This is a genomic window from Deinococcus metallilatus (assembly GCF_004758605.1).
Taxonomy (GTDB): domain Bacteria; phylum Deinococcota; class Deinococci; order Deinococcales; family Deinococcaceae; genus Deinococcus; species Deinococcus metallilatus.
The window spans coordinates 2,672,129-2,780,695 of record NZ_CP038512.1; the positions used below are offsets into that span (position 1 = coordinate 2,672,129).

Annotated in this window: 116 protein-coding genes, 2 tRNA genes and 1 riboswitch (2 of these 119 only partly in view); of the genes, 58 read left to right on the forward strand and 60 right to left on the reverse strand. The window is 69.0% G+C overall.

Annotated features, from left to right (window positions below; all coding sequences use genetic code 11):
• Positions 1–1,014: the 3' portion of a hypothetical protein gene (locus E5F05_RS19045; protein WP_241687238.1), read on the forward strand. Its footprint begins 267 nt before the window's first position; only the last 1,014 of its 1,281 coding nucleotides appear in the window; its start codon lies beyond the left edge, outside the window; the stop codon is at positions 1,012–1,014.
• 44 nt (positions 1,015–1,058) lie between these two features.
• Here E5F05_RS19045 and metK read toward each other — a convergent pair whose 3' ends face one another.
• From metK to E5F05_RS19065, 4 genes are all read right to left on the reverse strand, one after another.
• On the reverse strand, positions 1,059–2,285 hold the full coding sequence (gene metK / locus E5F05_RS19050; protein ID WP_129120214.1) for a methionine adenosyltransferase: 1,227 nt from the start codon (positions 2,283–2,285) through the stop codon (positions 1,059–1,061).
• A 157-nt stretch (positions 2,286–2,442) separates the two neighbouring features.
• Positions 2,443–2,925 carry a GNAT family N-acetyltransferase gene (locus E5F05_RS19055; RefSeq protein ID WP_129120215.1) on the reverse strand — a complete coding sequence of 161 codons (483 nt, stop codon included), beginning with the start codon at positions 2,923–2,925 and terminating at the stop codon, positions 2,443–2,445.
• Positions 2,926–2,956: 31 nt separating this feature from the next.
• Positions 2,957–3,448, reverse strand: a complete 492-nt coding sequence (locus tag E5F05_RS19060) for a DUF3809 domain-containing protein (RefSeq protein ID WP_129120216.1) — start codon at positions 3,446–3,448, stop codon at positions 2,957–2,959.
• 7 nt (positions 3,449–3,455) lie between these two features.
• Positions 3,456–3,695 (reverse strand): DUF3248 domain-containing protein, encoded by a 240-nt coding sequence (locus E5F05_RS19065; protein WP_129120217.1) that lies wholly within the window; start codon positions 3,693–3,695, stop codon positions 3,456–3,458.
• Positions 3,696–3,739: 44 nt separating this feature from the next.
• Here E5F05_RS19065 and E5F05_RS19070 point away from each other — a divergent pair, with 44 nt between their 5' ends.
• Positions 3,740–4,006 (forward strand): hypothetical protein, encoded by a 267-nt coding sequence (locus E5F05_RS19070; protein ID WP_129120218.1) that lies wholly within the window; start codon positions 3,740–3,742, stop codon positions 4,004–4,006.
• Between the two features lie 25 nt (positions 4,007–4,031).
• On the opposite strand, the gene E5F05_RS19075 is transcribed toward E5F05_RS19070, so the two are convergent.
• The 7 genes from E5F05_RS19075 to E5F05_RS19105 form a co-directional block, all read right to left on the reverse strand.
• Positions 4,032–4,514: a PaaI family thioesterase gene (locus tag E5F05_RS19075; protein WP_129120219.1), complete on the reverse strand. Its 483-nt coding sequence runs from the start codon at positions 4,512–4,514 to the stop codon at positions 4,032–4,034.
• Between the two features lie 22 nt (positions 4,515–4,536).
• Positions 4,537–5,499 (reverse strand): CobW family GTP-binding protein, encoded by a 963-nt coding sequence (locus E5F05_RS19080; RefSeq protein WP_129120220.1) that lies wholly within the window; start codon positions 5,497–5,499, stop codon positions 4,537–4,539.
• Between the two features lie 48 nt (positions 5,500–5,547).
• The gene (locus tag E5F05_RS19085; RefSeq protein ID WP_129120221.1) at positions 5,548–5,817 is read right to left on the reverse strand and encodes a hypothetical protein; all 270 of its coding nucleotides are present in this window, start codon (positions 5,815–5,817) and stop codon (positions 5,548–5,550) included.
• 57 nt (positions 5,818–5,874) lie between these two features.
• The gene (locus E5F05_RS19090) at positions 5,875–6,363 is read right to left on the reverse strand and encodes a flavin reductase family protein (protein ID WP_129120222.1); all 489 of its coding nucleotides are present in this window, start codon (positions 6,361–6,363) and stop codon (positions 5,875–5,877) included.
• 53 nt (positions 6,364–6,416) lie between these two features.
• Positions 6,417–8,018, reverse strand: coding sequence for a glycoside hydrolase family 10-like protein (locus tag E5F05_RS19095; protein ID WP_129120223.1), 1,602 nt, complete (start codon positions 8,016–8,018; stop codon positions 6,417–6,419).
• 96 nt (positions 8,019–8,114) lie between these two features.
• Positions 8,115–10,352 (reverse strand): DNA polymerase III subunit gamma/tau, encoded by a 2,238-nt coding sequence (dnaX, locus tag E5F05_RS19100; protein WP_129120224.1) that lies wholly within the window; start codon positions 10,350–10,352, stop codon positions 8,115–8,117.
• A gap of 190 nt (positions 10,353–10,542) precedes the next feature.
• Complete coding sequence (locus tag E5F05_RS19105) at positions 10,543–10,740, reverse strand: hypothetical protein (RefSeq protein WP_129120225.1); 198 nt, start codon at positions 10,738–10,740, stop codon at positions 10,543–10,545.
• Positions 10,741–10,882: 142 nt separating this feature from the next.
• Between E5F05_RS19105 and E5F05_RS19110 the strand changes: the two genes are divergently transcribed.
• From E5F05_RS19110 to E5F05_RS19130, 5 genes are all read left to right on the forward strand, one after another.
• The gene (locus E5F05_RS19110; RefSeq protein ID WP_129120226.1) at positions 10,883–12,103 is read left to right on the forward strand and encodes a CinA family nicotinamide mononucleotide deamidase-related protein; all 1,221 of its coding nucleotides are present in this window, start codon (positions 10,883–10,885) and stop codon (positions 12,101–12,103) included.
• Between the two features lie 29 nt (positions 12,104–12,132).
• Positions 12,133–12,795 carry an RNA 2',3'-cyclic phosphodiesterase gene (thpR, locus tag E5F05_RS19115; RefSeq protein ID WP_241687239.1) on the forward strand — a complete coding sequence of 221 codons (663 nt, stop codon included), beginning with the start codon at positions 12,133–12,135 and terminating at the stop codon, positions 12,793–12,795.
• Complete coding sequence (gene recA, locus E5F05_RS19120; protein WP_129120228.1) at positions 12,792–13,868, forward strand: recombinase RecA; 1,077 nt, start codon at positions 12,792–12,794, stop codon at positions 13,866–13,868. Before thpR ends, recA begins: the two co-directional genes overlap by 4 nt.
• A gap of 120 nt (positions 13,869–13,988) precedes the next feature.
• A complete protein-coding gene (mazE, locus tag E5F05_RS19125) occupies positions 13,989–14,339 on the forward strand; it encodes a type II toxin-antitoxin system MazE family antitoxin (RefSeq protein ID WP_129120229.1) in 351 nt (116 codons plus the stop codon).
• A complete protein-coding gene (locus E5F05_RS19130; RefSeq protein WP_129120230.1) occupies positions 14,336–14,752 on the forward strand; it encodes a type II toxin-antitoxin system VapC family toxin in 417 nt (138 codons plus the stop codon). Before mazE ends, E5F05_RS19130 begins: the two co-directional genes overlap by 4 nt.
• 174 nt (positions 14,753–14,926) lie before the next feature.
• Here the strand turns inward: E5F05_RS19130 and E5F05_RS19135 are convergent, their stop codons facing one another.
• Positions 14,927–15,505: a biotin transporter BioY gene (locus E5F05_RS19135; protein ID WP_129120231.1), complete on the reverse strand. Its 579-nt coding sequence runs from the start codon at positions 15,503–15,505 to the stop codon at positions 14,927–14,929.
• On the reverse strand, positions 15,502–16,476 hold the full coding sequence (locus E5F05_RS19140) for a biotin--[acetyl-CoA-carboxylase] ligase (RefSeq protein WP_244944501.1): 975 nt from the start codon (positions 16,474–16,476) through the stop codon (positions 15,502–15,504). Before E5F05_RS19140 ends, E5F05_RS19135 begins: the two co-directional genes overlap by 4 nt.
• 166 nt (positions 16,477–16,642) lie before the next feature.
• On the opposite strand from E5F05_RS19140, the gene E5F05_RS19145 reads away from it, so the two are divergent.
• The 5 genes from E5F05_RS19145 to E5F05_RS19165 all read left to right on the forward strand — a co-directional run bounded on the left by E5F05_RS19145 (position 16,643) and on the right by E5F05_RS19165 (position 20,268).
• Positions 16,643–17,047: a Fur family transcriptional regulator gene (locus E5F05_RS19145; RefSeq protein ID WP_129120233.1), complete on the forward strand. Its 405-nt coding sequence runs from the start codon at positions 16,643–16,645 to the stop codon at positions 17,045–17,047.
• Between the two features lie 200 nt (positions 17,048–17,247).
• Positions 17,248–17,901 (forward strand): hypothetical protein, encoded by a 654-nt coding sequence (locus tag E5F05_RS19150; RefSeq protein ID WP_129120234.1) that lies wholly within the window; start codon positions 17,248–17,250, stop codon positions 17,899–17,901.
• Between the two features lie 42 nt (positions 17,902–17,943).
• A complete protein-coding gene (locus E5F05_RS19155) occupies positions 17,944–18,591 on the forward strand; it encodes a MarC family protein (RefSeq protein WP_129120235.1) in 648 nt (215 codons plus the stop codon).
• Positions 18,592–18,805: 214 nt separating this feature from the next.
• The gene (locus E5F05_RS19160) at positions 18,806–19,375 is read left to right on the forward strand and encodes an HNH endonuclease (protein ID WP_129120236.1); all 570 of its coding nucleotides are present in this window, start codon (positions 18,806–18,808) and stop codon (positions 19,373–19,375) included.
• A gap of 33 nt (positions 19,376–19,408) precedes the next feature.
• A protein-coding gene (locus E5F05_RS19165) for an IS5 family transposase (RefSeq protein ID WP_146719922.1) occupies positions 19,409–20,268 on the forward strand; the annotation gives its coding sequence in 2 pieces (ribosomal slippage) (positions 19,409–19,766 and positions 19,766–20,268; 861 coding nt in all).
• A gap of 23 nt (positions 20,269–20,291) precedes the next feature.
• Here E5F05_RS19165 and E5F05_RS19170 read toward each other — a convergent pair.
• Complete coding sequence (locus E5F05_RS19170; protein WP_129120244.1) at positions 20,292–20,795, reverse strand: DUF1453 domain-containing protein; 504 nt, start codon at positions 20,793–20,795, stop codon at positions 20,292–20,294.
• A gap of 97 nt (positions 20,796–20,892) precedes the next feature.
• Between E5F05_RS19170 and E5F05_RS19175 the strand changes: the two genes are divergently transcribed.
• The 3 genes from E5F05_RS19175 to E5F05_RS19185 all read left to right on the forward strand — a co-directional run bounded on the left by E5F05_RS19175 (position 20,893) and on the right by E5F05_RS19185 (position 22,440).
• Complete coding sequence (locus E5F05_RS19175; RefSeq protein WP_129120245.1) at positions 20,893–21,330, forward strand: MarR family winged helix-turn-helix transcriptional regulator; 438 nt, start codon at positions 20,893–20,895, stop codon at positions 21,328–21,330.
• 20 nt (positions 21,331–21,350) lie between these two features.
• On the forward strand, positions 21,351–21,914 hold the full coding sequence (locus E5F05_RS19180) for an HD domain-containing protein (RefSeq protein WP_129120246.1): 564 nt from the start codon (positions 21,351–21,353) through the stop codon (positions 21,912–21,914).
• Positions 21,915–22,026: 112 nt separating this feature from the next.
• Complete coding sequence (locus tag E5F05_RS19185; protein WP_129120247.1) at positions 22,027–22,440, forward strand: hypothetical protein; 414 nt, start codon at positions 22,027–22,029, stop codon at positions 22,438–22,440.
• A 79-nt stretch (positions 22,441–22,519) separates the two neighbouring features.
• Here E5F05_RS19185 and E5F05_RS19190 read toward each other — a convergent pair whose 3' ends face one another.
• From E5F05_RS19190 to E5F05_RS19200, 3 genes are read right to left on the reverse strand one after another with little or no spacing between them, the layout of a single operon-like run.
• On the reverse strand, positions 22,520–22,981 hold the full coding sequence (locus E5F05_RS19190; protein ID WP_129120248.1) for a response regulator: 462 nt from the start codon (positions 22,979–22,981) through the stop codon (positions 22,520–22,522).
• 5 nt (positions 22,982–22,986) lie between these two features.
• Complete coding sequence (locus E5F05_RS19195; RefSeq protein WP_129120249.1) at positions 22,987–25,287, reverse strand: PAS domain S-box protein; 2,301 nt, start codon at positions 25,285–25,287, stop codon at positions 22,987–22,989.
• Positions 25,288–25,315: 28 nt separating this feature from the next.
• A complete protein-coding gene (locus E5F05_RS19200) occupies positions 25,316–25,981 on the reverse strand; it encodes a response regulator transcription factor (RefSeq protein WP_129120250.1) in 666 nt (221 codons plus the stop codon).
• A gap of 253 nt (positions 25,982–26,234) precedes the next feature.
• Here E5F05_RS19200 and E5F05_RS19205 point away from each other — a divergent pair, with 253 nt between their 5' ends.
• The 4 genes from E5F05_RS19205 (at position 26,235) to lon (ending at position 32,567) form a co-directional block, all read left to right on the forward strand.
• Positions 26,235–27,962 (forward strand): ribonuclease J, encoded by a 1,728-nt coding sequence (locus E5F05_RS19205; RefSeq protein WP_129120251.1) that lies wholly within the window; start codon positions 26,235–26,237, stop codon positions 27,960–27,962.
• A 167-nt stretch (positions 27,963–28,129) separates the two neighbouring features.
• Positions 28,130–28,741, forward strand: coding sequence for an ATP-dependent Clp protease proteolytic subunit (gene clpP / locus E5F05_RS19210; protein WP_129120252.1), 612 nt, complete (start codon positions 28,130–28,132; stop codon positions 28,739–28,741).
• A complete protein-coding gene (clpX, locus tag E5F05_RS19215) occupies positions 28,738–29,958 on the forward strand; it encodes an ATP-dependent Clp protease ATP-binding subunit ClpX (RefSeq protein WP_129120253.1) in 1,221 nt (406 codons plus the stop codon). The genes clpP and clpX overlap by 4 nt, the downstream gene beginning before the upstream one ends.
• A gap of 167 nt (positions 29,959–30,125) precedes the next feature.
• Entirely contained in the window at positions 30,126–32,567 is a 2,442-nt protein-coding gene (lon, locus tag E5F05_RS19220) for an endopeptidase La (RefSeq protein ID WP_129120254.1), read from the forward strand.
• 89 nt (positions 32,568–32,656) lie between these two features.
• Here the strand turns inward: lon and E5F05_RS19225 are convergent, their stop codons facing one another.
• Positions 32,657–34,393, reverse strand: coding sequence for an NAD-dependent malic enzyme (locus E5F05_RS19225; protein WP_129120255.1), 1,737 nt, complete (start codon positions 34,391–34,393; stop codon positions 32,657–32,659).
• A 114-nt stretch (positions 34,394–34,507) separates the two neighbouring features.
• On the opposite strand from E5F05_RS19225, the gene E5F05_RS19230 reads away from it, so the two are divergent.
• Both E5F05_RS19230 and E5F05_RS19235 read left to right on the forward strand, forming a co-directional pair.
• On the forward strand, positions 34,508–34,759 hold the full coding sequence (locus tag E5F05_RS19230) for a hypothetical protein (RefSeq protein ID WP_129120256.1): 252 nt from the start codon (positions 34,508–34,510) through the stop codon (positions 34,757–34,759).
• Entirely contained in the window at positions 34,756–35,184 is a 429-nt protein-coding gene (locus tag E5F05_RS19235; protein ID WP_129120257.1) for a TA system VapC family ribonuclease toxin, read from the forward strand. The genes E5F05_RS19230 and E5F05_RS19235 overlap by 4 nt, the downstream gene beginning before the upstream one ends.
• A gap of 3 nt (positions 35,185–35,187) precedes the next feature.
• On the opposite strand, the gene E5F05_RS19240 is transcribed toward E5F05_RS19235, so the two are convergent.
• The 3 genes from E5F05_RS19240 to E5F05_RS19245 all read right to left on the reverse strand — a co-directional run bounded on the left by E5F05_RS19240 (position 35,188) and on the right by E5F05_RS19245 (position 37,637).
• Positions 35,188–36,936, reverse strand: a complete 1,749-nt coding sequence (locus tag E5F05_RS19240) for an NAD-dependent malic enzyme (protein ID WP_129120258.1) — start codon at positions 36,934–36,936, stop codon at positions 35,188–35,190.
• 114 nt (positions 36,937–37,050) lie between these two features.
• The gene (locus E5F05_RS21405; protein WP_164973562.1) at positions 37,051–37,212 is read right to left on the reverse strand and encodes a cupin domain-containing protein; all 162 of its coding nucleotides are present in this window, start codon (positions 37,210–37,212) and stop codon (positions 37,051–37,053) included.
• Positions 37,209–37,637, reverse strand: a complete 429-nt coding sequence (locus E5F05_RS19245; RefSeq protein ID WP_129120259.1) for a thioesterase family protein — start codon at positions 37,635–37,637, stop codon at positions 37,209–37,211. Before E5F05_RS19245 ends, E5F05_RS21405 begins: the two co-directional genes overlap by 4 nt.
• A gap of 107 nt (positions 37,638–37,744) precedes the next feature.
• Here E5F05_RS19245 and E5F05_RS19250 point away from each other — a divergent pair, with 107 nt between their 5' ends.
• A complete protein-coding gene (locus E5F05_RS19250; protein WP_129120260.1) occupies positions 37,745–38,923 on the forward strand; it encodes a YihY/virulence factor BrkB family protein in 1,179 nt (392 codons plus the stop codon).
• A gap of 48 nt (positions 38,924–38,971) precedes the next feature.
• Here the strand turns inward: E5F05_RS19250 and hisA are convergent, their stop codons facing one another.
• Positions 38,972–39,703 (reverse strand): 1-(5-phosphoribosyl)-5-[(5-phosphoribosylamino)methylideneamino]imidazole-4-carboxamide isomerase, encoded by a 732-nt coding sequence (hisA, locus tag E5F05_RS19255; protein ID WP_129120261.1) that lies wholly within the window; start codon positions 39,701–39,703, stop codon positions 38,972–38,974.
• A gap of 51 nt (positions 39,704–39,754) precedes the next feature.
• Here hisA and E5F05_RS19260 point away from each other — a divergent pair, with 51 nt between their 5' ends.
• The gene (locus E5F05_RS19260) at positions 39,755–40,918 is read left to right on the forward strand and encodes a glycosyltransferase family 4 protein (protein ID WP_129120262.1); all 1,164 of its coding nucleotides are present in this window, start codon (positions 39,755–39,757) and stop codon (positions 40,916–40,918) included.
• A 39-nt stretch (positions 40,919–40,957) separates the two neighbouring features.
• Here E5F05_RS19260 and E5F05_RS19265 read toward each other — a convergent pair.
• The 5 genes from E5F05_RS19265 to E5F05_RS19285 all read right to left on the reverse strand — a co-directional run bounded on the left by E5F05_RS19265 (position 40,958) and on the right by E5F05_RS19285 (position 44,214).
• Positions 40,958–41,042: transfer RNA gene (locus E5F05_RS19265), tRNA-Leu, on the reverse strand.
• A gap of 153 nt (positions 41,043–41,195) precedes the next feature.
• Positions 41,196–42,200 (reverse strand): malate dehydrogenase, encoded by a 1,005-nt coding sequence (locus E5F05_RS19270; protein WP_129120263.1) that lies wholly within the window; start codon positions 42,198–42,200, stop codon positions 41,196–41,198.
• Positions 42,201–42,304: 104 nt separating this feature from the next.
• Positions 42,305–42,748: a hypothetical protein gene (locus E5F05_RS19275; RefSeq protein WP_129120264.1), complete on the reverse strand. Its 444-nt coding sequence runs from the start codon at positions 42,746–42,748 to the stop codon at positions 42,305–42,307.
• On the reverse strand, positions 42,745–43,566 hold the full coding sequence (locus E5F05_RS19280; protein WP_129120265.1) for an enoyl-CoA hydratase/isomerase family protein: 822 nt from the start codon (positions 43,564–43,566) through the stop codon (positions 42,745–42,747). Before E5F05_RS19280 ends, E5F05_RS19275 begins: the two co-directional genes overlap by 4 nt.
• 45 nt (positions 43,567–43,611) lie before the next feature.
• Positions 43,612–44,214 (reverse strand): hypothetical protein, encoded by a 603-nt coding sequence (locus E5F05_RS19285; protein ID WP_129120266.1) that lies wholly within the window; start codon positions 44,212–44,214, stop codon positions 43,612–43,614.
• 41 nt (positions 44,215–44,255) lie between these two features.
• Here E5F05_RS19285 and E5F05_RS19290 point away from each other — a divergent pair, with 41 nt between their 5' ends.
• Entirely contained in the window at positions 44,256–44,789 is a 534-nt protein-coding gene (locus E5F05_RS19290) for a DinB family protein (protein ID WP_129120267.1), read from the forward strand.
• A 10-nt stretch (positions 44,790–44,799) separates the two neighbouring features.
• On the opposite strand, the gene E5F05_RS19295 is transcribed toward E5F05_RS19290, so the two are convergent.
• Positions 44,800–45,267, reverse strand: coding sequence for an acyl-CoA thioesterase (locus tag E5F05_RS19295; protein ID WP_129120268.1), 468 nt, complete (start codon positions 45,265–45,267; stop codon positions 44,800–44,802).
• A 197-nt stretch (positions 45,268–45,464) separates the two neighbouring features.
• Between E5F05_RS19295 and E5F05_RS19300 the strand changes: the two genes are divergently transcribed.
• The 8 genes from E5F05_RS19300 to sugE all read left to right on the forward strand — a co-directional run bounded on the left by E5F05_RS19300 (position 45,465) and on the right by sugE (position 51,766).
• Complete coding sequence (locus E5F05_RS19300) at positions 45,465–46,598, forward strand: ABC transporter substrate-binding protein (RefSeq protein WP_129120269.1); 1,134 nt, start codon at positions 45,465–45,467, stop codon at positions 46,596–46,598.
• A gap of 61 nt (positions 46,599–46,659) precedes the next feature.
• Positions 46,660–47,520, forward strand: a complete 861-nt coding sequence (locus E5F05_RS19305; protein ID WP_129120270.1) for a branched-chain amino acid ABC transporter permease — start codon at positions 46,660–46,662, stop codon at positions 47,518–47,520.
• Positions 47,521–47,638: 118 nt separating this feature from the next.
• Positions 47,639–48,622, forward strand: coding sequence for a branched-chain amino acid ABC transporter permease (locus E5F05_RS19310; RefSeq protein ID WP_129120271.1), 984 nt, complete (start codon positions 47,639–47,641; stop codon positions 48,620–48,622).
• A complete protein-coding gene (locus E5F05_RS19315; protein WP_129120272.1) occupies positions 48,615–49,442 on the forward strand; it encodes an ABC transporter ATP-binding protein in 828 nt (275 codons plus the stop codon). Before E5F05_RS19310 ends, E5F05_RS19315 begins: the two co-directional genes overlap by 8 nt.
• The gene (locus tag E5F05_RS19320; protein WP_129120273.1) at positions 49,435–50,142 is read left to right on the forward strand and encodes an ABC transporter ATP-binding protein; all 708 of its coding nucleotides are present in this window, start codon (positions 49,435–49,437) and stop codon (positions 50,140–50,142) included. The genes E5F05_RS19315 and E5F05_RS19320 overlap by 8 nt, the downstream gene beginning before the upstream one ends.
• A gap of 115 nt (positions 50,143–50,257) precedes the next feature.
• Positions 50,258–50,752 (forward strand): hypothetical protein, encoded by a 495-nt coding sequence (locus E5F05_RS19325; protein WP_129120274.1) that lies wholly within the window; start codon positions 50,258–50,260, stop codon positions 50,750–50,752.
• Entirely contained in the window at positions 50,749–51,282 is a 534-nt protein-coding gene (locus E5F05_RS19330; RefSeq protein WP_129120275.1) for a hypothetical protein, read from the forward strand. Before E5F05_RS19325 ends, E5F05_RS19330 begins: the two co-directional genes overlap by 4 nt.
• Positions 51,283–51,355: 73 nt before the next feature.
• A riboswitch (guanidine-III (ykkC-III) riboswitch) is annotated at positions 51,356–51,424 on the forward strand.
• A 21-nt stretch (positions 51,425–51,445) separates the two neighbouring features.
• Positions 51,446–51,766 carry a quaternary ammonium compound efflux SMR transporter SugE gene (gene sugE, locus E5F05_RS19335; protein WP_129120276.1) on the forward strand — a complete coding sequence of 107 codons (321 nt, stop codon included), beginning with the start codon at positions 51,446–51,448 and terminating at the stop codon, positions 51,764–51,766.
• An 18-nt stretch (positions 51,767–51,784) separates the two neighbouring features.
• Here the strand turns inward: sugE and E5F05_RS19340 are convergent, their stop codons facing one another.
• From E5F05_RS19340 to E5F05_RS19370, 7 genes are all read right to left on the reverse strand, one after another.
• Complete coding sequence (locus E5F05_RS19340) at positions 51,785–52,759, reverse strand: aldo/keto reductase (RefSeq protein ID WP_129120277.1); 975 nt, start codon at positions 52,757–52,759, stop codon at positions 51,785–51,787.
• 226 nt (positions 52,760–52,985) lie between these two features.
• Complete coding sequence (locus tag E5F05_RS19345; RefSeq protein ID WP_129120278.1) at positions 52,986–54,032, reverse strand: hypothetical protein; 1,047 nt, start codon at positions 54,030–54,032, stop codon at positions 52,986–52,988.
• 122 nt (positions 54,033–54,154) lie between these two features.
• The gene (locus tag E5F05_RS19350; RefSeq protein WP_129120279.1) at positions 54,155–55,537 is read right to left on the reverse strand and encodes a flavin monoamine oxidase family protein; all 1,383 of its coding nucleotides are present in this window, start codon (positions 55,535–55,537) and stop codon (positions 54,155–54,157) included.
• Between the two features lie 85 nt (positions 55,538–55,622).
• Positions 55,623–56,564, reverse strand: a complete 942-nt coding sequence (locus tag E5F05_RS19355; RefSeq protein WP_129120280.1) for an acetyl-CoA carboxylase carboxyltransferase subunit alpha — start codon at positions 56,562–56,564, stop codon at positions 55,623–55,625.
• Entirely contained in the window at positions 56,561–57,415 is an 855-nt protein-coding gene (gene accD, locus E5F05_RS19360) for an acetyl-CoA carboxylase, carboxyltransferase subunit beta (protein ID WP_129120281.1), read from the reverse strand. Before accD ends, E5F05_RS19355 begins: the two co-directional genes overlap by 4 nt.
• Positions 57,416–57,541: 126 nt before the next feature.
• Positions 57,542–57,994 (reverse strand): LapA family protein, encoded by a 453-nt coding sequence (locus tag E5F05_RS19365; RefSeq protein WP_129120282.1) that lies wholly within the window; start codon positions 57,992–57,994, stop codon positions 57,542–57,544.
• Between the two features lie 69 nt (positions 57,995–58,063).
• Complete coding sequence (locus tag E5F05_RS19370; RefSeq protein ID WP_129120283.1) at positions 58,064–59,371, reverse strand: thymidine phosphorylase; 1,308 nt, start codon at positions 59,369–59,371, stop codon at positions 58,064–58,066.
• Between the two features lie 160 nt (positions 59,372–59,531).
• Here E5F05_RS19370 and E5F05_RS19375 point away from each other — a divergent pair, with 160 nt between their 5' ends.
• Complete coding sequence (locus E5F05_RS19375) at positions 59,532–59,921, forward strand: low affinity iron permease family protein (protein ID WP_171029511.1); 390 nt, start codon at positions 59,532–59,534, stop codon at positions 59,919–59,921.
• A gap of 1 nt (position 59,922) precedes the next feature.
• On the opposite strand, the gene E5F05_RS19380 is transcribed toward E5F05_RS19375, so the two are convergent.
• Both E5F05_RS19380 and ftsH read right to left on the reverse strand, forming a co-directional pair.
• Positions 59,923–60,477: a (4Fe-4S)-binding protein gene (locus E5F05_RS19380; RefSeq protein ID WP_129120284.1), complete on the reverse strand. Its 555-nt coding sequence runs from the start codon at positions 60,475–60,477 to the stop codon at positions 59,923–59,925.
• A gap of 96 nt (positions 60,478–60,573) precedes the next feature.
• Positions 60,574–62,439, reverse strand: a complete 1,866-nt coding sequence (ftsH, locus tag E5F05_RS19385) for an ATP-dependent zinc metalloprotease FtsH (protein ID WP_129120285.1) — start codon at positions 62,437–62,439, stop codon at positions 60,574–60,576.
• 640 nt (positions 62,440–63,079) lie between these two features.
• On the opposite strand from ftsH, the gene E5F05_RS19390 reads away from it, so the two are divergent.
• Both E5F05_RS19390 and E5F05_RS19395 read left to right on the forward strand, forming a co-directional pair.
• Positions 63,080–64,480 (forward strand): tetratricopeptide repeat protein, encoded by a 1,401-nt coding sequence (locus E5F05_RS19390; protein WP_164973563.1) that lies wholly within the window; start codon positions 63,080–63,082, stop codon positions 64,478–64,480.
• Positions 64,481–64,568: 88 nt separating this feature from the next.
• The gene (locus E5F05_RS19395; protein WP_129120286.1) at positions 64,569–65,411 is read left to right on the forward strand and encodes a protein-L-isoaspartate O-methyltransferase family protein; all 843 of its coding nucleotides are present in this window, start codon (positions 64,569–64,571) and stop codon (positions 65,409–65,411) included.
• 15 nt (positions 65,412–65,426) lie between these two features.
• Here E5F05_RS19395 and E5F05_RS19400 read toward each other — a convergent pair whose 3' ends face one another.
• On the reverse strand, positions 65,427–67,877 hold the full coding sequence (locus tag E5F05_RS19400; RefSeq protein WP_129120287.1) for a glutamine--tRNA ligase/YqeY domain fusion protein: 2,451 nt from the start codon (positions 67,875–67,877) through the stop codon (positions 65,427–65,429).
• A 71-nt stretch (positions 67,878–67,948) separates the two neighbouring features.
• Between E5F05_RS19400 and E5F05_RS19405 the strand changes: the two genes are divergently transcribed.
• Positions 67,949–68,680: a GNAT family N-acetyltransferase gene (locus E5F05_RS19405; RefSeq protein WP_129120288.1), complete on the forward strand. Its 732-nt coding sequence runs from the start codon at positions 67,949–67,951 to the stop codon at positions 68,678–68,680.
• Between the two features lie 117 nt (positions 68,681–68,797).
• Here E5F05_RS19405 and E5F05_RS19410 read toward each other — a convergent pair whose 3' ends face one another.
• The 3 genes from E5F05_RS19410 to E5F05_RS19420 form a co-directional block, all read right to left on the reverse strand.
• Positions 68,798–69,280: a multidrug DMT transporter gene (locus E5F05_RS19410; RefSeq protein ID WP_129120289.1), complete on the reverse strand. Its 483-nt coding sequence runs from the start codon at positions 69,278–69,280 to the stop codon at positions 68,798–68,800.
• A gap of 98 nt (positions 69,281–69,378) precedes the next feature.
• The gene (locus tag E5F05_RS19415; protein WP_129120290.1) at positions 69,379–70,521 is read right to left on the reverse strand and encodes a S1C family serine protease; all 1,143 of its coding nucleotides are present in this window, start codon (positions 70,519–70,521) and stop codon (positions 69,379–69,381) included.
• Positions 70,518–70,901 (reverse strand): hypothetical protein, encoded by a 384-nt coding sequence (locus E5F05_RS19420; RefSeq protein ID WP_129120291.1) that lies wholly within the window; start codon positions 70,899–70,901, stop codon positions 70,518–70,520. The genes E5F05_RS19415 and E5F05_RS19420 overlap by 4 nt, the downstream gene beginning before the upstream one ends.
• Positions 70,902–71,085: 184 nt before the next feature.
• Between E5F05_RS19420 and E5F05_RS19425 the strand changes: the two genes are divergently transcribed.
• Together E5F05_RS19425 and E5F05_RS19430 are read left to right on the forward strand one after the other, a co-directional pair.
• A complete protein-coding gene (locus tag E5F05_RS19425; protein ID WP_129120292.1) occupies positions 71,086–71,790 on the forward strand; it encodes an XRE family transcriptional regulator in 705 nt (234 codons plus the stop codon).
• Between the two features lie 21 nt (positions 71,791–71,811).
• Entirely contained in the window at positions 71,812–72,264 is a 453-nt protein-coding gene (locus E5F05_RS19430; protein WP_129120293.1) for a gamma-glutamylcyclotransferase family protein, read from the forward strand.
• A gap of 52 nt (positions 72,265–72,316) precedes the next feature.
• On the opposite strand, the gene rpsO is transcribed toward E5F05_RS19430, so the two are convergent.
• Positions 72,317–72,592, reverse strand: a complete 276-nt coding sequence (gene rpsO, locus E5F05_RS19435; protein ID WP_129120294.1) for a 30S ribosomal protein S15 — start codon at positions 72,590–72,592, stop codon at positions 72,317–72,319.
• Between the two features lie 236 nt (positions 72,593–72,828).
• Between rpsO and E5F05_RS19440 the strand changes: the two genes are divergently transcribed.
• A tRNA-Thr gene (locus E5F05_RS19440) sits at positions 72,829–72,903 on the forward strand.
• Between the two features lie 460 nt (positions 72,904–73,363).
• Here the strand turns inward: E5F05_RS19440 and map are convergent.
• On the reverse strand, positions 73,364–74,107 hold the full coding sequence (map, locus tag E5F05_RS19445; RefSeq protein ID WP_129120295.1) for a type I methionyl aminopeptidase: 744 nt from the start codon (positions 74,105–74,107) through the stop codon (positions 73,364–73,366).
• 19 nt (positions 74,108–74,126) lie between these two features.
• Entirely contained in the window at positions 74,127–75,989 is a 1,863-nt protein-coding gene (locus E5F05_RS19450; protein ID WP_129120296.1) for an ABC transporter substrate-binding protein, read from the reverse strand.
• Between the two features lie 55 nt (positions 75,990–76,044).
• Here E5F05_RS19450 and E5F05_RS19455 point away from each other — a divergent pair, with 55 nt between their 5' ends.
• Positions 76,045–77,295: an MDR family MFS transporter gene (locus E5F05_RS19455; protein WP_129120297.1), complete on the forward strand. Its 1,251-nt coding sequence runs from the start codon at positions 76,045–76,047 to the stop codon at positions 77,293–77,295.
• The gene (locus E5F05_RS19460) at positions 77,292–78,482 is read left to right on the forward strand and encodes an MFS transporter (RefSeq protein WP_129120298.1); all 1,191 of its coding nucleotides are present in this window, start codon (positions 77,292–77,294) and stop codon (positions 78,480–78,482) included. Before E5F05_RS19455 ends, E5F05_RS19460 begins: the two co-directional genes overlap by 4 nt.
• Before the next feature lie 428 nt (positions 78,483–78,910).
• Here the strand turns inward: E5F05_RS19460 and E5F05_RS19465 are convergent, their stop codons facing one another.
• The 4 genes from E5F05_RS19465 to E5F05_RS19480 form a co-directional block, all read right to left on the reverse strand.
• The gene (locus tag E5F05_RS19465) at positions 78,911–81,385 is read right to left on the reverse strand and encodes a heavy metal translocating P-type ATPase (RefSeq protein ID WP_129120299.1); all 2,475 of its coding nucleotides are present in this window, start codon (positions 81,383–81,385) and stop codon (positions 78,911–78,913) included.
• Positions 81,386–81,443: 58 nt separating this feature from the next.
• Positions 81,444–81,680, reverse strand: a complete 237-nt coding sequence (locus E5F05_RS19470) for a glutaredoxin family protein (protein WP_129120300.1) — start codon at positions 81,678–81,680, stop codon at positions 81,444–81,446.
• Positions 81,681–81,749: 69 nt separating this feature from the next.
• Positions 81,750–82,094, reverse strand: a complete 345-nt coding sequence (locus tag E5F05_RS19475) for a metal-sensitive transcriptional regulator (RefSeq protein WP_171029512.1) — start codon at positions 82,092–82,094, stop codon at positions 81,750–81,752.
• The gene (locus E5F05_RS19480) at positions 82,094–82,303 is read right to left on the reverse strand and encodes a CopZ family metallochaperone (protein ID WP_129120301.1); all 210 of its coding nucleotides are present in this window, start codon (positions 82,301–82,303) and stop codon (positions 82,094–82,096) included. Before E5F05_RS19480 ends, E5F05_RS19475 begins: the two co-directional genes overlap by 1 nt.
• A 171-nt stretch (positions 82,304–82,474) precedes the next feature.
• Here E5F05_RS19480 and E5F05_RS19485 point away from each other — a divergent pair, with 171 nt between their 5' ends.
• Positions 82,475–84,985 (forward strand): heavy metal translocating P-type ATPase, encoded by a 2,511-nt coding sequence (locus E5F05_RS19485; RefSeq protein WP_129120302.1) that lies wholly within the window; start codon positions 82,475–82,477, stop codon positions 84,983–84,985.
• A 137-nt stretch (positions 84,986–85,122) separates the two neighbouring features.
• On the opposite strand, the gene E5F05_RS19490 is transcribed toward E5F05_RS19485, so the two are convergent.
• The 3 genes from E5F05_RS19490 to E5F05_RS19500 are packed head-to-tail and all read right to left on the reverse strand — an operon-like array spanning position 85,123 to position 87,525.
• The gene (locus tag E5F05_RS19490) at positions 85,123–86,202 is read right to left on the reverse strand and encodes a sensor histidine kinase (RefSeq protein ID WP_129120303.1); all 1,080 of its coding nucleotides are present in this window, start codon (positions 86,200–86,202) and stop codon (positions 85,123–85,125) included.
• Positions 86,199–86,867 (reverse strand): winged helix-turn-helix domain-containing protein, encoded by a 669-nt coding sequence (locus E5F05_RS19495; RefSeq protein ID WP_129120304.1) that lies wholly within the window; start codon positions 86,865–86,867, stop codon positions 86,199–86,201. The genes E5F05_RS19490 and E5F05_RS19495 overlap by 4 nt, the downstream gene beginning before the upstream one ends.
• A gap of 58 nt (positions 86,868–86,925) precedes the next feature.
• Positions 86,926–87,525: a DUF305 domain-containing protein gene (locus tag E5F05_RS19500; RefSeq protein ID WP_129120305.1), complete on the reverse strand. Its 600-nt coding sequence runs from the start codon at positions 87,523–87,525 to the stop codon at positions 86,926–86,928.
• A 191-nt stretch (positions 87,526–87,716) separates the two neighbouring features.
• Between E5F05_RS19500 and E5F05_RS19505 the strand changes: the two genes are divergently transcribed.
• From E5F05_RS19505 to E5F05_RS19515, 4 genes are all read left to right on the forward strand, one after another.
• Positions 87,717–88,142 carry a four-helix bundle copper-binding protein gene (locus E5F05_RS19505; RefSeq protein ID WP_129120306.1) on the forward strand — a complete coding sequence of 142 codons (426 nt, stop codon included), beginning with the start codon at positions 87,717–87,719 and terminating at the stop codon, positions 88,140–88,142.
• Positions 88,139–88,288, forward strand: coding sequence for a hypothetical protein (locus E5F05_RS21410; RefSeq protein WP_164973564.1), 150 nt, complete (start codon positions 88,139–88,141; stop codon positions 88,286–88,288). Before E5F05_RS19505 ends, E5F05_RS21410 begins: the two co-directional genes overlap by 4 nt.
• A 2-nt stretch (positions 88,289–88,290) precedes the next feature.
• A complete protein-coding gene (locus tag E5F05_RS19510) occupies positions 88,291–88,443 on the forward strand; it encodes an SDR family oxidoreductase (RefSeq protein ID WP_241687250.1) in 153 nt (50 codons plus the stop codon).
• A gap of 506 nt (positions 88,444–88,949) precedes the next feature.
• On the forward strand, positions 88,950–89,912 hold the full coding sequence (locus E5F05_RS19515; protein ID WP_129120308.1) for a Dyp-type peroxidase: 963 nt from the start codon (positions 88,950–88,952) through the stop codon (positions 89,910–89,912).
• A 10-nt stretch (positions 89,913–89,922) separates the two neighbouring features.
• Here the strand turns inward: E5F05_RS19515 and E5F05_RS19520 are convergent, their stop codons facing one another.
• From E5F05_RS19520 to E5F05_RS19530, 3 genes are all read right to left on the reverse strand, one after another.
• Positions 89,923–90,297, reverse strand: coding sequence for a DUF488 domain-containing protein (locus E5F05_RS19520; RefSeq protein WP_129120309.1), 375 nt, complete (start codon positions 90,295–90,297; stop codon positions 89,923–89,925).
• A complete protein-coding gene (locus tag E5F05_RS19525; protein ID WP_129120310.1) occupies positions 90,294–90,530 on the reverse strand; it encodes a molybdopterin dinucleotide binding domain-containing protein in 237 nt (78 codons plus the stop codon). The genes E5F05_RS19520 and E5F05_RS19525 overlap by 4 nt, the downstream gene beginning before the upstream one ends.
• 190 nt (positions 90,531–90,720) lie before the next feature.
• Positions 90,721–91,794 carry a M42 family metallopeptidase gene (locus E5F05_RS19530; RefSeq protein WP_129120311.1) on the reverse strand — a complete coding sequence of 358 codons (1,074 nt, stop codon included), beginning with the start codon at positions 91,792–91,794 and terminating at the stop codon, positions 90,721–90,723.
• Positions 91,795–91,886: 92 nt separating this feature from the next.
• Between E5F05_RS19530 and E5F05_RS19535 the strand changes: the two genes are divergently transcribed.
• From E5F05_RS19535 to E5F05_RS19560, 6 genes are read left to right on the forward strand one after another with little or no spacing between them, the layout of a single operon-like run.
• Positions 91,887–92,714, forward strand: coding sequence for a MerR family transcriptional regulator (locus tag E5F05_RS19535; protein ID WP_129120312.1), 828 nt, complete (start codon positions 91,887–91,889; stop codon positions 92,712–92,714).
• Positions 92,715–92,771: 57 nt separating this feature from the next.
• Complete coding sequence (paaI, locus tag E5F05_RS19540; protein WP_129120313.1) at positions 92,772–93,152, forward strand: hydroxyphenylacetyl-CoA thioesterase PaaI; 381 nt, start codon at positions 92,772–92,774, stop codon at positions 93,150–93,152.
• Between the two features lie 44 nt (positions 93,153–93,196).
• Positions 93,197–93,655, forward strand: coding sequence for a DMT family transporter (locus E5F05_RS19545; protein ID WP_129120314.1), 459 nt, complete (start codon positions 93,197–93,199; stop codon positions 93,653–93,655).
• Positions 93,652–94,122, forward strand: a complete 471-nt coding sequence (locus E5F05_RS19550) for a DMT family transporter (RefSeq protein ID WP_129120315.1) — start codon at positions 93,652–93,654, stop codon at positions 94,120–94,122. Before E5F05_RS19545 ends, E5F05_RS19550 begins: the two co-directional genes overlap by 4 nt.
• Before the next feature lie 10 nt (positions 94,123–94,132).
• Positions 94,133–94,633: a MarR family winged helix-turn-helix transcriptional regulator gene (locus E5F05_RS19555; protein ID WP_129120316.1), complete on the forward strand. Its 501-nt coding sequence runs from the start codon at positions 94,133–94,135 to the stop codon at positions 94,631–94,633.
• Positions 94,634–94,685: 52 nt separating this feature from the next.
• A complete protein-coding gene (locus E5F05_RS19560; RefSeq protein ID WP_129120417.1) occupies positions 94,686–95,225 on the forward strand; it encodes a single-stranded DNA-binding protein in 540 nt (179 codons plus the stop codon).
• A 33-nt stretch (positions 95,226–95,258) separates the two neighbouring features.
• Here the strand turns inward: E5F05_RS19560 and E5F05_RS19565 are convergent, their stop codons facing one another.
• Positions 95,259–95,699, reverse strand: a complete 441-nt coding sequence (locus E5F05_RS19565) for a pyrophosphohydrolase domain-containing protein (protein WP_129120317.1) — start codon at positions 95,697–95,699, stop codon at positions 95,259–95,261.
• 381 nt (positions 95,700–96,080) lie between these two features.
• On the opposite strand from E5F05_RS19565, the gene rocF reads away from it, so the two are divergent.
• Positions 96,081–96,980 (forward strand): arginase, encoded by a 900-nt coding sequence (rocF, locus tag E5F05_RS19570; RefSeq protein WP_129120318.1) that lies wholly within the window; start codon positions 96,081–96,083, stop codon positions 96,978–96,980.
• 74 nt (positions 96,981–97,054) lie between these two features.
• Positions 97,055–98,533 carry a S41 family peptidase gene (locus tag E5F05_RS19575; protein WP_129120319.1) on the forward strand — a complete coding sequence of 493 codons (1,479 nt, stop codon included), beginning with the start codon at positions 97,055–97,057 and terminating at the stop codon, positions 98,531–98,533.
• Between the two features lie 87 nt (positions 98,534–98,620).
• Here the strand turns inward: E5F05_RS19575 and E5F05_RS19580 are convergent, their stop codons facing one another.
• Positions 98,621–101,080, reverse strand: a complete 2,460-nt coding sequence (locus E5F05_RS19580; RefSeq protein ID WP_129120320.1) for a phenylalanine--tRNA ligase subunit beta — start codon at positions 101,078–101,080, stop codon at positions 98,621–98,623.
• Positions 101,081–101,132: 52 nt separating this feature from the next.
• Complete coding sequence (gene pheS / locus E5F05_RS19585; protein WP_129120321.1) at positions 101,133–102,152, reverse strand: phenylalanine--tRNA ligase subunit alpha; 1,020 nt, start codon at positions 102,150–102,152, stop codon at positions 101,133–101,135.
• A gap of 234 nt (positions 102,153–102,386) precedes the next feature.
• Here pheS and E5F05_RS19590 point away from each other — a divergent pair, with 234 nt between their 5' ends.
• From E5F05_RS19590 to E5F05_RS19600, 3 genes are all read left to right on the forward strand, one after another.
• Positions 102,387–103,739, forward strand: a complete 1,353-nt coding sequence (locus E5F05_RS19590; RefSeq protein ID WP_241687241.1) for a lamin tail domain-containing protein — start codon at positions 102,387–102,389, stop codon at positions 103,737–103,739.
• A gap of 66 nt (positions 103,740–103,805) precedes the next feature.
• Positions 103,806–105,029, forward strand: a complete 1,224-nt coding sequence (gene glyA, locus E5F05_RS19595) for a serine hydroxymethyltransferase (protein ID WP_129120322.1) — start codon at positions 103,806–103,808, stop codon at positions 105,027–105,029.
• Positions 105,030–105,115: 86 nt separating this feature from the next.
• On the forward strand, positions 105,116–106,234 hold the full coding sequence (locus E5F05_RS19600; protein ID WP_129120323.1) for an HD-GYP domain-containing protein: 1,119 nt from the start codon (positions 105,116–105,118) through the stop codon (positions 106,232–106,234).
• 43 nt (positions 106,235–106,277) lie between these two features.
• Here the strand turns inward: E5F05_RS19600 and E5F05_RS19605 are convergent, their stop codons facing one another.
• From E5F05_RS19605 to E5F05_RS19615, 3 genes are read right to left on the reverse strand one after another with little or no spacing between them, the layout of a single operon-like run.
• A complete protein-coding gene (locus E5F05_RS19605) occupies positions 106,278–106,952 on the reverse strand; it encodes an MT-A70 family methyltransferase (protein ID WP_129120324.1) in 675 nt (224 codons plus the stop codon).
• On the reverse strand, positions 106,952–107,542 hold the full coding sequence (locus tag E5F05_RS19610; RefSeq protein WP_129120325.1) for a BglII/BstYI family type II restriction endonuclease: 591 nt from the start codon (positions 107,540–107,542) through the stop codon (positions 106,952–106,954). The genes E5F05_RS19605 and E5F05_RS19610 overlap by 1 nt, the downstream gene beginning before the upstream one ends.
• 30 nt (positions 107,543–107,572) lie before the next feature.
• Complete coding sequence (locus tag E5F05_RS19615; protein WP_129120326.1) at positions 107,573–108,451, reverse strand: metallophosphoesterase; 879 nt, start codon at positions 108,449–108,451, stop codon at positions 107,573–107,575.
• Positions 108,452–108,521: 70 nt separating this feature from the next.
• On the opposite strand from E5F05_RS19615, the gene E5F05_RS19620 reads away from it, so the two are divergent.
• Positions 108,522–108,567: the start of a hypothetical protein gene (locus E5F05_RS19620; RefSeq protein ID WP_129120327.1), read on the forward strand. Its footprint extends 218 nt past the window's final position; only the first 46 of its 264 coding nucleotides appear in the window; it begins with the start codon at positions 108,522–108,524; the stop codon falls past the right edge of the window.

Genomic DNA, 108,567 nt, shown 5'->3' on the forward strand with positions numbered 1-108,567 from the left:
CAGTTCGTGCCGGTCAACCTCAAGACGAGCCTGACCGTGCCCGCCGTGGTGAACCTGCTGGCGGAGGCCCCAGCACGGAGATCACCGGCCACGACCGGGCTGCGGATCGCCTTCCCGCTGGCCGTCAATCCGGCGGTGCCCGCCCCGTCCCCGCTCGCCGCCGGGCAGGAATTCCTGCGGCTGGGCGGCGACGCGGTGTACCGGCGGGCCGGTCAGGGGCTGCCCTATCCCGCGCTGACGGGCCGGGTGCTGACCCTCCGGCGGCTGGAGGCGGGTCGGGCGGTCTTCTTCACGGACGGCCTGGGGGAAGTCGTGCGCGAGGGCGACCCGCAAGCGGGCTTTTCGGACCTGGCGCCGCTGGTGGATGACCCAGCCCTCCCCGCACTCAAGGGGCGGTATGAGGGCAAGCCGGTGTGGGCCTACGGCGGGCTGGGGGGAGTGTGTCAGCCCGCGCCGGAGATGTCTCAGGGGGTCGAGGCCCCGCTGCGCGAGCCGCTGAAGGTGCGGCGTGTCCTGCGGCTGGCGCGTCCGCTGGTGCTGAACGCGAGCGGTGGCTTCGGGGACGAGGTGGGGCACGGCGCGGACAGCATTGCCCTCACGCCGCTGGTATTCCTGCTGGACAGCCGCGCCCTTGGCCCTAACGGCAGCTTCTCCGCGACGGGCGCAGCCGCCGAGCAATTGCACGAACAGCTCCTGAACGGGGCGGGCATGACGGACACAGCGGCGTGCGGCGTGAGCTTCCCCGCCTTCCTGCCCGACACCTGGGCCGTGGAACGGGTCTTCAGCCTGACCCCGCCGAGTGCGGCTGTCCCGGCGGAACCCCCCGCCGACCCCCGTGGGCTGACGCGCTGGCAGTATGCCTGGCTGTTCGGCTTTCCCAGCGCCACCTTCGGCACGCGGGACGAGCTGCTGAAAAAGTCCGTCTGGGAATACCGCAACATTCCCTTTCCCGCCAGCGTGACCTTTGACGCGGCGGGCAAGGTCGGCAGCGTGGAGGTGCCGCGGCTGCCCTGAAGAGGAAGAGGCCGGGGCAACACGGCCCCGGCCTCTTCCTGATCTCAGACTTCCTGTTTCAAGCCCTCGGCGGCCACACGCAGTGCCCCCACCTTGTCGGTCTGTTCCCAGGGGAATTCGGGGCGGCCGAAGTGTCCGTACGCGGCGGTCTGCGCGTAGATGGGGCGCCGGAGGTCAAGCTGGGCGATGATCGCCTGGGGCCGCGCGTCGAAGTGGTCGCGCACCAGTTCGGCCAGTTTCTCGTCGCTGACGGTGCCGGTGCCGTAGGTGTCCACGCGCAGGCTAACGGGGTGCGCCCGCCCGATGGCGTAGGCGACCTCCACCAGTGCCCGCCGTGCCAGGCCCGCCGCGACGATGTTCTTGGCGATGTAGCGGGCGTAGTAGGCGGCCGAGCGGTCCACCTTGGTCGGGTCCTTGCCGCTGAACGCGCCGCCGCCGTGCGGAACGGCCCCGCCGTAGGTATCCACGATGATCTTGCGCCCGGTCAGGCCGGTGTCGCCGTGGGGGCCACCAATCACGAATTTGCCGCTGGGGTTGATGAAGTATTTGGTGTCGGGGGTCAGCAGCTCCGCCGGGATCACGGCGGGGATCACGTGTTCGAGCATGTCCGCGCGAATCTGCTGCTGGCTCACGTCGTCGCCGTGCTGGGTGCTGATCACGACCGTGTCCACGAACGTCTGGGTGGCCTCGTGCGGCTCGCCGTCACGGACAACTGTGACCTGAGCCTTGGCGTCGGGGCGCAGGTAGGGGAGCGTGCCGTTCTTGCGGAGTTCGGCCAGGCGGCGCGTGAGCCCGTGCGCCAGCGAGATGGGCAGGGGCATCAGTTCCGGCGTCTCGTCGGTCGCGTAGCCGAACATCAGGCCCTGGTCGCCCGCCCCGATGCGGCTGAAGGCGTTCTCGGGCCGCGTGCGCTCCTCTTCCGACATCTCGCGCCATTCCTCGGAGAAGTTCACGCCGCCCGCGATCTCCGGACTCTGCTCGTGAATGGACACCAGCACCGCGCTGTACTCGGCGTCAAAGCCGTAGTTGGCGCGGGTATAGCCCACCTTCATCACGGCGTCGCGCACCGTCTTCTGCACGTCCACCCGCGCGTTATGCGCCGTCACCTCGCCCGCCACGACCGCCATGCCGGTGGTCAGCAACGTCTCGACCGCCACGCGGCTGCCCGGCTCCTGCCGCAGAAACTCGTCGAGCAGCGAGTCCGAGATGAAATCCGCCAGCTTGTCCGGGTGGCCTTCCGATACCGACTCCGACGTGTAAAACTTCCGCATGTTCGCTCCTCTACGCGCGGGGGGGCGTCTCACAGAACCACCTGGAGAGGGATGTCGCTGCGGTCCCCGCACGGCCCGCCTTCCCGTGAGGGCGGTACCGGGGCAGCGTACTCCATCGGCCCGGCCCGGCGAAAGGACAAAGGGTGACGATGCGGGATCACCGGGCGGCCCGGCCCGGCGACTCCAGGGGCAACTCGTAGCACAGGCTGCCCTCCACGCCCACGTAGTACCCGTAGTTCGGGATGCGCCGGAACCCCGCCGACTCGTACAGATGGATCGCTTCCGCCTGCAATTCTCCCGTTTCCAGCACCAGCCGCCGGAACCCCAGCGCCCGCCCCCGCTCGATCAGGCCGGTCAGGATCTGGCGTCCCAGGCCCCGGCCCCGCGCTTCCGGCAGGGTATACATGCGTTTGACCTCCGCCGTGTCCGGCCCGATCCGTTTCAGGGCGCCACAGGCCAGCAGCGCCCCGCCTTCCTCCACCGCCAGCAGGGCGCCGCCCCCGCCGGAGAGGACCGCCGGGTCGAAGGGTTCGGTGCGCTCGTCGGTGTCCTGGTAGAGGGCCCGCAACTCGCGCTGCTGGGCGTTCATCAGGTCAATGACGTGCGGATGGTCGGGAGAAAGGTCGAGCAGGGCGGGCATGGGGAAGGGTAACACGGGGTTGAAGGCGGCCCTACGGCCCGGCCCTCTCCGCATCCGCCTCCATCGCCGCCGCAATCCCCGCAGGCAGTTCCGCCGCCACCCGCTCCAGCGTGCGCGCCGCCGCCGCGCGCACCATCTTCTCGAAGGCCGCGCCGCCCCAGCCCTCGGCCTGGGGAGTGTACAGGTGGGCGCGGAAGTGAAAGAGAAAGGTGACCGTCCCGGCGCCGTCCGCCTCGGCCTGCCCGGCGACCTCCACCCAGGCCCGCTCACCGTCCACGGGCTGCGGCGTGAGGGTCGCGCCGTCCGGCGTCAACGTCAGGAGGCTGTGGAAGGGCAGGTCCACCTCCCCCAGCACGGGGACGGGCACGATCAGTTCCCCGCTGACCCCGCGCGTGTCGCCGCTCAGGCCGCGCAGGAAGCGCACCCGCGCCAGCGCCTTGCCCGCGTCACGGACGAACGCGAGGGCGGCGGCCCTTCCGCCGGGGTGCGCCAGGGTAAAGGATTGCTGCGCCTCGATCAGCACGCCGGGATCAGTCCACCCACTCGATCACCACACGGTTCTCGGCCAGGGCCGCCTGCAACTCGGCGTCCGAGGCGCTGCGGAGCCGGGGCAGGTGCGCGAAGCGGGGCGTGGCCGACGCATACCCCAGCCGCACGATCACGTCGTCACTCAGTTCGTCCTTGCCGACGCGCCACACCAGTTGCCCGCCCAGCGCCTCCAGTTGCCGGGCGAGGTCCGGGGGCAGGTCCGGAGAGGAGGGGCCAGTCATGGGGGCTATTGTACGTGGGGCAGCGGGAGGATAGAACGGAGGGCATGACCCCCCCCCTGTCGTGGCGAGAACTGGAAACCCGCGTGGGCCTCGACGCGCTGCCCGACTTTCACCGCGCCTTCCTGACCTGGCGCGGCGTGGAGGACGCCGCCGGAATGCCGCTGCGCCGCGTGGGCCAGCGCGTCGAGGCCGAACTCAACCGCATGGCTCAGACCGGGCAGGCCCAGCGCGGGGAAGGCGACTGGACCCTCGCACCGGGGGCACTCGACGGCTTCGAGGCGGCCGGGCCGTACCTGGGGGCCGAGGGCTGAAGCCGCCCTCCTCTGCCTTCTGCCCTCAGCCCTGGGCGTGCGTCAGCACGTTGCAGGTACAGCGCGCGAGCGTCGTCGTCCGGCCCCGCTCGTCGCGAATCTCGACCGTCCACACCATCACGCTGCGACCCCGGTAGGCCAGAACCGCTTCGGCGGTGACGAAGCCGCCCGTCACGCCGCGCACGTGCGTGCCGCTGACATCCACGCCGACGCCCACCTGCCGCCGCACGTCCAGATTCAGCCAGGTGCCTATGCTGGCGAGTTCCTCGGCCAGGGCCAGACTGGCGCCGCCATGCAGGCGTCCGGCGGGCTGGCGGTTGCCCTCGACCGGCATCCGGGCGCTCACGCGCTCACGGGTCGCGGTGAGAAGCTGGATGCCCAGGCGCTCGCCCAGCGTGCCCTGAAGGCCGTGCAGGCGGGCGGCGAGTTCTTCCGGCGTCAGGAATTCCAGGTCTTCGGGGGTGGGCAGGAAGAGATCGGGATGCAATGCCGGTTCAGGAGGGGTCATGGGGGGAGGATACGGCAGGCGCTCAGGCGGGGGCCGCCTCCGTCACACACGCCTCGAACGCCGCCGCGTATTCCGCCCTCTCCAACCCGCGCCCGATAAACACCAGTTCGGCCCTGCCGTCGGCCTCGTCCCAGGCATCGGCGGTGAAGAGGTCGCGCACGGCCTGGAACAGGACGCGCTGCGGGTAGCCGTACAGGCTCAGGAACCCCTTCACCCGCAGCACCTCGGCGGGGCGCGTGAGGATGAAGTCGGTCATGAAACGTTGCCAGCGGTACGGGTCGAGGGGCCGGTCGGCGCGCAGGGTGAAGGTCTTCAGGCCGGGTGTGTGCCGCACGGGTTGCGCGTCCTCCAGCACCCGAGGGTCGAAGTCGTCGCGGGCGAGGAGGGCCGCCGCGTCCACCTGCCCGCGCTCCACCCGCACGATCCGCGCCAGGGGGTTCATCCCGCGCAGCACATCCTCGGCGTGGTCCAGACGGGCCGGGTCGGCCAGATCGGTCTTGTTCAGCACGACGACGTTCGCGTAGGCGAGTTGCCGCGCGGCCTCGGGATGGTCTTGCAGGGTCTGGAGGACGTGCCGGGCATCCACCACCGCGACCAGCGTGGTCAGGCGGAAGGCGGCACGCACCGAGCGGTCGAGCAGCGTGGTCAGGACCGGGGTGGGGTCGGCCACACCGCTGAGTTCGACCAGCACGGCGTCGGGCTTGTGCTCCCGTAAGGCGATGGTGACCAGCGCGCGCAGCAGGTCGTCCCGGCCCGTGCAGCACAGGCAGCCCGCCGTGAGTTCGGTCACGTCCTCCTGAAGGCGCTCGATCAGGCCGCCGTCCACGCCGGTCTGCCCGAACTCGTTCACGATCACGCCCAGGCGCCGCGGCAGCGAGCGGATCAGGTGGTTGACCAGCGTGGTCTTGCCCGCCCCCAGAAAACCGCCGATCACCACGACGGGAATGCGTTCATCCAGCTTGGGGGCGGAAGCGGGGCCGGTCATGGGGGCAGCATAAGCGCGCGCGAGGCGGCGCACCGTGGGCCTGCCCCCTCAGCGGGGCGTCAGCGCGTGAATCATCGCGTAGGTGATCAGCGCCGCCGTCCCCAGCCCCAGCACCACGAACCAGGCGGGCGCGCGGCCCCCGCTGGCGCCGTTCGCCGCCGACCAGCCCAGGCGCAGGTTCACCAGCGCGAACACCAGCAAGAAGGCGTCCAGCACGTCCACACGGCGCCCGTCCCCCAGCGCCAGCGGATACGACACCAGAAACGTGAGGCCCGCCAGCGCGAGCGCGATCAGCAGTTGCAGGAGGAAGGGGGGCACGGGAGGGATGGTACGCGGTTTGGGATGCTTGGTCAGCGGGAGAGGCGAACGGCACACCTATCCCAGCTCGTGATACTGCCCCCGGAAGTACAGCAGGGGGTCGTCGTCCGTGTAGCGGGCGTATTCGACGAAGCCCAGGTAGAGGGTATGGTCCCCGGCGGGAATAACCTGCTCCTTGCGGCACACCAGTTGCGCGACGCCGCCGCCGATCAGGGGCAGGCCCTCGTGGTCGAACCAGGGCACGGCGTCCTCGGGGCCGGGGCGACCGGCGAAGTGGTCACTCAGGTGGCGCTGCGTGCTGCTCAGGACGCTCACGCCAAAGCGCGTGACCCCGTCCCCCGAGAGCAGGCCATGCATGTGGGCGCGGTTGTCCACACTCACCAGGATCAGCGGCGGCGTCAGGCTGACCGACACGAAGGCATTGGCGGTCATGCCCCGCCGCGCCTCTCCATCCGTCGCGGTGATGATCGTCACGCCGCTCGCAAAGCGCCCGAGCGTCTGCCGGAATTCATAGGGGGGAATGCCGTAGGAGTCGGTGGAAGTCATGGGAGTGAGTGTAGCGAGTGGGAGGTTAGACCCTCCTCTTTCCCCCTGATGCCCTACGGCTTTCCGCTCGCCGCCGGTTGCACGTCGCGGACCAGCAGGTCGGGATAGCGGATCACGCCGGTCTGGGGGACAGGTTCAGCCCATCGCTGGCCGCTGACCCGCACCTCGACGGGACCGGGGGGGAGGGTCAGGAAGCCGTAGTGGCCGCTGCCGTCGGTGGTGGTGCGGGCCACGACCTGCCCGTCGCGCAGGGCCTCCACCAGGCGGCCCCCGGGCGTGGGCGTCCCGACGACGCGCCCGATCAGGCCGCGCAAGGTGCGGGGCTGGCTGGTCCAGGGAACGGGCGTGGCGAGGGCGCCGCCGGGGACGGTCAGCGCGGCGCGGATGGCGGTCAGGCCCTGCGGGGTGGTCTGGCGGGTGCCGTACACGTCCAGGGTGGGCGTGCGGTACGAGTACCCCACCCAGCCCAGGCCCGACTGCACCGTGCGGGTCGCCTGGGACGCGGTCACGGCGGGGGGATTGAGATACAGCGCGGTGCCGCCCGCGACCTCCGCCCCCGCGCGCACGCTGGCGGCAAAGGCGTTCCAGCCGTCCAGCCAGGCGCCCTGGTCGCCCACCGCGTCGCGCTTGTAGTTCATCAGGACATTCAAGTCCAGCAAGCCGTCCCGCATCCAGGTGGGCCAGTCTTGCAACACGTCGGCATAGGTGCGGGTCTTGTGAAAGGCGGCCAGGTCACCGGGCGCGGGCGGCGGGCCGTAGGTGATGGTCGCCGCGCTCATCCAGGCAGTGGGCCGCACGGCCTTGACCTCCAGGGCGATGCGGCGGACCAGGGCCGTGACCTGCTCGCGTTTCCAGTTCTGCCAGCGCACGTCGGTCGGGGCCGGGGTGCCGCGCGTGCCGGTTTCCGCGCGGTAGCGGGCCAGCGTCTTGGGATCGTACCCCCAGGCCCCGCCGTCCGGGTAACGGATGCGGTCGAGCTGGACCCCATCCACCGGGTAGTTCTGCACCAGGCTGACCACGCCCGCCACGATATAGTCCGCCGCTTCGGGAATCGCCGGGTCCAGCCAGCCGTCCGAGCCTTCCCGCCAGGAACCGTCCGGACGCCGCGCCAGCCACGACGCCGCCCCCGCGTCCGGCCCGTGTTGCCGGAACACGTGCGCGGGATTGCTGTTCGGCACCTGGCTGTTGGCCACGCCCGTCACGCTCGCCCAGGCGATCACGCGCATGCCCCGCGCGTGGGCCAGGCGGGTGATCTCGGCCAGCGGATCGAAGCCCTTTTCCAGATCGGCGTCGGTCACGACGGGCAGCGCAGAGCGGCGGCACAGGCAATCGGCGCGGCGGATCGCCTGCACGAACAGCGCGTTCACGCCCAGCCGGGCGGCATCCTCGACGGTCTGGCTCACCTGCGCCCGCGTCTTCAGGCCCGGCCCGAAGGCGTCCACCCACAACCCCCGCACGCTGCTGATCGGCGCGGGGGTGGGTGCCGGGGCCAGAACGGCCGGGGTCACCGGGGCCAGGGCGGCCGGGGTGGCTGGAACCGCCGGGGGGAGCGGCGAGGCATCCGGGACCGCCGGAGCGGCCACCGGGGCCTGCGCCGCCGCCAGAGGAGCGAGCGTCAGGACCAGCAGCGCGGCGAGGAAGGGAGAGGTCTTCACAGTGTGGGCGCAGGGTAGCGCAGGGGGTCGGGAGAAACGTGAAGGGACCGGCTTCATTCCCTGGGGGTGGGGCTGGGGGGCCGCCGGGTGGGCGCTCTACGCCCCTTCTTCCTCGCCCTCGTCGGCTCCGGTGGCGGCGGGCTGGGGATTGCGGTTCTTGCCGATCTCGCGCACGCGGCCGGAGAAGCGGCCCTTGATCTCCTCGTACATCGGGTGCGCGCGGATGTCGCCGGGGCGGGCGGGGGCGGCGGCCTGGGCGGTGGGGCGGGGTTCGGGCCGGGAGGCCGGGACCGGGCGGGCAGGCACCGCGCCTGCGAAGGGCGCGTCCTCCAGGCTGGGCGGCGGCCCCTCCACCGCGCCGCCGATGTCCCCCCAGTCGGGTTCCTCGGTGATCGCCTCCACGATGTACAGCTCGCGGGCCGTGCCGGGCGGAGGCACGCGGTCCCCGGCCTGCGCGTCGGCGGGGGCCGGGGGCGGATCGGCGGCGTGTTCTTCCTCCCAGGGGGCGGCTGCGGCGTCAGGCAGCGGCGCGGGGGCCACGTCGTCCGGGCTGGGGGGCGGCGCGGGGCGCAGGGGGGCGGGCGCGTCGAGGGTGGCGGTGGCCGCCCCAGCCGGGTTCCGCTGGGCCTGGGGAGCGGTCGGCCCTTGCAGGGGGGCAAACGCCGGGCCGCGTGAGGCGCGGGGCCGGGCAGCAGGCTGGGGGGCGGAACCCTCGGGGACGGTAGCTCCCGGTGGCTCATTGCGGGCCGGGGTGGGCGCGGGGCCGGACGGTGCGGAGGGCGCAGGAATCCCGCCTCCCCCACCGCCGTCGGGGCCGCGCCCTCCGAGATTCACCCGCCGGTTTCCCTCCGGCGCGATCAGCTCGAAGGTGACCGGGCCGAAGACCTTCAGGACCAGCGCGGCGACCTCGTCGAACTTTCCGGCGATCTGCTTGGCGTGAAAGCTGCTCTTCTCGTCGTAGGTGAGGCTGACGTAACCGGGTTCGGCGTGCATCCGGGCAGGCTTGAGGAAGGCGCGCAGTTGCATGCTGGCCTGCCGGGTCACGTCGGCCCAGTTGCCCTGCACCGGAGCGGGCGCGGCCGCAGGCGGCGGAGCGGACGCGGCGCGGGCCGGAGCCTCACTGACAGGAGCCGCCCGGCGTCCACCCGGCTCGAAGGCAGGCACCTCATTCGCCGGGGCCGCCGTCCCCCGCCCACTCGCGCGCAGACTCGCCAGTTCCTTTTCCAGCCGATTCAGGCGCTGCGTCACGTCGGTGGGGACGCTGGCGGGGGCCGCCACACTGACCGTTCCCCCTCCCCCACCCGCCTCGGCGGCCAGGAGCGCGTGCGTCAGCGCCAGTTCCAGACTGAGCTGGTCCGCCGAGCGGGCAAAGCGGGCCTCCTGCTCGTCCAGCGCGGCCTGGAGCTTCAGCAGGCGGGGCACGTCCGCGCCCTCCAGGGCCTCGCCCTCCAGGCCCAGTTCGGCGTGCAGGGCCGAGGCGAAGGCCGCCACCAGGCCCTCCACGACCGTGCGGGCCGCGAAGCCCTCGCGGTACAGCTCGGCGGCTCCGGTGATGGCCGCGCCCGCGTCCCCCAGCACCAGTGCCCCGGCAATCCCGCGCACGCGCTCCCCCGGTGGCAGGCCCAGCGCCTCCTCCACCCCGGCGCGCGTCACCGCCGTGCCCGCCGCCAGCATCCGCTCTAGCAGGCTCTCGCCGTCGCGCATCGCGCCGTCGGCCAGGCGCCCGATCAGGTGCAGGGCCTCCAGCTCGGCCATCACGCCCTCGCGCCGGGTCAGGCCCGCCAGTTTTCCGGCGATCTCCTCGGGCGTCAGGCGGCGGAAGCGGTAGTGCTGGCAACGGCTGAGGATCGTCGGGATGATCTTTTCCGGCTCGGTGGTCGCCAGGATAAAGATCACGTGGCCGGGCGGTTCCTCCAGCGTCTTGAGCAGCGCGTTGAAGGCCGCGCGGCTCATCATGTGCGCCTCGTCGAGAATGTAGATCTTCTTGCCGCCGCGCATCGCCGCGAGGCCGACTTTCTCGCGCAGGTCGCGCACGTCGTCCACCGAGTTGTTGCTGGCCGCGTCGATTTCCAGCACGTCGGGGTGCGACCCGGCCCGCACCGCGAGACAGCTCTCGCACTCGCCGCAGGGCTTCGGCAGCGGCCCGGTGCAGTTGGCCGTCATGGCAATCAGGCGGGCCGTGGTGGTCTTGCCCACGCCGCGCGGCCCACTGAAGAGGTAGGCGTGCCCCACCCGCCCCTGCTCCAGCGCCGCGCGCAGCACGTCCTTGACGTGTTCCTGGCCCACCACCTGATCCCAGTTGATCGGTCGGGCGCGTTGGTAGAGGGCGCTCATGGGCGCACCTTCGGTGCAGTGAGCGGTGAGTGGGAAGTGGGGAGTGGAGAAAGACAGACATCCAATCCACTGACCACGAACCACTGACCACTGACCATGAGCCCCTTCACCCGCTCAGTCTACCGGGGCCGCCTCGGGTGCGGGGTGAGACAGATCGGGTTCGGGGTATTTCGCCGTCAGAGAAGCGGGGTCAGCGGGAGCGATTCAGCCAGCGCCGCAAAATCCGCCATGCCAGCCGCTGCTCCAGCCGCCGCAACTCCGGCTCCGTGAGGGGTGCGGCCCGCGCCGCGCGCAGAACGGGCAGGAACTCCGGGGCCAGGCGGGCTGCGCGTTCCTCCAGCACAGAGAGCGCCGCGAGGCGGTCACCCCGGGGAAGCCAGGCGAACATGCTCTGAAGTACGGTGTGCCGTCCCCGGAGGTTCCCCTGAGCCTGAAAGTCTGCCCCCTCTCCCCCGCCACCACCCGTACACTTCAGGAATGTCGCCACTGGATTCCCGTTTCGTTATCTCCTATACTCAGGCGAGGTTGTTATGCTGCTAGCAGAAATTATCAGCGTGGGAACGGAGCTGCTGCTCGGCGAGATCGTCGACAGCAACGCGGCCTTTCTCGCGCGGGAGCTTGCGGCGCGCGGCGTCACGCTGCACCGCAAGGTCGTGCTGGGCGACAACCTGAACCGGGTGGCGGAGGGGATCGCGCAGGCCCTCGCCCGCGCCGACCTCGTGATCGTGGGCGGCGGCCTCGGCCCCACTGACGACGACCTCACGCGCGAGGCGATTGCGGCCGTGCTGAACGAGACGCCGGAAGAAGACCCGGAACTCCTCGCCTGGCTGGAAGGGTTGTACAGCGCGCGGGGCCGGACCATGCCACAGGTAAACCGCAAGCAGGCGTGGCGGATTCCCAGCGCCGAGGCCCTGCCCAATCCCGTCGGCACCGCGCCCGGCTGGTTCGTACAGACTGGCGGCAAATACATTGTCGCCCTCCCCGGCCCGCCGCGCGAGATGCAGAAGATGTGGCGCGAGCAGGTGCTTCCCCGCCTGCCGCTGCCCGACCAGGCCCTCTACGCCGTCACCATCCACACCCAGGGCATCGGGGAGAGCAACATCGCGGAACTGCTGGGCGACCTGACCAAGGGGGCCAATCCCAGCGTCGCGACCTACGCGCGGCGGACGGGGGTAGACGTGCGGGTGGCGGCCAGCGCCCCCACTGCCGGGGAAGCGCAAGTCCTCGCGGCGCCCGTGCTGGATACTGTCCGGAACAAACTGGGCCGCTGGACCTGGGGCGAGGACGAGGGCACGCTGGCAGGGGCCGTCACCCGTGAGCTGGACGGCCGCACCCTGGGCGTGATCGAGGCCGGGAGCGGCGGCGCGTTGTGCCTGCTGCTGGCCGACGAGCCGGGCTTTCTGGATGCCGCCGTGACGGTAGACCACGCGCGGCTGATCACGCTGGGTCTGACACCCGTCACGCTGGGCAGCGTCGGCGTGGTCAGCGAGGCAGCGGCGCGCGAACTCGCGGCGGGGGCACGTGAACACCTCGGCGCTGACGTGGGCCTCGCCGTCGTGACCACCACGGAAGGCGAGCAGGCCGGGCAGGCGTTCGTCGCCCTCAGTGCCGAGGACCTGGAGAACGTGGGGCACGTGAACTGGCCGGGCGACCCCGCGCAGGTCCGCGAGCGCGCAGCCGTGGCCGCCCTCGCCCTGGCCTACCGCACCCTGCGCCTCCCCCAGCCCGGTGAAGAAGCGGGTGGCGCATGACCAAGATCAGGAAAGCACCCCGGCCTCCCATGAAGCCTGTCCCCCGGGCCGAAGCGCCGGAAGCCCAGCCCTCCCCCACGGCCCAGGACCGGACCCTCCGCCTCTTCTACGCCCTCAAGGTGCCCGGTGACGCGGCCGCCCCTCTCGCGGAAGCGCAGCGGCAACTGCGCGGCAACTGGCGCCCCGTCCGCGCGGACCAGTTCCACATCACCCTCGCCTACCTGCCCGCCGTGCCGCCAGAGAAGGTGGACGACCTCAAGCGGCTGGGCGCCGCACTGACCAAAGACCTCCCGCCCATGCAAATCCAGTTGCGCGGTACCGGCTACTTCCCCAACGAGGGCAGCCCGCGCGTCTGGTTCGTGAAGGTGGAGGCGGAAGGACTGACCGACCTGGCAACCGGCCTGCGCGACGGCGTTCACGCCCTGGGCCTCAAGACCGACGACCTCCCCTTCAAGGCCCACGTCACCCTCGCGCGCAAAAAAGGCCCGGCTCCCCGTATCCCCCCCCTCACCTTCGACCTCGGCTGGCAGGCGGGCCACGCGGCCCTGATCCGCAGCATCCTCCGTAAGACCGGCCCGATCTACGACACCGTGAGCACCTTCCGCTTCAGGGGAGCGGCCAGCGGCCAGCTTCCAGCGACCAGCGAAAACACCCCTCCACTCACCATTCATCCCCCAGAGGAGACGCCATGAGCAAGGACAACCCCAAGGACTTCGGCACGCCCGGCGACAGCAAGGAACGCCTCAAGGCCATCGAGACGGCCATGACGCAGATCGAGAAGGCGTTCGGCAAAGGCTCGATCATGCGCCTGGGCGCCGAGAGCAAGCTCGACGTGCAAAGCGTCAGCACCGGCAGCCTCAGCCTCGACCTCGCGCTGGGCGTGGGCGGTATCCCGCGTGGGCGCGTCACGGAGATTTACGGCCCCGAGTCGGGCGGCAAGACCACGCTGGCGCTAAGCATCATCGCGCAGGCCCAGAAGGCGGGCGGCACCTGCGCCTTTATCGACGCCGAACACGCCCTCGACCCCGTGTACGCCCGCAGCCTCGGCGTCAACACCGACGAACTCCTCGTCTCCCAGCCAGACAACGGCGAGCAGGCGCTGGAGATCATGGAGCTGCTGGTGCGCTCCGGCGCGATTGACGTGGTCGTCGTGGACTCCGTCGCCGCCCTGACCCCCCGCGCCGAGATCGAGGGCGAGATGGGTGACAGCCTCCCCGGCCTGCAGGCCCGCCTGATGTCGCAGGCCCTGCGCAAGCTGACCGCCATCCTCTCCAAGACCGGCACCGCCGCCATCTTCATCAACCAGGTGCGCGAGAAGATCGGCGTGATGTACGGCAACCCGGAGACGACCACCGGGGGCCGCGCGCTGAAGTTCTACGCCTCGGTGCGCCTCGATGTCCGCAAGATTGGCCAGCCGGTCAAGCTGGGCAACGACGCGGTGGGCAATACCGTGAAGGTCAAGACCGTCAAGAACAAGGTCGCGCCGCCCTTCAAGGAAGTCGAACTGACGCTGATGTACGGCAAGGGCTTCGACCAGCTCAGCGATCTGGTGACGCTCGCCTCCGACATGGACATCATCAAGAAGGCCGGGAGCTTCTACTCCTACGGCGACGAGCGCATCGGCCAGGGCAAGGAAAAAGCCATCGCCTACATCGCCGAGCGCCCCGAGATGGAGCAGGAAATCCGCGACCGCGTGCTGGCGAGCATCAAGGAAGGCCGCGATCCCATCGCCGCTGCGCCCGAAACCCCCGCGCTGGCGGAGTGAGGGGTTAGGGATTAGGCGTTAGGAAAAGACAGTGCGCCCCTGCCTGGGTAGAGGTAGGGGCGGTTTTTGTTGCTTTATGTCTTACCTTTACTGCTAGAATGTAAGACGAAAGGGGAGAACATGCGGACTAAGGCGGCCACCATCAGCAGCAAGGGGCAGGTTGTTCTGCCGCGTGAGGTGCGGGAGCGGCTGGGCGTCGGACAGGGAGATGAGGTCGAATTCGTGATGGACGACCAGGGGGTTCACGTCCGCCCCAAAAGGGACGGGGACAATCCGTTCCTGGCCTGGGTAGGTGCGGCCCCACTCCCCGCTGGACAGACCACCGAGGACTTCATCCGTGAGACACGCCATGAGGGAATGAGCGACGAGGAACTCCGCATCCTGCGAAGTGGCCCCGGTGCGCGCGTTATTGCTCTGGAAGAGACACCGGACAAAGAGGCGGCGGGCGCTGAGATCGGGAGCGGTTCTTGAAGACCGCCCTGGACACCAACATCATCAGCGAACTGCTGGACGCCACACCCAAGGCTCAAGCTGTCGCCCGGCGCCTCGCCAGTCTTCACGCGCAAGGCCCGCTTGTGATCTGCGGTGTGGTCTACGCCGAACTCCACGCCCGGCCCAACACGCCCCGCACTCTCATCGACTCGTTTCTCCAGGCCACCGGCGTCACGCTCGACCCTGAGATGAATCCTGCCATCTGGGCTGAGGCGGGCCGGGCGAACGCTGACCACCATGCGCGCAAACGTGCAGGCGGCGAACGCGGCATCCGCCCCGTCCTGCCCGACTTTCTGATCGGTGCCCATGCCCTGCACCGGGCGGACCGCCTGTTCACCCTCAACCCCAACGACTTTGGCGACTTCCCCGCATTGACCGTTGTTACCCTCTGACCCTCGCCATTTCCCCTACCCCCTGCCTCCACCTTTCGGCGGATGCTCCCGCGCCTGCCAGAGGCGCACATTGGGCTTACGCTTCGGGTGGGGCCTCCGCACGGGACGCATCGACAACCCACCCGAAGAAGAAGCCCCCACCCGAGTGAAGGTGGGGGCGTTCCTTCTACTCCGTTAACGCCTCCGCGCCAACGCCCAGGCCCCCGGCAGCAGCAGCGCCGCCAGCCCGATCTTCAGGCTGTCCCCGGCCAGGAAGGGCGTCAGGCCCGCGTTCAGGAGCGCCTGCCCCTTCAGGCCGGTGACGGCGCTCAGCCAAGTGAGGCCGAAGGTGTAGATGACCACGCTGGCGACCAGCATGGCGAGGGCGGCGCCCAGGGGCCTCCGGTCCAGCGCATACCGCTGCACCAGCCAGCCGACGAGGGCGGCGGCGAAGACATAGCTGAGGAGGTAACCGCCCGTCGGCCCCGCGAACTTGACGAGGCCCGCGCTGCCGCCCGCGAAGACCGGGAGGCCCGCCGCGCCCGCGAGGAGGTAGGTGGTCAGGCTGGCCGCACCACGCTTCCAGCCCAGGGCCGCGCCGACCAGCAGCACGGCGAGCGTCTGGAGGGTGACGGGCACCGGCTTGAGCGGCAGTTCGACCTGCGCAACCAGGGCGACCAGGGCCGCGCCGCCGAGGATCAGCAGCAGGTCACGGGCGAGGCTGGGCGTGGGCGCGAGCGTGCGGGCGAGGGTGGGGTGGGTGGCTTGCGTCATGGGGTGTCCTCCTGTGGACGGGGTGAAGGGGCGAGGGTGCCGACGAGCTGAACGTCGCCCGCGTGGGCGGTGACGGTGGTGCCTCCGGGCGTGCGGATGAGGAGACTGCCCTGCGCGTCGAGGTCGAGGGCCGTTCCGGTCAGAATGCCGCGCGGGGTGACCACACGGACTTCGCGGCCCAGCGTGATGTTGGCGGCCCGCCATTCCTCCAGCACGGCTTCGGGCGGCGCGGCGAGCCAGCGTTCCAGTTCGGCCAGAATCTGGGCGAGGAGGCCCGCACGGGTGAGGCCGGGCCGGAATTCGGAGAGATGGGCGGCCCCCTCCGGCGCGGCGCTGACGTTCACACCGATGCCGAGGACCGCCCGCCGCGCCTCCTCGCCGCGCAGGTCCGCTTCGAGGAGGATGCCCGCGAGCTTGCGCCCGTCGGGGGCGAGCAGGTCGTTGGGCCATTTCAGCCCGCCGACCTCACAGGCGGCTTGCAGGGCCACTCCCGCCGCCAGCGGCATCCGCACGAGGTCGGGCAGGGCCAGGGGGCCAGCCAGCAGCACGCTGAAGACCAGGGTGCCGTGGGTGGTGTCCCAGGCTCGCCCACGCCGCCCACGCCCGGCGGTCTGCCGTTCCGCGACGACCACCGCGCCGTGCGGGGCAGGGTCGGTGGCGTCGTCGGCCCAGGCCCGCGCCTCGTCCTGGGTGCTGCCCACCGTGCCGGAATACCGCATGGCCTGCCCGAAGGTGCCCGCGACCGGCACGAGTTGCGGCGCGGGTGTGCCGGGCGCCAGCGCGTACCCGCCCCGCGTGACCACGACCGGCACACCGTCTTCCGCGAGGCGCCGCGCCCACGTGTTCACCGTCACGCGGCCCACGCCCAGGCGAGTGCCGAGCGCGTCCCCGGTCTGGGGCTGTTCGGTCAGCAGGGGCAGCAGGCGGGCGGGCACGTTCAGTGTTCTAATGGATTTGCTGAACGAAGGCAAGGAGGCACCGTGCGGCCATGAGCGGGAAGGGGTCAGGAGGAAGGAGGAAAAGTGCAGCAGAAGCATCCGCCCCAGGCCAAAACTCCCACTGAGCCCTTCCCATTTCCCAGCTCAACCGTGATCCCCGACCTCCGGCCCCCAGCCGCCCGTCTGCTATCCTCGCCCCATGACGATGGTGCGGCAAACCCGGCAAAGGCACGCCGTGATCGAGGTGTTGCGCGCGTCGCGGGAGCATCCGGACGCCGCGTGGATTCATGGCCAGGTGCGGGCGACCCTGCCCAACGTGAGCCTGGGGACGGTGTACCGGACGCTGGACGCCCTGGTGCGCGACGGCGTGGTGGTGACCATCGAGCGGGCCGGACAGGCCACCCGCTACGACTACAAGCGCGCGGGCGAGGACCATCACCACGCGGTCTGCCGGGGCTGCGGCGCGATTTTCGACGTGGACGCGGGCGCGGTGCCGACCGTTCCGGCAGCGGCCCTCCCGGCGGGGTTCCAGGTCACGGAGGTGCGCCTGGAATTCATGGGCCTCTGCCCGGACTGCGCGGCGCGGCCGGAACCGGTAAGCTGAACCGCGCACGCCTCATACGAACTTGAGGTGAGTCGAAGACGAACCCGAGCGAAGCGAGAAGAAGAAAATACCGGCTTGCAGCGATGGAAGAACATCCGGTGGTTTGCCCGGATGTTCTGGAATCAGAGCAAGTCGGTATCAGGTGGGCCGATTCTCCCGGCTCCCGGTTTGTCCTGTGGCCGCCGCGCTAGCCTGCACCCATGACCGTTCCCGCGCCCGCCGCTGCCCGTCCGTCCCTGCTGGTGCCCTTCCTGCTGGGGTGGGGGGCGGGGGCGCTGCTGTTTGTGCTGGTGCGGACGGCGGGGCTGGCCCTGCTGGGTGACCCGTGCCGGGGGCGGACGCTGCTGGCCCTGCTGGTGCCGCTGCTGCTGGGGCCGGGGGGGCTGGCCTTCACGGCGACGAACTGGGGCTACCCCCGGCGGGCGGCGCTGGGGCTGGGGCTGGTGGTGGCGTCCTTCCTTCCGGCGCTGGCGGTGGGGGTGCGGGACATCGGCGTGCTGCGGGCGACCGGATGCGCGGGGGGGTACGTGGTCATCGCCCCGGCGGGCGGCAACTCGGTCAACGAGGTGAGCGTGCGGGCGGGCGAGGGGCTCGACCTCACGGTGCGGGTGGGCGGGTACACGCCGCAGTCGCACCCCGGGACCTTCGTGCTGAGCACCGCGAGCAGTACGCCCGGCATCACCCTGACCCTGCCGCGCCGCCAGGCTCCGGCGGGTGAGACGGTGCCGCTCCACGTGGCGGTGGCCCCCGGCACCCCCCCGAACACCTACACGGTGGGCGTGCGGGGCGTGCTGCGCCGGGGCGACCGGACCTTCGAGGCGGACGGGACCCTGGACGTGAATGTCCGTCCCTGACCCTGCCGGAATCCCGCTGGCCGGAGCGGGTAGGCTGGACGGGTGAACGCGGCGGAACTGTCCAGCATCAGCCTTCAGACCTTTTTGACCATGCTGGTGGTGATGGACCCGATTGGGCTGGCGCCGATCTTTATCGGCCTGGCGGGCAACCGGCCCAGTTTCGAGCGGCGGCGCATGGCGCTGCGGGCGTCGCTGGTGGCGGGCGTGATCATCCTCTGCTTCGGGCTGTTCGGGCGGGCACTGCTGGATCACCTGGGTATCAGCCTGAGCGCGTTCCGGGTGGCGGGCGGCATCCTGCTCTTTCTGATCGCGCTGGACATGGTCTTCGCCCGCCCCAGCGGCAGCAAGGAAACGCCGGAGGAGGAGCAGGAGGCCCAGGAACGCCAGGACATCAGCGTCTTTCCGCTGGCGATTCCGCTGATCGCCGGACCCGGCACGCTGGCGAGCATCATGATTCTGGCGGGGGACGCCCACGGCAGCCCGGCCCTGCTGGCGGCGGTCTTCGTGGTGACCTTCTTCGTCCTGCTGCTGTGTTACTTCGCCCTGCGCCTCAGCGGGCAGATCGCGCGCGTCATCGGCGTGACCGGCGTGCACGTGGTCACGCGCGTGCTGGGCGTGCTGCTGGGTGCGCTCGCCGTGCAGTACGTCGCGGACGGCGTGCTGGAATTCCTGCGGGGAACGGCGGCCTGATTCCGGCCCGGAGCCGACCGCCGAACGCGCCCGCTCATACGGACTCCGATGGAAAGGTTTACACGTAAACCTGAAGTCCGAGCAGAGCGAGAAGGAGAAAAACGGGTCCCGGGCGCGGAGTGAACAAACCGGCGCTCTCCCGGTTTGTTCACGAAGCAGACGGAATCCGTATAAGCCACCTGACGCAACATTCGCCTCACCGTCAAGCCCTAGAATGCACCTTGTGAATCCCCTGGCGAGCGTGACGAGAGAGGAGGCGCGCGGCCTGCGCGTGGTGCCGGACCTGAATGCGCCGCGTGTGCTGGTCCTGAATGCGTCGTACGAACCCTTGCACGTGACCAGCGCCAAGCGCGCCATCACGCTCCTCCAGTACGGCGTGGCCGAGGTGCTGGAAGTCAGTGGTGACATGGTCCGCTCCCCCAGCACCATCCTGCGGGTGCCCAGCGTCATCCGCCTGAAGCGGTATGTCCGGCGCCCGCGCGTCCACCCGGTCCCCTTCAACCGCCGCAACGTGCTGCGGCGCGACACCTTCGCCTGCCAGTATTGCGGCTCGGAGGCCGACCTCACCCTCGACCACGTGATGCCGCGCTCGCGGGGAGGGCGGCACAACTGGGAAAATGTGGTGACTGCCTGTCGGGCGTGCAACCAGCGCAAGGGGAACCGCACCCCCGACGAGGCCGGGATGCCACTGCGCTCCCGGCCTCGCGCGCCGACGTTCGGCGTCTACGCCCACGGGCAGTTCGCCCACTGGCAGCCGGAGTGGGCGCGGTACATCGGGGGCTAGGGTCTGTCTGGCTGAATTTGGCAGGATAGGGGGATGGGACGGACGGATTTGACGGAGCAGCAGTGGGCCATTCTGGCCCCACTGCTCCCCAAAAACCCCAAGAAGGGACACGCCTACAAGGACCATAAGCCGGTGCTGAACGGCATTATCTGGCGTCAGAAGACCGGGGCAACGTGGCGAGACATTCCCGAGCGGTATGGGTCGTGGAAGACGTGTCATGACCGCTTCACCCGCTGGTCGCGCAGCGGGGTCTGGGCCGAGATTCTGGCCGCCCTGCACCTGAAAGCGGATGCTGAGGGAAAGATTGATTGGGAAGGCGCGGCGGCGGACAGCACGCACGTCAAAGCCCACCGCGCTGCGGTGGGCGCACGAAAAGAGCCAGCCAAGCTGGAAAAAAGGGGGCGCTCGAAGACGAGTGGCTCGGGATCAGTCGTGGGGGACGCACCACCAAAATCCACGTCCTGATGGATGGGAAGTGTCGGCCCCTCAGTGTGCTGATCTCTGCTGGGCAGGCGAGCGACCCGACCTACCTCGTGCCGCTTCTGGAGGCCGTGCGGGTGGGGCGTCCCGGACCGGGACGCCCGCGCAAGCGTCCCCCGACCCTTCGGATGGATCGGGCGTATGGGGCGAGGAAATACCGGCGTGCTTTGCGGGCACGCAAGATCAGGTGTGTCTGTCCCGAGCGCCAGGATGCGCGCAAGGCCCGGCTGCGGAAGGGCAAGCGGGGGGGACGCCCCCCAAAATTTGACGCAGAAGCCTACAAAGGCCGCCAGGTCGTCGAACGGGGGATCAATCGCCTCAAGGATTTTCGGGCGATTGCCACCCGGTACGAGAAGCGTGGACACCAGTTTTTAGCCGGTGTCCACCTCGCTTGCATCCTTCTTTGGCTTTGATTCTTCAGCCAGACAGACCCTAGTCAGGCGGGCAGCGGTGAGGCAGAGGGATGCCTGCTGCGCCAGAGCAGGGCGGCGGTGCGGCCCAGCACCTCGGCCAGGGCCATCAGCAGCAGGCCACCCGTCCAGGCGGCTTCGGTCAGGTGATAAGCGGCACTGAGGTGGGCGATGGCCGGGCCGCCGCCGTTCTGGGCATACAGCGCGAAGCCCAGGCGGGCGCCGACACCCAGGACCCACAGCAGGGCGGCAGGTCCGGTGGCCCGCGCGATGAGCGTTCCGTCCCGGCGGCGGGAGACGTGGGTGAGGCCGCCGGAGAGAACCCCCAGGACCGCGCCGATCCCCCCACACCCCAGGACGAAGCCGAGGCCGTGTCCGGCATCCGGCAGGGAATGAACATATTCCGCGCCTGCGATCAGCACCAGCGCGACCGGCCACAGCAGACCCAGCACCGTCAGAGGTCGGCCGCGCAGTTGCCGCACGACCAGACCGATCAGGGCCAGGCTGACCAGGAGTTCGGTGAGGCTCATCGGGCCTCCTTTCGCCCCTGGCGGCGGAACGGTCATCGCCAGTTGCATCACCACATATACATCACTACAGATGTATATGGTGAGATAGACTTGGAGGATGGATGCCGGTCAACTTCACCGCCTGGCCCGCCATCTGCGCGAACTGGCCGTCCAGGCCACGTCGGCTTCTGGCGAAGGTCTGCCCTCGCTGAGCGAACTGGCCGTCGTGGAAGACGTGGCCCACCATCCGCACACGTCCATCAGCGAGATCGCCAGGCGGGTGAAGCTGGCGCAGAGCCTCGTTTCCAAGACGGTGGCGCACCTGCGCGACGAGGGCATCTTCATCACCACCCCCGACCCCAGCGACGGACGCCGCGTGCAGGTGAGCCTCGCCCCGGAGGTCCGCCGTGACCTCCAGACGCGCGGCGCTGTCCCCCTGGAGGCCACGCTGAAGCGCACCCATCCCGAGCTGAGCGCGGCGCAGGTCGGCCGCGTCACCGACCTGCTGGAGGAAATCGCCCGGCTCCTGCTGCCTTCACGGAAAGAAGGCGGCTGAAGGAAGCTCTACACTCGGGCATGAACCGTGCCCAGGCCCACGCCCTGATGACCGAACACACCCCCTCCGAGTCGCTGCGGCGGCACATGCTGAACGTGGAGGCCGCCATGCGCTGGTATGCCCGCCACTGGGGGGAAGACGAGGAGCTCTACGCCGTCACCGGTCTGCTGCACGACTTCGACTACGAACAGCACCCGGAGCAGCATCCGACCTGGGGGGTGGGCTACCTGCGCGAACACACGGACACGCCGCCGGAGGTGCTGGACGCGATCCTGGGACACGCGACGTACACCGGAACACCCCGTGAGACGCGGCTGGCCCGGACGCTCTTCGCGGTGGACGAACTCACCGGGCTGGTGCAGGCCGCCGCGCTGATCCGCCCCGACCGCGACGTGCGCGGCCTCGAACTCTCCAGCCTCAAGAAGCGGTTCAGGAACCGGGCCTTCGCGGCGGGCGTGAACCGTGAGGAGGTGGCCCAGGGCGCGGCCGAACTCGGCGTGGACCTGGACACGCATCTGGGCAATGTGCTGACGGCGATGCAGGCGGCCGCCGGGGAGGGGACCGGGGCAGCGGCCGAGCCCTGAACACGGCCAGCACATGAAGGACTCATAGGGGCGCGGCTCAGCGGGAGGTCATGTGCGCCGGGCAGACTGTGACCCATTCACCTGTTGCTCTCGGGCGACCCAAGGAGTTCCCATGAACAAGACGCTGCTCACCCTGACGCTGATCCTCGCCGCCCCCGCCGCGCTCGCCACCGCGCCCAGCGCCGCTTACGTGCAGGTGCAGGACACCAGCACCAACACTCCGGCCACCGATACGGCGGCCCCCGCTGGAACCGACGCGAACGACGGCGCGGCCGAACAGGCAGGGGCGGCCGTGGACCAGGCCGCCCAGAACACCACCGACGCCGTCAACAACACCGTTGACCCCAACCACGACGGCGTGGTGGACAGCAACAACGACGGCGTGGCCGATACCCGCCAGTTCCCCTGGGGTCTGCTCGGTCTGCTGGGCCTGTTCGGCCTGATGGGCCGCAACCGCCCGGCGACCACGGTGCAGACCACGACCGGCACCGGCACGACCTACACGACCACGACCGACCGCCGCTAAAGCTCCCGGCCCATCAGGGCGAAGGCGTCCCCGACCACCCGGCCGGGGACGCCTCCTTGTGCCGCCCGCGCCGGTCCCGCTACACCCGCGGCGGGAAGCGCACGAAGGTCATCCAGAAGTCCTCGAAGGCGCGGATGGCGCTGAGGAAGTTCTCGAAGCCCACCGGCTTCACCACGTAGCCGCTGGCGTGGCGGGCATAGGAGCCGCGCACGTCCTCGTCGGACTGGCTGGTGGTGAGCATCACGACCGGGATGGTGGCGAGGTCGGGATCGGCCTTGATCTCGGCCAGCACCTCCAGGCCGTTCTTGCGCGGCATGTTGATGTCGAGCAGGATCACGTCTGGACGGGAGGCCCCGGCGTGTTCGCCCTCGCGGCGCAGAAAGCGCAGGGCCTCCACGCCGTCGCGGGCCACGTGGACGCGGTTGGGCACGCGGGCGCCCTCAAAGGCTTCCTGGGTCAGCAGCACGTCGGGTTCGCTGTCCTCGACCAGCAGGATTTCGATCAGGGGCTGGGGGGAGGGCTGGAATTCGGGGGGCGACATCGGGTTCACGGGGTGGACCGTCCGGGGGGCAGAAGGGGAAGCGTCAGGTGAAAGGTGGTGCCCTCCCCCGGCGTGGAGGTGAGGGAGAGGGTCCCGCCGTGCTGCTCGACGATCTTGCGGCAGATCGCCAGCCCCATGCCGTTGCCGGGGTAGGCCTCACGGCGGTTGAGGCGCTGGAAGATCGCAAACACCCGCTCATGGTACTCGGCGGCGATGCCGATGCCGTTGTCCCGCACCCCCAGGTGAACCTGCTGGCCCTCCACGCACGCCGTCACGGCCACCCGGGGAGGGACGCCCTCGCGGCAGAACTTCAGGCCATTGCCGATCAGGTTCGTGAACACTTGCACCAGGAGGCCCGGATGGCCCCAGACGGTCTGGGGCGTGTCCCAGGTCAGGGTGCCGCCGCTGGCCTGGAGGGCGCCCTGCACGTTCTGCGCGGCCTGCCGCAACACGCCCTCCAGGGGCACCGGCTGCGGCTCACCGAAGCGGCCCACCCGCGCAAATCCCAGCAGGTCCTGAATCAGGCCGCGCATCCGTTCCACCGCGTCCTGCATGAAGTCCAGGTACTGGTCGGCGCGCGGGTCGAGCTGGCCCCGGTAGCGCCTGGCCAGCAGCTCGGCGTAGCTGCCGACCGTCCGCAGGGGTTCCTGAAGGTCGTGGCTGGCGACGTAGGCGAACTGTTCGAGTTCGCGGTTGCTGCGCTCCAGGTTCGCCATCGCCTGTTCCAGGGCCGTCTGGGCACGTACCCGCTCCGTCACGTCCTGGAACATCACGACCGCGCCGGTCACCCGACCATCCGGGCCGTGGGTGGGCGAAACCACGTAGGCCACCGGGACCGGGTGCCCCTGCGCGTGCCAGAACACGTCTGCCTCACAGCGGCGGGGCTGGCCGTCTTGCAACGTCTGATGCACCGGGCAGTCGGCCAGCGCGTACTCGCGGCCGTCGGCGTGGTGGTGGTGGATCAGCGCGTGCTGCACCGAGCCGATCAGGCGCTCGACGCTGTGCCCCAGGAGACGCGCGGCGGCCGGGTTGGCAAAGGTCGTGCGGCCCGAGGCGTCCAGCCCGAAGATGCCCTCCCCGGCGGCCGTCAGCAGCAGGGTCGAAAAGCGGGTGAGGTCGGCCAGTTCGCGGGTGCGGTCCGCCACCCGCTCTTCCAGCGTGGCGTTCAGCGCGCGCAGGTGATCCTCGGCGGCCTTGACGGCGCTGAGGTCCTCGTTCACCCCGACCCACTCGCGGACGCTGCCGTCAGCATTGACCACCGCCACGCCCCGCGCCTGCATCGGCACGTACACGCCGTCGGCGCGGCGCAGGCGGTACTCGGTCTGGTAGGGAATCCTGGACTGGACGGCCTGCTGCCACGCCGCCAGCGCCCCGGCCCGGTCGTCTGGATGAACGGCCTCGACCCAGCCCGACCCGCGGTACTCCGCCTCGGTCTGCCCGGTAAAGGCCGCCCAGGTGGGCTGCTCCCCCAGCAGCTCGCCCCCGGCGCTGGTCACCCACACGATCTGCGAGGTCGCCTCCACCAGCGAGCGGTAACGCTCCTCGCTGGCCTGCATCTGCTGGCGCAGCCGCCGCTCCCCGGTCACGTCGGCAAAAACGGTGGTGACCTGCTTGGGCCGGGTGGTGCCGGGCGCGCGGCGGGGCAGGGCGGTCACCTTCAGCCAGCGCGTTTCGTCCGCCTCCCCTGCTCCAGGCACCACCACGCCCAGCAACACGTCCCGCACGGCCTCGCCGGTCTGGAGGGCCAAGGCGGTCGGCAGCGTCTCCTGGGGGAAGGGCTGCCCGTCGGGGTGGATCAGGTGCCAGCGCGTGTCCGCCGGAGCCTGCCCGGTCATCTGTGCCAGGCTGAGGCCCAGCAGGTCCTGCCCGGCGGCGTTGGCGGCCAGCACCCCGCCACCTTTGGCCTGCACCAGCATCCCCAGCCCCAGGCCGTCCATCAGTTCCTCGGCCACCTCCAGCGGGTGGCGGGTGTCGCGCAGGTGCAGCAGCACCCGGCCCGGCCCGGCGGGCGTGAGGGTGGCGAGGGTCGGCGCCTGGCTGCCGGGCAGGAGCACGCTCTCGCGGACCGTCTCCCCCGCCGCCGCCCGCTGGACGGCCCGCGCGAGCAGCGGGGCCGTGTCGGGCGGGAACAGGGCCTGCCAGGCTCCCGGCGCGGGCAGCTCGCCCAGGCGCTCAAGGGCGGCCGCATTCAGCCAGGCGGCCTCCCCCCCCAGCAGCAGCACCGGGTCGGGCAGCGCCGCGAGGAGCGGCACGAGGTCCACCTGCGCGAGGGCGTCCGGCAGGGGCGGGGGGGCCTGTTCGGGCATCAGCAGGTCGTCCTCCACCGCCCCGGCCTCAGCCGCGCAGCGCGTACCCAACGCCGCGCACCGTCCGCAGCAGGCCGTAGCCGTCGAGGTCGCGCAGCTTGGCGCGCAGGTTCGCCATATGCACGTCCACCACGTTGCTGCCCTCGGGCAGGCGGCCCTGCCAGATTTCCTGGCCGATCTCCTGGCGCGAGTACACCCGGCCCGGCTGGCGGATCAGCAGCGCCAGGATGTCGAACTCCTTGGGCGAGAGGCGCAGTTCCTCGGCCTTGTAGGTCACCAGCCGCTTCTGGGGATCGAGGGTCAGGTCGCCCATGCTGAGGCTCTCGCTGACGCGCTGGCGCAGCTGCACCTTGACGCGGGCGACCAGTTCGTCCGGGTGAAAGGGCTTGATCAGGTAGTCGTCCGCGCCCAGCCCCAGCAGCCGGACCTTCTCGTCGATGGTGTCGCGGGCGGTCAGCACGATGATCGGCACGGCGCTGTTCTTGCGCAGCCGCTGCACCACGTCGCCCCCGTCGAAGTCGGGCAGGCCGAGGTCGAGCAGGATCAGGTCGGGGTGGTCTTCACGCGCCCGGATCAGGCCGTTCATGGCAGAGTCGGCATGTTCGACCGTATACCCCGCGTCCGTCAGGTCCAGCCTCAGCACGTTGGCGATGTCGAGGTCGTCCTCGATCACGAGAATCCGTTGGGCACTCACGCCTTCATGATACCTGCCTTCACAGCGGCTTCATACGGCAAAAGTGGAAGGGGCGGGGGGAACGGGGGGGGCGAGAGGGCCTGTGCTACCCTGGGAACACTGCGCCCCGGCCTTTCCCGGCTGGGCGACACAATCCGTCTTCACTGGGCCGCGCCCCACAGCGCAGCCGCATCCCACTTCAGAACGCACCGCTATTGACCACCGGATTAACCCACATCAGGGCAGGACAAAGCACCGTGCAACCGGAGAACACATGACCAACCCAGGCAAGGACGCGCAGGCCGGAAAGGCCGCCGTGCCCGCACAGCAGGAACAGGAAACCAAGTTCCAGGAAACCAAATCCCAGGAAAACTTTCTCGAAGTCATTCCGCTCGGCGGGATGGGCGAGATCGGCAAGAACATCACCGCCTACCGCTACGGCGACGAGATCATGGTCGTGGACGGCGGCCTGGCCTTTCCCGACCCGCACCAGATGGGCGTGGACCTGATCATCCCGCGCATCGACTACCTCCAGCAGAACGCCGGGTTGATCAAGGGCTGGATTCTGACGCACGGCCATGAGGACCACATCGGCGGCCTGCCCTACATCCTGCCCCGGCTGCCGCGCGTGCCGGTCTACGGCGCGCCCCTCACCCTGGGGCTGGTGCGCGAGAAGCTCTCGGAGTTCGGCGTCAAGGACAGCGACACGGACCTGCGCGAGGTGGACCTCAACGCCAAGGTCCGCATCGGCAAGCACTTCCAGGTCGAGTTCATCCGCATGACCCACTCGATTCCCGACAACGCCGGGTACATCCTGACCACGCCGGTCGGGCGGGTGGTGCACACCGGCGACTTCAAGCTGGACGAGCATCCCAGTGACGGCAAGCTCTCCGACCTGGGCCGCATCGAACAGGCCGGGAAGGACGGCGTGCTGCTCCTGATCAGCGACTCCACCAACGCCGAGCGTCCGGGCCGCACCATGAGCGAGGCCGAGGTGGCGAAGAATCTGGAGGACGTGATCTCGAAGTGCCGGGGGCGCGTCTTCATGACCACCTTCGCGTCAAACGTCCACCGCATCGGGAACGTGATCCAGATCGCGCACCGCCAGGGCCGCCGGGTGGTGATGGAAGGCCGCTCCATGCTGAAGTACGCCCAGGTGGCGCAGAGCCTCGGCTACATGGACCTGCCCGAACCGCTGCTGACCAACGAGGAGGTCGGCGACCTGCAAGACCAGCAGGTGCTGTACGTCTGCACCGGCTCGCAGGGCCAGCCCATGAGCGTGCTCAGTCGATTGGCCTTCGGCAACCACGCCAAGATCGCTCTGCGCCGCGGCGACTCCGTCATCCTCTCCAGCAACCCGATTCCCGGCAACGAGGACGCCGTGAACCTCGTCATCAACCGCCTGTACGAGATCGGCGTGGACGTGTACTACCCGCCTACCTACCGGGTCCACGCCTCCGGGCACGGCTCGCAGGAGGAACTCGCCACCGTGCTGAACCTGGCGCGGCCCAAGTACTTCCTGCCCTGGCACGGCGAACCCCGCCACCAGATCAACCACGCCCGCCTGGCCCAGACCCTCCCCCGCCCGCCCCGCCGCACCCTGATCGCCCGCAACGGCGACGTGATCCGCCTCGGCGCCGACGAGTTCAAGGTGACCGGCACCGTGCCCGCCGGGGGCGTCTACGTGGACGGCCTGGGCGTGGGCGACATCGGGGACGACGTGCTGCTCGACCGCGCCAACATGAGCCAGGAGGGCATCCTGATCATGACGGCGGTCCTCCATCCCACGCCGCATGTCGAGATCGTCTCGCGCGGCTTCGTCCGCCCCAACCGCGACCTCGACGGGCAGATTCGCAAGGTCGCCCTCGACGCCGTCGAAACCGGCATGCGTGAGAAGAAGCGCCTGGAAGACGTGCGCGACGACATGTACGGGGCGGTCCGCCGCTTTGTCCGCAAGGTGACGGGCCGGAACCCGGTGCTGATTCCGCTGATCGTGGACTGAAGACCCCTCACCCAACCCCAACCCTCTCCCCAGGGGAGAGGGCTTTTTTTGACCCCTCTACCTCTGGGAGACTCGTAGAGCTGCTTGCAGAGGGGCCTCGCGCAGCGAGGGGGTGAGGGTCCCCCAGCGCAGCTTTCCCCACGTTCCCGCCAGCATCCCGTGCGATAATGCGCCGCATGAGCGTGATCCCGTACGTGATCGAGCAGACCGGTCGGGGCGAGCGGATGTACGACATCTACTCGCGCCTCCTCAAAGACCGGATCATTTTTGTGGGCACGCCCATTGAGTCGCAGATGGCGAACACGATTGTGGCGCAGCTTCTCCTGCTGGACTCGCAGAACCCCGAGCAGGAAATCCAGATGTACATCAACTGCCCCGGCGGCGAGGTGTACGCGGGATTGGCGATCTACGACACCATGCGCTACATCAAGGCCCCCGTCAGCACCATCTGCGTCGGCATCGCGATGAGCATGGGCAGCGTGCTGCTGATGGCCGGGGACAAGGGCAAGCGGCTGGCACTCCCCAACAGCCGCATCATGATCCATCAGGGCTCGGCGGGCTTCCGGGGCAACACGCCCGACCTGGAGGTGCAGGCCAAGGAGGTGCTGCGCCTGCGCGACACGCTGATCGACATCTACCACCGGCACACCGACCTGCCCCACGAGAAGCTGCTGCGCGACATGGAGCGCGACTACTTCATGTCGCCGCATGAAGCGTTGCAGTACGGCCTGATCGACTCGGTGATCGAGAACACCCGCCAGGTCGAGGCGGCCCTGTGACCGGGCGCGGCGGCAGCATCGGCGGGGACCGCTGCTCGTTCTGCGGGCGGCAACATCCCCAGATCGCGCAACTGATCGAGGCGCCGGGCCGCGCGGCCTTTATCTGCAACGAATGCACCGACCGCGCGCATGAGCTGGTCAAGCAGAACAAGGCCAAGGGCAGCGAGTTCAGCCTCGAAGAACTCCCCAGCCCCAAGGAGATCAAGGCCTACCTCGACGAGTTCGTGATCGGGCAGGACGAGGCGAAAAAGGCGCTGGCCGTCGCGGTGGTCAGCCACTACCAGCGCCTCGCACACCCCGACGTGAACCTCCAGAAGAGCAACATCCTCCTGATCGGGCCGACCGGGACGGGCAAGACCCTGCTCGCTTCCAGCCTGGCCGAGATGCTGGAAGTGCCCTTCGCGATTGCTGACGCGACCACGCTGACCGAAGCCGGGTACGTGGGCGACGACGTGGAAAACGTGATCGTGCGCCTGCTGCAAGCCGCCGAGTACGACGTGGCCGCCGCCGAGCGCGGGATCATCTACATCGACGAGATCGACAAGATCGCGCGCAAGTCCGAAGGCACGAGCATCACCCGCGACGTGAGCGGCGAGGGCGTGCAGCAGGCGCTCCTCAAGATCATCGAGGGGACCGTCGCGCAGGTGCCGCCGCAGGGGGGCCGCAAGCACCCGCAGCAGGAACTGGTGCAGGTGAACACGAAAAACATCCTGTTCATCGTGGGCGGCGCCTTCGAGAGCATGGGCGACATCGCGCGCACCCGGACCAACGTCCGCTCGGTGGGCTTCGGTGCCGAACACAAGGGCGAGGAGAAGGAAGAACTGCGCTTCCTGCCCGAAGACCTGGTGAAGTTCGGGCTGATCCCCGAGTTCGTGGGCCGTCTGCCGCTGGTCGTGCAGCTTCAGGACCTCGACGAGGACGCGCTGGTGCGGATTCTGACCGAGCCGCAGGGCGCCATCGTCAAGCAGTACCAGGCCCTCTTCGGCTTTCAGGACGTGGACCTGACCTTCACCGAGGCGGCGCTGCGGGAAGTGGCGCACCGGGCCAAGGAACGCAAGACCGGCGCACGCGGCCTGCGGGCGGTGCTGGAAAAGGCGATGACCGACCTGCTGTTCGAGCTGCCGGTCGAGGGCCTGAAGGAACTGCGTTTCGATGCCCCCAACATCGACCACCCCCTGACACTGATTGAGTCTAAGGGACTCAAGAAGTCTGCGTAAAAGCGACATAAGTTACAGCATCACCCCGCCCCTGTCCTTAGAATCTGGGACATCGTGGGCGGGGTGTCTTTTTCTCAGGCCTGTCCAGCGGGGCAGGCCCTGCGGAAGTCATCCCGCGTTAGACTCACCCATTCCCGGGCTTCCCGGCCCGGTTTCAAGGAGCAAGCATGATCTGGGAACTTCCCGTTGTCGCCCTCAGAAACATCGTGATCCTGCCCGGCATCACCATGAATGTCGATGTGGGACGCCCCAAGAGCAAGCGCGCGGTGGACGAGGCGCAATCCTCCGACCGCCGCGTGCTGCTGCTGACGCAGCGTGACGCCCGCACCGACGACCCCACCGGGGCTGAACTGTACGACATGGGCGTGCTGGCCGTCGTCAAGCAGGTCGTCCGGATGCCCGACAACACCTATCAGGTGCTGGTCGAGGCGCAGGAACGCGCCCGCGTGCTGGACGAGGTGCCCAGCGCCTACCTGCGCGTGCGCGCCGAGACGCAGGCTGCCGCTGCCCCGGTCAGCGAGCTGGAAGGCCGCGAGGTGCAGGTGCTGGCAGGGGAGGTCAAGTCGGCCTTCGAGGAATACCAGCGCCAGAACAAGAACCTGCGGCTGGACAACTACCAGCTCGAAGGGCTGAAGAACCTGACCGATCCCGGCGCGCTGGCCGACCAGGTCGCGCACCACGCCACCTGGACGCCCGAGGAGAAGCAGGAAGTCCTCGCGGCCGTCTCGCCCCGTGAACGCCTGGAAGCCGTGCTGAAGCTGCTGACCAGAGATGTCGAACGCTTCAACATGGACAAGAAGATCGCCGGGCGCGTCAAGGAACAGATGGACGCCAACCAGCGCGAGTACTACCTGCGCGAGCAGATGAAGGCCATCGGCAAGGAGCTGGGCGGCGGCGAGGAAGGCCCCGCCGAGGTCGAGGCCCTGCGCGAGAAGATCGAGGCGGCGGGGATGCCCGAATCCGTCAAGGACAAGGCCCTCAAGGAACTCCAGCGCCTGGAGCGCACGCCCGGCGGCAGCCCCGAGGGGACGGTCGTCCGCAACTACATCGAGTGGCTGACCGACGTGCCGTGGAGCAAGCGCGACGAGGAAATCCTCGACATTGGCCGCACCCGCGACATCCTCGACGCCGACCACTACGCGCTGGGCGACGTGAAGGACCGCATTCTGGAGTTCCTGGCGGTGCGCCAACTGACGCACAAGCCGGAGCAGGCAGACGAGGCGAAGGACCGCAGCGCCGAGGAAAGCACCGACACCGAGCTGCGCGCCCCGATCCTGGTGCTGGTCGGCCCTCCCGGCGTCGGCAAGACCTCGCTGGGCAAGAGCGTCGCCCGCAGCCTGAACCGCAAGTTCGTGCGGATGGCGCTGGGCGGCGTGCGGGACGAGGCCGAGATTCGCGGCCACCGCCGCACCTACATCGGCTCGATGCCCGGCCGCATCATCCAGGCGATGAAGACGGCGGGCGTGACCAACCCGATCATCCTGCTCGACGAGATCGACAAGATGAGCAGCGACTGGCGCGGCGACCCCTCCAGCGCGATGCTGGAAGTGCTCGACCCCGAGCAGAACCACACCTTCCAGGACCACTACCTCGAAGTGCCCTACGACCTCTCGCAGGTGATGTTCATCACCACGGCGAACACCCTCCAGACCATCCCGCGCCCGCTGCTGGACCGTATGGAAGTCATCAACATCCCCGGCTACACGCAGCAGGAGAAGGTGGAGATCGCCAAGCGGTACCGGGTACCCCGCCAGGTCAAGAGTCACGGCCTGACCGGCAAGCTGGAGATCACCGACGCCGCGCTGAACCGCATCGTGGAGGAGTACACCGCCGAGAGCGGCGTGCGTAACCTCGACCGGCAGATCAGCAAGCTGACCCGCAAGGCCGCCCGCGAACTGCTGGAGAAGCCCTGGGAAGGCGTGCGGGTGATCGACGCCGCCGACATTCCCGACTACCTCGGCGTGCCGCTGCACCGCCCCGACCGCATGGAGAAGGAACCGCAGGTCGGCGTCGCGCAGGGCCTGGCCTGGACCAGCGTGGGCGGCACGATGCTGATGGTCGAAGCCCTCGCCACGCCCGGCACCGGCAAGATCAGCATGACCGGCTCGCTGGGGGACGTGATGAAGGAATCGGTGCAGGCGGCGGTCGCCTACCTGCGCGCCCACGCCCACAAGTACGGCGCGGACCCCGAGTTCCACAAGAAGCTCGACCTGCACGTCCACTTCCCCGACGGCGCGACGCCCAAGGACGGCCCCAGCGCGGGCATCACGATTGCCACCGCCGTCATCAGCGCGATCACGGGCCGCCCGGTGCGTCTGGACGTGGCGATGACCGGTGAGATCAGCCTCAGAGGCCGGGTGCTGCCCATCGGCGGCCTCAAGGAGAAGCTGCTGGCCGCGCACCAGGGCGGTATCCGCGAGGTCATCTTCCCCAAGGACAACGAAGCCCACCTCCAGGAAGTGCCCGACAGCATTCGCGGCGAACTCCGCATCCACGCGGTCGAGCGTGTGGGCGAGGTGCTGGACCTGGTGCTGCTGCCCGCGCCCGAAGGTCAGCCTGCGGTGATCCCCTCCAGCCAGGGGCGGGACGTGACGCAGCCGGGGGCGTAAGGGAGCTTTCAGCCGTCAGCCTTCAGCGATCAGCAGTAAAAAGGACGCCTCCGAGGGATCGGGGGCGTTTCTTTGATGTGGGGAAAACGTTACTCCAGGGCGGGGCTGGCTCCCTCCGCCGTGCGGTAGGGCAGGTACTTCGGCACCCAGAAGCGGCTCTCGATAAAGGCGGCGAGGCCGCCCTCGTCCAGTCCGGCGACTTTTTCCTCGCGGGCGACACCCTCCTCGATGGCTTGGCGGGCCACACGGAGGGCGACGGCGCGGCTGGCGTCGCGGAGAGCGCGGGTGGGCGGGTAGGTGCGTTCGGGGTACTCGCGGGCGGTGAAGTCGGCCAGGGCGTAAGCGGCCTCGGCCACCATGCCGTCGGTGATCTCCGAGGCGCGGGTGAGGACGGCGGCCAGGCCCAGGCCGGGGAAAATGAAAGCGTTGTTGCCCTGCCCGATGGCGTAGGTCTGACCGTTCACCGTCACGTCGGGGAAGGGACTCCCGGTGGCGACGATGGCCGCGCCGTCCGTCCAACGCAGGATGTCTTCCGGCAAAGCCTCAGTGTTGGCGGTGGGATTGGACAGCGGGAAGACGATGGGCCGCGCGGTATTGGCGTGGACGGCTCGCACGATGGGTTCGTTGAAGATGCCGCCCTGCCCGCTGAGGCCCAGCAGCACCGTCGCCCCCGCCTCCCGCACAACGCTGAGGAGGTCCGTCCCGGCCCAGCCGTCCGTGAGGCTTTTGGGCGTGGCAAGGGGCCGTTTGTATTCCTCCATCTGGCGGTCGTCGGTGAGCAGGCCGCGCGAGTCGAGGACGAAGACGCGCCGGGCGATCTCGTCCTCGCTCAGCCCCTCGTGCCGCATCCCCTCGCGGATGGCGCCTGCGACGCCCGCGCCGCCCGCACCCGCCCCGTGAATCACGACCACCTGATCACGCAGCCGCTCGCCCTTGAGCGCGCAGGCCCGCAGCACCCCCGCCAGTGTGACCGCGCCCGTCCCCTGGATGTCGTCATTGAAGCTGGGCACGACCTTCCGGTACCGCTCCAGCACGCGGAAGGCCGTGTCCTTGGAGAAGTCCTCCCACTGGATGATTGCCTTGGGGTAGCGGTCCTGCACGGCACGCACGAAGGCGTCAATGAAAGCGTCGTAAGCTTCACCTGTCAGGCGCGGGTGACGGGCGCCCAGGTAAAGCGGGTCCTCGATCAGATCCTGCCTTCCGGTCCCCACGTCCAGCTCGACGGGCAGCGTCTTGTCCGGCCCCACGCCGCCCGCGACGGTGTAGAGGCTGAGTTTGCCAATCGAGATTGCCATCCCGCCGAAGCCCTGGTCCCCGATGCCGAGAATCGCGCTGGAATCGGTCGCCACGATCATCCGCACGTCCTGCTGGTGGACGTTGTCCAGCAACTCACGCGCCCGCTCGACATGGGCCGTACTCATCGCAAAGCCGCGCGGGTAGCGGTACAGCCGCGAGAACTCGCGCACGGCGTCACCCACGGTCGGCGTGTAGATGATCGGCAGCATCTCCTCGACGTGGTCTTCGAGCAGGGCGAAGAACAGCACCTCGTTGTAATCCTGAAGGTTGCGGAGGTAGGCGTGCTTTTCCAGCGGCGTGCCCTGCTGGCGGAAGCGCAGGTAGGCGCGTTCCTTCTGCTCCTCGATGCTGCTGACGCCGGGCGGGAGCAGGCCCTCCAGACCGAGCAGGCGGCGTTCCTCCTCGGTGAAGGCCGTGCTCTTGTTCAGCAGGGGCAGGTGCAGCAGCGGAAAGCCGGTCACCCGCACTTCCAGAAAGCGGTGCCCGGCGGGGTCGCGTTTCACGTCGTAGTAGCGGGAAATGTGCGCCATGTCTCAGCCTATGCACGCCTCCTGCCCCCCACACGTCACATCTAGGGGAACGGGCTAGACGGGCGGGGTGAGACAGATTTCTGTCTTTTCCTGGCCTGCCGATAAGCTGGGGCCATGCAAACCACCCTGCGCCTGAACGACGAACTGTACCGCCGGGCCAAGGCGGAGGCGGCCCGGCAGGGCATCACGCTGACACGGCTGATCGAGGAGGGAATTCGGCTGCGGCTGGCCCAGACGCCGCGCTCCCCGAAAGAGATCAAGCTACACACCTACAGTTCCGGCGTGCCCTTTGACCTGACGCCGGAGGAGATCAAACGCCTGATCCATGAAACGGACATCCAGCCTCCCAAGGACCTGCTGCCTTGAGTTTCCTGCTGGACACCAACACCCTGATTTACGCTTTTCAGGAAGAGGCTCCGGCCCATGCCGTGACGCTGCTCTGGCTGAAAAACACTCTGGCTTCGGGCGAACGTGTGTACACCTGTGAGCTGAACGAAGTCGCCCTCGTCCGCATCACGTCCCTCCCCAGCCTGGGTCCACGGGCCGCTCCCCCCGAGGAGGCTTTCCAGTTTCTGAGAAGCCTGCATGCGCTCCCCAACGTCGGGCAGGTGGACCTGGGGCTATCGGGATTCGCGCGCTGGCGACAACTCACGGGCGATCTGAACCTGAGCGGCAACGACATCAACGACGCCTACCTCACCGCCCTCGCCCTCACGCACGACCTCACGCTGGTCACCGCCGACCGGGGCTTCACGCGCTTTGCGGGGTTGAGGGTGCTGCCCCCGGAGTGAGCCTCAGTCCCGCGCCCCCGCCGCCTTCCTCAGCGGCAGGTACTTGGGCACCCACTGGCGGCCCCGCACGAACGTCTCCAGCTCGTCGTCGGTGAGGTTGCGGACGCGGCGCTCGGCGCACACCCCTTCCGTGATGGCCCGGCGAGCCACACGCACGGCGACCTTGAGGCTGAGTTCGCGGATCGCGCTGATGGGCGGGTAGACCCTGTGGCCGTACTGCGCGGTTTCGTCGGCCAGGGTCTGGGCAGCCTCCATCACCATGCCGTCGGTGATCTCGCGGGCGCGGCTGATCACGGCGCCGAAGCCCAGACCGGGGAAGATAAAGGCGTTGTTGCCCTGCCCGACCGGGTACATCTGGCCGCCATATTCGATGTCGGCAAAGGGACTGCCGGTGGCGATGATCGCCGCGCCGTCCGTCCAGCGCAGGAGGTCGGCGGGTTGCGCCTCGACGTTGCTGGTGGGGTTGGAGAGGGGGAACACGATGGGACGCGGGGTGTGCGCCAGCATCGCCTCGATGGTCGGCTGGCGGAACAGGCCCGGCACGCCGGTCAGGCCGAGGAGGGCGGTGGCGCCGCTCTGCGTGACCGTCTCATGCAGCGTGGGCCACTCGCCCTCACAGGTCCAGCCCGCCACGTCCTCGGGGGAGCGGGCAAAGGAAAGTTGGTGGTCTTCCAGGCCGGGCTGCCCGTGCATCAAGAGGCCGTAACGATCCACGACGAAGACGCGGGCGTTCGCCTCGGCGTAGCCCAGCCCCTCGCGCATCAGGCCCTGACGGATCGCCATCGCCACACCGATGCCGCCCGCCCCGGCGCCGACCACCACGAAGGTCTGGTCGGTCAGGCGTTCACCTTTCAGGCGGCTGGCGCTGATCAGTCCGGCCAGCGCCATCGCCCCGGTGCCCTGGATGTCGTCGTTGAAGCTGGGGACCACCTTCCTATACCGCTCCAGCACGCGGAAAGCCGTCCCGCGCGCGAAGTCCTCCCACTGGATGATCGCCTTGGGATAACGGGCGACGGTCGCCTCCACGAAGCGGTCCAGAAACTCGTCGTACTCGGCGCCCGTCAGCCGCTTGTGGTGGACGCCCAGGTAAAGGGGATCGTCGATCAAATCCTGGCGGTCGGTACCCACGTCCAGTTCGACCGGCAGGGTCTTGTCGGGGCCGACGCCGCCCGCCGCCGTGTAGAGGCTGAGTTTGCCGATGGAGATCGCCATCCCCCCGAAGCCCTGGTCGCCAATCCCCAGAATCGCGCTGGAGTCGGTCGCCACGATCATCCGCACGTCGTTGAGGGGCACGTTTTCCAGCAGCTCGTCCACGCGGTCGATGTTCTCGGTGCTGACCGCGAAACCGCGCGGGTAGCGGTAGATGTGGGAAAAGACCCGCACCGCCTCGCCCACCGTGGGCGTGTAGAGGATGGGCAGCATCTCTTCGAGGTGGTCCGCGAAGAGCGCGTAGAACAGCACTTCGTTGCGGTCTTGCAGGGCACGCAGAAATTCATGCTTGTCGAGGTCGGTGGCCTGCTGAAGGTACCGCAGGTAGGTGCGCCGCTTCTGCTCCTCCAGCGTGCTGTGGTGGGGTGGGATCAGGCCCTCGATTCCCAGCGCGCGGCGTTCCTCGGGGGTAAAGCCGGTGGACTTGTTCAGCAGGGGGATGTGCAGCAGCGAGAAGCCGGTCACGTTCACGTCCAGGTAACGGTGACCGTCAGGATCACGCTTCACGTCGTAGTAGCGGGAGACGCGGGGAACTTCGGGCATAACTGGAGGAGTTTAGCCCAGACGGACCGACCCTCTTCCAGGTGATGGAGAGGTTTTTCAATTTGTGTCTGGGCGTCGCCGCCTTGCGTTCAGGTCGTGAACAGAAAGAGGCGCTCAGGCCGGGTCAGGCAGCGGTAGAAACGTGATCTGGTCGTCCGGGGGCCGGGTGCCGGTGGTGAGGATGGTCGCGGGGGCCTCCGAACGGTTGACCAGCAGGTGCGGCGCGTGGGGCGAGGGTGGAAAGCCAGCGATATTCAGCGGAACGGGCGGGTTCACGCGCCTTGCCCCTGCCGCTCCTGCCAGCGCGCCCGCAGCTTCTCGAAGTTGGCGTCGATCTTGGCCTGGGGGAGCACCATCTGGCCGGTCGTGCCGGAGCCGATCTCGTCGCCCAGGTCGGAGACGGCGCGGAGAAGGCAGACGATGCGGCGGCCCTCCATCCGGTCGAAGGTGGCGGTCACGGTGACGGTCATGCCGGGGAGGGCCGAGGCCGCGTGCGTGACCTGCACGTCTGTCCCGATGCCGCCCTCACCGTCCTCCAGAAAGGGGAGGATGATCTTGCGGCCCGCTTCCTCGAAGTGCCGCGCCATCCAGTAGGTCGCGTAGACAGGATGCACCGCGCCGAGTTCGCCGAACTGCACGGTCATCTCAGCGGTGACCGTGACGCTGAGGGTCTGGGTGAAGCCTGCCGGGATGGGACGCATGGGCAGAGGCTAGCAGGCGGGCGGCTGGCGGCGCGGGCCCCGTCCGTGAAGGAACTCGCGTGCCGGGGTGGGCCGGAGCGTCCGGAGCCGCCCCGTAGACTGCCCGCATGAAGTTCTCGGACCTGTTCCCCCTGATCCGGGAGGCGGCGCTGGCCTTCGGGCAGGACAAGGCTCCCCGGCTGGCGGCGGCCATCGCCTACTACGCCATGTTCAGCCTGGCGCCGCTGCTGCTGTTCGCGGTCGCCATCGCGGGCTTTTTTCTGACCAATGAGACGGTGCTCAACGATCTGTTCGGTCCCGGCAGCCTGCTCGTGCAGAACCTGGGAGAGAACACCGCCGACTTTCTGAGAGGTCTGATCAAGCCCGAAGCTCTGCAAAAAGGCTCGGTGATCACCACCGTGATCGCCTTTGTCACGCTCTTTCTGGGCGCCACCGGCCTCTTCGTGCAGCTTCAGGACGCCCTCAGCAGCATGTGGGGCGCGGACCCGCCGCCGCCGGGAGGCTTCGTGAAGGTCGTGGAGACGCGGGTCGTGTCGTTCCTGCTGATCCTGGGGATCGGGGTGATCCTGCTGGCCTTTCTGGTGCTGAACACCTACCTCTCGGCCATCGCCCAGGACCTGGGCAACCGGATCGGCGCGGGGGCCTTTTTCGTGCGGGCCGGGACCCTGCTGCTGAGTATCCTGCTGCTGACGCCCGTCTTTGCCCTGATCTACAAGTTCCTGCCCGCCGTCAAACTCCAGTGGCGCGAGGTGTGGGTGGGCAGCGCCGTGACCGCCGTGCTGTTCACGGTCGGGCAACTCGCCCTGGGCTTCTACCTGGGCCGCTTCGCGCCCGGGGGCATCTTCGCGGGGGCCGCGTCCCTGGTGGCGATCCTGGTGTGGATCTACTACAGCGCGATGATCTTCTTCTTCGGCGCGGAAGTGACCTGGGTGTACTCGCAGAAGTACGGCACCCATGCCGGAGGGGCCGCGAACGTCGCCAAGAAGGAAGCGGTCGCCGCCCAGGGTGCGGATATCAACCCCGCGCCCAGCCATCAGGAGCGGGAAGCCCTGCGGAACACCAAGCCCGGTGAGCCGGTGCAGGACGCGCGGGGCCGGGTCCTGGCGGTGCCCCGCCTGCCCGGTTTCCTCCGCCGGAAGGCCCGGCCCAGGGCCCCTTCCCCTTCCGGCGCCCCGCTGCCCGGTGTGGGGGCCGCCCTCTGGAACCTCGTGACCGCCCTCTTTGCCGTACCCGCCGTGATCGTGCTGCGGCTGGTGGGGCTGACGGGCCGACAGAAAAAACGCTGAGCCCTCACCCGGGACCAACGCGGAAGCTGGAGCCTCCGCGTTGGTCGTTCAGAGGGCCGTGACCGGATAGGCCAGCGTCCCCTCGTAGATCGCGCGGCCCACGATGGCGCCCTGAATCCCTTCCTCGGCCAGCAGGCGCACGTCGTCCAGCGTGGCGACGCCGCCCCCGACGATCAGGGTGTTGGTCCAGAGCTGGCGGACCTGCCGCATCAGGTCGCGGTCCAGACCCTTCAAGGTGCCGTCGCGGGTCACGTCGGTGAAGATCAGGGTTTCGAGGCCCGCCCCGGCCAGGACCGGCGTGAGTTCCGCGACGCTGACGCCGCTTCCCTCGGCCCAGCCGTGGGTGGCGACCTCCAGGCCGCGTGCGTCCAGGCTCACCACCACCCGCTCGGGACCGTGGGCGGCGATCAGGTCGCGCACGAGTTCCGGAGTCTTCACCGCGGCGGTGCCGATCACCACGCGCAGCACACCGGCTTGCAGGAGCGTCTCCGCCGCCTCGCGGTCGCGGATGCCCCCGCCCACCTCGACCGGCACCCCCAGGTCGGCGGTGATCTGCCCGATAACGGCGCGGTTCTCGCCGCGTCCGGTGGCGGCGTCCAGGTCCACCAGATGCACCAGCCCCGCGCCCAGGGCCGCCCAGTGCCGCGCGGCGGCCAGCGGCGACTCGAAGTACACTGTCTCGCGGTCGGGGTCCCCCTCGTAGAGGCGCACGGCGCGGCCCGACTGGATGTCCACGCAGGGAATGATCAGGGGAAGGGCGGGGGGGCGCGGGCCGGTCATGCGGGCAGGATAGCGGCCTGGCCGCCTGCGGGGGGGTACACTCCGGGAGCCGTGCGTATCGGGATCGTCACCGCCACCTACCTGCCGTCCCGCAACGGCGTCGCCACCAGCACGGCCCTGTACGCGCGCGGCCTGCGCGAGCGGGGCCACGAGGTCCGCATCTTCGCGCCGCGCCACCCCCAGGAACCCGCGCACGAGGAAGGCGTGTACCGCCTCAACAGCTCCTTCGCGGGCGCGCGGGCGCTGGGTGCCCCGGCAGACTACCCGGTGATGCTGGCGCCGGGGCCGCTCCTCACCTCGCGGCTGCCGCTGCGCGACCTGGACGTACTGCACACCATGCACCCCTTCCTGGCGGGCAGGCTGGCCCTGACATGGTCGCGGCTCTCGGGCGCCCCGGTGGTCTTTACCGCCCACACCCAGTACGACCAGTACCTGCACTACGCGCCGATGCCCCGGCGGGTGGGCCGCGCCATGCTGCGCCCCCATGTGGCAGCCTTCGCGCGGCGGGTGGACACCGTGCTCGCTCCGGGCCGCGCGATGGTGGAGATGCTGCGCCGGTACGGCTTCGGGGGAGAGGTGAAGCTGTTCCCGAATCCGGTCGATCTGGCCGCCTTCCAGCAGGCCAGCGGCCAGGCTTTTCGCGCCGAGTACGGCGTGCCGCAGGACGCCCCGCTCGCCATGTACCTGGGCCGCCTGGCGCCGGAGAAGAATCTGGAGGTGCTGCTGCGGGCTTTCGCCCAGGCGCAGGCCTCCCGCCCGGACCTGCGCCTGCTGGTGGTCGGCGACGGTCCCAGCCGCGAGGAGGCGCAGGCGGGGGCCCCCGAGGGCGTGACCTTCACCGGCCCGGTGCCCTACGCCCGCGTGCCCGAAGCGCTGGCTGCCGCCGACGCCTTTCTTACCGCCAGCACCAGCGAGGTGCTGCCCATGAGCATGATCGAGGCGCTGGCCGCCGGTGCCCCCCTGGTCGCCGCCCGCAGTCCCGCCGCCCTCGATCTGGTGCAGGAGGGCCTGAACGGCACGGTGACGGACGCTGCCCCCGAAGCACTGGCCGCCGGACTGCTGGAGGTGCTGGCCCCCGCACGCCTGCCCATCCTGCAAGCCGGGGCGCGGGCGAGTGCGGCCCAGTACGATCTCCCGACCCGCGCCGCCGCCCTGGAGGAGGTCTACGCCCGGACGGTGACGCGGGGGCGGACGCGCAGCCGGTTTTCCCGCTAAAAGCGAAAGCCCCCGCCAGAGTTGCGGGGGCTTTCTTGCTGGTGCCGAGGATGGGATTTGAACCCACACGCCTCGCGGCGCTAGTCCCTGAAACTAGTGCGTCTACCAATTCCGCCACCTCGGCTCACCTTGGTTTCTCGCCCGCGCTGCGAGCGCGTTTCAGGGCTTGTTTACTTTAGCGGGGGGTTCCGGAACTGTCAACAGGGGGCAGGGAGGCCGCTGTCCCTTCTGCAAGAGAGAAGGCGAGGCCCAGAGGCCCCGCCCTCTCCCCTGCCCCTTACTTCACCAGGCCGAGCTTGCGGACCTCGTCGCGCTCCTCTTCCAGCTCCTTCGCAGTGGCGTCCATCTTCTGACGGCTGAAGTCGTTGATGTCGAGGCCCTGGACGATCTCGTACTGGCCGTTCCTGGTGCGGACGGGGAAGCCGTAGATCAGGCCCTCGGGGATGCCGTAGGAGCCGTCGCTGGGGATGCCCATGCTGACCCACTCGCCCTCAGGGGTGCCCAGCGCCCAGTCGCGCACGTGGTCGATGGCCGCCGACGCGGCGGAAGCGGCGCTGCTGGCCCCGCGCGCCTCGATGATGGCCGCGCCGCGCTTGGCGACGGTGGGGATGTACTCCTTCTCGTACCACTCGCGGTCCACCAGATCGAGGGCGGGCTGGCCGTTCACCGTCGCGTGCGAGAGGTCGGGGTACTGGGTGGAGGAGTGGTTGCCCCAGATGATCACGTTCTTGATGGCGGTCACCGGCTGGCCGGTCTTTTCCGCGAGCTGCGAGATGGCGCGGTTGAGGTCGAGGCGGACCATCGCGGTGAACTGCTTGGGGTCGAGGTCGGGCGCGTTCTGCTGCGCGATCAGGGCATTGGTGTTGGCGGGGTTGCCGACGACCAGCACCTTCACGTCCCGGCTCGCCACCTTGTTCAGCGCCTCGCCCTGCGGCTTGAAGATGCCGCCGTTCGCGCCCAGCAGGTCGCCGCGCTCCATCCCGGCCTTGCGCGGCATCGCGCCGACGAGCAGGGCATAGTCCGCGTCCTTGAAGGCCACCAACGGGTCATCCGAGGTGATGACGTCCGCCAGCAGCGGGAAGGCGCAGTCGCGCAGCTCCATCACGACGCCCTGGAGGGCCTTGAGGGCGGGCGTGATCTCCAGCAGTTGCAGGATCACGGGCTGGTCCTTGCCCAGCATGTCGCCCGCCGCGATGCGGAACAGCAGGCTGTAGCCGATCTGCCCGGCGGCGCCAGTCACGGCCACGCGGACGGGTTGCTTGGTGGGTTGATTCGTCGTCATGGTGATGTCCTCCCCAAAGGTGAAGTTTTTCGGCCCATCCTAACGTGGGGGCGGGGGGTGGGGCGGGGGCGTTCCCCTGGGGGAGACAGGGGTAGGAGGTGAATTCAGCTCGTCGGGCTTGTTATCGGCCACACCTGAACCCAGAACGTCTGGCCTCCCAAGGTGTTCCGTCCAAGAACACGCAGCCTGAGCCAACCCGGAGGAACGGCAGCAGTTGCTTCGGGTACATCTTGGACTACATCCCGAATTCCCAGCTCTCCAGAAGCCACTAGCAAAGGAACTTCCACATTCACATCCCAGTCCCCTTTAGGCAATTCAGGCGGCACCGGATAAACATCCATCTCAATCTGCACTTCAGCATCAGCAAACAGACCAACCGAAACTTCAGTCGGGCGAACACTAAGATGCCCTTCCTCTTCCTCCGGTCGTCCCCACAACGGCTCCTCGTCGGGATTGAACTCTGCTTGAGTGTCGTACAGGACGAATTGTGCATAGCTCGGCCAAAACGACAGAGTGTGATGAACGGTAGTCATGGCGTCCTCACTCATATAGGTGCGTCCTCCGCGAACTTCGGCTCCCGCTTCTCGCGCAGGCTGCTCAACCCCTCCTTCACATCCGGCCCGGTGAAGCCCAGGAATTCCAGGGCGAGGCTCGCGTCGAAGGTCGGTCCCATCGCGCGCAGCCAGTTGTTGAGGGCGTACTTGGTCCAGCGGACGGCGGTGGGGCTGCCGCTGGCGAGGCGGCGGGCGACCTGCCAGGCACGGTCCAGCAACTCGTCGTCGGGGACGCAGAGGCTCACCAGGCCGATGCGTTCGGCTTCCTCGCCGCTGACGGGTTCGCCGGTCAGGAGATGGTACTTGGCCTTGTTGAGACCGCACAGCAGGGGCCAGATGATCGCCGCGTGATCTCCGGCAGCTACACCCAGCCGCACATGGCCGTCCAGAATCCGCGCACTTTTCGCCGCCACACTCACGTCGGCCAGCAGCGCGACGGCCAGACCCGCACCGACACAGGGGCCGTGAATGGCGCTCACGATGGGCTTGCCGCAGTTGATGACGTTGTAGACGAGGTCGCGGGCCTCACGCCACACGCGGGCCAGGGCGGTGAAGTCCCCCGCCATCTCCTCGATCAGCGTGAAATCTCCCCCAGAAGAGAAGGCCCGCCCCTCGCCGCGGATCAGCACGCAGCGGATGCCTTCAGTGGCGTCGATGTCGCGCCAGATGTACGTCAGTGCCCGGTGCGCCCCCGCGTTCACGCTGTTCAGCGTCTTCTCGCTGCGGATGACGATTTCGAGGATGCCGTCTTCGTTGAGGGTGAGGTGCAGGCCGGGGTACGCGCCCGGCGCGGTCAGGTCTTCTGGGGTCATGGGCGGAGGGTAACACCGGGAGACGGAGACTTCCGGCTGGCCGCCTCAGCGGTCCGGCAGGCCGACCAGGCCCAGCCCGTTCACCAGGGCTGCCCCGGTTCCGAGTTCGGCGGCGAGGTTCGCATCCGGCCTGCCGGGTGGTCCGGCCAGCAGCAGGGTCGGGCGGGCTTCCAGGCCGATGCTGCCGGTGTCGTCCAGGCGGGCGAGCAGCGCCTCGAAGGTCCAGTCGCGTGCCCAGAGGCGCTTGACGGCGTGGAGGGCGGGGGTGCCGGGGGGCGTCACGCGCGCGGCCTCCACCTCCCGCCCTCCGGGCCGCCGAACATGGACCTCGCCCACGCTGAGGCCCGCGTTGCCCAGCGCGCGGTAAAAGAGCTGTACCGCGTCGTCCAGCAGCGAACTGCCGCGGACCAGCGCCTGGGCCTTTTCCGCCAGTTCTTCCAGCAGGTCCTCGTCGAGGCGGGCCGGGTTCAGGGGGGCGAGCAGGCGCGCGAGTTGCTCGGGCAGGTTGGCGCGGCGGTAGAACTCTTCCTCGAAGGCGGCGGGAAGGAGCATGGCGGCGGGCACGCGGTCAGGGTGCGCGGCCAGCCGGTGCGTCTCCGCGCCCACCTGCATTTCGGGAAACCGGGCCGCTTCCGCGAGCGTCAGCATGGGTTGAGCTTAACGCGGCCAGGGCGCGTCATACTCTTGCCATGATCTCCAGCCCCGACCCCCGGCGCTTTCCCATCGGCCCGATTCAGGAGTTGCCCACGCGGGACGCGGCGGCGCTGGCAACCGTCGCGGCACGGATGGAGGACGCGGCGCGCGAGTGGCGTGAGGTGCTCACGGGGCTGGACGCCGAGGCACTCGCCCGCACCTACCGCCCCGGCGCCTGGACGGTGCAGCAACTCGCGCACCACGCGGCGGACGCGCATCTGCACGGCCTCAACCGCCTGCGGTACGCCCTGACGACCGAGGGGTACGTGATTCAGCCCTTCGATCAGGAAGCGTGGCTGGCCCTGCCCGATGCGGCCCTGCCGGTGGACGCGGCGCTTGATCTGCTGGACGCCGCCAATGCTCGCTGGGCCGAGCTGCTGCGTGGCGTCAACCCGGAACAGTTCGCCCGCCGCGTCACCCATCCCCAGGAGGGCGAGCAGGACCTCTGGCGGCTGCTGGCCAAGCACGACTGGCACCTGCGGCATCACCTGGGGCACGTGCGGCTGGCGCTGGAGAACGGCACGAGTTAAGCGGTGAGCGTCAGGGCCGGTCGTCGGCCTCCGCGTTGCCCTCACCTTCCACGAGGGGCGGCACCGGGCAGGGCTTGCCGTCCTCGTCCACGGCGACGAACACGAAAAAGCCGGTGGTGGCGAGCTGCTGTTCGCCCGACGCCATGTTCTCGCGGAACACGTCCACCCGCACCTGCATGGAGGAGCGGCCCACCTTGACCACATGCGCGTCGAGGGCCACCGCGTCCCCGACCCGGATGGGCAGGCGGAAATCCACGCCGTCCATCCGGGCCGTCACGACCGCGCCGCGGGCATGCCGCACCGCCGCGACGCTGGCCGCCTTGTCCATCAGCGACAGCACGAAGCCGCCGAAGGCCGTGCCGAGATAGTTGGTGTCCTTGGGGAACACCAGTTCCAGCATCCGGGCGCGGCTGCGCGGGGCGGGGGTGCTGTGCTGGTCAGGGGTGCTGGGCCGGGAGGGGGTGGCAGGTTCGGACATCGTGCCCGAGTGTAGCGGGCCGGGGCCGTAAGTCTGCCTTTCATTCGGCGCCTATACAGAATGGGGGGCAGGCAATTGACACCCTCCGCCGCCCGTGCCAGCATGACGGGCACACTCAACTTGTACTGCGTCCAGGGCCAACCGGCCCTCTGGCTCCCGGCTTTTCGCCTGTTCCATCCCCGACCCGGAGGTTCACTATGAAAAGGCGCACCCTCGTTTCTCTCGCCCTCACCCTCGCGGCTGGTTCGGCCCTGGCGGACAAGGTCGTGAACATCGGCTACAGCGGTCCCCTCTCGGGCGGCGCGGCCTTTTACGGCAAGGATGTCCAGAGCGGCATCGACATGGCCATCGGTGAGATCAACCAGGCGGGCGGCGTGAACGTGAACGGCGAGAAGGTCACCTTCAAGCTGGTCGCGCTCGATGACCGCTACCTGCCCAACGAGACGGCCACCAACGTCAAGCGCCTGACCTCCCAGGGGATTGACGTAATCTTCGTGCCGCACGCGGGCGGCATCCTGACCGTGCAGCCGCTCGCGACCCGCGACCCCAACTTCCTGCTGGTGGCCTACTCCAGCGAGCCGAAGATTCTGGAGGCCAAAAGCCCCCTGACCTTCATGCTGCCGCCGCGCTACGACAACTACATCGCGCCCTTTGTCAGCACGCAGATGAAGGCCTTCGGCAAGAAGCTGGGGCTGGTGGGCACCACCACCGCCTACGGCAAGCAGTGGACCGACGCGATCACCGACGAGTGGAAAAAGCAGGGCGGCACGGTCGGCAGCAACAACGGCGTGGACTACAACACCACCGTGGACTTCTCCAGCGCCGTGACCAAGGCCCTGGCCGAGAAGCCCGACGTGCTGTTCGTGGGCGGTCCCTCGCAGCCCACCGCGCTGGTGATCAAGGCGGCGCGCGAGCAGGGCTTCAAGGGCGGCTTCATCGTGATGGACCAGGCCAAGTTCGAGCAGATGACCAACATCCCGCAGAGCTACCTGGACGGCTCGGTCGGCGTGCTGCCCACCGTGCAGTACCCCGGCTCCCAGGCCTTCGTCGCCAAGTACCAGCGCCTCTACAAGAAGATTCCCACCAGCGAGGCGGCCCTGAACTACGTGGGGATGCAGGCGGTCGCGCGGGCGATGGCGCTGGCGGGCACCACCACCGACCCGGTCGCCATCCGCGCCAAGCTGGGCCAGGCCGTCACCTCCCTGCCGAAGTCCGTCGGCATCTACGCGGTGAAGGGCGTGACGCCCGCCGGGCACCTCGACGCCGATGTGGTGGCCGCGAGTGTCCAGGGCGGGAAATACACGCGCCTGCGCCTGCCGAACATGAAGTAAGCCCCCCGCGCCGCGCCCCGTCACCACGAGGGGCGCGGTCTGGTCTATCTGGAGACTGCCCTTGACCCTCTTCCTGCAACAACTCTTCAACGCCCTCGCCCTGGGCGGCGTGTACGCGCTGGTGGCGCTGGGGCTGACCCTGGTGTACGGCGTGATGCGCGTGCCCAACTTCGCGCACGGCGGCCTGTACATGCTGGGCGCGTACTTCACCTACGCGGTCCTGACAGGGCTGGGCGTGCCCTACGTGGTGGCGCTGCTGCTCGCGGCGGTGGCGGTGGCCCTGCTGGCCGCGCTGCTGGAGCGGGTGGTGTTCTACCCGCTGCGGAACGCGCCGCACGTCCACGCCATGATCGCGGCCATCGGCGTGCTGTTCTTTCTGGAGGCCGCCGTGCAGCTCATCTGGGGACCGGACTTCAAGCAGATCGCGGAGCCGGTCCCGGGCATCCTGAACCTGGGCGGCGTGATCATCACCTGGCAGCGGCTGCTGGTGATCGCCGCGTCCCTGCTGGTGATGCTGGGCCTGAATTACTTCCTGAAACGCACCCTGACCGGCGCCACCATCGAGGCGATGAGCCAGAACCGCGAGGGCGCGCGGCTGGTGGGCGTGAACGTGAACCGGGTCGGGATGCTGACCTTCGCGATCTCGGGGGCGCTCGCCGCCGTCGCCGCCGCCCTGATCGCGCCGATCATCTCGGTGGCCCCCTCAATGGGCGAGGTGATGAACCTCAAGGTCTTCGCCATCATCATTCTGGGCGGCATGGGGAGCGTGCCGGGGGCGATTGTGGGCGCCTTTCTGCTGGCGCTGGCGGAGGTCTTCGGGGGCTTTTACATCAACCTGGACTTCGCGGACGTGATCGGCTTCGCGGTGCTGGTGCTGGTGCTGGCGATCCGGCCCGAAGGACTCTTCCGGAGGGGGACATGATTCCGGTGAGCGCCTCCACGCGCACCCGACGGGAAGGAGCAGGAACCATGAGGAACGCGCGCAAGTGGAGGGCCGGACGGCGTCCTGTCCATCCGGCACGGAACTGGAGCGTGTTCCAATGACCCGCCCGGCCTTCAAACCCGGCCTGTGGGGCTGGCTGGCGCTCTTCGTGCTGGCGGCGCTGCTGCCGCTGCTGAAACCCGGCGGCTACGTGCTGGACATTGCCATCAACACCATGATCTGGGCGATGCTGGCCTACGGCCTGAACGTGATGCTGGGCTATACCGGCCTGCTGCCGCTCGCCCACGCGGGCTTTTTCGGGATCGGGGCCTACGCGGTCGGCATCCTGACGCTGAAGAGCGGGTGGAGTTTCTGGCTGGCCTGGCCCTTCGCCGTGATCCTGTGCGCCCTGCTGGGGCTGTTGCTGGGGCTGGTGGCCTTCCGCACGAAGGGAGATGTCTTCGCCATCTTCACGCTGGGCGTCGGGGTGATTATCCAGCTCGTGATCAACAAGTGGGACGCATTGACGGGCGGGAACGAGGGGCTGAACGGCGTGCCGCCCCCGCAGGGCTTCCTGGGCCTCGACTTCTCGAAGGCCGCCAACTTCTATTACGTGGCGCTGGCGGCGCTGATCCTGACGGTCTTGATCGTCGCCCGCACGCGCGGCAGCGTCTTCGGGCGCTCGCTGGTCGCCATCCGGGGCGGCGAGGACCTGGCCCGCAGCGCCGGGATCGACGTTTTTTCCCACAAGCTGCGCGCGATGATGCTCTCGACCGCCCTCGCGGGGCTGGCGGGCGGCGTGTACGCGGCCTATGTGGGCTTCCTGGGATCGAGCGTGACCGGGCCGACCACCACCTTCACGGTGCTGCTGTACCTGCTGGTGGGCGGCGTCGGCACGCTGGCCGGGCCGCTGCTGGGGACGGCGCTGATCTACGTGGCGCTGCAATTCATGAAGGGACTTCAGGACTACCAGTACATCGTGTTCGGACCGCTGCTGGTGCTGCTGGTGATGTTCGCGCCGCAGGGCCTCGCGGGGTTGTGGGACCGTTCCCGCCTGCGCCGGGCGTCCGCCCGCACCGAGAGGACGGTGGACCATGCCTGAACCTGGACGGAGCGCCCCCATTCTGGAAGTGCAGGACCTCGGCATCCACTTCGGCGGGCTGCACGCCGTCCGCGACGTGACGGCCAGCCTCCCGGCGGGGCAGATCACCGCCATCATTGGGCCGAACGGGGCGGGCAAAAGTACTTTCTTCAACCTGATCTCGGGCTTCTACCAGCCCACCTCGGGCCGCATCCGCTTTGAGGGCCAGGACATCACCCGGCTGAAGACGCATCAGGTGGTCGCGCGCGGCATCGCCCGGACCTTCCAGACGACCACGATCTACAAGGAACTCAGCGTGCTGGACAACGCGATGATCGGTCACCGCGTCCGCACCCGCGCGGGGCTGTTCGACGCGCTGCTGCGGACGGGCCGCGAACGCCACGACGAGGCGGGGAGCCGTCTCGGGGCCATGCGCGCGCTGGAACGGGTGGGGCTGGCGCCGCAAGCGGGGCGACCCGCCGGGGCGCTGACGCAGGAGGGCCAGAAGCGCGTCGGGATCGCGATGGCACTCGCCAGTGATCCCGCCCTGCTGCTGCTGGACGAACCCGCCGCCGGGATGAACCCCGAGGAGACGGTCAACCTGATGAGCCTGATCCGCGAGCTGGTCACGGGTGGCCTGACAGTCGCCCTGGTGGAACACAAGATGAGCCTGGTGATGGGCCTGGCCGACCAGATTCTGGTGCTGCACCACGGCCAGAAGATCGCGCAGGGGACGCCCACCGAAGTCAGCCGCGACCCCGCCGTGATCGAGGCGTACCTGGGCGGCCACGCGCATGGCGGGCAGATGGGCCAGAGGACAGAGGGAGGTGCCCATGCTTGAGGTCCGCGACCTGAGCGTGAACTATGGCCCCTTCCGGGCGCTGCACGACGTGAACCTGACCGTGCAACAGGGCGAGATCGTGGTGCTGCTGGGGGCGAACGGGGCGGGCAAGAGCACCCTCTTCCGGACGCTGAGCGGCTTGCAGCGGCCCTCGGGGGGCACGGCCACCTGGAACGGCGTGCCGCTGACCGGCGGCAAACCGGAATTCAACGTGTCGCACGGCGTCTCCCAGTGCCCGGAAGGCCGCCTGCTGTTCCCCGACCTCAGCGTGGAGAAGAACCTGCGGCTGGGGGCCTTCGTGCATCGCCGGGACGCGGCCGGGACCGCGCGGGAACTGGAGCGGGTGTATACGCTCTTCCCTGCCCTGGTGGAAAAGCGGCACGCCCCCGCCGGGAGCCTCTCGGGCGGACAGCAGCAGATGGTCGCCATCGCCCGCGCGCTGATGGCCCGCCCGGAGCTGCTGCTGCTGGACGAACCCTCACTGGGCCTCGCGCCGCTGGTCGTCGAGCAGGTCTTCGAGGCCGTGCAGCGGGTGAACGAGGCGGGCGTCAGCGTGCTGCTGGCCGAGCAGAACGCCTTCGCCGCGCTGGGCATCGCGCACCGGGGCTATGTGCTGGAGGGCGGCCGCGTGTCGCTCCAGGGCAGCCAGGGCGAACTGCTGGGGAATGACCGGGTGCGGAGCGCGTACCTGGGGGTGTAGCCAGGGCGACGCGGGGCGGAGGGGCGGCGAGGGTTGGCCCTCCGCCTCCTTTTGGTGGCTGCCTTCCAACTTTGGGTGGACGCCAGACTCCCCCGAGTCACGCACTCTGGTGAGTATGTTGAGTGACGAGGAGATGCGGCGGATCGAGGAGGAGGAACTGGCCGTCGCCCGCGCCCGGCAAGCCGAGGAGGAACGCGCCCGTCACCAACTGGCCCTGCACGCCTACCGCGAGGAAGTTCGTGCGGTCCTCCTCCCACAGAAGGCGCCCGGGTGGCGCCCCGCCCTCTGGCTGCTGCCCTTGCTCGCCGTCCTCGCCGGGGTGCTTCTTCTGCGTCCCGCTCCCGCCGGGAGTGACGACACGAGCGGCGGCATCGCCACTTCCGCCCTGCTGGACCGCTGCCGCGAGGAGGTGGGCACGCGGCTCGGGCAACCTGGCCTGCGGTTCCCCGGCCCGCGTGAAGCGGCGGGGCAGATCAGCGCGAACGCCGACGGCAAACGCTGGGACGGCTGGGTTGCCACACCCGGCAACAGCCGCACGGACTTCAGTTGCAGTTTCACGGCGGCCGACCAGTCGGTCCAGGTCGAGCTGATTCAGGAGGAGAAGCCATGAAACGTTCCCTTGCCCTGCTGGCCCTCGGCACGTTCGGCCTCGCTGCCGCCGGAGCTCCCCGCAGCATTCCCGTCCCGCGCGAGAAAGTCAGCCTGAGTTGCGCCGACAGCTACTTCAAATCCCCGCGCCAGAATTTCCTGCTGGTGGACGAGACTTACCGGGACTGCACCCTCCGGCTGCCGCTGGCCCTGCATGACCGCTGGCCGGGCGCGCGCACCTTCTACTTCATCCCGCGCGTCTCGGCCACGCTGTACGCCAAGGACAGCAAGGGCAAGGGCCGCTGGCTGCCCCTCTCGCCCCTGGTGAACCCCGGCGAAGACCCGCTGCACCGCGCGGTCAATTCCCGGGGCTATCAGGCGGTGGAACTGACCGGGGACCTGGGGAAACTGAGCGAGGTGGCCGCGCAAGACCGGCCGGACACCGTGAGCGTCGGCGGCAAGCTGACGGTGTGTGTCGCCCCGGTGCTGGCGGGTGAGGAACCCTGCGCGACCTACGACATCACCGCCCGCTACCGGGTCTATACACGCTGAACCGGGCAGGAGTGTAAGCGCCCGTTTACACTCCGCTCCCGCTTTGCTGACACAGCACCGCTAAACTCTGTTCTGGACAGCGTGAAAGGCTGAACCCCGGACGAGAGCACCGCCGTACCCGGTCACGACAAGACGGCGCGGACACTGAAGGAGGTGTCACGTCATGGCATGGTTTCTGCTCGTGATCGCGGGACTGCTGGAAGTCGGCTGGGCGATTGGCCTGAAGTACACCGAGGGCTTCACGCGCCCGCTCCCCACGGTGCTGACGCTGGTCAGCATGGTCGCCAGCATGGGGTTGCTGGGCCTGGCGGCGAAGACGCTCCCCATCGGCACGGCTTACGGCGTGTGGGTGGGCATCGGAGCGGTCGGCGCGGCGATCCTGGGGATTGTCCTGTTCCGGGAACCCGCCACGCCCGCGCGGCTGGTCTTCCTCGCCCTGATGATCGTGGCGATCATCGGCCTGAAGACGACCAGCGGGCACTGAACCGGAACGGCCTTCCGTCTAGCGGTTGACGCTGCTCATATCCGGGTAACGCTCCCCGGCCGCCGCGCCCATCGGGAACACGGCTTCGAGCTGTGCCAGGTCGTCCGCGCTCAGGTGCACGTCCAGCGCGCCCAGGTTGTCTTCCAGGTACCTCACCCGTTTGGTGCCCGGAATTGGCACGATATCGTCCCCCTGTGCCAGCAGCCAGGCGAGCGCGAGTTGCGAGGGGGTGCAGCCTTTCTGGCGGGCCATGTCCTGCACGGCCTCCACCAGATGCAGGTTCTTCTGGAAGTTCTTGCCCTGAAAACGGGGGTTGTAGCGGCGGAAGTCGTCCGGGGGCAGGTCCTCGGGCGACCTGAACTGGCCGCTCAGGAATCCCCGGCCCAGTGGGCTGTACGCCACGAACCCGATGCCCAGTTCGCGGCAGGTGGGCAGAATCTCCTCTTCCAGGTCGCGGGTCCACAACGAATACTCACTCTGAAGGGCGGTGATGGGATGCACGGCATTGGCGCGGCGGATGGTCCCAGCCGACGCCTCCGAGAGGCCCAGGAAGCGCACCTTGCCCGCCTGCACCAGTTCGGCCATCGCCCCCACCGTCTCCTCGATGGGCGTCTGGGGGTCCACCCGGTGCTGGTAGTACAGGTCGATGTGGTCCACGCCCAGCCGTTTCAGGCTGGCGTCGCAGGCCTGCCTCACATACTCCGGGCGGCCATTGATGCCCAGGCGCTCGCCCCCCGGTCCCCGCACGTTGCCGAACTTGGTCGCCAGCACGACCTCGTCCCGGCGGCCCCGGATGGCGCGGCCCACCAGCTCCTCGTTGCGGCCCACGCCGTACATGTCGGCGGTGTCCAGAAAGGTCACGCCCAGATCGAGCGCCCGGTGGATGACCCGGATGGACTCATTCTCGTCGGCCTCCCCGTAGAACTCGCTCATGCCCATGCAGCCCAGACCCAGGGCGGAAACGTCCAGGTCGCGCAGCTTGCGGTGTTGCATCTCTGGCCTCCTGATGCTGAGGCTGCGCCTTCCGGGGCGGGCGGCGTCACGAGGCGGCTTGAGCGAGGCTTTAAGTATCGGTCAAAAAGACGCCTCACCCCTTGCTTCGCAAGGCACTCTCCCCTGGTGGGAGAGGGTCAAAAACAAAGCCAGCTTTACGACAACCGCTCTAAAGGAGCTGCCTTTCAGGGGACAGCCAGCGACCAGCTTCCACATCCCCACATGCTCAGGGCACCGGCTGAGGCCACGAGGACGGGTAGAACACCAGTGCCACCGGCAGGTTGGAACCGTTTGCGGGCACGAAGAGGAGGTCCAGCCGGTCACTCCTGGCCTGCCACAGCCAGGCGGGCCGCGCCGGGTCCTTGAGGGCGGCGCCCTGACCGATCAGCAGCGGCCCGGCCCGTCCGCCGTCCCTCAGCCACAGCGCCCCCCGGTAGACGCCGCCACGGGGCGCGAGGGTGAGGAGGCTGCCGCCCGCGCCGCGCAGTTCCAGTTCGTACAGCACGCCGTAATTGCCCGCGAGAAGCTGCGGGTCGCCCGTCAGCGCGTCGGTGCCGTGCAGCGGCGGGTCGTTCTGCGCGCCCAGCACCAGCCGGGCCGGAAGCGGCCCCAGGTCCACACGCCACAGCCGGTTCGCCCCCGCGAACGTCCCGCGCTGGTGGCGGTCCCGCGCCAGGGAGGGCAGCCCGGCCAGGACAGACGGTGTGGGCCACTCGCCCTCCCCCAGCATCACGACGCTGAGTTCCAGCGGCGCGCTGAGGTCGAGGTCGAGCATCACGCTGGCGACCGCGTCCGGGGCGAGCGGGTCGGAGCTGAACAGCACCGCCTGCTCTCCTGGCCCGAGCGGATGCGGCGACAAGGGGGCCGAGGCGAAATACCGCAGCAACGTCTGCTGGCCGATCACCGGGTCGGGACCCGGGGTGCTGGCGCTGCCCCGGCGCCGGGTGGTGAAGGTGGCGGGAGCATCACCGGGATTCCGCGCGAGGATAAAGAGCCGGGCGGGGCGTCCCAGGCCGTTGGCGTGGTAGGCCAGCACGCGCACCTGCCCCGAGACGCGGTCGCGGTACAGCAGGCCACTTTGCCCCGGCGTCTCCGGCGAGTCGGAAAAGAGCAGGGTCACGTCCGCCGCCTGCCCGCTCGCGGGCGTGAGCAGCGGGTAGCGGAGGATGGCGGGGTCGGGCGGGAGGAGGCGCCCCTGGGCCAGCGCAGTGGGCAACAGCCCCAGCAGGGCAAGCAGGCGCAGGACGCTCTTGAGCGGGTGGAATCGCGGCATGGGCTGCCTCCTGGGGTCGGGGCCGGAATGGGAAGGGAAGGGCCACCCTCTCCCCCCCCATTCTGCGCCCCGGAGACTGGCGGCTTTCTGGCGGGGCGCTGTCCCCAGTTCAGGCCCGCCCTTCAAGGCCCCGCCGCAGCCAGCCCCACCGCAGCCAGCACTTCCGCCGCCACGCGCTCGCCACTCTCGACAGCGCCGTCCATGTAATTCATCCATACCCGGGCCGTTTCCGCTCCGGCCCAGTGCAGGCGGCCTGCGGGAGCGCGCAGGGCCTGGCCGTAACCGGTCCAGGTGCCGGGGCCAAACAGGGCGCCGTAACAGCCGCCGCTGTAGGGTTCGGCGGCCCAGTTGCAATCCACCGTTTCCAGCGGGAACAGCGCCGCCTCCCCGGACAGCCGCGCGAGGCTGGCGAGGGCCGCCTCCCGGCGTTCCTCCTCGCCCCGGTCCATCGGGGCGCGGGCGTCATGCCCCTCGATAAACCCCAGCAGCACGCCCGGTGCCCCCTGGGGCGGGCTGTTGTCGAAGGTGACCGTCACCGGCCCCGTGTCGCTGATCGCCATGCCACTGAGGCTCGCGTCCCGCCAGAAGGGCCGCTCGTACACGGCCAGGAACTTGATGACGGCGCCCATCGGCAGCCGCTGCTGGAGCTGCGCGCGGCGGGGGGGCAGCGGGGGGTCGAAGGGGACACCCGACAGCAGGGTCGGGGGCACGGCGAGGACGGCGTGCGGTGCGCGGTGCGGGCCGTCCGGCGTGTGGAGGGTCACGCCCGCCCCGTCCTGTTCCACCCGCGTGACGGGGCTGTTCAGGCGCACGTCGGGCAGCCCGTCCGCCAGCCTTTGCGCGATGCTCTGCGCGCCCCCCAGCACGCGGTCTTGCAGGGCGTTGCCCCGGGTGAGGGTGTGGCCGTTGATGCCGCCCCCGTGCGCGGTGTAGGCCAGGGCGTGCAGCAGGCTGAGTTCCCCGGCGTCCGCGCTGAACACCGCCCCGGCGTACAGGCGCATCAGGGCGCGGGTCTGCGGGGTGTGGGCGTGGCGGGTGATCCAGGTATCGAGGGTCTGCGCGTCCAGGGCTTCCGCGCCGGGGGCCGTCCAGGGCGCTTCCTTCGGAATACGGCGGGCCAACGCCTCGAAACGCCCGGAAAGGAGCGCATAGTCCGCGAGGACGTGCGGCGGCAGCGGCGGAATCAGGCCCCGGTAAAGCAGCCGGTGCCCCAGCACCAGCGCCAGGTTCTGCCCGGCGTCATGGGTGGGAAACACCTCCAGCCCCAGTTCGCGGATCAGGGCCATCACGTGCGGCTGATTCGGCCCCACCCACTGCCCGCCCACATCCACGCTCACGCCCGTGACCGGGAGCCGCAGGGTATGCGTCCGGCCACCGACCCGCCCCCGCGCTTCCAGCACCCGCACCCGCCGCCCCGCCTGCGTCAGCCTGCGCGCGGCGGTGAGTCCCGCGAGGCCCGCACCGACGACGATGACTTCTGGCGCGTCTGGGTGGGGTGTGGTCATGGATCAGCGTACCGCCCAAATGGAGCGGAGGTGGAGGGTCAGGGGTTATGTGCCCCCCGTCCCTCCACCTCCGCCCGGCCCATTTCTACACTTCGCTATAGGCCCCCAGCCCCCGGAACCGCTCGGCCCGCTGCGCCCGCAACTCGTCGCCGTCCAGCCCGGCGAGGTCCGCGAGATTCCGGCTGACCGCCTCGCCCAGCGCCCGGGCGGCGGCGTCCACGTCCAGGTGGGCGCCGCCAACCGGCTCGGGGATGACTTCCTCCACAATGCCGAGGTCCAGCAGATCGGGGGCGGTGAGCTTGAGCGCCTCGGCGGCCTCGGGGGCCTTGCCCGCGTCCTTCCAGATGATGCTGGCGGCGCCCTCGGGCGAGATCACCGAGTACCAGGCGTTCTCCTGAATCAGCACCCGGTTCCCCACGCCGATGGCGAGCGCGCCGCCCGAGCCGCCCTCCCCGATCACGGCGCAGACGGCGGGCACCCGCAGGCGCACCATGCGCTGGATGCTCTCGGCAATCGCCCAGCCCTGGCCGCGCTCCTCGGCCTCGATGCCGGGGTAGGCGCCCTGGGTGTCGATCAGCGCGACGACCGGCAGCCCGAAGCGGTCGGCCAGGTCCATCAGGCGCACGGCCTTGCGGTAGCCCTCGGGGTTGGCGCTGCCGAAGCGGCGCTTGATCTTGCTCTTGGTGTCGCGGCCCTTCTGCTGGAGCAGCAGCATGACGGGCGTGCCCTGCCAGCGTGCCGGGCCGCCGATCAGCGCGGGGTCGTCGCCGTAAGCCCGGTCGCCGTGCAGCTCAGTGAAGTCGGTGCACAGCCGCTCGACGTAATCGAGGGCGGTCGGCCGTCCCGCCGTGCGGGCGAGCTGCACCCGGTCCCAGCGGGACAGGTTGGCGCTGCGCTCGGCCCGCAGGCGCTCCACCTCGGCCTTGAGGGGCGTCAGGGCCGCGTCGAGGTTCTGCCCGGTTTCGCGGGCGGTGGCCTCCAGGTCGCGCACCCGCTCTTCGAGCTTGCTCAGCGTGTCGGTGGTCACGCGCTCACCTCCCGCCGGGTCAGCACGCCCAGCAGCCGCGAGAGGTAGGCGCGGTGCTCGCGGCGGTCCACCACGTCATCCACCATGCCGTGCGAGAGCAGGAACTCCGCCCGCTGGAACCCCTCGGGGAGGTGCTGGCGGATGGTCTGCTGAATGACGCGCGGCCCGGCAAAGCCGATCAAGGCCCCCGGCTCCGCGATGATCACGTCCGCGATGGTGGCGAAGGAGGCGGTCACGCCCCCGGTCGTCGGGTCGCTGAGGATGCTGACGTAGGGCAGGCCCCTGGCGGCGAGGCCTTCCAGCGCGACGGTCGTCTTCGCCATCTGCATCAGCGAGAGCGCACTCTCCTGCATCCTGGCCCCGCCACTCGCCGCGACCAGCACGAGGGGCGTCCCCGCCTCGGCGGCCCGTTCGGCGGCGCGGGCGATCTCCTCCCCGACCACGCTGCCCATGCTGCCGCCACTGAAGGCGAAATCCATCGCCGCGACGGTCACCGGAATCCCCTCGATGGTGCCGGTGCCGGTCAGGATCGCGTCGGGGCGACCCGTCTTTTTCTGGGCACGGGCCAGCCGGTCCGGGTAGGGTTCGGTGTCCTGAAAGTCCAGCGGGTCGGTCGGGTGAATGCGGCCCGACTGCTGCCGGAACGACCCCTCGTCCAGCAGCACGTCCAGACGCTGCCCCGCGTCGAGGCGGAAATGGTGCCCGCACTTGGGGCAGACGAAGCTGCTCGCTTCGAGGTCACGGTTGTACAGCCCCTGCTTGCACTGGGGGCACTGGGTCCAGAGGTCCGGCAGATCGGTCCCCGCCTGCGGCTGCGGGCGGCGTCTGCGGAAAAAACGGTCGAGCGCCATACGCTTCACTCCTCCTGCGGGACAGAACGGCTTCCCGGGTCATTCTAGAGGCCGAAGTCCAGACGAGTACGGCGGCAGGACCTGGACCGGGTGCAAGCAGCGCGGCTGGGGGTCAAAGGAGGAGCCTCACCCCAGGCGGCGCTTGAGGTAATCGTCGATCTGCGCCAGTTGCACGTTCATGTCGCGCTGGAGGGCATCGATGCGGGCATTCAGGGCGTCCAGTTCGGCATGGCCTGGGGTCGCCGCCCCGCTCCCCAGCACGTTGAACCGCTCGTCGATATAGGACTGGAGCTGCGCGAAGCGGCTGCTTTCCTGGCTGTCGAGGTTCACCCGCAGCGCCTCCATGTCGCGCAGCAGCCGCGCGCTGTCCGCCTGTGCCCGCAGGCCCGCAACCCCCGCCCAGAAGTAGAAGACCAGCGCCAGCACCAGCGCCGTCAGCAGCAGGATCAGGCCCAGCGGCACGTTCTGGTAGGTGGCGAAGCCCAGATTCAGGGTGTGTCCGAACATCAGCGCGTGCCGGTTCAGAATCGCGAACAGCACGGCAAGAACGACGATGATGATCAGGACGATTGTCCGCATGACCCGAGGGTAACACCCTGATGCCCTTTATGAGAGACGGTGGGTTACGGGAACATTTACGCAGGCCTCTCAGTTCACCCGGTCCAGAATCAGCGGCTCCGGGGAGGGGGGCGTCTCGCTCACGCTGAGGCCCGCTTCCAGCAAGCTGCGTGCCGCGCCCAGCCCCCGGCCGCCTCTGTGGTACAGGCGCAGCACGGCCTGGCCCGCCTGCACCGCCTCGCCGGGTTTTTTGAGCAGTTCCACGCCGACGCCGTGGTCAATCGGCTCGCCCTTGCGTTCGCGCCCGCCGCCCAGCGCGAGGACGGCGCGGCCCACCGCCAGAGCGTCCACCCGTTCCACGAAGCCGGAGGAAGGAGCCGTCACCTCGGCGCGGCCCGGGGCCACGTCCAGCCGTTCGGGGTGATCCACCAGCGTCGCGTCTCCCCCCTGCGCGGCGACGAAGGCGCGGAATTTCGCCAATGCCGAGCCGTCTCGCAGAGTCGCGCGGGCACGGGCTTCGGCCTGCCCCTCGTCCTCCCCGTAGGCCGCCAGCGCCTCCACCGCCAGCGCCACGCACAGTTCGGTGAGGTCGGCGGGACCCTCACCGCGCAGGGTGGCGAGGGCCTCCTGCACCTCCAGACTGTTTCCGGCCATATGGCCCAGCGGCGTGTCCATATCGGTCAGCACGGCCCGCACCAATCGAGAGGCCCGCGTGCCGATGTCCACCATCGCGCGGGCCAGGGCGCGGCCATCGTCCAGCGTCCGCATGAAGGCCCCGGCGCCAACCTTCACGTCCAGCACGACTGTATGCGCGCCCGAAGCGAGTTTCTTGCTCATGATGCTGCTGGCGATCAGGGGCAGGCAATCCACGGTTGCCGTCACGTCGCGCAGCGCGTACAGCTTGCCGTCGGCGGGCGCGAGGTCCCTGGACTGCCCCACCAGCGCGAGGCCGATCTCGCGGGCCTGGGCGAGAAACTGCTCCTCGGACAGCTCGGGGGTCCAGCCGGGGAAACTTTCGAGCTTGTCGATGGTGCCGCCGGTGTGCGCCAGGCCACGTCCGCTCATCTTGGCGACGGTGAGGCCCAGCGCCGCCAGCATCGGTGTGAGGATCAGGCTGGTCTTGTCGCCCACACCGCCCGTCGAGTGCTTGTCCACCGTGCGCGGCAACCCGGCCAGGTCGAGCTGCTCGCCGCTTTCGGCCATCACCCGCGTCAGGTCGGCCGTTTCCTGCGGCGTCATGCCCCGCAGATACACGGCCATCAGCCAGGCGCTGATCTGGTAGTCGGGCACCTCGCCGCGCGTGTAGCCCAGCACCAGGGCTTCGAGTTCGGCGCGGGTGTGCACCTCGCCGTCGCGTTTCTTGCGGATCAGGTCGGGAACGTTCAGGGCAGCGGTCATGCCTCAAGGTACAGGCTCTGGCCCCGCCCGTTTCACCTGGGCTTGAGGTTCCCGGCGCAGGCTCCAGCGGGCTGACGAAAGACGGCCCACCAGCAGAATTGGCAACGCCGCTCTTTTCCCGGCCACGTCAGGGCACAGAATCGGGAACAGGAGGTGCCGTATGAACGTGCCACGGACAACCACCTTTCCACGCCGCCACCGCCTGGAGGCCCGGTTCCAGAGCTTCTCGCGGCGCATCGCGGACTTCACCGGCACGGCCTCCTCGTTCACGCTGGCGCTGCTGGCGATCCTGGTGTGGGCCGTCACCGGGCCGCTGTTTCACTTCTCGGACGCCTGGCAACTGGTGATCAACACCGGCACCACCATCGTCACCTTCCTGATGGTCTTTCTGATTCAGAACGCCCAGAACGAGGACACCCGCGAGCTGCACGCCAAACTCGACGCGGTGTTGCAGGAACTGCGCGCCGAGCGCGGCATGGTCCACGACCCCGAACTGCTGCAACTCACCCCCGACGAGATTCTGGAAGAGGTGCGCGCGGGGGAGGGCTGACTCACTTCTCCTCCAGCGTCTGCGCCCCGTCCGCCCGCTGGCCCTCGCCGGGCCGGTCGTCGCCACGCTGGCTGCGGGGCGCCTCTCCCCCGCCCCCCACATCGGCACTGCTCCAGCCGATCTTGGCGTGGGTGCCGTCGCAGAAGGGCTTGTTGTGGCTCGCCCCGCAGCGGCACAGCGCCGCGCGGACCTCACGCATCTCCCCCCCTGGCGTCTTGATGACGAGGTCGCCGCGAATGTTGAGGGGACCGTCCGTCACGGGCGTGACGGTGGTGGGCTGGTCGGGCGTCTCGGCGGGGCCGCCCTCCAGCACGTAGTGGAGTGCCCCGGTCGGGCAGGTCCGCACCACCGCCGCCACCTGCTCGGCGGGCGCGTTCCAGGCCTGCACCCAGGGCCGCTCCCTGGGGCGGAAGACCTGCGGCAGACCCCGCACGCAGTTGGCGACATGGATGCAGCGGGCCGCGTCGAAATACACGGTCACGCCTTCGCCCGTGTAGGCCTTGCCGCGGGTGAGGGGGGCCGCCGGGGAATCAGGCTGGGCGTCGGGTCCGGTCATGGTTCAGGGTACTGCCGGGCAAAGCGTGCAACACCGCCAGAAACCACAAGAAGACGGGCCTCCCAGCCGGGAGGCCCGCTTCTGTGAATGAACGCTTTACGCGGTCGGGTGCGTCAGCGCCTGGGGGTTGCCCGCACCGCCCACCCGCGCCACGGCCTCGCGCACCACGTCCCCAGTGATGAGCTCCTGCGAGAGCAGCGCGTCCGCGACCTCGTGCATGGCCTGCGCGTACTCGGTGACCAGGCTCTTGGCCCGCTCGTAGGCGCGGTGCAGGATGCGCTTCACGTCCTCGTCCACCAGTTGCGAGGTGTGTTCGCTGAAGGCCTTGGGCTTGGCCATGTCCTCACCCAGGAAGACCGGGCCGGAATCGGTGGTCAGGGCCATGTTCTTGAAGTTCTCGCCCATGCCCCACTCCAGCACCATCTTGCGGGCGATGTTGGTGGCCTTGCGGAAGTCGTCGGCGGCCCCGCTGGTCACGCTGCCCATAAAGACCTCCTCGGCGGCGCGGCCCCCCAGCGAGACGACCAGCTGGTTTTCCAGGCGCTCCTCGCTCATCAGGACCTGCTCTTCCGGCAGGTAGAAGGCGGCGCCCAGCGCCCGGCCACGCGGGATGATGCTGACCTTCTGGAGCTTGTCGCTGCCGGGGATCACGGCGGCGGTGACGGCGTGCCCGGCCTCGTGGTAGGCGATGGCCCGGCGCTCCTGGGCGCTGATGGTCAGTGAGCTGTTTTCCAGGCCCAGCGTGATCTTGTCCAGCGCGCGGTAGAAGTCGCTCATGTCGATCTGGGTCTTGCCCAGGCGGGCAGCTTCCAGCGCGGCCTCGTTGGTCACGTTCTTGAGGTCGGCGCCGCTGAAATAGGGCGTGCTGCGGGCGATCTCGGGCACGTCCACGCCGGAGGCCAGCGGCTTGTTGCGCAGGTGGACTTTCAGGATGGCCTCGCGCTCCTTGAGGTTGGGGAGGTCGATGGTCACCTGGCGGTCGAAGCGGCCGGGGCGCAGCAGCGCCGGGTCGAGCACGTCGGGCCGGTTGGTCGCGCCCAGCACGATCACGGAACTGGTCTTGTCGAAGCCGTCCATCTCGGAGAGGATCTGGTTGAGGGTCTGCTCGCGCTCGTCGTGGCCGCCGCCGATGCCCGCGCCACGCTTGCGCCCGATGGAGTCGATCTCGTCGATGAACATGATGGCGGGCGCACTCTTGCGGGCGTCCTCGAACAGCGCGCGCACGCGGCTGGCCCCGACGCCGACGAACATCTCCATGAACTCCGAGGCGCTTACCGAGAAGAAGGGCACGTCGGCCTCACCCGCGATGGCGCGCGCCAGCAGCGTCTTGCCGGTGCCGGGAGGGCCGACCAGCAGCACGCCCTTGGGAATCTCCGCGCCGATCTGGTGGTACTTGCCGGGATTCTTCAGGAAGTCCACGACCTCGATCAGTTCGCGTTTGGCCTCTTCATGGCCCGCCACGTCGGTGAACTTGGTCTGGACACGGTTTTCCTTGCCGTATTTCTTGGCGCGCGACTGCCCGAACTGCATCACGCCGTTCTGGCCGCCCTGCGCCCGCATGAAGAAGAAGTACATCATGCCGATCAGGAGGATGATGGGCAGGAAGTTCAGCAGGATGCCGAGCCACTGGCTGGGGGCCTCAAAGCGGTAGTTGACGCCCTGGGTTTCCAGTTGGTTGATCAGGCTGCTGTCGGGGGTGGCCTGGTTGCTGGGCAGGCGCACGGTGAAGCTGTTGACCTCGCGCGGCTGGGGCGCGCCGATCACGGGAACGGTGGTCGGGTTCTTGAGGGTCACGTTCGCCTGACCCTCCTGCACCACGACCCGCTCGATCTTGCCCTGCGTGAGCAGGTTCTTGAACTCGTTGTAATTGACACTGGCCCGCCCGCTCATGGGTGCCTGAGAAAACATCAGGAACAGCGCCAGAACGAACAGGACGATCAGCCAGGGATTGAGCCGCCTCAAGTGTGGTCCTCCGGGGGAGAAATGCTGGTTGGGGGATCGGTGGAACGGTCCCCGCCCCACCGGACTTGAGTGTATCAGACTCAAGATGTGTAGGCGTAGTCGGCATCACACAGAAACTTCAGGTTCGGCCAGTTCGGGTCTGGCCGGGGAGGCGGCGGCGACCTGGCAGCGAGACGGACGCAGGGCAGCCGCAAAGCCGCCGGGTCTGCACAGCCCCGGTTGAACCTCTCTGCTATGCAGCTCTGCGAGTCCGGCCCTGCGGGCCACCTCCCCTTAAAACGCTTGATGCGCAATAGAAACTTGTTGTCTGGGGTGGGCTTTTACTCCCTCTCCCCTTGCGGGGGAGGGCTGGGGAGGGGGGTGGCAAGCAACACTTGCCCTCGTGCCAGACGAGAAAAACGGTTTTGCGCGCCCTGCCCGCCCGGCCTGTAATGCACATCGAGCGTTCAAAGGGAGGCAACAGATTGAGCTTCCTGGAGGGCAAACGGCGTCCCTGGCTCCCCCCCTGGGGAGCTGTCAGCAACGCTGACTGAGGGGTTGAACCGGGCAGGGCTTCCAAAAACCCGACTTTGCGGTAGCCCGGCGAGACTGACGCCGAAAGCAGGATGCCCCCGTGCCCCCCGCGCTATTCTGAGGGGTGATGATCGATGTCGCCACCACCTGGCAGCAGGCTTGCACGGCGCTCGCCAGTGACGACTACGACACGGCGTTTGGCGTGCTGGACGCCGCCATGCAGGAAGCCAGGAAGCCGGAGCGCGCCCGCATCGCGCTGCACCTCGCCAGCGTTCACGCGCTGTACGGAGACGCCGCGGCCGCCGATGTCGGCTCGGCCCTGCGTGAAGCGCGGACGCTCGACCCCGGCCTGCGTGAAGACCCGCTGTATCTCGCCCTGAGCGCCGAACTCGACGCCCGCACGCGCGGCCCCGACGCTGCGCCTCCCCCGCCCGCGCTGCGGGAGGCCGCCGACCCGGTCGCCCGCTATCACGCGCTGGCAGCCCTGGCGCTGGCCGAACAGCCCCAGGCCGCGCTCGACGTGCATCTGCCGCTCAGCGAGCTGCCCGAACACCTGCGGTGGCGGCTGCGGAGCTGGCAGGCCGACAGCGAGGAGCAGCTCGGCCATGCCCAGGAGGCCGCGCACCTGTACGCGGAGGCGGCCCACCACGCCCAGGGCCTCAACCGCGCGGTGATGCTTCAGGAGCAGGCGGCGCTGCTGCTGCAACTCGGGCAGCCGGGTGAGGCGCAGCAGGCGCTGGCCCAGGCCCGCGCCCTCTACCACGGCCACGACCCGGACGAGGGCCTGAATCTGGCGACCTGGCACTATCTCCAGGCGCAGGCCCGCCTCAACCTCGGCCAGCCGGACGAGGCCCTGGCCGCCATCCGCGAGGCCGACCGGCTGGAACGCGCCCACGGCGACCCCAGTTACGGCGTCGCGCTGGTCTGGGGCCAGGTGATGACCCACCTGGGGCAGCCGGAGGAGGCGCTGCGGCACTTCGAGCGGGCGCTGTCCCTCGCCACTGACGCCGACCGGCCCTACGCGCAGCACGAACTGGGGGTGGCGCTGCTGGACCTCGACCGCCCGGTGGAGGCGCGCGAGCGGCTGGAGGCGGCCCTGGCCGACCCCGACTACCCCTACCAGCCGGAGGTGCTGGCCGACCTCGCCGAGTGCGACTACCGCCTGGGCCGCTTGCAGGAAGCGCAGCAGACCGCCGAGCAGGCGCTCGCGCAGGGGGCGGTGGTGCCCGCCAGCCTGGTGCTGGGCAGCGTGGCGCTCGACTACTACCACCTTGACGAGGCGCTCGACCACTACGAGCGGGTGGTGCGCGAGGCCGCCCCGCAAAGCCGCGACTGGATCACCGGGCACCAGATGGCCGCCGACGTAATGGCCCAGCAGGGGTTCCGCGATCCCGCCGCCGCCTATGCCCACGCCCAGCAGGCCCTGGAATACACGCCCGAGAGCGACGACTGGCACGGCACCCTGCAAGACCACCTGAAAAAGGCCGAGGCGATGATGGGGCAGAGGAGCGGGCGGATGCTGAATTAGCCGCGAGGGCTGGCACTCAGCGGCGCGGCTTCGTGACGGGTGTGGCTGAACCGTTCCGGATATTTTCGTCAGATGGTACGGTCTGACTATGCCCTCCCAGGACCAGGCGGCCGCCCTGCGTAAAGCTCTCGTCGCTGGCCTGGTGGAGCGCGGTGTCGTCCACTCAGCCAACGTGGAAGCCGCCTTGCGGGCAGTCCCACGCCACCTGTTCACCCCCTGGCTTTCGCCGGAGGAGGCGTACGCCGACCAGGCCTGGCTCCTCCCGGAAACGACGCCGGACGCGCCCGCCACCATTTCGCAACCGACCGTGGTCGGGCTGATGCTCGAAGCCTGCCGCCTGGCCCCGGGACAGCGGGTGCTGGAAATCGGCGCTGGCAGTGGCTATAACGCGGCCCTGATGGCCCATCTGGTCGGTGAACACGGACAGGTGGTGACCGTGGACATCGAAGCGCCTCTGGTGGAAGCGGCGCGGGGACGGCTGGCGGAATACAGGAACGTCCAGGTGGTTCACGGTGACGGCGGACACGGCTTCCCAGCAGGTGCCCCGTACGACCGGATCGTGGCGACCGTCGGGGCCTGGGACCTTCCTCCCGCATGGAGGGAGCAACTGGCCCCCGATGGACAGTTGATTCTTCCCCTGCACCTCGGTGGGGAACCGCAGGACCACGAATTGATCGCGTTCCGCCGGGAAGGACACCTGCTGGTCGGGCACGGCATCTGCTCGGTGCAAATGGTGCTGATGCGCGGGGACTACGCCGGGCATGGCCGACCCGTTCCCATTCAGAAGGGTCAGGACTGGCAGGGGACGACGGCGGACAACCTCCTGGTCAAGGTCTACCCACACGGCGCGAACCATCAGCCGCAGCCGCATGAGGTGATCATCGACAAGCCGTCCGCCCGGCTTGTCCTGGCCCACCGTCAGGCGGGATGAGCGTTCCAGCCCGCTTCACCCGTTCAATGCTGCCCCCAGCCGCTCCGCCACCACCTTCGGGTCCGCCTTCCCCCCCGTCGCCCGCATCACCTGACCGGTGAAGAAGCCCAGGAGGCCCGTCTTGCCGCCCCGGTACGCCTCCACCTTGTCGGGGTTGGCGGCCATGACTTCGCGGATGGCCGCCTCGATGGCTCCGGTGTCGGTGACCACGCGCAGGCCCTCGCGTTCGACGATGGCGGCGGGAGCCTCACCCGATTCTGCGGCGCGGGCGAGGACATCCCGGGCGATCCGGGTGCTGATCTGCCCCTCGGCCAGCAGCGCGGCCAGCGCGGGCAGGTCGGCGGCCGACACGCGGCTCTCCCCTGAGCGCAGACCGGGGGCGAGGTCATTCACCGTCCACGCGGCCACCTGGGCGGCGTGTTCCCCGGCCTGCGCCCCGGCGAAGAAAGCCCCCAGCACCTCATCCCGCGCCAGCGTCCGCGCGTCTCCCTCCGAGGCGCCCTGCGCGGTGAGGCGGGCGACCTCGGCCTCCTGCTCGGGGGTAAGAGAGGCAGCTTGTGGCTTGTGGCTTGTGGCTTGTGGAGCCTCCGCTCTGGGCTTCGGCTTTTCGGCTCTCGGCTCCCGGCCTTCGGCCTTCTGCGTCTCCTTCGCCCAGGTGTCCTTCAGCGTGATGATCCGCCCGAATACCAGCGCGTCCTCGCGGCTGTCCTTGGGATCACGCCAGAAGTAGCCCTGTCGCTCGAACTGGTAACGGGTGCCTTCAGGGTCGGACGCCACGCTGGGTTCCACGAACCCGTGCGTGACGCGCAGGCTGTGCGGGTTGAGGTACCGCAGGAACCCAGTATCCACCGGAACGGCCTCGTTCTCGTGGCCCATACGTTCGGGGTCGAAGTCGGGGGCGATGTCGTCGGGGTTGTCCCCTTCGGGATTCGGCACGCGGAAGAGGCGGTCGTAGAGGCGGAACTCGGCGGGGAGGGCGGATTCGGCGCTGACCCAGTGAATGACCCCGGCGGCCTTCGCGTCCTCGCCCAGCAAGGTCGCGTGGATGGTCGTGACGTTCCCGGCCTCGTCCGTCTCCACCTCGTCCGCGCGGAGGATGCCCGCGCCGCGCAGCCGCACGGTGCCGCCTCTGGTCAGGCGCTTGTAGCCCTTGGGCGGATCGAGGCTGAAGTCCTCGCGCTCGATGTACAGCTCGCGGGTGAGGGGCACGTCGCGCACGGCCTGCTCGGGGGGCACGCGCTCGCCCGTCGGCAAGGCCATCAGACCGTCGGGGGACTCGCGGATCACGTCATGCGGCCAGTACGGGAGGGAGAAGGTGCGCGTCTCCCCTTCCGGGAGATTCCCGATCACCACGCGCACCGGGTCCAGCACGGCCATCACGCGCGGCGCCCGCCAGTTGAGGTCGTTGCGCACGGCGTTCTCGTACACGCTGATATCGACCGTGCGGTTGGTGCGGCTCACGCCGATCTGGGAGGCGAAGGCGAGAATCGCCTCCGGGGTCACGCCGAGCCGCCGCTGGGCGCGCAGGGTGGGCATCCGGGGGTCGTCCCACCCGGACACCACGCCTTCTTTCACCAGCTTCCGCAGCTTGCGCTTGGACACGACGGTGTATTCCAGGCTGCGCCGCCCGAACTCGTACTGGTGGGGGCGCGGCGTGAAGTTCAGCGTTTCCATCAGCCAGTCGTAGATCGCGCGGTTGTCCACGAATTCCAGGCTGCACATGGAATGGGTCACGCCTTCCAGCGCATCCTGAAGGGGATGCTGGAAGTCGTACATCGGGTAGATGCACCACTGGTCCCCGGCGCGGTAGTGGTCGGCGCGCAGGATGCGGTAGAGCACCGGGTCGCGCAGCTTCATGTTGGGGCTGGCGAGGTCGATCTTGGCGCGCAGGACGTGCGCCCCGTCACCGAACTCGCCCGCGCGCATCCGGCGGAAGAGGTCGAGGTTCTCCTCCACGCTGCGGTCACGGTAGGGGCTGGGCGTGCCGGGGGTGGTCGCGTCGCCGCGCAGCCGGGCCATCTCCTCGCCGCTCACGCTGTCCACGTAGGCCTGGCCCAGCTCGATGAGCCGCTCGGCGTACTCGTAATACCTTTCGAAGTTGTCCGAGGCGTAGAAGAGGTTCCCGTCCCAGTCCCAGCCCAGCCAGGCGAGGTCGTCCTGAATGCCCTGCGCGAACTCCATGCTCTCGCCTTCGGGGTTGGTGTCGTCGAGGCGCAGGTGGTAGCGGCCCCCGTACTGCACGGCGGTCTGAAAGTCGAGGAAGGACGCGAAGGTATGCCCCAGGTGCAGGTACCCGTTCGGCTCCGGCGGAAAGCGCGTCACGACCTGCGGGTACTTGCCGGAGGACAGGTCACGTTCCACGATCTCGGTGATGAAGTTGGGGGCCACGCGGGGGCCGGGGGAAGTCTCCGTGCCCCCGCCCGTGCTGGAAGGAGCCGTGTGGGAGGGAGAGTCGGGCGCAGTCATAGGGCTCAGGATACCGCCCCCTTCCCGCCGCCCTCACGGTTGGCCCGCCGAACGGGCGCTACGGTGGCCCCATGACCGTGACCGTTCGCCGCGTCACCAACCCCCATGATCCGGCCCTGGCCGCCTTCGGGCAGATTCAGGAAGAAAGCTATTACGCTCCCGACATGCTGATTCCCCCATCCGTCTTCCCGCATCTCGTGGCGGGCGGAAGCCGGGGACCGCGCGAGGACCGCCTCCTGGTCGCGGAAGACGGGGCGGGCCGGGTGCTGGGCGGCACGGTCTTTCACCTGCTGCCCCAGGCGGCCTTCAGTTCCTTTCTGGCCGTCGCCCCTGAAGCGCGGGGCCGGGGGATCGGGCACGCCCTGCACGCGGCGCGGCTGGAGGAGGTGCGCGCCCGGGGCCTGGCGGGCCTCTTCGCGGACAGCGTCTTCGCGGGCAGACAGGACGCCGCCGACCGTGAGGCGGAGGCCCGCACGGGGACGGACCCACTCGCGCGCCGCCGGGCGCTGCACGGCCTGGGCTACCGCACGGTGGACGTGCCCTACTGGCAGCCCGTAGGCGGCCCGAACGGGGGTCCGCTCACCGACCTCGACCTGCTGTATCACCCGCTGAACGGGGCTGACAGCGTCCCCACCCCCCTCGTGACGGACACCCTGCGTGCCTACTGGACCGCCTGGCTGGGCCAGGACCGCGCCAGACGGGAAGCGGAGGCGCTGGCCGAACGCGCAGGACGGGACAGACTGCCCCTCCTGCCCGCCACGGAAACGCCCACGTACTGGCGCCAGTCGGGGCCGGAGACTTGAGAGCGGAAGGGGGGGAAGCGAGCCTCGCCCCGCAGGCCCGGCGCCGGACACGTCACCGCCCCACCCCAAAAAACATCACGCCCCCCACCGGGAAGCGTGATGCAAAAGTGCGAAGCTTTACGCGGCAGGCTGCTCGCTCGCCCCTTCGCCTTCGGGCGCACGGCGGTTGCGTGCCGGACGTTCGGCCACCGCCTCAACGGGCGCGGTGCTGCCCGTGACCGGGACACCGATGCGGGCCAGCGTCTCCCCAAAGGCCCGCATCGCGTCACTGGCTTCCAGTTCCGCGACGGCGCGGGCGTTCAGCGCCTTGAGTTCCTCGCGGGTGACGGCGTATTCGGGGGCATCGTGGCCCTTGAGGGTCCGCAGGACGCTGTAGGCGTTGCCCGCCTCGACCGCCGCGCCCTTGCTGGTGGTCACGCGGGCCTCGCTGGTCATCTCCGCGCCGACCAGGGTGATCATCTCGGGCGAGATCAGCGTCACCCGGTCGCCCCGTTCTTCCATGTGGGCGGCGAGTTGCAGCAGGCCGCGCAGATGCAGCATGTGGGTGAACAGGTCGAGGTGGCCGAGCATCGCGCCCGCTTTTTTCAGCAGCGTGTCCATGTCTCGTATTGTTCTGTTTTTAGCAGAATTGTCAAGTCCTCTTAGGCTTAATCCTTTGGAATTATTCGTTGTGAGACAGAATCAGGGGAGGCCGGACCTCAGTTGCGAATCTGGGTGTGGGGCGCGAGGGTCAGTTTGATCTCCAGCGGCTTGCCGCTCCGCAGGACACTGAGGGTGATGGTCTGACCGGGCTGATAGCGGCGCACCGCGTACTGGAAGTCGGAGAAGTTGAAGATGCGCTGGCCGTTGACGGCGGTGACGATGTCGCCAGCGGTCCGTTTGCCGTCGGCGCTGTAGTCGAGGGGTTGCAGGCCTGCCCGGGCGGCGGGGCTGCCGGGCGAGACGCTCGTGAAGAAAGCCCCCGGCGTAGTCCCCAGGTCGAGGGCCTTGCTGAGTTCGGGGAACGCCTCGGCCGGGAGCGCGAAGGCGAAGTCCAGGCGACCGTCGAAGCCGATCCCGATAACTGGCGCGTCCCGCTTGACCCCTTTGCGCAGATCGGCGAGTTTCACGTCCGTCTGGTTGACCGGCACCGCGTAGGCGGTGATGCGGCTGGCGAGCGCGGGCGCCATCGCCACGCTGATATAACTCACCACCCCGACGACCTCGCCCCGCGCGTTGATGATCGGGCCGCCGCTGTCCCCGGGCACGAGTTGGGCGTTCAGTTCCAGGGTGCCGGGGGGGAAGTCCGCCCGGCCCGCGTCGGAGTTGAGGCCGGTGAGGCGGCCCGTCTTGAGCGTCAGGAAATTGCCGTCGCCATTGCCGATGGCGAGCACGGAGTCACCCACGGCAGGCCGCGCGGCGGCGAGCGGCATGGAGGGCGTCCCGGCGGGGACATTCACCCGCAGCAGGGCCAGGTCCGCCTGCTCGTCGTAGCCCACCACGTTCACGTTGTACCGCTTCTTGTCGAGCGTCACCGCGCTGAGGTTCTTGGCTTCGAAGACCACGTGGTAGGCGGTCAGCGCGTAGCCGTCACCGATCAGGAAGGCCGTGCCGACGCCGTCCGGTTCGCTGCAATCGTTCGGCGGGCAGTCCTCGATCCGCAGGGTGGCGGGACGAAGTTTCTGGTACAGGGCGCGCAGGGCCGCCGTCTCGGCCGTGCTCAGGGGCTTAGGTGCCGCCGCCTGCTGCTGCGCGGGCGCGGGGGTCGGAGTCGCCGTCTGGGCGACTGCCGCCCCGGGGCCGAGCAGCAGCGCGAGAGTGAGGGACAGGCCGCGCAGCGCCGTCAACCGAATGGCGTTCATGCTTCAGTCTGCCCGTCCGCGCGGCCCGGGTCTGTGCGGCGCGTTTCGTTCCTGGGCCACTCGCGCGTGAGGTCGCCGGGCAGGCCGAGTTTGCGTTCCAGCAGCGTCCCGAGCCGCGTCAGGATCCCGGGGCCGCTCCAGCCGGTGACGCAGGCGGCGGCCAGCAGCAGCGCGGGGGCCGGGGCGGGCCGCATGAACACGGTCAGCAGCGCCGTCACCGTCAGCGCCGCGATCCCCGCCGCGGTGGCCAGCGCGATTACCACCCGGACCCGCGGCGGTGTGGACCGCGCGAGCTGCCGCGCGAGTTGCGTCACGGCCCCCGAGCCAAAGGCGCTGGCGAGCAGGGGGAGCAGGCCGGGAAGGGTGGCGGGATCGGACATGGAGGCCTCCTCTCGGAAAAGGTCAGCGGGGGATGGAGCAAAGGGCGGACAGCCCCCTCGGCACGGGCGGCGGCATGGATGAAGGAAAGCCGGGCGAATATGTTTACAGCATAACATGACTGTAGTCATACCGTCAAGCCTTTCGATTCCAGTCTGGGCTGGAGCCGCCCTTTACACTCCTGTCATGACGCCTGACCCGCCCGCACTCCCCGAACTGGCCCTCTGGCTGCGCGCGCGGCGCGTGGCGCTCGGGCTGCGGCAGGACGAGGTCGCCCGCCGCACCGCCGCGCAGGGGGGCGAGGCGGGCAGCGTGACGCAGCCGTATCTCAGCCGACTGGAACGCGGCACCCGGCCCCTCTCGGCCCTGACCCCTGCCCGCCAGGACGCCCTGCGCCGCGCGCTGGAGATCAGTGCGAGCGAGTGGGCCGCGCGGACGGGCCTGCCCCTTTTCTCCCCGGCGGGCGGCGAGGGGGACGCGCTGGCCTCCCTCGAACTGGTGCGCGTGCCGGTACGGGCGCTGGCGACGGCGGGCCTGCCCCTCTCCGAGGACCCCGGCAGCGTGATCGACATTGAACTGGTGCCCGCCCGCGAACACCGGCCCGGCATGCTGGTGCTGGAGGTGCAGGGGCAGTCCATGACCGAGCCGGGCGGCGGCGGCATCCGGCCCGGTGACCGCATCTACGTGGACCCCGGCGACCTCGACCTGCGCGAGGGCCGGGTCTACGTGCTGCACGTGCCGGGCCTGGGCCTGACCGTCAAGCGGCTGCGGCACTACGGCGAACACGTCTGGCTCACCAGCGACAACCCCGACCATCCCCCGGTCCGGCCCGAGGAGGCGACCATCGTGGGGCGCGTGTACTACCACCAGCCCCGGGGGACGCGCCTCTGATCCGGGCGGTAGCCTGAGCTTATGAGCGACTTCCCGCTGACCCGCGTGTTCGTGTACAGCACGCTGATGCCCGGCGAACGGAACGCGGACGTGGCCGCGCAGGGCGGAACCTTCCAGGCCGCCCCCGCCCGTCTCGCGGGCTTCCGGCTGCTGCACCTCCTTCCGGAAGGGTATCCTGGGGTTCTGCCCGGCGAACCGGACGACTCGGTCCAGGGGTACGTCCTGACCTACGCCGAGGGGGACTGGGACCGCGCCCTCCCCTTCCTCGACGCGCTGGAGGGCGTCCATGAGACACCGCCGCTGTACACCCGCCAGCGCGTGACGGTGACGCTGGAAGGCGGCGAGTCTCTGCCCACCTGGGTGTACGTGTATGCCAGGAGCGCGCGCCTGCCCCGCCCCGGGGTCATTCCGGTACCGGGGGGTGACTGGCGGAGCGTGCCCGACCGCCAGCGCCCCCGAACCGGCGACCGTTAGGAACAACAAAACCGCCCCGGCAGGGCCAGGGCGGCGTGAAGAAGAGCGGGGCTCAGCGGACGATGCGCTGGCCGCGGCGGATGCTGAGGCGGTCGGTCAGGGCAATGTACTCGTCGTAGTTGGTGCGCTCCAGGTACTTCAGCAGGCGGCGGCGCTGGCCGTTGAGGAGCTGGAGGCCGCGCTGGCCGTGCTTGTCCTTCTTGTTCTCGGTCAGGTGACGCGAGAGGTTGTTGATGCGTTCAGTGAGCAGCGCGACCTGCACGGCGGTGCTGCCGGTGTCATTGGCGCTCTTGGCGTAGGTCTGGATGGTCTGTTGCTTGTCGATCATGTGGTCCCTCTCTTGTTATGGAGTCCCGCACGGAGCAGCCAGGGTTGACCCCCACCCCTCACGGCGGCAAACGCCAATCTAGCACGCGGGAGGCTGGTGGAGGCCAGGACAACCGCCAGCGCCAGACACGCCGCCCCAAAACCCCTGGCCTGCTCGGGTTTGACAAGAGCTGACCCATCGTCTACCCTTGTGCGTGCAGTATTTTCACCCCAACGGGGGCTGCCGCATCCGGACCTGCCAGTGTAGCTCAGCGGTAGAGCAACTGATTCGTAATCAGTAGGTCGTCGGTTCAAATCCGACCCCTGGCTCCAGAACCCAAAATGCCCGCTCCTAGAGCGGGTTTTTCTTTTTGCCGCTGCGCCTCAAGGGTGGAAAATGTGCCTCAGTGTCCTACTGACTTCCTGGTGATGGCCGTGATCTTCGTGACAGCGGGCAGTGCCACGTTAATCGCGGGCGGGGTATGGGCGCTGGGTACGCGGGGACAGCCGCTCTCTGTACCGGTTTCGCAGCAGTACTGGAGCGCCAAACCGACATATCCCCCTTTTTATCCGTTCAGCACGTCCTCCGGATCATCAAAGTGGGCGACCGCCCCGGCCATCTGAATTTGTGTCGCCCTGGCTTCCATAGGATGCTTGCTCCAAGCGCCAGCTCTGAATTTTGACCGTGCTGTCTACCGTGAGCGGAACCGGGCAGGGCGCACCATCATCGGCGGGTTGCCAGCCATGTGACGGAGCCCAGCCAGCAGCTACCTCGCTTTTTATGCTGTCGAGGTCAGGCCGTCAGGATGAGCGGCTGTCCCCTGGTAATCATGACGGTGTGCTCGTAATGGGCCGCCAAACCACCGTCACGGGTGGAGATCGTCCAGCCATCACTGCGGGTCCGGGTGCGCCGGGCTTTGCCGCTGGAAACCATCGGTTCCACGGCAATGACCATCCCTTCGCGCAGCAGGGCCCTGTTGGCCGGGTGGTAGAAATTCGGCACGTCAGGTGCTTCGTGGATCGTGCGCCCCACGCTGTGCCCCTGCAATTCCCGCAGCAGCGAGAAGCCGCGCCGAGTCACTTCCGCTTCGACCGCTCGTCCAATGACGTTGACCGGTCTGCCCGCTCGGGCCACTTGCATGGCTGCCTTGAAGGCCGCTTCAGCGCATTCGATCAGTCGCAAGGCGAGGGGCGAGGCTGGGGGCACCACAACGGTGATCGCCGCGTCAGCCACGTAACCGTCCACGAAGGGCGTGACGTCCAGCTTGACCACATCTCCGGGTTGGAGGGGCCTCTGGGTAGGCAGGCCATGAACGATAGCGTCGTTGACGCTGACGAAGACGTTGACCGGGGCACCATACACCTGACGGGGCGCGGAGGTCGCCCCGTGCCGCCCGAAGACCTCACCCGCGAGGACGTCGAGTTGGGCTGGGGTAACCCCCGGCTCAACAGCCGCTTTGAGAGCCTGGAGGGTATCCGCAACAACACGTCCAGCGCATTGCATCCCCTTGAGGTCACGTTCGTTGGTGATGGTCACGCCTTACTGTACGTGAGCCTCAACGGGATTCGTCGTTCACCGGGAGAGAAGGCTGTGATTCGGCAGCAACGCCCTGGCAGGGCCGCTCTCTGTCCATCTCTGGAAGTTCCTCCTGCTGCCGTCGTGCCTGCTCAGGCCGGAGGGGCAGGCCATCCCCAATCCACAGCTTGCGGAAGTTGATGCGTCCGTACGAATCGGGCAGCACGTCCCGGATCAGCGGATGAATGGTGCGCTGCTTGACGCGGTGATGCGTGAGGTGAATATGGTGCCCTCCCAGCAGGAGGTCTTCCACCCGGTCGATGATCGCCTCGCGCTCCGCGAAGGTATCGGCGGTGCGGTAGCTGTCCAGTTCGGCGTCAATCTCCGCCAGCAGCGGTTCGGGGAGCAGGGTGCGGAACAGCAGTTCAGGTTGCTTCATCGCTGTCCAGAAGGACAGGTGCTCGTCCGGGCCGCTGACCTCCCCCATCATCACCAGGTCGGCGGGTGATGCCCTGTCCAGGGCATCGTGCAGTTCGTAGGGGCGCGGCTCGATGGGCAGGCCCACCTGTGCCGCCTGCCGCACCAGCCAGTCGGCCTCCTGCACGGCATCGGTGCGGTTCAGCACCCACAGGCGCAGCGGCGGCCCGTCGTACCCGGCCTGCACGAGCAAAGAGCGGGCACGTTCCAGATCGTGGTAGCGGGGCGAGCGCGCCTTCGAGCGGCGCGGGTAGAAGGACTGCGCTATCAGCAGCGGCCAGGGGAGATGGGCCTCCCGCCAGTACCGCCGGATGTCATGCAACTCAAACACGGCGGCGCGGAGGGCAGAATTCTGCGCGGCGCGCTGGCCCGCGTTCCAGATCAGGAAATGCACGCCAATCTCTTCCTGCCAGTTCGTGACGGTTTCCGGGGCCGCCCCGTCCACGTGCAGGGTGGGTTCGTTCGCCAGCGGACCGACCCGGTACAGTTCCACCTCGTCGATCAGGGGACGGCCCGCGAAATGTGCGTCGAAGGCGGTGAGGCGCACGCCATCCGGCAACGAGGTCCAGCGGAACGCACCGGTACCTACCAGATGCCGCTCATCGAAGGGCACGTCGCGTGGGAGGATGAGGGCGTGGGAGTCGGCCAGCCGCCGTGGCAGGAAGGCGTCCGGGCGCACCAGGTGGACCTGCACCCGGAACGGATGGTCGGACGTGATGGCCTGGACCCCCGGCAACAGCCACTCGGCTCCCTGCCGCAGCCGCTCCAGCGTGAACAGCACGTCCCCGGCATCCAGCGTGCGCCCGTGATGAAACGACACCCCCTTACGCAGGTGGAACGTCCACGTCAGCCCATCCGCCGACACATTCCAGTGGTGCGCCAGGTGTGGTTCCAGCCTGCCCGTGTCTGCGTCGAAGCGCGTGAGCGGATCGAGGACCTGGGCCAGCAGGTGGGCCTCGGTGGCGGCGTGGGCCGTAATGGGATCGAGGCTGGTAAACGCCCGGAACATGACGGTCCGCAGGCGATCCGTGCCGGACGGCGACTCGCTCAGCCCGAACACGCCCCGAACCGCGTCCGTCATCACCCAAGCCCGGGGGAACGGCAGACGGGAGAGCCGCGCCAGGTCCCCCGCCGCCCCATCCCGCGCCAGGCTGGCCGTCAGCGTATCCAGTTCACGCCTCGTGTCGCCGCTGAACGCCACCCGTGACGTGTGCCCGCGTCCGCGCCCCGGCGTGTAGGTCAACTTTCGCTCCTCCTGCAAGCGGGTCACCTGCCGTTTGGCGGTCTTGTCGCTGCACGCCCACCACGCCGTCAGTTCCGCCTGCGTGACGGGGTAGACGGGCTGCTCGCCATCCCGCGCCAGCAGGGCCGCGCGCAATGTCAGGTACGGCCAGTCCGGTCGGGGGTCACGCGGAAAAGGGGTCATCGCCCCTGCATTCTGGGCCTTTTTTCCTCTTTTGCCCTCCCGCAGACTGGCGGGCATGTGGGGAACGCTGCACCCGAACGTCAAGGTCCGCATCATCAACTCGTTTCTCACACGCATGGTGGGCGGGGCGATCTTCCCCTTCATGGCGATCTACTTCACGCAGCGCCTTGGGGCGGGCCTGGCCGGGCTGCTCCTGATGCTGCTGGTGGGTGTGCAGTTCATGGCCGGGCTGTACGGCGGTGGGCTGGCGGACGCCTGGGGCCGCCGCCGCACGCTCCTTGTGGGGGAGGTTCTGAAGGTGCTGGCGTTCGCCGCCCTGCTGCTGGCCAACCTGTGGCTGCCGCTGGCGTGGTGGACGTTCGCCGCGCTGGTGGTCATCAACGTCGCCAACGGGCTGATCAATCCTGCCGCCGAGGCCATGCTGGTGGACGTCAGCACGCCGGAAAGCCGCACCTTCATGTACGCCGTGAACTACTGGGCCATCAATGCCAGTCTCCTGATCGGCACGCTGCTGGGCGGCTGGCTGTATCAGGATCACTTCACGGCCCTGCTCACCGGGCTGCTGGGTATGTCGTTCCTGACGCTGTTCCTCGCGTGGCGCTTCATGACCGAGACGCTGGGGGGACCGCGCCGCAGCGCTGCGGAAGTCCGTGAGCGTGTGGGTCTGCGTCCCCTGCTGGGCAGCTACGCGCAGGTGGTCGGGGACCGGGCCTACCTCCTCTTCCTGCTGGGCTTCGTGCTGCTGATGAGCATCGAATTCGGACGGCAGAACTTCATTCCCGTGCATCTGGTGCAGGCGTTCGCCCCGCAGACCTTCCTGGGCCTGCCGCTGACCGGCGTGAAGGCCATGAGCCTGCTCACCGCCATCAACACCGTCATGATCGTCGCGTTCACCATCCCGATCAGCCACTGGGTGAAGGGCCGTGACCTGAAGCGGGTGATGGCCTGGGGCTTTCTGCTCTTCGCGGGGGGGTTCGCCGTCCTGAACGGCAGCGTGCACCTGGGCGTGTTGATTGCCGGAAGTGTGGTGCTGTCGGTGGGGGAACTGCTGTATGTGCCCACCCGCCAGACCCTGCTGGCCGACCTGATCCCCGAGGACCGGCGCGGCGCGTACCTCGCCGTGAACGGGCAGGTCTTCACCCTCGGGAAGTGGCTCGCGGCCCTGGGCGTGCCCCTGGGTGCCCAGATCGGCGAAACCGGCATGCTGCTGGTCACCGCCGTGCTGGGGCTCCTGGCCGTGCTGCTGAGCCTTGCGGGCCTGCGCGGGCAGCCTGGGGGTGCTCCTCTGGCGGGGAAAGCGGCTTGACCCTCCTGCCCAGGCTATACCACGCCTACCCGCGCAACTTCTGGCTGCTGTGGGTGGGCACTCTGATCAACCGTATCGGGGAGTTCGTGGTGCCGCTGCTGGGCTTCTACCTCACGGCCCAGCGGGAGATGAGCGTCACGCAGGTCAGTGTCATCCTGAGCGCGCTGGGCGTCGGGCGGTTCTTCGCCGAAGGGTTCGGCGGCAGCCTCAGTGACCGCTACGGCACCGGCTTCACCATGAAGCTCGCCCTGATCGGGGGCGGGCTGATGCTGCTCCTGCTCGCGCAGGCCCGGACCTTCCCGCAACTGTTCGCCGGGGTCCTGGCGTACTCGCTGTTCACCGCCATGTACAAACCCGCGGCCAGCACCGCCGTCGCGGACATGACCAGCGGCGCGCAGCGGAGCCGGGCCTACAACCTCATGTACTGGGCCATCAACGTCGGCGCGTCGGTTGCCCCGGTCCTGGGTGGCTGGCTCTCCAGATTCTCGTTCAAGCTGCTGTTCTACCTCGACGCGGTCACCATGTTCATCTACTCGGCCCTGCTGGTGCTGTTCTTCCGCCTGCCGAAACGTGCCCACGGCAGCGTCAAGAAGACCTCCCTCCTCCCGCGCGACTCCCTGCTCTGGCAATTCTGCGTCGCCAGCCTGCTCTACAGCCTCACGTACCAGAGTTACAAGCTGCTCGCCCTGGTCTTCGCGCAGCAGGGCTTCACCGCCGTGCAGTACGGGCAGGTGCTCAGCGTGAACGGCTTGCTGGTGATCCTGCTGGGCCTGCCCATCGGACATCACGTCAGCCGGACCAGCCATCCCCGCTGGCAGGTCGCGGGCGCGGCGCTGCTCGGCACGGGCTTCCTGATCCACGCCGTCGCACAGACCTTCGCCCTGCATGTCCTGGCCGTGGTGGTCTGGACGCTGGGGGAAATCGTGGCCTACAGCATCAGCAAGACCATCATCAGCGAACTGGCGGCTCCCGCCCAGCGCGGCACGTACATCGGCCTCGTGGGCAGCATGAGCGGCCTCGCCACGCTGATCGCACCGCTGCTCGGCGGCTTTCTGCTGGCCCAGGCGGGCGCCACGCCCATGTGGCTGGTGATCGCCGGACTGGGCTTCGCCGCCGCCCTCCTCTTCCTGGTGCTGGAAGGCCAGGTGACGCAGCGGCGCAGCGAAACCCTGGCCATGGGGGACTGACCCCGGGAGGCTGGCGGAGTCAGGTCAGCTCAGGCTCCCGGGTGTGCGGCGCTGTGTCCGTGGCCCTCCCCTCGCCTGGGCTGTCAGCGCGCCTTTCTGTTCGCCTCTTTCAGCTCCGCGGCGATTTCGCGCAGCCGTTCATCCCGGCTGCCGATGGCCTCTTCAAGTCCCTGGGAGGCGCGGACGCGCATGGCGGTGATGCGGGGCTGACTCTCCCTGGTGAGCCGCACGAACGGCAGGTCTGGAGGGCACGCCTGCCGTGCTGCCGCGTAAACACTCGCCTCGCGCCTGGGCGCGGTGCAAGTCCTCGGCCTTCCCGGGGGGCCTTCCCGAACTGGTTTCACCAGACTGCCCCCGCTCCCCGTAACCGCTAGCGTTTGTTTCCGCGTCCTCTACTGGCATGGCCCCTGGAAGCAGCAGGCCTGAGTTCAGGTAACAACGGGCCTGACGTTCGCCTGCGGGACCCCCCGCTCGAAGTGGACCCGATTGAGCAGCAGGGCGTTCATGGTGACGATGACGGTGCTGGCACTCATCAGCAGGGCGGCCCACTCGGGGCGCAGCAGGATGCCGTAGGCCGGGTACAGCACGCCCGCCGCGAAGGGGATGGCCAGCACGTTGTAGATCGCGGCCCAGAAGAGGTTCTGCTTGATCTTGCCGCGGACTTTTCGTGCCAGGGCGATGCTGCTCGCCACGTCCGCCGGGCTGCTCTTTACCAGGATCACGTCGGCCGTCTCGACCGCCACGTCGGTTCCGGCACCGATGGCGATGCCCACGTCCGCCTGCGCGAGCGCGGGCGCGTCATTCACACCGTCGCCGACCATAGCGACCGTGCGGCCCTGCCCCTGAAGTTCCTGCACTTTGGCGGCCTTGTCCTGCGGCAGGACCTCGGCGATCACCGTGTCCATGCCCAGTTGCCGGGCGACTGCCTCGGCGGTGTGCCGGTTGTCCCCGGTCAGCATGACGGTCTGCACGTTCAGGGCATGCAGCGCCTGAACGGCCTGCTTCGCCGACTCGCGGATGGTGTCCGCGACAGCCACCACGCCCAGCGCCCGGCCATCCGCCGCCACGTACATGGCGGTCTTCCCGTCCGCCGCCAGGCGATCCACCTCCCCAGACAGGGCACCGATGTCAACCCCCTCCCGGTCCATCAGCTTGCGATTGCCGATCAGCACCCGCTGGCCCTGCACCGTCGCCTCCACGCCGTGCCCGGGAATGCTGTCGAAGGTCTCCGGCCGACCTACCGTCACGCCCCGCGCCTGCGCGCCCTTCACGATGGCCTCCGCCAGTGGGTGCTGCGAGGGCTGGTCCGCGGAGGCCGCCAGGCGCAGCAGCTCGGCCTTGCTGGCTCCGGGCGCGGGAAGCACGTCGGTCAGGGAGGGCTTGCCCTCGGTGAGTGTCCCGGTCTTGTCGAAGATCACGGTGTCCACCCCGGCGGTCGCTTCCAGGGCGGTGGCGTTCTTGAACAGCACGCCCTCCCGCGCGCCCTTCCCGACCCCTACGGTAATCGCGGTGGGCGTGGCCAGGGCAAGCGCGTCCGGGCAGGCAATCACGATGGCGGACACGGCGGCGGTCAGTGCGAACACCACGCCTTCATTCCCCAGGAAGTACCAGGCCAGGAAGGCGATCAGGCCCGCGCCGAGCGCCACGAACACCAGGTACTTCCCGGCCAGGTCGGCCAAGCGCTGCGCGGGGGCCTTGCTTGCCTGCGCGTTCTGCACCATCTGGACGATGCGGGACAGGGCGGTATCAGCCCCCACCGCCGTCGCGCGGAAGGTGAAGGCCCCATTCTGGTTCACCGTCCCACCGGTGACCCTCGCTCCTGGGTTCTTGGCGACGGGGATGGGTTCGCCGGTGATCATCGACTCATCCACGTAGCTGCTGCCCGTCAGGACTTCTCCATCCACCGGCACGCGGTCCCCGGGCCGCACGGCGATCTCGTCGCCCACCACCACCTGCTCGAGGGGAGTCTCCTGCTCCTGCCCATTCCGCACGACGCGCGCTGTGGAAGGTGCAAGTTTCAATAGGGCCTCGACTGCCCGCCCCGTGGCGAAGCGCGAGCGCATCTCCAGCCAGTGGCCCAGCAGCGACAGGGTCGTGAGCATCGCCGCAGCTTCGAAGAACACGTCCGTTCCACCCAGGAAGAACGTGGCGTACACCGAGAAGACCCAGCTCACCAGGATGCCCGTGGCGATCAGGGTCATCATGTTCGCCTCGCCGCGCTTCAAGGCGCGCCAGGCTGCGGAGATGAACGGCCAGCCGCCCCACCACACCACCGGCGTGGACAGCAGCAGCCCGAACCAGGCCATCGAGAGGCCGAAAGGCGGCATGGCGGTGAAGCCCAGCGTCTCCCCGATGGGGGAATACAGCACCACGGGCACGGTCAGCACCAGGCTGATCACGAAGCGGCGCAGCATGTCGTTGACCATGTGCGCGCCGTGCCCCGCGTGTTCGTCGTGTCCCATATCGGCGTGCGCGTCATGCCCGGCGTGGGTCATGCCCGCATGACGGCCGTGATCCATTGCCGCGTGCGTGTCCCGCGCTCCTGCTGCCCCAGCGTGACTCATCGCGGCGTGGTCATGCCCACTGTGCCCCTGATGCTCGTGCCCGACGCTCGGGTGGCCTGGCTGCACCACTGACGGCGCGCAGTCCTGGCAGGCGCAGTCGTACCCGGCGGCGTGCAGGCGCTGGCGGAGTTCCGCCTCGGTCACGCTGCCCGGGTCGTACCCCAGGTGCGCCACCGCGCGTGTGCGGTCGACGTGCACGGAGGTCACGCCGGGAATCCGCGCGAGGCTCTGCCCCAGGTCCGCGAACTCGGAACCGTCGTGGCAGTTGCGGAACGCCACTTCGAGGACCGTCGCCGATGCGTGGTGGCCATGGTGTCCGCTGTGGCCCTGCGTCGTCATGCCTGCCTCCTGTCCATCCGGCCACCTTAGGCCAGCACTGTTCAGCTTCCGTAAAGGGTCAGGCGAGGAGTGCTTCGATCTTTGGCCGCTGCTGATCGAAGGTGCCGAAGAAGAACTGCTCACCGACAACGGTGATGGGTGCGACGCGCACGCCGTACCGGGCTTTGGCCTCGTCCGCCACGGCGGGGTCGGTCAGGTCGCGCTCCTCAAAGGGAATGCTGTGCTGGTTCAGCCAGAGGCGCAGGGCGTGGCAGTCCGGGCAGGTGGGTGTGGCATACAGGATGACCTTCGGCATGGGGAACCTCCAAAGCAAAGGGGGGCGAACGCGCGTCCGCCCCCGGAAAGCCGTGTTGCGCGCGTGGCTTCAGATGTACTTGAGCGCGTCCATCAGCTCTTCGACGAGTTCCTTCTCATCGCCGCGCGTGGCGGCTGTCGCCACGTGTGCTTCGAGGTGGCCGCGCAGCACCACGCTGGCCGCACCGTCCAGGGCACCCTGCACCGCCTTGATCTGCCGCAGCACGTCCACGCAGTACACGTTCGGGTCTTCCAGCGAGCGGCGGATGCTTTCGAGGTGCCCGCGAGCGATGGCGAGACGACGCGCCGCCCGCTTGCGGCTGTCCTCGGGCATGCAGAGGTGATGGGCCGTGTGGCAGCTCTCCCCCTCGGTGGGGATCACGTCCAGTGGTTCGGCGGCCGTCTCCTTCGCCATTACGGGTTCGCCACCTGGGCGCCGTAGCCTTCCTCAACCACGGCTTCGACAAGCTGCTGCGGTTCGGCATTGCCCTGCACAACGGCCTTGCCGGTCTTCAGGTCCACCTGCGCGTCGGTCACGCCGGGAACGCTCTTGAGGGCCTTGGTCACGCCCGCCTGGCAGTGGCCGCAGGTCATACCGGTGATGTTCAGTTCGATCTGGCTCATGGTCTTCCTCCTGAAGTCAGGGTATATCCTCCCCCCTGGGATGTCAATGCAATGCCGCACCGCTCCGCGTCACACAGCCACTTCTTTCCTCAGGCTCTTGCCAATCCCCCCCTCCGGGTCTATTCTGGCAGCATCTCTATCCCCCCACGGGGGGTTGGAAGGAGCGGAGGAATGTCGAAGACCATCGAACTCGGCGTGCAGGGCATGACCTGCGCGAGTTGCGTCGGAAGGGTGGAACGCGGGCTGAAAAAGGTGGAAGGCGTGGCGGAGGCCAGCGTCAACCTCGCCACCGAACGCGCGACGGTCACATACGACCCGGCGATCACCACGCCCCAGGCCTTGCTGGACAAAGTGAAGGACGTGGGTTACGAACCCATCGTCAGCCACATTGAGCTGGGCGTGCAGGGCATGACCTGCGCCAGTTGCGTCAGCCGCGTGGAGCGCGCGCTGAAAAAGGTGGACGGCGTGTTGAGCGCCAGTGTGAACCTTGCCACTGAGCGTGCCACGGTCACGTACCTCCCCTCCAGCGTCAGCCCTGGTCAGCTCAAGGCCGCCATCCGGGACGCCGGGTACGAGGTGCTGGAGGAACAGGCGGGCCTCAGCCGGGAAGACCAAGAACGCGAAGCGCGGGAGCGGGAGGTCAGTCACCTGCGCCGCCAGGTGCTTTTCAGCGCCGTGTTCGCCGTGCCGCTGCTGCTGATTGCTATGGTGCCCATGCTCGTGCCCACCTTGAATGCCTGGCTGATGACCACCTTCGGGCCAGGGATCATGACCACCCTCAACTGGGTGATGCTGGCGCTCGCCCTTCCCATCCAGTTCGGCCCCGGCTTGCGCTTCTACCGCCTGGGCTGGAAAAGCCTGAAGAACAGGTCGCCCGACATGAATGCCCTGGTGATGATCGGCACCACAGCGGCCTTCCTGTACTCGCTGGTCGCCACCGTGGCGCCCGGCATTTTCCCAGAAGGCACCGCGCACGTGTACTACGAAGCGTCCGGCGTCGTCATCACCCTGATCCTGCTGGGCAAGTACTTCGAAGCCGTCGCCAAGGGCCGCTCAAGCGAGGCGATGAAGAAGCTGCTCAGCCTGCAAGCGAAGACGGCGCGCGTCGTGAGGCACGGCCAGGAACTGGAACTGCCCACGGATGAAGTCCTGGTGGGCGACCTGATCTCCGTGCGCCCCGGCGAGAAAATTCCTGTGGACGGCGAAGTGGTGCAGGGCGCGAGCTTCGTGGACGAGAGCATGATCACCGGCGAACCTGTGCCCGTGAGCAAGCAGCCCGGCGCAGGCGTCGTCGGCGGCACCATTAACCAGAACGGCGCACTGACCTTCCGCGCCACGCGCATCGGCGCGGACACGGCCCTCGCGCAGATCATCAAGCTGGTCGAGACGGCCCAGGGCAGTAAGCCGCCTATCCAGGGCCTCGCGGACCGGGTGGTCGCGGTGTTCGTGCCGGTCGTGCTGGGCATTGCCGCGCTGACCTTCCTGCTCTGGCTGATCCTCGGCGGGCAGACGGCTCTGAGCTTCGCGCTGATCACGACCGTCGCGGTGCTGATCATCGCCTGCCCCTGCGCGATGGGCCTGGCGACCCCGACCAGCATCATGGTGGGCACCGGCAAGGCCGCCGAACTCGGCGTGCTGTTCAAGGGCGGCGGCGCTCTGGAAGGATTACAGGACGTGCAGGTCGTCGCGGTGGACAAGACCGGCACCCTGACGAAAGGCAAGCCGGAACTCACCGACCTGGTCACCGCGCCCGGCTTCGACCGCATCAGCGTCCTGAAGCTGGTTGCTGCCTCAGAAGAGCAGAGCGAGCACCCGATTGCGCGGGCCATCGTCGAAGGGGCGAGGCGTGAGGGCATCGCCACCGTGAAGCCGGAATCCTTCGAAGCCGTGCCCGGGTACGGGCTGGAAGCCCGCGTGGACGGACATCTGGTCCAGGTCGGGGCGGACCGCTACATGGTGAAGCTGGGACTGAACGCGGACCTCTTCGCCGGGCAGGCCGAACGTCTGGGGGACGAGGGCAAGAGTCCGCTGTATGCCGCCATTGACGGACAGCTCGCCGCGATTATCGCCGTGGCGGATCCCATCAAGGAAGGTTCTTCGGCCGCCGTGAATGCCCTGCACCGGATGGGCCTGAAGGTGGCGATGATCACGGGGGACAACGCGCGCACGGCAAACGCCATCGCCCGCCAGCTCGGCATTGACGAGGTGCTTGCGGAGGTGTTGCCCAGCGGCAAGAGTGACGCAGTGAAGGCGCTCCAGGCGAAGGGGCAGAAGGTGGCCTTCGTGGGCGACGGCATCAACGACGCTCCCGCGCTGGCCCAGGCCGATGTGGGGCTGGCCATCGGGACGGGGACGGATGTGGCCGTGGAGACCGCCGACGTGATCCTGATGAGCGGAGACCTGCGGGGCGTGCCCAATGCCTTCGCCCTCAGCCGCGCCACCCTGCGCAACATCAAGCTCAACCTCTTCTGGGCCTTCGCGTACAACATCATCCTGATTCCGGTCGCGGCGGGCGTCCTGTACCCGGCCTTCGGCATTCTGCTCAGCCCGGTCCTCGCGGCGGCGGCGATGGGCTTTTCCAGCGTCTTTGTCCTCAGCAACGCCCTGCGGCTGCGCGGCTTCCAGCCACCCGTGGAGCCCGACGCCGTTGCCGTCCCGTCACCGACCACCGCCCACGCCTGAAGCCCCCGGCGCGGGGAGCCGCACGCTTCCCGCGCTTCAACCATGACCAAGCTCAACGTCGGCCCCTACGTCGCTTCCCTGAAGACCAGCCCCGGAACCTGTTGGGCCAGGCCCCCCTTTCACGGGGGTCTTCCTGTTCAGGCCAGGGGCAGGGTGAAGGTGAACGTGCTGCCGCCCTCGCCCGAAGTGACCCTGACCGTGCCGCCCATCTGCTCCACCAGGCCGCGGGCGATGGTCAGGCCGACGCCGCTCCCCTCGCCGCGCGTCCGGGCCGGGTCCACCCGGTAGAAGCGCTCGAAAATCCGTTCCAGGTGGTCAGCGGGGATGCCGCTCCCGGTGTCCTCGACGCTGAACCCGACCTGCCCGCCAACCTCCTGCACCGCCAGCGTGACCCGGCCACCCGGCGGCGTGTGGCGCAGGGCGTTGGACAGCAGGTTGGACAGCACCTGCAAGGCCCGCTCGAAGTCCGCCCGGACTTGCAAGTCGTCCGGTGGGTTCTGGGCCATCAGCGTGACCCCGCGCTCCGCGTAGGCGTCCCCGAAGCGCTCCAGGGCCGCGGTGAGCAGACTCCGCGCACTGAAGATCGTCGGGTGCAGATCCACCCGGCCCGCCTCGATCCGGGACACCAGGCTCAGGTCGCTGGCGAGGCGCTCCATGGCACGCACCTCCCGCCGGATGGCTGGCGCGGCCTGCTCCGGCAACATCACGCCGTCGGTGAGGGCCTCGCTGTACCCGCGCAGCGCGGCCAGCGGTGTCCGCAACTCGTGCCCGACGTTTCCAATCAGGGCCGCCCGGTCCTGTTCCACCCGCTCCAGCGAACCGGCCATCACGTTGAAGTTGTGCGCGAGGCCCGCCAGTTCGTCCCGCCCGGTTTCAGGAAGTCGCCGGGCGTACTGGCCCGCCGCGAGCGCCTGGCTGCCGTCTGAGAGCAGCCGCACAGCCCGCACGATGCGCCGGGAGGTCAGGGAGGCGGTGAGTGCGGCGACGGCCACGGCGAAGGGCACTGCGGCCAGCAGGGCACTGTTGAGGGTGCGGCGCATGCCGCGTTCCAGGTCCGGGCGCAGGGCGCGGCCTTCCGGGCCAATCAGCGCCACCATCTGCTCCACGTGGTGCCGGTAGAAGCTGGGCGCGATGAGTTCCACCACCAGGAACAGCGCGCCCAGCGCGACCAGGATCACCAGCAGGTGCCCCAGGAAAAGCCGCGGGAAGAGCTTCACGCCTCCTCCCGGAAGCGGTACCCCACGCCGCGCACCGTCTCGATGAAGCGCGGCTGCTCCGGGTTCTCCCCCAGCTTGCGGCGCAACCCGGCCATGTGAACGTCCACCACCCGCTCCACGCCGGGAAAGTCGGCTCCCCATACCCGTTCGAGCAGGCGGTCCCGCGACCACACGAAGCCGGGATGGCGGGCCAGGGTGAGCAGCAGGTCGAACTCCAGCTTCGAGAGGCTGAGTTCCTGTCCGTCGAGGGTGGCGGTGCGGGTCCGCTCGTCCAGTTGCAGGCCGCCCGTCGACACGCTGTCCTGAATACGTGCCCGGCGCAGCAGCGCCCGCACGCGCGCCACGACTTCGCGGGGAGAGAAGGGCTTGGTGACGTAGTCGTCCGCGCCGACCTCCAGGCCGCGCAGCTTGTCCTCCTCCTCGCCCCGCGCGGTGAGCAGCAGGATCGGGAAGTCCGGATGGTCGCGGCGCTGCTGCCGCGCCAGGTCGAGGCCGCTCACCCCCGGCAGCATCCAGTCGAGGATGGCGAGGTCCGACTCGTTCAGGCGGGCCTGTCCGGTTAGCCCATCTTGTGCTTCCAGCACGGTGTGCCGCTCGGCTCGCAGGTAGACGCCCAGAATCTCCAGAATGGCAGGGTCGTCGTCGACGATCAGGATGCGGGCCATAACTCCCTTTCAGGGTAAAGGCCCCGCCGTGGGGGCGAGGCCGAGCGGAGGCCAGGTGTCAGCCGCGCCGGGCGAGCCACTGCCTATAGGCGTACATCTCGTCGGCCTGCGCCTGGATGATGTCGCGGGAGAGCTTCAGCACGCGGGGGTCGTTGCTCCTTTGCAGGGCCAGGCTCGCCATGTCCAGCGCCGAGGCGTGGTGGGGCAGCATCCCCTCCACGAAGGCCACGTCCGGATTCTTCGCGGTCTTCAGCGGCGTGACCATGCCCTTCATGCCGCTCGCCATCATGTCGCGCATGCCCGTGTTCATTCCGCCCAGGGGCTTCAGCCAGGCGGTCATGTCGTTGATCTCGCGGGTCTGGTCGCGGATGACGTTCGCCACCCAGCTCTTCACCTGCGTGTCCTTCACCCGGCCCTGCACGGCGCGGGCCATGTCCACCGCCCCCTGGTGGTGCGCGATCATCATGCTGAGGTAGGCGCGGTCGAAGGCCTTCCCACTCAACCCGGCGAGGCCGCCCATGTCGTTCATGCCCTGGGTCACCGGGGCGGCGGTGGTAGCGGGCTGGCCGTGCATGCTGTGGTCCATCTGCGCGAGCGCGGGCGTCGCCGCCAGGGTCAGGGCCGTGAGGGTACTCAGGAGGAGGCTCTTGCTCTTCATGGCCCGACGCTACCGGGCGTGTGTTCAGCTTGTGTAAAGGCTGCTCTGGGCGAGGGATTTCCGCTTGGCGCGGCTGAAAAGCAGCCGCCTTCATCCCTTCTTCAGCCCAGCGTTACAGAAGCTGAACACGGCCTTCTTACGGTGGACGGGTCCAGTTGCCCAGAAGCCCCCATTCCACCGAGGAGATCATCATGTCGCAAGCCACCCAGGCCATGCTCGCCACCCATCCCCAGCGGGAATCCGCCGCCTTCAACATGCAGGCCCTCACCGCTTGCATCGACGCCTGCTTCGAGTGCGCGCAGGTGTGCACTTCCTGCGCCGACGCCTGTCTGGGCGAGCGGGAGCACCTGATGCACCTCGTTCACTGCATTCGCCTGAACCTCGACTGTGCGGACGTGTGCGGGACGACGGGCCGGGTGCTGTCGCGGCTGACGCAGCCCGATCAGAACGTGCTGCGGACCCAACTGCAAGCCTGCGTGGCCGCCTGCCGCGCCTGCGGGGACGAGTGCGAGCGGCACGCCCGCGAGATGAACATGGAGCACTGCCGCATCTGTGCCGAGTCCTGCCGCCGTTGCCAGCAGGCCTGCCAGCAGTTGCTCGGTGGGATGAACGTGTGAAGAAGCTGACCCTGGCCCTCGCGCTGACCCTGCTCTTCGGCTACGCGGTCAGCAAGGGTGCCCTCGCGACCTTCACGAAGGTGCTGACGGCATCAAGCGGGGCAGCCGCGCCAACGCCGTCGCGCCGGGGCCAGGGGGGACGCTGATCCTGCCGGTGTCGATGCCGCCAGAGAAGGTGGCCGAGATCGGCAAGCAGGAATCCCCCATCGGGCGGCCTGCGCAGCCCGCCGAGATCGCCCCGGCCTTCGTGTTCCTGGCGTCTCAGGAGGCGAGCTATGTGAACGCGAGATTCTGGGGGTGACCGGGGGAAACCGCTGGGACAAGGCCAGCAAAAGCTGGTTACGGGGGCTCGCTTTTGATTCTGCCTGTTCCTGCCAGCCACCCCGGCGTTCGGGGGCATCCTCAGCCCGCAGTTTCATTGGAAAAAGCCCGCTACCATTCTTGCGGCCCGGGCAGCTTCCGAACCGCTGGAGAAGCTGGAAGCTGAAGCCAAACAGAAGCCATCCGCCAAACCGCCGCTCGGCGTGCCTTGGCGCCCACCTGAATCCATCGCACCCGGGGTCGTCTTTCCCGCCAGGGACGATGCCTACATGGTTTCGGGCGCCACCTATGACGTGACAGGTGGCGCCAGCGCGAACAACATGGTGAAGGCGCCGGTAATGCTGCGGTCGGAGCCGCAAGAACGAGGTTTGCTACCGCCGACCGTGACTTTGTGAAGCTCATTTCTCTGTACAGGCATTGAGATATCCTGGAACGGATGCGGCAGTCGCAAAGTCCATCTCTACATGATTCGGCCAAGGAATATTCATGACGGTCGAGAGCCAGGCCGTCGCCTCGAAGCTGTCGCGCGCGGCAATCTTTCTCGTGGCCACGCTGAACGAAGGCGAGGAGAGCCTGGACGCGGTGCGCGCGATGTGCGGCGATCTGGCCGGATTCGTGCGGGCGGTCGGCTTTCGCGATCTCGACGGCGGGTTGTCGTGCATCATGGGATTCGGCTCGCAGGCGTGGGACCGGCTGTTCGGCGCGCCCCGGCCCAAGGAGTTGCATCCCTTCCGCGAGATCAACGGGCGGCATCACGCAGTGGCGACGCCGGGCGATATCCTGTTCCACATCCGCGCGCGGAGCATGGACCTGTGCTTCGAGCTCGCGATGCAGATCACCGCGCGCCTGGGCGGTGCGATCACCGTGGTCGACGAGACGCACGGGTTCAAGTTCTTCGACCAGCGCGACATGACCGGCTTCGTCGACGGGACCGAGAACCCGGTCGGGCGGGAGAGCCTTGACGCGGTTCTGATCGGCGACGAGGATTCCGCCTTCGCGGGCGGCAGCTATGTGATCGTCCAGAAATATCTGCACGACCTCAAGGGCTGGAACGCGCTTCCGGTCGAGCGGCAGGAACTCATCATCGGCCGCAAGAAGCTGTCCGACATCGAGCTGGAGGCTTCGGTCAAGCCCTCCTGGGCGCACAACGCGCTGACCTCCATTACCGACGAGGAGGGCAACGAGCTCAAGATCGTGCGCGACAACATGCCCTTCGGCACAATCGGCAAGGGCGAGTTCGGCACCTATTTCATTGGCTATGCGCGCTCGCCGTCGCGGATCGAGCGGATGCTGGAGAACATGTTTGTCGGCAATCCCCCGGGCAATTACGACCACCTGCTCGATTTCAGCCGGGCGGTCACCGGCAGCCTGTTCTTCGTGCCGCCCGAGACATTCCTCGGCGCGGCTGGCCCCGCGGCGCAAAGCTCGGCGACGGCAAAGCCCGTATAACGATCATTGCTCAGGCTTCGCCGAGCAGCACGTCCCTCAGGACGACCGCATCGTTATGCTGTTCGTCATGCGCGCTGTAGACGAGCGTGACGACGCGGTTTCTGGCCAGGCTCCGGATGCGGTCGAGCGCGCCCGATTGCTGGACAAGCTCGGCGCGATAGCGGCGCTGGAATTCGGGCCAGCGCGCGGGATCGTGACCGAACCATTTGCGTAGCTCGGTGCTCGGCGCCACCTCTTTCATCCAGTCGTCGAGCGCGGCCTTTGTCTTGCTCACCCTGCGGGGCCACAGCCGGTCGACGAGAATTCGCACCCCATCGCCCGGCTCGGCAGGTTCGTAGGCGCGTTTCAGGCGAAGATGCGAAGCTGGAACGCTGGAGCCGTTCATGCAAAGGTCCGCGCCGCGAAGGGCTCGCCGAAGCTCAGACGACGCACCGCGACCGGAGAGGACTTCAACGGCGGCTGATGGCGGATCGGGTCGCGGGCATACCAGGTGTGCTGGTTGGCCGATTGCGTGCCGCGGCCGTAGTGGCCGGGCACGAACACCTCGCCCGGCCGCACGGAATCGAACACTATCGCCACGCCCTCCCAACGGCCGTGCGGCGAGGTGATCTCGACCATACCGCCGAGCCCGATTCCGAGCCCCGCCGCATCGAAGGTGGGGGCGGCGAACGCGGGAGGGCCAGGCAGGACAGGCGATTTGAGCAGCGAGCAGCCAGTTGACGCAGCCTTGCCCGGCGCGCGTGCCCCATTCCCTAGCCCGGATGCCCCGGAGCCCCCCCTTCGCCCGCGGCCTGACGTTCCGCGCTGCTCACTCCCCCCGCACGTGCGCCAGCATCAGCTCCGCCGTCGCTTTCAGCGCGTCCAGGTGGGTGCGTTCGTAGGCGTGGCTCGCGTCCACGCCGGGGCCGATCAGGGCGACGGGGTAGTCGCCGCCCGCGCGCCAGGCCGCCGTCCCGTCGCTGGCGTAGTAGGGGTAGAGGTCCACCTTCAGGTCCAGCCCCGCCCGCCGCGCCGCCGCGCGCAGGCGGTTGCCGAGCGCGTGGTCGTACGGCCCGCCGCTGTCGGCCACGCAGAGGGTGACGTGATGCTCGCTGCTGGTCTGCCCTTCCCCGACGGCGGCCATGTCCACGGCGATCAGTTCGTCGGTGTGCGGCGGAATGCCGGTCGCGGCCCCGTGCCCCACCTCCTCGTAGGTGGTCACGTGGAAGGCGGCGGTGTGGGCGGGGGGCTGACCGAGGAGCGCGCGGGTCACGCCCAGGAACACGGCGACAGCGGCCTTGTTGTCGAGGTGGCGGCTCTTGAGGTAGCCAGCGCCGGTCAAGGTGGCGCGGGGATCGAAGCTCACGAAGTCGCCCACCTCGATCCCCAGCGCCCGCGTCTCGCCGTCGCTGACAGTGGGGGCGTCCGGGCGGACTTCCATCACGGCCTGCTCGCGCCGGAGTTCGCGCAGGGCCGGGCCGTGAACGTGGGTGCTCTGGTGCGTGTTCACGACGGTCCCGGTGATGACCTCGCCGCGCTGGGTATGAACCTGCACATACTCGCCCTCGATGGTGGCCCAGTCGTAGCCGCCCAGCATGGCGAGGCGCAGCCGCCCGTTCTCCTTGATCTCCTTCACCATCGCGCCGAGGGTATCCACGTGGCCGCTGAAGGTCGTGTGCGGCTGGCCAGGCGTCCCCGCGATTTCCCAGGTCAGCGCGCCCTTCTTGCTGCGGCGGTGCGGCACCCCCAGCGCGTCCAGTTCCCCTTCCAGCAGGCGCACGGCGGCCTCGGTGAACCCGGTGGGGCTGGGGGTGTTCAGCAGGCGCAGGAGGAGGTCGGTGGTGGAGGGCAGGTCGAACGCTCCGGGCCGTGCGGCGGGGATCAGGGCAGGCGGGACGGTCATGGCGGGATGATACGCCCCCGACTTGACCCTCCCCCTGGGGCAGACCGCAGACTGCTCCTACCTATAGGACTGGACCTCCGGGGGTGGTCAGCATGACGGACACGGAAGCAACCCTCACCATCGGCGCCTTCTCGCGCGCCTCGCGCCTGAGCCTCAAGGCCCTGCGGCTGTACGACGACCTGGGCCTGCTCCCGCCCGCCCGCGTGGACGAGGGGACAGGTTATCGCTACTACACCCCTTCCCAACTGGGCACGGCGCACCTGATCGGCCTGCTGCGGCAACTCGACCTGCCGCTGAGTGAGGTGCGGGCGGTGCTGGACACCCCCGCGCAGACCCGGGCTTCGCAACTCACGCAACTCTGGGCGCGGGTCGAGCGGGAACACGGACGGCGCCGGGGCGTGGCGCAGTACCTCATCGAGAAACTGCAAGGAGAGACGGACATGACCGACCACTTCGACGTTCAGCAACGCCTTGTGCCCGCCCAGCGCGTGGCGACCCTCACCCGGCGGCTCTACGTGGCCGACCTGACAGACTTCATCGGGGAGGCGGGCGGCAGGCTACACGCCTTGACGGGAGCGCAGACGGCGGGAGCTACCTTCGTGATCTACCACGGTGAGGTCAACGCCGACAGCGACGGCCCGGTGGAAGTCTGCGTGCCCTTCACGGGAAGCCTGACCGTCCCGGACGACGTGACGGTGCGCGAGGAACCCGCCCACCACGAGGCGTATGTGACCCTGACCCGGGCGCAGTTCGTGTTCCCCGACATCCTGCGGGCCTACGACGCCACCTGCGAGTATGCGAAGGCACACGGCACGCCGGGCGAGTTGTCCCCCCGCGAGGTGTACCCGGTCGCCTGGGACGGGCTGAGTGACAACGACCCGGCGGGGGACGTGGCCTGGCCCTTCGTGCCGCGCGGCTGAACGTCCCTCCCCTCCCCGCCCCCGGTCCACGCCCGCCGGGGGCGTTACCCTGCCGCCATGAGCTACGCCGACACCCTGGGAATGCACGTGCTGGAGGCCACCCCCGAACGCACCCGCGTCACGCTGACTGTCACTCCGGGCGGCCTGAACATGCACGGCACCGCGCACGGCGGTCTGCTGTTCAGCCTGGCGGACGAGGCCTTCGCGGTCATCAGCAATCTGGAGGCGCAGGCGGTGGCGGTCGAGACACACCTGAGCTTCTTCCGCGCCGCACGGGAGGGGAATGAACTGGTGGCCGTCGCCACGCCCGAGCGCGTGGGCCGCACGCTGGCGACCTACCGGGTGGAGGTGCGGCGCGGGGAGGAGGGGGAGGTGCTGGCGCTGTTTCTGGGGACGGTGGCGAGGCGGGAGCAACGACAGGAAGCTGGACGATCTTGACTTATTTCACCAGTTAAATGTTTACTGGGGAACAAGGAGGCCCTATGATTGTCCGCCCTTCCCTGTTTCCCCTGGCGCTCGCGGTGTTGGCGGGAAGCTTTCTGCCCGTCCAGTTTGCCGTGAACGGCGCGCTGGCGGGACAACTTCATTCGGTGACCCTGACCGCCGCCGTGTCCTACGGCATGGGGACGCTGGGGCTGATGTCGCTGCTGGTCCTGGGCCGGACCCGACCCGCCTGGGCGTCGGCCCGGCAGGCGCCGCGCTGGGTCTGGCTGGGCGGGGTGGTCGGGAGTGCCTACGTGGTGGGCAGCGTGCTGCTGACGCGGGCGCTCGGCGCGGCCCTGGCAACGACGCTGGTGATCGCCGCCCAGGTCGTGACGGCGATCCTGCTCGACCACCTGGGTGTCCTGGGCCTGAAACGGCGGCGGGTGAACCGGGCACGTGCTGCTGCGCTGGCGCTGGTCCTCGCGGCGCTCGGCGTGCGGCTGTGGGGGGCGGCGTGAACCTCGCGGTACTGCTGGGCACGCTGGGGGCGGGGGTGGGGCTGGCGGCGGGCCTCGCCTTCAGCGTGCGGCTGTCCGGCGCGCTGGGCAGCCCGCTGGCGGCCACGCTGGTGAATTTTCTGGTAGGCGGCGTGTTGATGGTCGTGCTGTGGGGCCTTGGCCTGGACGGGGCGCGGCCCGCGCAGTTCCCCGCCGCGTGGATGCTGACCGGCGGGCTGCTGGGTGCGGCCTACGTGACCCTCAGCCTGCTGGTGGCCGCGCGGCTCGGCGTGGGCTTCAGCACCGTCGCCGTGACGCTGGGGCAACTGCTGGGGGCGCTGGTGATCCCGGCCCTGGGCTGGCTGGGCCAGACGCGGCAGGCGCCCACGCCGGGCGGCCTCCTCAGCGCCGCCCTCCTGGCCGTGGCGGTGGCCCTGCTGGCCTCGGACCGGCAGCAAGGCGAGGCCACGGGCGCTGAAACCCGTTAAAAGGTAAGGGATGAAGACGCCACGGCTGGAACTGGAGCAGATCGAACGGGATTGGCGCGCCGCCAGGCCGGACGTGAACCCGGACCCGATGTTGACCGTGATCGCCGTACAGCGGGCCAGTCACGCCCTCCAGACGGCGCTGGAAGCCTTTTTCGCGCGGCACGACCTGACGCCCTCGGCCTTCGATGTCCTGGCAACGCTGCGCCGCTCCTCTCCCCCGGAGGGTCTGACCCTGGGGGAACTCGCCCAGCGGATGGCGATCACGCCGCCCGCCGTGACCAAGCGCGTGGACGGGCTGGAGCGCCGGGGCTGGGTGGTCCGGCAGGCCGACGCCGGGGACCGCCGCACGGTGCGGGCGGCCCTGACCCCCCGGGGCCGGGAGGCCGTGGACCACCTCCTGGCCGACCACGTGGCGCACGAGGAGGCGTTGCTGCGTGACCTGACGCCGGGCGAGCGGGCCACCTTACGGGCACTCCTGGGTCGCCTTCCCGCCCAGCCCGAACAAGAATGAAGGCACACAGGACCTCCAGCTTTGTGTTATGTTATTTACGTAAGGAGGCATGATGCTACATATCGAATTCATCACCGACCTGGGCGCGAAGGTCAGCGTGGACGTGGAGAGCGCCGACAAGCTGCTGGACGTGCAGCGCCAGTACGGGCGGCTGGGCTGGACCAGCGGCGAGATTCCGGTGGGCGGTTACCAGTTCCCGCTGGAGAACGAACCCGACTTCGACTGGTCGCTGATCGGCGCGCGCAAGTGGACCAACCCGGAGGGCGAGGAGATGGTCCTGCACCGGGGCCACGCCTACCGCCGCCGCGAACTGGAGGCGGTGGACAGCCGCAAGATGAAGCTCCCCGCCGCCGTCAAGTACAGCCGGGGCGCCAAGAACACCGACCCCGACCACGTGCGCGAGAAGGCCGACGGCGAATTCGAGTATGTGACGCTGGCGATCTTCCGCGGCGGCAAGCGTCAGGAACGTTACGCCATCCCCGGCGGCAACCGCGCCCCCGCGCAGGCGAGTGCCCCGGCACGCCCGGCGGCACGTCCCCAGAATGGTCGGCCCGCCGCTGTCGCGGTTCAGGAAGAGGAAACGCCGTTCTAAGGGTGAGGGGTCAGTGGGAAGAAACCCCTCCACTCACCACTCACCACTGACCACTTCCTGCCCCTCAATCACCCCCCGCACGTCGGCAGGCTGCCAGCCCTCGGGTTTGAGCAGCTTGCCGTCGGCGCGTCTGGGGCCGCCGAGCTTGCTCAAGTTCGCTCGGTGGACTTCGGCAAACACAGCGTCGGCGTCGATGCCAAGAGCGTCCAGAGCGCCGTAAGTCACGTACAGCAGATCCGCGAGTTCGTGGGCGAGGGGCGCGAGGTCGGCGGGGGGGATGCTCTCACCCGCTTGCAGGCGGGCCTCCAGGCGGGTCCATTCCTCCTCGACCTCCTGCACTTCCTCGCGGATCAGGGTGCGGCGCAGGGTCAGCAGGGGGAGGTCGGGCACGGTGGGGCGTTCCGGCGAGGCCAGGCCCAGGGCGCGGTGAAACTCGCGCAGGCGGGCGCCGTTGCTGTGGGGAGGCTCGGACATGGCCGGATGCTAGAGCAAGGGCTGACCCCCCAAAGCGAAAGGGAGCCAGTGACGGCTCCCTTCGGCTTGAGGTGCGGGTGGCGGGCCTCGAACCCACCTTGCGGCCTACTTCCGGCCCGCTCGCACGCCCGTTGTTGAGGAGGTGGGCGTCTCCCTCCGCCCAGGAGCCTTGACCCCCGGCGACGAAGCGAAGTATGCGCCCCCCGTGTCAGCTTTATATGTGCCGTCTGGCGGGGGAGCCTTAAGACAAGTGACGTAACGGGCACACCGAGCGCACAACCACCCTTATGAATATTCATCTGCATATCCCCCACGTCGGGAAGCGCATCATATTCTTGCAAGGCTGAGGCATAGCGGCTTTTCGGCCCTACTCTGGAGGCCATGAACGTGAATATTCTGGGGATTCCGATGGACCTGGGCGCCGGGCGGCGCGGCGTGGACATGGGGCCTTCGGCCCTGCGGAACGCACATCTGGCGGCCCGGCTGCGCGACCTGGGGCATACGGTCCGTGACCTGGGGGACGTGGATGTCGCCCTGCCGGAGACGCTCGACAAGCACGCGGGGGCGGGGCTGGTGTTTCTCGACCCCATTCTGGAAGCCTGCCGCGCGACGGCCGAGCAGCTCGCCGCACTGCCGGGAGACGTGTTTCCGATCACGCTGGGCGGGGACCACTCGGTCAGCATGGGCACCGTGACTGGCAACGCGCTGCGCGGGAACCCGGCGGGCGACCGCACCGGCCTGATCTGGGTGGACGCCCACACCGACTACAACACGCCCGAGAGCAGCCCCAGCGGCAACATCCACGGGATGCCCGTCGCGCACCTCACCGGGCTGGGGGACGCGGACCTTGCCGGGCTGGGTGGCGGCTGGTCCTTGCGGCCCGAGGACATCGTGATGATCGGCATTCGCAGTGTGGACGCCTTCGAGCGCGACCTGCTGCGCGAGGCCGGAATCAAGGCTTACACCATGAAGGAGGTGGACCAGCTCGGCATCACCCGCATCACCGAGGAGACGCTGGAGCGCCTGGGGGACGTGCGGCGGCTGCACGTGTCCTTCGACGCCGACGCCCTCGACCCGACCGTCGCGCCCGGCGTGGGCACGCCCGTTCCCGGCGGCCTGACCTACCGCGAGGGTCACCTCCTGATGGAACTGCTGTGCGAATCGAACCGGGTGACCAGCCTGGATATCGTGGAGGTGAACCCGGTGCTCGACACCCGCAACCAGACCGCCGAGGTGATGGTGGGCATGGCGGCGAGCCTGCTGGGGCAGCGCATTCTGTAGGCCCAGAATTGCGACCCAGCAGGCATTTGTGGCCCACCAAGTTCCCATCCGCCCGGAGCAGAATGGGAAGACCCATGAACGCCAATCCGCGCCGCATTCCGGCTTCCCGCCAGCCGGTCCGCCGTGTCTCCGCGCTGCTCGCCGCCGCGACCCTGCTCACGTCCGGGCTGTTCGGCTCCGCCACCCTCGCCCAGTCCAGCCTGCCCCAGCTCAGCCAGTCCCAGTCCAGCCTGTCCCGGCTCGCTGCCGCCGGGACCGCAGAACCCCCGATTCGTTCGGAACAGATCGGCGCGGCCCAGTCCAATCAGGCCCAGTCCGGTCAGGCCGGGTCCAGTCAGGCGGCGCAGGTGGTGTCGCCCGCCCAGGCGATCTTCGACGAGGTCAATGACCTGCTGCACGACGAGTACGGCGGCCTGTCCACCGTGGACCGCACAGCCCTGACCCGCGAGTATCAGGGGCGGCTGGACGCGGTCTGTGCCCCCACACCGGCCACCTGCGCGGCCGAGAAGGCCTATCCGGTGGTGGAAGCCGAGGTGACCGCGCTGGGCGACGAACACACCTTCTTCCAGACGCCGGAGGATTTTCAGGACTTCCTGGCGAGCGCCACGGGCGGCAACCGCAGGCAGTTCGGCGTCAAGCTCGCGCGGCTGGACGGCGAGAACCGGGTGGTGCTGGAGGTCGTGCCGCAGAGCGCCGCCGAGGAGGCCGGGCTGACGCGCGGCGACGTGCTGCTGACCCTGGACGGCAAACCCTACACCTACGACGCGCTGCGGGACGCGCGGCTGGCGGGACGCACGATCACGCTGGGGGTGGAACGGGGCGGGCAGCCGCTGACGGTGGCCCTGACCTCGCGCGACAGCAGCACCCTCGACCTGCCGCGGCTGAGCTTTACCGGCCCGCAGAACACGGTCGCGGTGCTGCGGATTCCCAGCTTCCTGCCGAGCGGCAGCGTGGCGCAGCGCGTGCATGACCTCGTCGCGGAGGCCCGCCAGCGCGGGGCGCAGGGCATCGTGGTGGACCTGCGCGGCAACCCGGGCGGCAGCCTGGCCGACTGCGACAGCGCCGTGAGCGCCTTTGTCCCCAGCTTCATGCGGGTGGCGCACACCGCCGACGGCGAGGTGGCCACGCTGGTGCAGCAGGGCCTGCGGATGGAAAACGGGCGGAACGCCGGGAGTGTCCGCAACCCGCAGCTCTGGACCGGCCCGCTCACCGTGCTGGTTGATCACGGCAGCGCCTCGTGCAGCGAATTCTTCGCCTACGAGGTCCAGTACGCCAAGCGCGGCCCGGTCATCGGGGAGGCGACGGCGGGCGTGGGCAACACCGCCACGCGCATCTTTCCGGTGGGTGAGGACGCCGCCTTGCAGCTCACGATCCTGCACTACACCAAGCAGGGCGGCCAGCCCTACCCGGTCCGCGTGACCCCCGACCAGCTTCACGCCGAAACCGAGGACGACGTGCGGCTGCTCACGCACGGGCAGGACACCCTCCTGGCCCTGGGCGTGCAGGCCCTGGCCACCGCGCCGACCATCGCGCAGAACCTGACCCAGCCCTGAAGCCCACCCCCAGCCAACCACAGGCGGGCAAACTGGATGAGCGCCAGTTTGCCCCTTTTCCTGCCACTGTTCTGACGGAAAGGACCGCTACTTCTCGCGGATGCTCCAGCCCTGCGCCCGCACCGCCTGAATCAGCCGGTCCATCACCGGGTCCACCTCGGCGTCGGTCAGCGTTTTCTGGCCCCGGAAGACCAGCCGTACGGCCACGCTGCGCTGCCCCTCCGGAATCGGGGCGCCCACGTACACGTCGAAGGGTTCGACGCTTTCGAGCAGGTCGCCCGCCTCGCGCCGGAGCAGGGCGGCGATGTCACCGTAGCTGACCGCGTCGGGGGCGATCACGGCCAGGTCGCGCCAGGCGGCGGGGGCACGGCTGGGGTCACGGAAAGCCCAGGGGCGGCCCGGCAGCGGCAGGGCGACTTCCAGCAGGAAGGTGTCCCCCTTCAGCCCGAATTCCTGCGCGATCTCGGGGTGGAGGGCACCCAGCCAGCCGATACCCTGCCCGTTCCACACGACCTCGCCCGCGATGCCGGGGTGGAGGGCGGGGGGCACCGCGTCGCCGCGTACCTGCCGGATGTCCAACTCCGCGCCCAGGCTGGCCGCCAGCGCCCCCACCAGCCCCTTGAAGACGCCGAACGACCCGGCCACGCCCGGCGCGTGCGTCTGCGGCGCCAGGGGACCCCGCATCAGCAGGCCCAGGCGCTCCTCCTCGCCGCTGGCCGGGAAGATGCGCCCGATCTCGAAGAGCAGCACGCGCTCGCCTTTGGGGTGAACCTGCGCGGCCTTCAGCAGACTGGGATAGAGGGCCGTCCGCATCCCGGTCCGGTCGGCGGTCAGGGGATTGCGCAGGCGCACGCCGGGGCGCTCGCTGCGGGCTTTCCCCGCCTCCTCGTCGCTGGTGAAGGTGTAGGTGACGACCTCCTGAAAGCCCAGTCCGCTGAGGGTCCGGCGCAGGGTCGCGCGTTCCTGGCTGGCCTGCTCGGCGCCGAGGTTGCTGGTGTGGACACGCAGGGTCGGCAGCGTCTCGGGCAGGTGGGCGTAGCCGTGCAGGCGGGCCACCTCCTCCGCCACGTCCTGCCAGATGCTCATGTCCACACGCCAGGAGGGGGGCGTGACGGTCAGGCGGTCGCCTTCCCGCTCCACGCGGCACCCCAGGCGATGGAGAATGTCCACCATCTCGTCGGTGCTGATCTCCATGCCGAGCAGCGCGCGAATCTGGTCGCCCGTCACCTCGATGGGGCCGGGCACCTCCGGCTGACCGACGAGGGTCGCGCCGGGGTCCGGCTGCCCGCCGCCGGACTGCGCGAGCAGGCCCGCCACCCGGTTCGCGCCGCGCGGGGCCAGGAGGGGGTCCACGCCGCGCTCGTAGCGGTACACCGCGTCGGTCTTGAGGCCCAGGCGCGTACTCGTGCGGCGCAACAAGACCGGGTCGAAGTGGGCCGACTCGATCACCACGTCCGAGGTGTCGGCCCGTACGTGCCCATGTTCGCCGCCCACGATCCCCGCGATGCCCAGCACACCCTGGCCCGGCTTCGGCTGGCCCGCCGTGGCGAAGGCCTCCGCCACGGTGGGAATCCTCACCTCGCGCCCGTCGAGGATCAGCAGGTCTTCCGGGCCGACGGTGTGTTCATTGCCCAGCAGGTCGCGCACGATCTCGCCCTGGCGTAGCCCGAAGGCCACGAGGATCTGGTCGTCCGTCACGTCGCGGCGGTCGTACAGCGCGGTCGGCTGGCCGAGTTCCAGCATCACGTAGTTGCTGGTGTCCACGATCAGGTCGATGGGGCGCATCCCGCTCAGGGTCAGGCGGCGCTGCATCCAGAGGGGAGAAGGGCCGTTCTGCACGCCGTTCACTGTGCGGGCGGCGAAGTAATCGCAGCCAAACCGGATTTTCTGTGAGGGATCGCGCTCCAGGGTCACGCCACGCGGCGGCAGGCTCACCCGAATCTCGCCCTCGCCGCTGGGCTGCGGTCCGGCTTCCGGCTCGACAAGTTGCAGCTTCAGAAAGGCCGCGAGGTCACGGGCGAGGCCGAGGGCGCTCAGCACGTCCCCGCGGTTGGGCGTGACTTCCACGTCCAGTACATGATCAGCAGCCCACAGGTCACGCATCGGCGTTCCAGGCTTTGCCGTCCCCGCCGCGAACAGCATCAACCCCGCGCTCGTCTCACCGATGCCGAGTTCCTTCGCGCTGGCGGCCATGCCCCAGGATTCGACGCCCTGCATGGAGCGGATGCCGTACTCCACGTCCCCCAGCCTTGTGCCCGGCGTGACGAGGGCGACCATCGTCCCGGCGGGGAGGTGGGCGGCGTTGGGGGCACCGGAGGCAATGGTCTTTGTGCCGTGTGGCCCCACGTCCAGCGTCAGCTTCGTCAGTTGCGTGCCCTCAATGGGTTCGGCGGCGGTGACGGCAGCCAGGAGGACACCTTCAGGGGGGGCGGGGACTTCCTCGATGCCCTCCAGCGGAAGGCCCATGTTGGCGAGGATGGGTTCGAGGTCGTGAACGGGGGGAAGCTGGGGGACAAGTTCTTGGAGCCAGGAGTAGGGGAGTTTCATGGGAACCTCGGGAGGGAGGAGGAAAAGGGCGTCGCGGCGACAGTCGGACCGTTCACCCCAGCTCCCCCCGGAACTGCCCGATCACCCTCGGGTCATTCGCGTAGAAATACCGAATGTCCGGAATCCCGTACTTCAGCATCGCGATCCGCTCCGGCCCCAGCCCGAAAGCGAAGCCGGTCTTGCCCTCGTAGACGCGCGGTTTACCCTGCTGCTCGCGCAGGTCGTCCACGGCCTTGAAGACGTTGGGGTGGACCATGCCGCAGCCACCCAGTTCCAGCCACTTGCTCTCACCGCGCGGGTTGTCCCACCAGACGGCGAAGTCGGCGCCGGGTTCGACGAAGGGGTAATAGGAGGGCTGGAAGCGCACCTTCGCGCTGGGGCCGTACAGACCGCGCGCCATCTCGGCGATGGTGCCCTTGAGGTCGGCCATGCTGATCCCGTCGCCCACCACCAGACCTTCGAGCTGGTGGAACATGCTCTCGTGGGTGGCGTCAGTGGCCTCGTAGCGGTAGACCTTGCCGCGCACCACGATCTTGAGGGGCGGCTCGTGGTCCACCATGTAGCGCACCTGCATCGGGCTGGTGTGGGTCCGCAGCAATCGCCCGTCTTCCAGCCAGAAGGTGTCTTGCAGGTCGCGGGCGGGGTGGTACCAGGGCACGTTCAGCGCCTCGAAGTTGTAATGCTCGTCCTCGACTTCCGGCCCCTCGACCACCGCGTACCCCATCCGCTCGTAGATACGGATCAGGTCGTCGTACACGCGGCTGATGGGGTGCAGGCCGCCCGCCGGGAGACTCAAACCGGGCAGGGTCACGTCGATGGCCTCCGAGGCGAGCTTGGCGTCGAGGGCGGCGCGTTTCAGCACCGCCTCGCGTTCGGTCAGTGCCGCGTCGATGGCCTGCCGCAGCGCGTTGATCTCGGCGCCCCGGCTCTTGCGTTCCTCGGGGGGGAGCTTGCCGAGGGAACCGAGTTCCTTCGTGACGAGGCCGCTCTTGCCCACGTAGCGCGTCTTGACGGCTTGCAGGGTGTCGAGGTCGGGGGCTTCCTGGATGGCTTGCAGGGCTTCTTCTCTCATGGTGTCTCCGGTCGGAATAAAAAATCCCCGCCTCAGCAAAGGGCGGGGTGTCGCGCGGCGCCTGAAAATCAGACGGGCGTGCCCCACCAGCCGCTAAACGGCGAAGGTGTACCGGCGTGGGGCGTCATGCCGTCCAGGGTAACGGGCGGGGGAGGGAGGGTCAAGGCGGCGCGCTGACGGTCGGCTGACGGGGCCATCACTCCGCCATTACAGGTCGGGTGGCAGGGTGGGGGCGTGACTCCCTCGAAGCGACTGCCCGCGCTCCTGAGCCTCGCCCTGACCCTGGCCGCCTGTGGAACGGCACCCCAGGCTGGCCCGGACACGGCCCATACAGCCCTGACTTCCCTCGCGGCGACGGGTGAGCCGGTCATCAATGAGCTGTACTACGACTCTCCCAGCACCGACGCGGGCACGTTCATCGAGCTGAAGGGTCCGGCGGGCAAGAGCCTGAGCGGGTACACGCTGGCGGCCTACGACACGGCGGGCACGCAGTACCGCACGATCACGCTATCGGGCACGATTCCGGCCAGCGGGTACTTCGTGGTGGCGCAGGACACGACGGTGGCGAACCGGAACCTGGTGAACGCGGGCGCGGACCTGAACAACGGCAGCGCCAGCCTGCGCCTGCTGAAGTCGGGCACCGTGATCGACGCGGTGGCCTACGGGACCCCCAGCGTGAGCCGCGGCGAGGGCACGCCTGCTCCGACAACCGGCGCGGGGTCGGCCCTGGCCCGCGTGCCCGACGGGCAGGACACGGGCGCGAACAGCGCGGACTTCAGGGTGCAGGCCGCCACCGCGGGCACGGCCAACGGCGGCAGCGCCCCGGCCTCCAAGACCGTGCTGTTCGACCTCACCAAGCATGAGGACGCCGGGAATGCCGACTGGCGCATCGACGGCGCGTACAGCGACTACGCGGCGGCGCTGCGGGGCCTGGGCTACACGGTGCAGACGCTGACGGGCACGGCGATCACGTCCGCTGCCCTGAGCGGGGCGCGCGTGCTGGTGATCGCCGAACCGCAGAATCCCTTCTCCGACAGCGAGCGCGCGGCCCTCCAGAGCTTCGTGCAGGGCGGCGGGGGCCTGTTCATGATCAGCGACCACCGCGATTCCGACCGCGACAACGACGGCTGGGACAGCCCAGAAGCCTTCGACGGTTGGGACGGCAGCACACCCGCCAGCGTGAGCAGCAGCCTCCAGCGCAGCCTGGACAGCGACACGCTGTTCGGCCTGCGGCATTCCTTCAACTCCAGCTTCAACGATCCCGTCTACACCGCCACGCCCACCAGCAGCACGCACCCCATCGTGGTCGGCGGCGCGGGCAGCGGGGACGACGTGGCGAGCGCGGGCGTGTACGTGGGCACCAGCATCGACGTGCTGGGCGGCACCGGCGTTCTGGGCACGGGCGGCAAGACCTACCTGGGTGTGAACACGGTGGGATCGGGCCGCGTGGCCGCCTGGGGCGACACCAGCACCTTCAGTGACGGGACCTTCAGCGACGGCACCACCAGCCAGTACCAGAACTGGGGGAACCTCAGCAACGCGAACCTGGGGAAGAACGTGGTGCGCTGGCTGGCGGGGGACCTGTAACCCAGCCCGTCCCCACTGCTGAGACAGCCTCCCCTCCGCGTGTGACAGTGGTGTTACCGTACGTCCATGACCACCGCCGACAAACCCGCCGTCCGTGACACGGCTGTCTTCGACCTGATCGCGCAGGAGGCCGAGCGCCAGCGCGTGGGGCTGGAGCTGATCGCCTCCGAGAACTTCACGTCCGCCGAGGTGCGGGCCGCGCAGGGCAGTGTCCTGACCAACAAGTACGCGGAGGGCTACCCCGGCAAACGCTGGTACGGCGGCTGCGAGGTGGTGGACGAGGTGGAACGCCTCGCCATCGAGCGCGTCAAGGAACTGTTCGGGGCAGAGTGGGCCAACGTCCAGCCGCACTCGGGCAGCAGCGCGAACCTGGCCGTCTACAACGCGCTGCTGGAACCGGGGGACATCGTGCTGGGCATGGACCTCTCGCACGGGGGGCACCTGACACACGGCAGCCCGGTGAACTTCTCGGGCCTGCGCTACCAGATCGTCGGGTACAAGGTGAACCCCGAGACGGAACGTATCGATATGGAAGAGGTGCGTCGCCTCGCGCACGAGCACAAGCCGAAGATGATCATCGCGGGGGCGAGTGCCTACAGCCGCATCATCGACTTCGCGGCCTTCCGCGAGATCGCGGACGAGGTGGGGGCGCTGCTGTTCGCGGACATCGCCCATATCGCGGGCCTGATCGCGGCGGGGGTGCATCCGAACGCGTTGCCGCACGCGCACGTCGTCGCCAGCACGACGCACAAGACCCTGCGCGGGCCGCGCGGCGGCGTGATCCTCAGCAATGACCCGGAGATCGGCGCCAAGATCGACCGGGCCGTCTTCCCCGGCTACCAGGGCGGGCCGCTGGAACACGTGATCGCCGCGAAGGCCGTCGCCTTCTGGGAAGCCCTCCAGCCCGAGTTCAAGGAATACGCCGCGCAGATCATCAAGAACGCGCAGGCGTTGGCGCAGGCCTTTCAGGACAGGGGCTACCGCGTCGTGTCGGGCGGCACCGACAACCACCTCCTCGTGCTGGACCTGCGCCCGCAGGGGCTGAACGGGACCAAGGCGACCAGGCGGCTCGACGCCAACGACATCACCATCAGCAAATCCACGCTGCCCTACGACACCGAAAAGATTCTGCACGGCGGCGGCATCCGCATCGGCACGCCCGCCGTCACCACGCGCGGGATGAAGGAGGGGGACATGCAGACCGTCGCCGACCTGATCGACCGCGCGCTGAAGGGCGAGGACGTGAAGGCCGAGGTCCACGCCTTCGCCGGGGGCTTTCCCATTCCCTGAACCCAGCCGAGGAACCGACCCCCGGGGCCACCTGGGGGATTTGTTTTGCCAGATTTTTGTGAGATTTCTCAAGTTAAGTTCATACCATGACCGCCTTCCCCTTCGCTGGCGAGGTGCCGACCGCCCCGCATGACCTGTCGCTGCACCTGACACGTCTGGGCCTGACGGCGCCCGATCTGGGGAGCGCGATGCAGCCCGTACTGGACGTGCTGGTGAGCCGGACGGCGGCGGTGGGCGCGGGGTACTTTCAGTTGCGGGACACCACGCTGGCCTACCACGCGCGGGCGGCCAGCGGGGACATGCCACAGGGGCCTCTGATGGAGGCGCTGCTGGCGCACGGCCTGCCACCGGAACTGCCGCTGGTGGGCGCGCTGCGGGAGGCGGGAAGCGTGCTGTTCTTCGAGGACACGCGCGCCCATCCGCACGCGGCGGGCTTTGCCGACCTGGGCGTGCTGGCGCTGACCGCCGCGCCTGTCTGCGACCAGGGGGGGCGGCTGGTGGGGGCGCTGCTGTCACACGTGTTCACGCCGCACGCCTGGAGCGGGGAGGAGCGGCGGCTGGTGGGCACCATCACCGGCCTGCTGACGCTGCTGGCCGCGCGTCTGGATGCCGAGGAGCGCGAGCGGGACGCCCACGAGAGTGCCCTGCGTGCGCTCGGCCTGATGCTGGAGGCCAGAGACGCCGAGACGCACGGGCACACCGACCGGGTGACCGCGCTGGCGCTGCGCCTGGGCCGCGCCCTGGGCCTCAGCGAGACGGAACTGCGCGACCTGCGCTGGGGCGCGTACCTGCATGACATCGGCAAGATCGGCATTCCCGACGAGGTCCTGCACTGCCCCGGTACGCTGGACGCCGCGGCCCGCGCCCGGATGCAGGGCCACGTCACCGAGGGGGCGCGGCTGGCGGCACAACTGCCCTTCCTCTCCCGCGCGGCGCTCGACGTGATCGCCGGGCACCACGAGTGCTGGGACGGCAGCGGTTACCCCTGCGGCCTCGCGGGCGAGGCGATTCCCCTGCACGCCCGCATCTTCGCCGCCTGCGACGTGTACGACGCCCTGATCAGCGTCCGGCCCTACAAACGGGCCTGGCCCCACGCGGAAGCCGCCGCGCACCTGGCGCGGTGCAGCGGCACCCACTTCGACCCGGCGGTCGTGACAGCACTGCTGCGCGTGCTGGACGAGGAAGCGCCAGCGGCAAGCGCGTGACGGGGGGTTGCGCTGAGGGCGTGCCCGGTCCCACACCAGTTACTCAATCGTTGGCATGCTCCAGAGGCGCAGAGGGAAGCAGCAACGGTTCTACGGACAGGGCCTGTGACCGGGAATGGTTACTGTATGTCTCCCAGGTGGGTGTGTACGCCTCATCCGCCTGGTTGCCCCAGACCGTCCAGCCAGGGCGGGTGCCCCGCGCAAACAGTTCCAGATAGGGGCCAGGGCTGCACGCCTCGATCAGTTCGTACTGCTCGTCGGGCTTGCGGGAATGCTCGCGCTTCTGTGTCTTGAGGATATTGACCTGTCGTCGGCCCGGCGCGAGCGTGCGGGCACCCTTGCCACGCACGCCAAACAGGATGATCTCCGTTGTGTTGCGAAAATAAAAGCCTACCCCGCGCCCATCCGGTTCACCGTCCTTGCGGACTTTGTGCCAGATCAGGTTGGTCTTGTACGTGAATCCCCAGGCGCTCATGACCTCCAGCCCCTCGGGCAGCAGGGCATTCGGCACCCACAGGTAGAGGTGAGCGGTGGGGGCCGCCGCGTCCGCAACCGGAATGGCCTTGATCGCCTCCAGCCCCAGGGTCGGGTAGCGGCTGAGGCGGTGATGTTCAGGGGCGACCTTGCCGGTCCGGTTGATGAACTGCCAGGGGGGATCAGCCAGAATGGTCGCGTACTTTCCCTGCACGTCCCGGCGAAAGTCCTCGGCCGCCGACATCAGCAGTCCTCCGCGTAAACACGCTCGCTGATCCCGATGACGAGAATGGGGCAGCCCGCGCCACTCCCGCCCTCGATACGGGGCAGCAGTTTGCTCATATGCGTGGTACTCATGCCGTAACTGCTTCCCCGCCCGAGCCGGTTGAAGATGGTTTGCAGATGGTCGCAGCGCGTGATGATGACCCCCACGCTGATAGCCCGCAGGTCAAACAGCAACCGGAAGTTGTTCAGGTCACGGTCGAAGAAGGGATCTTTGTTGTTCCATTCGACTTCGAGTGCGACCCGGTTCTTGAAGCAGTCCACCTTATGCGTGGGGCTGTCCTTCTGAACACCGTCCACCGTGACCGCCGTGTCGAACTTTTTCTCACGCCAGCCCCGGGCGACCAGAAAGCGGTCGATGGCGTCGGCGACGCGGCTCTTGTTGCCCCCGCCCGAGGTGATCCAGGACTGACAGAGCCGGAAGTCGTCCAGCAGGGCCAGCAGATCGTTCCACTCGGCAGGAAAGTCAGTGGCGAGGATGGCGCAGGCGTGCTTCCACTCATGCACCTCGTACTTCTCGCGGAGGTGGTCGGGGATCAGATCAAGTGCCACAACGAATCACGTTCACAGGGTACTGCCCTCTCACCCCGCCAGCGTCAGCACCGTCACCTCCGGCGCGCAGAGGTTCCGCAGCGGCACGCCGCTGGTCCCCAGGCCCCGGCTGACATAGGCGGGCGTGCCGTACGCGCCGCGCACCCAGCCCAGCGCGTACCGCTGCCCGTAGCGGCTGGGGACGACGGGGGCGCCGATCAGCGGCAGCCGGATCTGCCCACCGTGCGTGTGCCCGCACAGGACCAGCCCCGCCGGGCCGGGCAACTCGGGGAGGAGGTCGGGGTTGTGGCTGAGCAGCAGCGTGGCCCTTTCCCCTGCGCCCGCGAGGGCCGCCCCCGCATCAGGTCGCCCGAACCAGAAATCGTCCACCCCCCCCACCCACAGGTCATCGCGGACGGCGCGGCCCGCGTCACGCAGGATGGTGACGCCCGCGCGGGCGAACGCCGCCGCGAGTTCCTGTCGCCGCCCCTGCCAGTCGGGTCGGGCCGCGCCGCGCCCGTGGGCGTCGGGAAGTCCAAAACTCCCGTAGTCATGGTTGCCCCACACGCCGTACACGCCCAGCGGCGCGTGCAGGCGGGCGAGTTCGGTCAGCAGCGGTGTGGGGTCGCCGTCCGGGCGGATGTCCAGAAAATCGCCGCCCAGCAGGATCAGGTCGGGGCGTTCGGCGTTCGCGGCGTCCACCCAGGCGCGGACGCTACCCCCGAAGACATACAGCCCGTAATGCAGATCGGTCAGGAAGGCGACCCGCAGCGGCGCGCGCAGGCCCGGCAACGTGGCCCGCTCGCGCACCACCTCGAAGCGGGCGGCCTGGGCCAGACCGGCGCCGCCCAGGGTCCCCAGGGCCAGGCCGCCCCCCAGCAGCCCCCGCAGCACGCGGCGGCGGGTCAGGTTCGGAGCGGCAGGGGTCATAGCCGTAAGGTAGCGTTCAGGCGTGAGATCACCGTCCGCCAAAAGGTGCAGCGCGGCGTACACTGCGCCCATGACGTGGGCGGGTGACCTTCTGGTGGTGGATGTGCTGGACGAGG

Coding starts and splice junctions, on each gene's coding strand:
- E5F05_RS19465 (WP_129120299.1), bottom strand. CDS start 81,385: ATGACGACGCAGGGCCACAGCGGACACCATGGCCACCACGCATCGGCG.
- clpP (WP_129120252.1), top strand. CDS start 28,130: ATGCGCCGCATGAGCGTGATCCCGTACGTGATCGAGCAGACCGGTCGG.
- E5F05_RS19520 (WP_129120309.1), bottom strand. CDS start 90,297: ATGAACGGCTCCAGCGTTCCAGCTTCGCATCTTCGCCTGAAACGCGCC.
- E5F05_RS19295 (WP_129120268.1), bottom strand. CDS start 45,267: ATGTCCGAACCTGCCACCCCCTCCCGGCCCAGCACCCCTGACCAGCAC.
- sugE (WP_129120276.1), top strand. CDS start 51,446: ATGGCATGGTTTCTGCTCGTGATCGCGGGACTGCTGGAAGTCGGCTGG.
- mazE (WP_129120229.1), top strand. CDS start 13,989: ATGCGGACTAAGGCGGCCACCATCAGCAGCAAGGGGCAGGTTGTTCTG.
- E5F05_RS19340 (WP_129120277.1), bottom strand. CDS start 52,759: ATGCAACACCGCAAGCTGCGCGACCTGGACGTTTCCGCCCTGGGTCTG.
- E5F05_RS19495 (WP_129120304.1), bottom strand. CDS start 86,867: ATGGCCCGCATCCTGATCGTCGACGACGACCCTGCCATTCTGGAGATT.
- E5F05_RS19290 (WP_129120267.1), top strand. CDS start 44,256: ATGATCTCCAGCCCCGACCCCCGGCGCTTTCCCATCGGCCCGATTCAG.
- E5F05_RS19395 (WP_129120286.1), top strand. CDS start 64,569: ATGCCCTCCCAGGACCAGGCGGCCGCCCTGCGTAAAGCTCTCGTCGCT.
- paaI (WP_129120313.1), top strand. CDS start 92,772: ATGAGCTACGCCGACACCCTGGGAATGCACGTGCTGGAGGCCACCCCC.
- E5F05_RS19420 (WP_129120291.1), bottom strand. CDS start 70,901: ATGTCCGATCCCGCCACCCTTCCCGGCCTGCTCCCCCTGCTCGCCAGC.
- E5F05_RS19145 (WP_129120233.1), top strand. CDS start 16,643: ATGACGATGGTGCGGCAAACCCGGCAAAGGCACGCCGTGATCGAGGTG.
- E5F05_RS19365 (WP_129120282.1), bottom strand. CDS start 57,994: ATGCGGACAATCGTCCTGATCATCATCGTCGTTCTTGCCGTGCTGTTC.
- E5F05_RS19375 (WP_171029511.1), top strand. CDS start 59,532: ATGAACGTGCCACGGACAACCACCTTTCCACGCCGCCACCGCCTGGAG.
- E5F05_RS19135 (WP_129120231.1), bottom strand. CDS start 15,505: ATGACGCAAGCCACCCACCCCACCCTCGCCCGCACGCTCGCGCCCACG.
- E5F05_RS19565 (WP_129120317.1), bottom strand. CDS start 95,699: ATGTCCGAGCCTCCCCACAGCAACGGCGCCCGCCTGCGCGAGTTTCAC.
- E5F05_RS19185 (WP_129120247.1), top strand. CDS start 22,027: ATGAACAAGACGCTGCTCACCCTGACGCTGATCCTCGCCGCCCCCGCC.
- E5F05_RS19225 (WP_129120255.1), bottom strand. CDS start 34,393: ATGGCGCACATTTCCCGCTACTACGACGTGAAACGCGACCCCGCCGGG.
- metK (WP_129120214.1), bottom strand. CDS start 2,285: ATGCGGAAGTTTTACACGTCGGAGTCGGTATCGGAAGGCCACCCGGAC.
- E5F05_RS19605 (WP_129120324.1), bottom strand. CDS start 106,952: ATGTCGGCGGCCGAGGACTTTCGCCGGGACGTGCAGGGAAAGTACGCG.
- E5F05_RS19415 (WP_129120290.1), bottom strand. CDS start 70,521: ATGAACGCCATTCGGTTGACGGCGCTGCGCGGCCTGTCCCTCACTCTC.
- recA (WP_129120228.1), top strand. CDS start 12,792: ATGAGCAAGGACAACCCCAAGGACTTCGGCACGCCCGGCGACAGCAAG.
- E5F05_RS19615 (WP_129120326.1), bottom strand. CDS start 108,451: ATGACCCCTGCCGCTCCGAACCTGACCCGCCGCCGCGTGCTGCGGGGG.
- E5F05_RS19555 (WP_129120316.1), top strand. CDS start 94,133: ATGAAGACGCCACGGCTGGAACTGGAGCAGATCGAACGGGATTGGCGC.
- E5F05_RS19535 (WP_129120312.1), top strand. CDS start 91,887: ATGACGGACACGGAAGCAACCCTCACCATCGGCGCCTTCTCGCGCGCC.
- E5F05_RS19195 (WP_129120249.1), bottom strand. CDS start 25,287: ATGCCCGAACAGGCCCCCCCGCCCCTGCCGGACGCCCTCGCGCAGGTG.
- E5F05_RS19270 (WP_129120263.1), bottom strand. CDS start 42,200: ATGACGACGAATCAACCCACCAAGCAACCCGTCCGCGTGGCCGTGACT.
- E5F05_RS19425 (WP_129120292.1), top strand. CDS start 71,086: ATGACGCCTGACCCGCCCGCACTCCCCGAACTGGCCCTCTGGCTGCGC.
- E5F05_RS19240 (WP_129120258.1), bottom strand. CDS start 36,936: ATGCCCGAAGTTCCCCGCGTCTCCCGCTACTACGACGTGAAGCGTGAT.
- E5F05_RS19315 (WP_129120272.1), top strand. CDS start 48,615: ATGCCTGAACCTGGACGGAGCGCCCCCATTCTGGAAGTGCAGGACCTC.
- E5F05_RS19310 (WP_129120271.1), top strand. CDS start 47,639: ATGACCCGCCCGGCCTTCAAACCCGGCCTGTGGGGCTGGCTGGCGCTC.
- E5F05_RS19390 (WP_164973563.1), top strand. CDS start 63,080: ATGATCGATGTCGCCACCACCTGGCAGCAGGCTTGCACGGCGCTCGCC.
- E5F05_RS19400 (WP_129120287.1), bottom strand. CDS start 67,877: ATGACTGCGCCCGACTCTCCCTCCCACACGGCTCCTTCCAGCACGGGC.
- E5F05_RS19500 (WP_129120305.1), bottom strand. CDS start 87,525: ATGAAGAGCAAGAGCCTCCTCCTGAGTACCCTCACGGCCCTGACCCTG.
- E5F05_RS19230 (WP_129120256.1), top strand. CDS start 34,508: ATGCAAACCACCCTGCGCCTGAACGACGAACTGTACCGCCGGGCCAAG.
- E5F05_RS19430 (WP_129120293.1), top strand. CDS start 71,812: ATGAGCGACTTCCCGCTGACCCGCGTGTTCGTGTACAGCACGCTGATG.
- E5F05_RS19450 (WP_129120296.1), bottom strand. CDS start 75,989: ATGACCCCTTTTCCGCGTGACCCCCGACCGGACTGGCCGTACCTGACA.
- E5F05_RS19325 (WP_129120274.1), top strand. CDS start 50,258: ATGTTGAGTGACGAGGAGATGCGGCGGATCGAGGAGGAGGAACTGGCC.
- E5F05_RS19600 (WP_129120323.1), top strand. CDS start 105,116: ATGACCGCCTTCCCCTTCGCTGGCGAGGTGCCGACCGCCCCGCATGAC.
- E5F05_RS19380 (WP_129120284.1), bottom strand. CDS start 60,477: ATGACCGGACCCGACGCCCAGCCTGATTCCCCGGCGGCCCCCCTCACC.
- E5F05_RS19080 (WP_129120220.1), bottom strand. CDS start 5,499: ATGACCGGCCCCGCTTCCGCCCCCAAGCTGGATGAACGCATTCCCGTC.
- E5F05_RS19065 (WP_129120217.1), bottom strand. CDS start 3,695: ATGACTGGCCCCTCCTCTCCGGACCTGCCCCCGGACCTCGCCCGGCAA.
- rpsO (WP_129120294.1), bottom strand. CDS start 72,592: ATGATCGACAAGCAACAGACCATCCAGACCTACGCCAAGAGCGCCAAT.
- E5F05_RS19070 (WP_129120218.1), top strand. CDS start 3,740: ATGACCCCCCCCCTGTCGTGGCGAGAACTGGAAACCCGCGTGGGCCTC.
- E5F05_RS19580 (WP_129120320.1), bottom strand. CDS start 101,080: ATGAAACTCCCCTACTCCTGGCTCCAAGAACTTGTCCCCCAGCTTCCC.
- E5F05_RS19090 (WP_129120222.1), bottom strand. CDS start 6,363: ATGACTTCCACCGACTCCTACGGCATTCCCCCCTATGAATTCCGGCAG.
- E5F05_RS19105 (WP_129120225.1), bottom strand. CDS start 10,740: ATGTTCGCCTGGCTTCCCCGGGGTGACCGCCTCGCGGCGCTCTCTGTG.
- E5F05_RS19205 (WP_129120251.1), top strand. CDS start 26,235: ATGACCAACCCAGGCAAGGACGCGCAGGCCGGAAAGGCCGCCGTGCCC.
- accD (WP_129120281.1), bottom strand. CDS start 57,415: ATGGCGCTCGACCGTTTTTTCCGCAGACGCCGCCCGCAGCCGCAGGCG.
- E5F05_RS19245 (WP_129120259.1), bottom strand. CDS start 37,637: ATGCGTCCCATCCCGGCAGGCTTCACCCAGACCCTCAGCGTCACGGTC.
- E5F05_RS19405 (WP_129120288.1), top strand. CDS start 67,949: ATGACCGTGACCGTTCGCCGCGTCACCAACCCCCATGATCCGGCCCTG.
- E5F05_RS19560 (WP_129120417.1), top strand. CDS start 94,686: ATGCTACATATCGAATTCATCACCGACCTGGGCGCGAAGGTCAGCGTG.
- hisA (WP_129120261.1), bottom strand. CDS start 39,703: ATGACCGGCCCGCGCCCCCCCGCCCTTCCCCTGATCATTCCCTGCGTG.
- E5F05_RS19455 (WP_129120297.1), top strand. CDS start 76,045: ATGTGGGGAACGCTGCACCCGAACGTCAAGGTCCGCATCATCAACTCG.
- E5F05_RS19505 (WP_129120306.1), top strand. CDS start 87,717: ATGTCGCAAGCCACCCAGGCCATGCTCGCCACCCATCCCCAGCGGGAA.
- E5F05_RS19300 (WP_129120269.1), top strand. CDS start 45,465: ATGAAAAGGCGCACCCTCGTTTCTCTCGCCCTCACCCTCGCGGCTGGT.
- E5F05_RS19320 (WP_129120273.1), top strand. CDS start 49,435: ATGCTTGAGGTCCGCGACCTGAGCGTGAACTATGGCCCCTTCCGGGCG.
- glyA (WP_129120322.1), top strand. CDS start 103,806: ATGACCACCGCCGACAAACCCGCCGTCCGTGACACGGCTGTCTTCGAC.
- E5F05_RS19480 (WP_129120301.1), bottom strand. CDS start 82,303: ATGAGCCAGATCGAACTGAACATCACCGGTATGACCTGCGGCCACTGC.
- E5F05_RS19530 (WP_129120311.1), bottom strand. CDS start 91,794: ATGACCGTCCCGCCTGCCCTGATCCCCGCCGCACGGCCCGGAGCGTTC.
- E5F05_RS19545 (WP_129120314.1), top strand. CDS start 93,197: ATGATTGTCCGCCCTTCCCTGTTTCCCCTGGCGCTCGCGGTGTTGGCG.
- thpR (WP_241687239.1), top strand. CDS start 12,133: ATGAAGCCTGTCCCCCGGGCCGAAGCGCCGGAAGCCCAGCCCTCCCCC.
- E5F05_RS19345 (WP_129120278.1), bottom strand. CDS start 54,032: ATGCCGCGATTCCACCCGCTCAAGAGCGTCCTGCGCCTGCTTGCCCTG.
- E5F05_RS19170 (WP_129120244.1), bottom strand. CDS start 20,795: ATGAGCCTCACCGAACTCCTGGTCAGCCTGGCCCTGATCGGTCTGGTC.
- rocF (WP_129120318.1), top strand. CDS start 96,081: ATGAACGTGAATATTCTGGGGATTCCGATGGACCTGGGCGCCGGGCGG.
- E5F05_RS19410 (WP_129120289.1), bottom strand. CDS start 69,280: ATGGACACGCTGCTGAAAAAAGCGGGCGCGATGCTCGGCCACCTCGAC.
- dnaX (WP_129120224.1), bottom strand. CDS start 10,352: ATGAGCGCCCTCTACCAACGCGCCCGACCGATCAACTGGGATCAGGTG.
- E5F05_RS19515 (WP_129120308.1), top strand. CDS start 88,950: ATGACGGTCGAGAGCCAGGCCGTCGCCTCGAAGCTGTCGCGCGCGGCA.
- E5F05_RS19110 (WP_129120226.1), top strand. CDS start 10,883: ATGCTGCTAGCAGAAATTATCAGCGTGGGAACGGAGCTGCTGCTCGGC.
- lon (WP_129120254.1), top strand. CDS start 30,126: ATGATCTGGGAACTTCCCGTTGTCGCCCTCAGAAACATCGTGATCCTG.
- E5F05_RS19280 (WP_129120265.1), bottom strand. CDS start 43,566: ATGACCCCAGAAGACCTGACCGCGCCGGGCGCGTACCCCGGCCTGCAC.
- E5F05_RS19075 (WP_129120219.1), bottom strand. CDS start 4,514: ATGACCCCTCCTGAACCGGCATTGCATCCCGATCTCTTCCTGCCCACC.
- E5F05_RS19250 (WP_129120260.1), top strand. CDS start 37,745: ATGAAGTTCTCGGACCTGTTCCCCCTGATCCGGGAGGCGGCGCTGGCC.
- E5F05_RS19175 (WP_129120245.1), top strand. CDS start 20,893: ATGGATGCCGGTCAACTTCACCGCCTGGCCCGCCATCTGCGCGAACTG.
- E5F05_RS19525 (WP_129120310.1), bottom strand. CDS start 90,530: ATGGTCGAGATCACCTCGCCGCACGGCCGTTGGGAGGGCGTGGCGATA.
- E5F05_RS19160 (WP_129120236.1), top strand. CDS start 18,806: ATGCACCTTGTGAATCCCCTGGCGAGCGTGACGAGAGAGGAGGCGCGC.
- E5F05_RS19180 (WP_129120246.1), top strand. CDS start 21,351: ATGAACCGTGCCCAGGCCCACGCCCTGATGACCGAACACACCCCCTCC.
- E5F05_RS19575 (WP_129120319.1), top strand. CDS start 97,055: ATGAACGCCAATCCGCGCCGCATTCCGGCTTCCCGCCAGCCGGTCCGC.
- E5F05_RS19485 (WP_129120302.1), top strand. CDS start 82,475: ATGTCGAAGACCATCGAACTCGGCGTGCAGGGCATGACCTGCGCGAGT.
- E5F05_RS19370 (WP_129120283.1), bottom strand. CDS start 59,371: ATGACCGCTGCCCTGAACGTTCCCGACCTGATCCGCAAGAAACGCGAC.
- E5F05_RS19350 (WP_129120279.1), bottom strand. CDS start 55,537: ATGACCACACCCCACCCAGACGCGCCAGAAGTCATCGTCGTCGGTGCG.
- E5F05_RS19330 (WP_129120275.1), top strand. CDS start 50,749: ATGAAACGTTCCCTTGCCCTGCTGGCCCTCGGCACGTTCGGCCTCGCT.
- pheS (WP_129120321.1), bottom strand. CDS start 102,152: ATGAGAGAAGAAGCCCTGCAAGCCATCCAGGAAGCCCCCGACCTCGAC.
- E5F05_RS19285 (WP_129120266.1), bottom strand. CDS start 44,214: ATGCTGACGCTCGCGGAAGCGGCCCGGTTTCCCGAAATGCAGGTGGGC.
- E5F05_RS19275 (WP_129120264.1), bottom strand. CDS start 42,748: ATGAGTGAGGACGCCATGACTACCGTTCATCACACTCTGTCGTTTTGG.
- E5F05_RS19055 (WP_129120215.1), bottom strand. CDS start 2,925: ATGCCCGCCCTGCTCGACCTTTCTCCCGACCATCCGCACGTCATTGAC.
- E5F05_RS19470 (WP_129120300.1), bottom strand. CDS start 81,680: ATGCCGAAGGTCATCCTGTATGCCACACCCACCTGCCCGGACTGCCAC.
- E5F05_RS19475 (WP_171029512.1), bottom strand. CDS start 82,094: ATGGCGAAGGAGACGGCCGCCGAACCACTGGACGTGATCCCCACCGAG.
- E5F05_RS19150 (WP_129120234.1), top strand. CDS start 17,248: ATGACCGTTCCCGCGCCCGCCGCTGCCCGTCCGTCCCTGCTGGTGCCC.
- E5F05_RS19190 (WP_129120248.1), bottom strand. CDS start 22,981: ATGTCGCCCCCCGAATTCCAGCCCTCCCCCCAGCCCCTGATCGAAATC.